90 protein-coding genes and 7 pseudogenes (1 of these 97 only partly in view) are annotated in these 115,343 nt (G+C 71.8%); 55 read left to right on the top strand and 42 right to left on the bottom strand.

Going from position 1 to position 115,343, the window contains the following annotated elements; translation table 11 throughout:
- Positions 1-70 precede the first annotated feature (70 nt).
- Positions 71-562, bottom strand: coding sequence for a DUF3761 domain-containing protein (locus ACZ5DC_RS25130; RefSeq protein ID WP_468656211.1), 492 nt, complete (start codon positions 560-562; stop codon positions 71-73).
- A gap of 337 nt (positions 563-899) precedes the next feature.
- Here ACZ5DC_RS25130 and ACZ5DC_RS25135 point away from each other — a divergent pair, with 337 nt between their 5' ends.
- Positions 900-3,926, top strand: a complete 3,027-nt coding sequence (locus ACZ5DC_RS25135) for an AfsR/SARP family transcriptional regulator (protein ID WP_468656213.1) — start codon at positions 900-902, stop codon at positions 3,924-3,926.
- Between the two features lie 109 nt (positions 3,927-4,035).
- Here ACZ5DC_RS25135 and ACZ5DC_RS25140 read toward each other — a convergent pair whose 3' ends face one another.
- The gene (locus ACZ5DC_RS25140; RefSeq protein ID WP_468656215.1) at positions 4,036-4,167 is read right to left on the bottom strand and encodes a hypothetical protein; all 132 of its coding nucleotides are present in this window, start codon (positions 4,165-4,167) and stop codon (positions 4,036-4,038) included.
- A gap of 463 nt (positions 4,168-4,630) precedes the next feature.
- Positions 4,631-6,340: a WD40 repeat domain-containing protein gene (locus ACZ5DC_RS25145; protein ID WP_468656217.1), complete on the bottom strand. Its 1,710-nt coding sequence runs from the start codon at positions 6,338-6,340 to the stop codon at positions 4,631-4,633.
- 708 nt (positions 6,341-7,048) lie between these two features.
- On the opposite strand from ACZ5DC_RS25145, the gene ACZ5DC_RS25150 reads away from it, so the two are divergent.
- The 3 genes from ACZ5DC_RS25150 (at position 7,049) to ACZ5DC_RS25160 (ending at position 10,950) form a co-directional block, all read left to right on the top strand.
- The gene (locus ACZ5DC_RS25150) at positions 7,049-8,965 is read left to right on the top strand and encodes a WD40 repeat domain-containing protein (RefSeq protein ID WP_468656219.1); all 1,917 of its coding nucleotides are present in this window, start codon (positions 7,049-7,051) and stop codon (positions 8,963-8,965) included.
- Positions 8,962-10,212: an MFS transporter gene (locus ACZ5DC_RS25155; RefSeq protein WP_468656221.1), complete on the top strand. Its 1,251-nt coding sequence runs from the start codon at positions 8,962-8,964 to the stop codon at positions 10,210-10,212. The genes ACZ5DC_RS25150 and ACZ5DC_RS25155 overlap by 4 nt, the downstream gene beginning before the upstream one ends.
- 138 nt (positions 10,213-10,350) lie before the next feature.
- Complete coding sequence (locus ACZ5DC_RS25160; protein ID WP_468656693.1) at positions 10,351-10,950, top strand: GTP cyclohydrolase II; 600 nt, start codon at positions 10,351-10,353, stop codon at positions 10,948-10,950.
- Positions 10,951-10,969: 19 nt separating this feature from the next.
- Here the strand turns inward: ACZ5DC_RS25160 and ACZ5DC_RS25165 are convergent, their stop codons facing one another.
- The gene (locus ACZ5DC_RS25165) at positions 10,970-11,566 is read right to left on the bottom strand and encodes an NADPH-dependent FMN reductase (protein ID WP_468656223.1); all 597 of its coding nucleotides are present in this window, start codon (positions 11,564-11,566) and stop codon (positions 10,970-10,972) included.
- Between the two features lie 286 nt (positions 11,567-11,852).
- Here ACZ5DC_RS25165 and ACZ5DC_RS25170 point away from each other — a divergent pair.
- A pseudogene (locus tag ACZ5DC_RS25170) lies at positions 11,853-14,115 on the top strand (peptidoglycan recognition protein family protein).
- 165 nt (positions 14,116-14,280) lie between these two features.
- On the opposite strand, the gene ACZ5DC_RS25175 reads toward ACZ5DC_RS25170, so the two are convergent.
- Entirely contained in the window at positions 14,281-14,913 is a 633-nt protein-coding gene (locus tag ACZ5DC_RS25175; protein WP_468656225.1) for a TetR/AcrR family transcriptional regulator, read from the bottom strand.
- A gap of 170 nt (positions 14,914-15,083) precedes the next feature.
- Between ACZ5DC_RS25175 and ACZ5DC_RS25180 the strand changes: the two genes are divergently transcribed.
- Entirely contained in the window at positions 15,084-15,656 is a 573-nt protein-coding gene (locus ACZ5DC_RS25180) for a hypothetical protein (RefSeq protein ID WP_468656227.1), read from the top strand.
- A gap of 104 nt (positions 15,657-15,760) precedes the next feature.
- Entirely contained in the window at positions 15,761-15,979 is a 219-nt protein-coding gene (locus ACZ5DC_RS25185; protein ID WP_468656229.1) for a hypothetical protein, read from the top strand.
- 385 nt (positions 15,980-16,364) lie between these two features.
- Here the strand turns inward: ACZ5DC_RS25185 and ACZ5DC_RS25190 are convergent, their stop codons facing one another.
- The gene (locus ACZ5DC_RS25190) at positions 16,365-17,120 is read right to left on the bottom strand and encodes a hypothetical protein (RefSeq protein WP_468656231.1); all 756 of its coding nucleotides are present in this window, start codon (positions 17,118-17,120) and stop codon (positions 16,365-16,367) included.
- Positions 17,121-17,391: 271 nt separating this feature from the next.
- Between ACZ5DC_RS25190 and ACZ5DC_RS25195 the strand changes: the two genes are divergently transcribed.
- Positions 17,392-17,529 carry a hypothetical protein gene (locus ACZ5DC_RS25195; RefSeq protein ID WP_468656235.1) on the top strand — a complete coding sequence of 46 codons (138 nt, stop codon included), beginning with the start codon at positions 17,392-17,394 and terminating at the stop codon, positions 17,527-17,529.
- A gap of 265 nt (positions 17,530-17,794) precedes the next feature.
- Here the strand turns inward: ACZ5DC_RS25195 and ACZ5DC_RS25200 are convergent, their stop codons facing one another.
- Both ACZ5DC_RS25200 and ACZ5DC_RS25205 read right to left on the bottom strand, forming a co-directional pair.
- The gene (locus tag ACZ5DC_RS25200; RefSeq protein ID WP_468656237.1) at positions 17,795-18,046 is read right to left on the bottom strand and encodes an XRE family transcriptional regulator; all 252 of its coding nucleotides are present in this window, start codon (positions 18,044-18,046) and stop codon (positions 17,795-17,797) included.
- A gap of 235 nt (positions 18,047-18,281) precedes the next feature.
- Positions 18,282-19,271 carry a magnesium and cobalt transport protein CorA gene (locus tag ACZ5DC_RS25205; RefSeq protein ID WP_468656239.1) on the bottom strand — a complete coding sequence of 330 codons (990 nt, stop codon included), beginning with the start codon at positions 19,269-19,271 and terminating at the stop codon, positions 18,282-18,284.
- A 216-nt stretch (positions 19,272-19,487) separates the two neighbouring features.
- On the opposite strand from ACZ5DC_RS25205, the gene mscL reads away from it, so the two are divergent.
- Together mscL and ACZ5DC_RS25215 are read left to right on the top strand one after the other, a co-directional pair.
- Entirely contained in the window at positions 19,488-19,931 is a 444-nt protein-coding gene (gene mscL / locus ACZ5DC_RS25210) for a large conductance mechanosensitive channel protein MscL (RefSeq protein ID WP_468656241.1), read from the top strand.
- 369 nt (positions 19,932-20,300) lie between these two features.
- On the top strand, positions 20,301-21,059 hold the full coding sequence (locus ACZ5DC_RS25215) for a MerR family transcriptional regulator (RefSeq protein WP_468656243.1): 759 nt from the start codon (positions 20,301-20,303) through the stop codon (positions 21,057-21,059).
- 589 nt (positions 21,060-21,648) lie between these two features.
- Here ACZ5DC_RS25215 and ACZ5DC_RS25220 read toward each other — a convergent pair.
- Entirely contained in the window at positions 21,649-22,416 is a 768-nt protein-coding gene (locus ACZ5DC_RS25220; protein WP_468656245.1) for a DUF2182 domain-containing protein, read from the bottom strand.
- Positions 22,413-23,027, bottom strand: coding sequence for a DUF1326 domain-containing protein (locus ACZ5DC_RS25225; RefSeq protein WP_468656247.1), 615 nt, complete (start codon positions 23,025-23,027; stop codon positions 22,413-22,415). Before ACZ5DC_RS25225 ends, ACZ5DC_RS25220 begins: the two co-directional genes overlap by 4 nt.
- Positions 23,028-23,792: 765 nt before the next feature.
- Here ACZ5DC_RS25225 and ACZ5DC_RS25230 point away from each other — a divergent pair.
- Both ACZ5DC_RS25230 and ACZ5DC_RS25235 read left to right on the top strand, forming a co-directional pair.
- Positions 23,793-24,467 carry a lytic polysaccharide monooxygenase auxiliary activity family 9 protein gene (locus ACZ5DC_RS25230; protein WP_468656249.1) on the top strand — a complete coding sequence of 225 codons (675 nt, stop codon included), beginning with the start codon at positions 23,793-23,795 and terminating at the stop codon, positions 24,465-24,467.
- Positions 24,468-24,693: 226 nt separating this feature from the next.
- Positions 24,694-25,887 (top strand): cellulose-binding domain-containing protein, encoded by a 1,194-nt coding sequence (locus ACZ5DC_RS25235; protein WP_468656251.1) that lies wholly within the window; start codon positions 24,694-24,696, stop codon positions 25,885-25,887.
- Position 25,888: 1 nt separating this feature from the next.
- On the opposite strand, the gene ACZ5DC_RS25240 is transcribed toward ACZ5DC_RS25235, so the two are convergent.
- The gene (locus ACZ5DC_RS25240) at positions 25,889-26,068 is read right to left on the bottom strand and encodes an LAETG motif-containing sortase-dependent surface protein (RefSeq protein ID WP_468656253.1); all 180 of its coding nucleotides are present in this window, start codon (positions 26,066-26,068) and stop codon (positions 25,889-25,891) included.
- Between the two features lie 970 nt (positions 26,069-27,038).
- Between ACZ5DC_RS25240 and ACZ5DC_RS25245 the strand changes: the two genes are divergently transcribed.
- The 15 genes from ACZ5DC_RS25245 (at position 27,039) to ACZ5DC_RS25315 (ending at position 42,562) form a co-directional block, all read left to right on the top strand.
- The gene (locus tag ACZ5DC_RS25245; protein ID WP_468656255.1) at positions 27,039-27,437 is read left to right on the top strand and encodes a VOC family protein; all 399 of its coding nucleotides are present in this window, start codon (positions 27,039-27,041) and stop codon (positions 27,435-27,437) included.
- Positions 27,438-28,111: 674 nt separating this feature from the next.
- Positions 28,112-28,828, top strand: coding sequence for a hypothetical protein (locus tag ACZ5DC_RS25250; RefSeq protein ID WP_468656257.1), 717 nt, complete (start codon positions 28,112-28,114; stop codon positions 28,826-28,828).
- Positions 28,829-30,031: 1,203 nt separating this feature from the next.
- A complete protein-coding gene (locus tag ACZ5DC_RS25255; protein ID WP_468656259.1) occupies positions 30,032-30,898 on the top strand; it encodes an SDR family oxidoreductase in 867 nt (288 codons plus the stop codon).
- Between the two features lie 106 nt (positions 30,899-31,004).
- On the top strand, positions 31,005-32,123 hold the full coding sequence (locus tag ACZ5DC_RS25260) for an FAD-dependent monooxygenase (protein ID WP_468656695.1): 1,119 nt from the start codon (positions 31,005-31,007) through the stop codon (positions 32,121-32,123).
- A 29-nt stretch (positions 32,124-32,152) separates the two neighbouring features.
- Positions 32,153-32,617: an FAD-dependent monooxygenase gene (locus tag ACZ5DC_RS25265; protein WP_468656261.1), complete on the top strand. Its 465-nt coding sequence runs from the start codon at positions 32,153-32,155 to the stop codon at positions 32,615-32,617.
- A gap of 54 nt (positions 32,618-32,671) precedes the next feature.
- Positions 32,672-33,346, top strand: coding sequence for an FAD-dependent monooxygenase (locus ACZ5DC_RS25270; protein ID WP_468656697.1), 675 nt, complete (start codon positions 32,672-32,674; stop codon positions 33,344-33,346).
- A gap of 623 nt (positions 33,347-33,969) precedes the next feature.
- Positions 33,970-34,620 (top strand): nuclear transport factor 2 family protein, encoded by a 651-nt coding sequence (locus tag ACZ5DC_RS25275; RefSeq protein ID WP_468656263.1) that lies wholly within the window; start codon positions 33,970-33,972, stop codon positions 34,618-34,620.
- A 323-nt stretch (positions 34,621-34,943) separates the two neighbouring features.
- Complete coding sequence (locus ACZ5DC_RS25280; RefSeq protein ID WP_468656265.1) at positions 34,944-35,582, top strand: DUF6518 family protein; 639 nt, start codon at positions 34,944-34,946, stop codon at positions 35,580-35,582.
- A gap of 333 nt (positions 35,583-35,915) precedes the next feature.
- On the top strand, positions 35,916-36,224 hold the full coding sequence (locus tag ACZ5DC_RS25285) for a GNAT family N-acetyltransferase (RefSeq protein ID WP_468656267.1): 309 nt from the start codon (positions 35,916-35,918) through the stop codon (positions 36,222-36,224).
- Positions 36,225-36,246: 22 nt separating this feature from the next.
- The gene (locus ACZ5DC_RS25290; RefSeq protein ID WP_468656269.1) at positions 36,247-36,666 is read left to right on the top strand and encodes a (4Fe-4S)-binding protein; all 420 of its coding nucleotides are present in this window, start codon (positions 36,247-36,249) and stop codon (positions 36,664-36,666) included.
- A gap of 336 nt (positions 36,667-37,002) precedes the next feature.
- Positions 37,003-37,953: an NmrA/HSCARG family protein gene (locus tag ACZ5DC_RS25295; protein ID WP_468656271.1), complete on the top strand. Its 951-nt coding sequence runs from the start codon at positions 37,003-37,005 to the stop codon at positions 37,951-37,953.
- A 642-nt stretch (positions 37,954-38,595) separates the two neighbouring features.
- Complete coding sequence (locus tag ACZ5DC_RS25300) at positions 38,596-39,264, top strand: TetR/AcrR family transcriptional regulator (protein ID WP_468656273.1); 669 nt, start codon at positions 38,596-38,598, stop codon at positions 39,262-39,264.
- 492 nt (positions 39,265-39,756) lie between these two features.
- Entirely contained in the window at positions 39,757-40,659 is a 903-nt protein-coding gene (locus ACZ5DC_RS25305) for an NADP-dependent oxidoreductase (RefSeq protein WP_468656275.1), read from the top strand.
- A 314-nt stretch (positions 40,660-40,973) separates the two neighbouring features.
- Positions 40,974-41,927 carry an alpha/beta hydrolase gene (locus ACZ5DC_RS25310; RefSeq protein ID WP_468656277.1) on the top strand — a complete coding sequence of 318 codons (954 nt, stop codon included), beginning with the start codon at positions 40,974-40,976 and terminating at the stop codon, positions 41,925-41,927.
- 140 nt (positions 41,928-42,067) lie between these two features.
- A complete protein-coding gene (locus ACZ5DC_RS25315; RefSeq protein ID WP_468656279.1) occupies positions 42,068-42,562 on the top strand; it encodes a cupin domain-containing protein in 495 nt (164 codons plus the stop codon).
- A gap of 405 nt (positions 42,563-42,967) precedes the next feature.
- Here ACZ5DC_RS25315 and ACZ5DC_RS25320 read toward each other — a convergent pair whose 3' ends face one another.
- The 7 genes from ACZ5DC_RS25320 to ACZ5DC_RS25350 form a co-directional block, all read right to left on the bottom strand.
- Complete coding sequence (locus ACZ5DC_RS25320; RefSeq protein ID WP_468656281.1) at positions 42,968-44,185, bottom strand: MFS transporter; 1,218 nt, start codon at positions 44,183-44,185, stop codon at positions 42,968-42,970.
- A 110-nt stretch (positions 44,186-44,295) separates the two neighbouring features.
- Entirely contained in the window at positions 44,296-45,045 is a 750-nt protein-coding gene (locus ACZ5DC_RS25325) for a glucose 1-dehydrogenase (RefSeq protein ID WP_468656283.1), read from the bottom strand.
- Positions 45,046-45,951: 906 nt separating this feature from the next.
- Positions 45,952-46,416, bottom strand: coding sequence for a MarR family winged helix-turn-helix transcriptional regulator (locus ACZ5DC_RS25330; protein WP_468656285.1), 465 nt, complete (start codon positions 46,414-46,416; stop codon positions 45,952-45,954).
- A gap of 106 nt (positions 46,417-46,522) precedes the next feature.
- Positions 46,523-47,383 carry a TIGR03620 family F420-dependent LLM class oxidoreductase gene (locus ACZ5DC_RS25335; RefSeq protein ID WP_468656287.1) on the bottom strand — a complete coding sequence of 287 codons (861 nt, stop codon included), beginning with the start codon at positions 47,381-47,383 and terminating at the stop codon, positions 46,523-46,525.
- A 303-nt stretch (positions 47,384-47,686) separates the two neighbouring features.
- Positions 47,687-49,012, bottom strand: a complete 1,326-nt coding sequence (locus tag ACZ5DC_RS25340; protein WP_468656289.1) for an epoxide hydrolase family protein — start codon at positions 49,010-49,012, stop codon at positions 47,687-47,689.
- A 263-nt stretch (positions 49,013-49,275) separates the two neighbouring features.
- Positions 49,276-50,247, bottom strand: coding sequence for an alpha/beta hydrolase (locus ACZ5DC_RS25345; RefSeq protein ID WP_468656291.1), 972 nt, complete (start codon positions 50,245-50,247; stop codon positions 49,276-49,278).
- 163 nt (positions 50,248-50,410) lie between these two features.
- Positions 50,411-50,851 carry a nuclear transport factor 2 family protein gene (locus ACZ5DC_RS25350; RefSeq protein WP_468656293.1) on the bottom strand — a complete coding sequence of 147 codons (441 nt, stop codon included), beginning with the start codon at positions 50,849-50,851 and terminating at the stop codon, positions 50,411-50,413.
- 172 nt (positions 50,852-51,023) lie between these two features.
- On the opposite strand from ACZ5DC_RS25350, the gene ACZ5DC_RS25355 reads away from it, so the two are divergent.
- Both ACZ5DC_RS25355 and ACZ5DC_RS25360 read left to right on the top strand, forming a co-directional pair.
- Complete coding sequence (locus ACZ5DC_RS25355; RefSeq protein ID WP_468656295.1) at positions 51,024-51,353, top strand: hypothetical protein; 330 nt, start codon at positions 51,024-51,026, stop codon at positions 51,351-51,353.
- 340 nt (positions 51,354-51,693) lie between these two features.
- The gene (locus tag ACZ5DC_RS25360) at positions 51,694-52,116 is read left to right on the top strand and encodes a universal stress protein (protein ID WP_468656297.1); all 423 of its coding nucleotides are present in this window, start codon (positions 51,694-51,696) and stop codon (positions 52,114-52,116) included.
- 497 nt (positions 52,117-52,613) lie between these two features.
- On the opposite strand, the gene ACZ5DC_RS25365 is transcribed toward ACZ5DC_RS25360, so the two are convergent.
- Complete coding sequence (locus ACZ5DC_RS25365; protein ID WP_468656299.1) at positions 52,614-55,505, bottom strand: helix-turn-helix transcriptional regulator; 2,892 nt, start codon at positions 55,503-55,505, stop codon at positions 52,614-52,616.
- 99 nt (positions 55,506-55,604) lie between these two features.
- Between ACZ5DC_RS25365 and ACZ5DC_RS25370 the strand changes: the two genes are divergently transcribed.
- Positions 55,605-56,315, top strand: a complete 711-nt coding sequence (locus ACZ5DC_RS25370; RefSeq protein WP_468656301.1) for a GntR family transcriptional regulator — start codon at positions 55,605-55,607, stop codon at positions 56,313-56,315.
- Positions 56,316-56,532: 217 nt separating this feature from the next.
- Positions 56,533-57,492: an alpha/beta hydrolase gene (locus ACZ5DC_RS25375; RefSeq protein ID WP_468656303.1), complete on the top strand. Its 960-nt coding sequence runs from the start codon at positions 56,533-56,535 to the stop codon at positions 57,490-57,492.
- Positions 57,493-57,884: 392 nt separating this feature from the next.
- On the opposite strand, the gene ACZ5DC_RS25380 is transcribed toward ACZ5DC_RS25375, so the two are convergent.
- From ACZ5DC_RS25380 to ypfJ, 3 genes are all read right to left on the bottom strand, one after another.
- Positions 57,885-58,091 (bottom strand): hypothetical protein, encoded by a 207-nt coding sequence (locus tag ACZ5DC_RS25380; protein ID WP_468656305.1) that lies wholly within the window; start codon positions 58,089-58,091, stop codon positions 57,885-57,887.
- A complete protein-coding gene (locus tag ACZ5DC_RS25385; protein WP_468656307.1) occupies positions 58,082-58,891 on the bottom strand; it encodes a DUF4253 domain-containing protein in 810 nt (269 codons plus the stop codon). The genes ACZ5DC_RS25380 and ACZ5DC_RS25385 overlap by 10 nt, the downstream gene beginning before the upstream one ends.
- Positions 58,892-59,132: 241 nt before the next feature.
- Positions 59,133-60,020 (bottom strand): KPN_02809 family neutral zinc metallopeptidase, encoded by an 888-nt coding sequence (ypfJ, locus tag ACZ5DC_RS25390; RefSeq protein WP_468656309.1) that lies wholly within the window; start codon positions 60,018-60,020, stop codon positions 59,133-59,135.
- 219 nt (positions 60,021-60,239) lie between these two features.
- Here ypfJ and ACZ5DC_RS25395 point away from each other — a divergent pair.
- The 3 genes and pseudogenes from ACZ5DC_RS25395 to ACZ5DC_RS25405 all read left to right on the top strand — a co-directional run bounded on the left by ACZ5DC_RS25395 (position 60,240) and on the right by ACZ5DC_RS25405 (position 64,474).
- Positions 60,240-60,660 (top strand): annotated as a pseudogene (locus ACZ5DC_RS25395) (ATP-binding protein).
- 844 nt (positions 60,661-61,504) lie between these two features.
- Positions 61,505-62,125, top strand: coding sequence for an SRPBCC family protein (locus ACZ5DC_RS25400; protein WP_468656699.1), 621 nt, complete (start codon positions 61,505-61,507; stop codon positions 62,123-62,125).
- A gap of 36 nt (positions 62,126-62,161) precedes the next feature.
- Complete coding sequence (locus ACZ5DC_RS25405; protein WP_468656311.1) at positions 62,162-64,474, top strand: FdhF/YdeP family oxidoreductase; 2,313 nt, start codon at positions 62,162-62,164, stop codon at positions 64,472-64,474.
- Between the two features lie 152 nt (positions 64,475-64,626).
- Here ACZ5DC_RS25405 and ACZ5DC_RS25410 read toward each other — a convergent pair.
- Positions 64,627-64,779, bottom strand: a pseudogene (locus ACZ5DC_RS25410) (IS630 family transposase); the annotation flags it as partial.
- On the opposite strand from ACZ5DC_RS25410, the pseudogene ACZ5DC_RS25415 reads away from it, so the two are divergent.
- Positions 64,746-65,307: pseudogene (locus ACZ5DC_RS25415) on the top strand (IS630 family transposase); the annotation flags it as partial. The pseudogenes ACZ5DC_RS25410 and ACZ5DC_RS25415 sit on opposite strands and share 34 nt — an antisense overlap.
- Positions 65,308-65,335: 28 nt before the next feature.
- Here ACZ5DC_RS25415 and ACZ5DC_RS25420 read toward each other — a convergent pair.
- Positions 65,336-66,208 carry an SDR family oxidoreductase gene (locus ACZ5DC_RS25420; protein WP_468656313.1) on the bottom strand — a complete coding sequence of 291 codons (873 nt, stop codon included), beginning with the start codon at positions 66,206-66,208 and terminating at the stop codon, positions 65,336-65,338.
- Between the two features lie 144 nt (positions 66,209-66,352).
- Between ACZ5DC_RS25420 and ACZ5DC_RS25425 the strand changes: the two genes are divergently transcribed.
- The 5 genes from ACZ5DC_RS25425 to ACZ5DC_RS25445 all read left to right on the top strand — a co-directional run bounded on the left by ACZ5DC_RS25425 (position 66,353) and on the right by ACZ5DC_RS25445 (position 70,534).
- Positions 66,353-66,757, top strand: a complete 405-nt coding sequence (locus ACZ5DC_RS25425) for a winged helix-turn-helix transcriptional regulator (protein WP_189979667.1) — start codon at positions 66,353-66,355, stop codon at positions 66,755-66,757.
- A 673-nt stretch (positions 66,758-67,430) separates the two neighbouring features.
- The gene (locus ACZ5DC_RS25430) at positions 67,431-68,786 is read left to right on the top strand and encodes a beta-1,3-glucanase family protein (protein ID WP_468656701.1); all 1,356 of its coding nucleotides are present in this window, start codon (positions 67,431-67,433) and stop codon (positions 68,784-68,786) included.
- Positions 68,787-69,194: 408 nt separating this feature from the next.
- Positions 69,195-69,611, top strand: coding sequence for an SRPBCC family protein (locus ACZ5DC_RS25435; protein ID WP_468656316.1), 417 nt, complete (start codon positions 69,195-69,197; stop codon positions 69,609-69,611).
- Positions 69,611-70,039 carry a MarR family winged helix-turn-helix transcriptional regulator gene (locus tag ACZ5DC_RS25440; RefSeq protein WP_468656318.1) on the top strand — a complete coding sequence of 143 codons (429 nt, stop codon included), beginning with the start codon at positions 69,611-69,613 and terminating at the stop codon, positions 70,037-70,039. Before ACZ5DC_RS25435 ends, ACZ5DC_RS25440 begins: the two co-directional genes overlap by 1 nt.
- 342 nt (positions 70,040-70,381) lie before the next feature.
- The gene (locus ACZ5DC_RS25445; protein ID WP_468656320.1) at positions 70,382-70,534 is read left to right on the top strand and encodes a hypothetical protein; all 153 of its coding nucleotides are present in this window, start codon (positions 70,382-70,384) and stop codon (positions 70,532-70,534) included.
- A 198-nt stretch (positions 70,535-70,732) separates the two neighbouring features.
- Here the strand turns inward: ACZ5DC_RS25445 and ACZ5DC_RS25450 are convergent, their stop codons facing one another.
- Positions 70,733-71,275, bottom strand: a complete 543-nt coding sequence (locus tag ACZ5DC_RS25450) for a TetR/AcrR family transcriptional regulator (protein WP_468656322.1) — start codon at positions 71,273-71,275, stop codon at positions 70,733-70,735.
- Positions 71,276-71,351: 76 nt separating this feature from the next.
- Between ACZ5DC_RS25450 and ACZ5DC_RS25455 the strand changes: the two genes are divergently transcribed.
- Positions 71,352-72,401, top strand: a complete 1,050-nt coding sequence (locus ACZ5DC_RS25455; protein WP_468656324.1) for an aldo/keto reductase — start codon at positions 71,352-71,354, stop codon at positions 72,399-72,401.
- A gap of 200 nt (positions 72,402-72,601) precedes the next feature.
- On the opposite strand, the gene kynU is transcribed toward ACZ5DC_RS25455, so the two are convergent.
- From kynU to paaA, 9 genes are all read right to left on the bottom strand, one after another.
- On the bottom strand, positions 72,602-73,855 hold the full coding sequence (gene kynU, locus ACZ5DC_RS25460) for a kynureninase (RefSeq protein ID WP_468656326.1): 1,254 nt from the start codon (positions 73,853-73,855) through the stop codon (positions 72,602-72,604).
- A complete protein-coding gene (locus ACZ5DC_RS25465; RefSeq protein ID WP_468656328.1) occupies positions 73,852-74,700 on the bottom strand; it encodes an alpha/beta hydrolase in 849 nt (282 codons plus the stop codon). Before ACZ5DC_RS25465 ends, kynU begins: the two co-directional genes overlap by 4 nt.
- Positions 74,690-75,538: a tryptophan 2,3-dioxygenase gene (locus ACZ5DC_RS25470; RefSeq protein WP_468656330.1), complete on the bottom strand. Its 849-nt coding sequence runs from the start codon at positions 75,536-75,538 to the stop codon at positions 74,690-74,692. Before ACZ5DC_RS25470 ends, ACZ5DC_RS25465 begins: the two co-directional genes overlap by 11 nt.
- Positions 75,539-75,641: 103 nt before the next feature.
- Positions 75,642-76,418: an SDR family oxidoreductase gene (locus tag ACZ5DC_RS25475; protein WP_468656332.1), complete on the bottom strand. Its 777-nt coding sequence runs from the start codon at positions 76,416-76,418 to the stop codon at positions 75,642-75,644.
- Between the two features lie 80 nt (positions 76,419-76,498).
- Positions 76,499-77,680: a 2Fe-2S iron-sulfur cluster-binding protein gene (locus ACZ5DC_RS25480; protein ID WP_468656334.1), complete on the bottom strand. Its 1,182-nt coding sequence runs from the start codon at positions 77,678-77,680 to the stop codon at positions 76,499-76,501.
- An 8-nt stretch (positions 77,681-77,688) separates the two neighbouring features.
- Positions 77,689-78,201, bottom strand: coding sequence for a 1,2-phenylacetyl-CoA epoxidase subunit PaaD (gene paaD, locus ACZ5DC_RS25485; protein ID WP_468656336.1), 513 nt, complete (start codon positions 78,199-78,201; stop codon positions 77,689-77,691).
- Positions 78,198-78,986: a 1,2-phenylacetyl-CoA epoxidase subunit PaaC gene (paaC, locus tag ACZ5DC_RS25490; protein WP_468656703.1), complete on the bottom strand. Its 789-nt coding sequence runs from the start codon at positions 78,984-78,986 to the stop codon at positions 78,198-78,200. The genes paaD and paaC overlap by 4 nt, the downstream gene beginning before the upstream one ends.
- A gap of 64 nt (positions 78,987-79,050) precedes the next feature.
- Positions 79,051-79,362, bottom strand: a complete 312-nt coding sequence (gene paaB, locus ACZ5DC_RS25495) for a 1,2-phenylacetyl-CoA epoxidase subunit PaaB (protein WP_468656338.1) — start codon at positions 79,360-79,362, stop codon at positions 79,051-79,053.
- Positions 79,359-80,414: a 1,2-phenylacetyl-CoA epoxidase subunit PaaA gene (gene paaA / locus ACZ5DC_RS25500; protein WP_468656340.1), complete on the bottom strand. Its 1,056-nt coding sequence runs from the start codon at positions 80,412-80,414 to the stop codon at positions 79,359-79,361. Before paaA ends, paaB begins: the two co-directional genes overlap by 4 nt.
- A gap of 341 nt (positions 80,415-80,755) precedes the next feature.
- Between paaA and ACZ5DC_RS25505 the strand changes: the two genes are divergently transcribed.
- The 3 genes from ACZ5DC_RS25505 to ACZ5DC_RS25515 all read left to right on the top strand — a co-directional run bounded on the left by ACZ5DC_RS25505 (position 80,756) and on the right by ACZ5DC_RS25515 (position 83,386).
- Positions 80,756-81,004, top strand: a complete 249-nt coding sequence (locus tag ACZ5DC_RS25505; RefSeq protein ID WP_468656342.1) for an acyl carrier protein — start codon at positions 80,756-80,758, stop codon at positions 81,002-81,004.
- Positions 81,004-82,488, top strand: a complete 1,485-nt coding sequence (locus ACZ5DC_RS25510) for a class I adenylate-forming enzyme family protein (RefSeq protein WP_468656344.1) — start codon at positions 81,004-81,006, stop codon at positions 82,486-82,488. The genes ACZ5DC_RS25505 and ACZ5DC_RS25510 overlap by 1 nt, the downstream gene beginning before the upstream one ends.
- Positions 82,489-82,690: 202 nt before the next feature.
- Positions 82,691-83,386, top strand: coding sequence for a 4'-phosphopantetheinyl transferase superfamily protein (locus tag ACZ5DC_RS25515; protein WP_468656346.1), 696 nt, complete (start codon positions 82,691-82,693; stop codon positions 83,384-83,386).
- A 637-nt stretch (positions 83,387-84,023) separates the two neighbouring features.
- On the opposite strand, the gene ACZ5DC_RS25520 is transcribed toward ACZ5DC_RS25515, so the two are convergent.
- Positions 84,024-87,833, bottom strand: a complete 3,810-nt coding sequence (locus tag ACZ5DC_RS25520; protein ID WP_468656348.1) for a type I polyketide synthase — start codon at positions 87,831-87,833, stop codon at positions 84,024-84,026.
- On the bottom strand, positions 87,826-96,552 hold the full coding sequence (locus tag ACZ5DC_RS25525; RefSeq protein WP_468656350.1) for an amino acid adenylation domain-containing protein: 8,727 nt from the start codon (positions 96,550-96,552) through the stop codon (positions 87,826-87,828). Before ACZ5DC_RS25525 ends, ACZ5DC_RS25520 begins: the two co-directional genes overlap by 8 nt.
- Positions 96,553-97,021: 469 nt before the next feature.
- Here ACZ5DC_RS25525 and ACZ5DC_RS25530 point away from each other — a divergent pair, with 469 nt between their 5' ends.
- Together ACZ5DC_RS25530 and ACZ5DC_RS25535 are read left to right on the top strand one after the other, a co-directional pair.
- On the top strand, positions 97,022-98,350 hold the full coding sequence (locus ACZ5DC_RS25530) for a phthiocerol/phthiodiolone dimycocerosyl transferase family protein (RefSeq protein ID WP_468656352.1): 1,329 nt from the start codon (positions 97,022-97,024) through the stop codon (positions 98,348-98,350).
- Between the two features lie 54 nt (positions 98,351-98,404).
- A complete protein-coding gene (locus tag ACZ5DC_RS25535) occupies positions 98,405-98,923 on the top strand; it encodes an RNA polymerase sigma factor (protein WP_468656354.1) in 519 nt (172 codons plus the stop codon).
- 151 nt (positions 98,924-99,074) lie between these two features.
- On the opposite strand, the gene ACZ5DC_RS25540 is transcribed toward ACZ5DC_RS25535, so the two are convergent.
- The gene (locus ACZ5DC_RS25540; RefSeq protein WP_468656356.1) at positions 99,075-99,812 is read right to left on the bottom strand and encodes a PAS domain-containing protein; all 738 of its coding nucleotides are present in this window, start codon (positions 99,810-99,812) and stop codon (positions 99,075-99,077) included.
- A gap of 671 nt (positions 99,813-100,483) precedes the next feature.
- Between ACZ5DC_RS25540 and ACZ5DC_RS25545 the strand changes: the two genes are divergently transcribed.
- Positions 100,484-101,773 (top strand): helix-turn-helix domain-containing protein, encoded by a 1,290-nt coding sequence (locus ACZ5DC_RS25545; RefSeq protein ID WP_468656358.1) that lies wholly within the window; start codon positions 100,484-100,486, stop codon positions 101,771-101,773.
- A 494-nt stretch (positions 101,774-102,267) separates the two neighbouring features.
- Here ACZ5DC_RS25545 and ACZ5DC_RS25550 read toward each other — a convergent pair whose 3' ends face one another.
- Together ACZ5DC_RS25550 and ACZ5DC_RS25555 are read right to left on the bottom strand one after the other, a co-directional pair.
- The gene (locus ACZ5DC_RS25550; protein ID WP_468656360.1) at positions 102,268-105,387 is read right to left on the bottom strand and encodes a S8 family serine peptidase; all 3,120 of its coding nucleotides are present in this window, start codon (positions 105,385-105,387) and stop codon (positions 102,268-102,270) included.
- A gap of 156 nt (positions 105,388-105,543) precedes the next feature.
- Positions 105,544-105,671 (bottom strand): annotated as a pseudogene (locus ACZ5DC_RS25555) (IS630 family transposase); the annotation flags it as partial.
- A 901-nt stretch (positions 105,672-106,572) separates the two neighbouring features.
- On the opposite strand from ACZ5DC_RS25555, the gene ACZ5DC_RS25560 reads away from it, so the two are divergent.
- The 5 genes and pseudogenes from ACZ5DC_RS25560 to ACZ5DC_RS25580 all read left to right on the top strand — a co-directional run.
- Positions 106,573-107,511: a LysR family transcriptional regulator gene (locus ACZ5DC_RS25560; protein ID WP_468656362.1), complete on the top strand. Its 939-nt coding sequence runs from the start codon at positions 106,573-106,575 to the stop codon at positions 107,509-107,511.
- A 70-nt stretch (positions 107,512-107,581) separates the two neighbouring features.
- Positions 107,582-108,295 (top strand): SDR family NAD(P)-dependent oxidoreductase, encoded by a 714-nt coding sequence (locus ACZ5DC_RS25565; RefSeq protein WP_468656364.1) that lies wholly within the window; start codon positions 107,582-107,584, stop codon positions 108,293-108,295.
- 42 nt (positions 108,296-108,337) lie between these two features.
- The gene (locus tag ACZ5DC_RS25570; RefSeq protein ID WP_468656366.1) at positions 108,338-108,703 is read left to right on the top strand and encodes a nuclear transport factor 2 family protein; all 366 of its coding nucleotides are present in this window, start codon (positions 108,338-108,340) and stop codon (positions 108,701-108,703) included.
- Between the two features lie 227 nt (positions 108,704-108,930).
- A pseudogene (locus ACZ5DC_RS25575) lies at positions 108,931-109,161 on the top strand (mycothiol transferase); the annotation flags it as partial.
- A 3-nt stretch (positions 109,162-109,164) separates the two neighbouring features.
- Positions 109,165-109,335: pseudogene (locus tag ACZ5DC_RS25580) on the top strand (integrase core domain-containing protein); the annotation flags it as partial.
- Between the two features lie 16 nt (positions 109,336-109,351).
- Here the strand turns inward: ACZ5DC_RS25580 and ACZ5DC_RS25585 are convergent.
- Entirely contained in the window at positions 109,352-110,017 is a 666-nt protein-coding gene (locus ACZ5DC_RS25585; RefSeq protein WP_468656368.1) for a DUF4097 family beta strand repeat-containing protein, read from the bottom strand.
- A 234-nt stretch (positions 110,018-110,251) separates the two neighbouring features.
- Here ACZ5DC_RS25585 and ACZ5DC_RS25590 point away from each other — a divergent pair, with 234 nt between their 5' ends.
- Positions 110,252-111,001 carry a helix-turn-helix domain-containing protein gene (locus ACZ5DC_RS25590; RefSeq protein ID WP_468656370.1) on the top strand — a complete coding sequence of 250 codons (750 nt, stop codon included), beginning with the start codon at positions 110,252-110,254 and terminating at the stop codon, positions 110,999-111,001.
- Between the two features lie 106 nt (positions 111,002-111,107).
- On the opposite strand, the gene ACZ5DC_RS25595 is transcribed toward ACZ5DC_RS25590, so the two are convergent.
- Entirely contained in the window at positions 111,108-111,539 is a 432-nt protein-coding gene (locus tag ACZ5DC_RS25595; protein ID WP_468656372.1) for a MarR family winged helix-turn-helix transcriptional regulator, read from the bottom strand.
- 91 nt (positions 111,540-111,630) lie between these two features.
- Here ACZ5DC_RS25595 and ACZ5DC_RS25600 point away from each other — a divergent pair, with 91 nt between their 5' ends.
- Positions 111,631-113,094, top strand: coding sequence for a DHA2 family efflux MFS transporter permease subunit (locus tag ACZ5DC_RS25600; protein WP_468656705.1), 1,464 nt, complete (start codon positions 111,631-111,633; stop codon positions 113,092-113,094).
- 144 nt (positions 113,095-113,238) lie between these two features.
- On the opposite strand, the gene ACZ5DC_RS25605 is transcribed toward ACZ5DC_RS25600, so the two are convergent.
- Entirely contained in the window at positions 113,239-113,469 is a 231-nt protein-coding gene (locus ACZ5DC_RS25605) for a hypothetical protein (RefSeq protein WP_468656374.1), read from the bottom strand.
- Positions 113,470-113,698: 229 nt separating this feature from the next.
- Between ACZ5DC_RS25605 and ACZ5DC_RS25610 the strand changes: the two genes are divergently transcribed.
- Positions 113,699-115,343: the 5' portion of a beta propeller repeat protein gene (locus ACZ5DC_RS25610; protein ID WP_468656376.1), read on the top strand. 1,022 nt of this gene lie beyond the right edge of the window; the window shows 1,645 of its 2,667 coding nt (coding positions 1-1,645); the start codon lies at positions 113,699-113,701; the stop codon falls past the right edge of the window.

Raw genomic sequence — 115,343 nt, forward strand, 5'->3', positions numbered from 1 at the left:
GCGGGTCAGGGGCTGTGCGTCGGCGTCTGGCCGACAGCGCGTTCTGCCGCACTCGCCCTCAAGCGCCGCATTACCTGTAGAAGACGGCTACGCCTCCATGGTGCGAGCAGGCGCCCTGGTGGTGTGCGGCGTAGGAGTACGTCCCGTCATTGCAGAGAGCGGTGGCGCCGTTCCCGGCCCCTACGGAGCCACCCGAGGAGCTGGAGCTGCCGCCTCCGGAAGAACCGCCCGACGAACTGCCGCTGCTCCCGGAGCCCGCCGCGGCCGCGTGCGCGGTGACCGTCACCTTCACCTTGACCGTCTTGGTCTCGGTCACTGTCGGCGCGGGTTCCGGCGTCGAAGTTTCCGTGGCTGTGGCAGTCGCGGTGACCGTGGCCGTGGCGGTCGGCCGCACCTTGTCGGCCGCCGGCTTGGCGTCGCTGCCGCTGTTCTGGTCGCCGGCGCCTGCGCCGATGCCGAGGAAGAAGGCCAGGCCGATCGTGGGCAGTACGTACCGCTTGCGTGCCCACTTCGGGGCAATCCGGGCGGGCGGCTGCTGGGACGTGCCGTACGGGTTGGTCATGTGTCCCCCCAGGACGTGTCAGTAGCGCAGACGTTAGCGCCGGTTGTGATTCCTGGTGCGTCGATGGCGTGTACGTGTCACCCATTTGTGACGTCTCGGCCCCCCGCAACACCGTTCAAGCACGGCACCAGCTCGCGCACGGGCGGCGACCCCGCGTCGTACGGAAACCCGGGGCGGCGCCGCCCGCGCCACACCGTGGCTTCGCGGTGCCGCCACCTCCCCGTCGCGGTGGCATGTGAGGGCGACGATGCAGATGTTGGGTTTGAGAAGCAAACCAGGTGAACATACATTGACTGGGCTGCCGCAAGTCGACGCGACCCAGGGAGGACCGCGACACGTGCATTTCAACCTCCTGGGCCCTCTGGAAGTATGGGAGGGCGAACGGCGTTTACGGATCGGGGGACCGATCAACGAACGTGTGCTGACGATGCTCCTGCTGGAGGCCGGCCGTGTGGTTCCGGTGGTGAGGCTGGTGGAAGCAGTGTGGGACGAGGAGCCCCCGCCGACGGCGGTGCACCAGATCCGCAAGGCTGTCGGAGAGCTGCGACGCCGCCTGCCGTCGGGACGCGCGTTGATCGTGACCGAACCGCCCGGCTACCGGGCCCTGGTCGACGACTGCCAACTCGACCTGCGCTTGTTCGACACTAGGGTACGCCGCGCACAGGAGGCCCACTCGGAAGGACTGCTTGACAACGCTGTCATCCACCTGAAGGCGGCGTTGGCGCTGTGGCGCGGACCCATGTTCGCCGGCGCCGGCGGAGCGTTGGTCGAGGCCACGGCGACGGCCTGGGAAGAGCGATACCTGTCGGCCGTGGAGAGCAGCTACGAACTCCGGCTGGAAGCCGGTGAGGCCGGCGAGTTGGTCGGTGAGCTGCGCGAGCTGGTGGACCTGCATCCCTTCAGGGAAAGCCTGCGCCGCCATCTGATGCTCGCCCTGTACCGGTCCGGCAGACAAGTGGAGGCGCTGGACGAGTACGGTCGGCTGCGGACACTGCTGGCAGAGGAACTGGGCATCGACCCCGGGCCCCGGCTGTCGGAACTCCGCGACGCGATCCTGCGCGGTGACACCGAGCTGAACGGCCCGCCGCCGCCCGCCCCCGTCCTGACGCAGCCGCCCTCCACCGTGGCCGGGACCGTCCCCTGCACACTGCCCTGCGACCTGGCGGACTTCACCGGACGGCAGAAGGAGGTGGCCGTGCTCACGTCCGCCGTGCCCGCGTCCGTGGAGGAGACGCCCGGCCCCCACATGCTCGTCGTCGACGGTATGGGCGGCAGTGGCAAGACGGCGTTGGTCGTACACGTGGCACACCGGCTGGCCAAGGACCACCCCGACGGACAGCTCTACCTCGACCTGCGCGGCTTCACACCGGGAGAGGAACCGCTGTCCGCCGGATCCGCGCTGAATGTGCTCCTGCGGGCCGTGGGTGTGCCCGGTGAGGCGATACCCGAGGACACCCTCAGCCGTATCGGCCTGTGGAGGGTCACCACGGCCCGGCGCCGCCTGCTGCTGGTGCTGGACAACGCGGTCGACGCGGCTCAGGTGCGTCCGTTGCTGCCGGCGTCCGCGGGAGGCGTGGTCCTGATCGCCAGCCGGGTACGTCTGCCTGAGCTCGAAGGGGCTGAGGGGCTTTCGCTGGGCCTGCTGTCGGAGGACGACAGCGCCGAGCTGATGCGCCGGATCGTGGGCACCGAGCGAGTGGCCGCCGAACCCGAAGCCGCCGCCGACCTCATCCGTCTGTGCGGGCGGCTCCCGCTGGCCCTGCGCGTCTGCGGGGCACGTTTGCGCAAGCGGCCCCACTGGTCCCTGCGGCATCTGGCTCACCGCCTGGGCGACGGCTTACGCATCATCGGCGAGCTGGAATCCGGCGACCGGAGCGTCGCCACGGCGCTGCGGATGTCGTACGAAGCCATGAAGGCCGAATACCGGGACGACTTCCTGCTGTTGAGCGTGTACCCGGGGACGGATTTCAATGTGCCGGCCGCGGCCGCGCTGCTGCAGAGCGACCCGGATGGTGCGGAGCGGGCGCTGGAGCACCTGCTGGACGTACATCTGCTCCAGCAGTTCGAGTGGGGGCGTTACTCCTTCCACGACTTGGTGCGCAGTTTCGCGCGGACGTTGCCGGCCGACGCCGCGCGGCAGGCGGCGGCGGCGCGGCGCCTGGTCGCGTTCATCCTGGCCGATGTGGAACGGGCCTGCGACGCGCTGTACCCCGGTCGTGTCCGGTACGGGTTCGTGCCGGGCACCGACCAAGGCTCGGTGTCGTCTCGATTCACCGGTCCCGAGGAGGCGTTGGCGTGGTTCGCCCGGGAGTGGCGCAACGCGGTGGCCGTCGTCCACCTGGCTCTGCAACACGGGCTGAGCCGTCACGCCGCGTGCATAGCTCGCAGCATATGTTTCTACCTGCACGCGCAGAGCTACCTTGCGGACTTCGAGGCGACCGCACGGCTGGCGGTGGATGCCGCCCGACAGGACGGCGACCCGGAACTGCTCTGTGTTTCCCTGATCAATCTCGCGGTCGCGCAATGGCAGCGTGACGGGTTCCAAGAGGGCATCGCCTCGTCGGAGGAGGCCCTGGCGATCTCGGTCCAGCTCGACGACCGTCGTGCCGAGGCGGCCTGTCTGAGCCGGCTCGGCGTGCTGAGCACGAGCGTGGGGCGCCTGGACGAAGCGATCGACTACCTCACCCGTGCCGCCGCGGCGCACCGCGAGCTGGGCCTGGTCCGCGAGGAGGCCCAGTCCCTCGCCAACCTCTGTTTCGCCGCCGAGAGTCAGGGACGCCACGCAGACGCGGTGGACGCCGGCCGGCGGGCGGAGCGGTCCGCGCGGGCCGTCGGAGATGCCGGCATCGAGGTCACCGCGCTCGGCAATCTGGCCCTGGCCCATTTGGGGGTCGGGCAGGCCGACGAGGCGATGCGCTGCCTGAGACGCGCCCGGCGGTTGTGCGAGCCGCTGCGCACCCCGGCCCTGACGGCCCTGGTCCTGTCCAACCTCGCGGAAGTCGCCGTACGGACCGGTGAACCGGACGTGGCGCGCGACCACGCCACGGCCGCGGTGGAGGCCGCGCGCGGCAACGGCTCCAGGGCGAGGCTGGCCACCGCCGAGAACGTGCTGGGCCGTGTACGTCTGGCCGGTGGCGAGTACGAACACGCGCTGGCTCACCACCGGTCGGCTCTTCAGTACGCGACGGCGATCGAGCTACGCATGGAGATCGCCCGGGCGCACAAGGGCATGGGCGAGGCGCTACGGGCCCTGGGGCTGCCGGAGGCCGCCGCGCGGCACGACCGGATCGCTGCCGAGCACTGCACGGCCATGGGTATGAGCCCGGAACCCCTCGTGCTGGGTCAGCCGCGACCGGCGAGCTGAACGCCCGTCCGGGTGAGAAGGAGCCGGACCGTCATCGGCCCCCGCGGGGGCGCCGGCTGTGCGCCGCACCCCCGACGGAATCCGCGTGCCACCGCGGGCCGGAATGACGTCAACGTGTCGGGCCGACATCGGTGGCCAGCACAGAGCCGTGAGACACGTGCGCGTACGGGGCGCCGGAGCCCACCCAGCCCACCACCAGCACGGCGACCGCTGCCACTGCCGTACGTACGAACCACCGCATGTGGCGTTACCTCCTGCTGTTCGTCGGGACCGCACCAGTATCACGTGTGCGCGATACCGGCGGTATCCCGTGTCGGTCCCGTCCGGCTGCCGAAGCCTGGCCCGCGCGGCTGTGTCCCGGGCGGCCACGACGACTCGCGCAATGCCGGATTCCCGTACCAACCGGGCGCACGGGAGCGGGCCGGAGCGCGGCGGGTGCACGGCTCCAGCGAGGAGTCCGCGTGGCACCGCGCGGTGCCGGGCCGTGTCGAGGCCGCGCAGCGCCGCTTCCACGGCGTGCACCCGGCGGTCAGCCGGTCCTGGTCGATCCGGTCGTGAAGGACGGCGGCAGGCCCGCGGCCCGGTCGTCCAGTTGGTCGGGGTCGGTCCCCGCCGTCACGGTGCTCATCCCGTCCCGCCTTCCTCCGCCCGGTCTTCCCGGGCCCGGCCCGGTCGCCTGTTCGTCCCGTCGCTCGGCGCCGCCATCAGGCAGCCGGCTCGCCGGCCGGCTCCACCGGGTAGACCCCGCCGTCGTAGGACGAGGCGAGGAACCTGGCACGACTCGCGTCGTAGTGCAGGCTCGAGATGCCCGCGGTCGTGGGCCGTGCCACGAGGGGCCAGCTACCGGTGGCCGTGTCGTAGACGGCCACCGACCCGGAGTAGGAGCCGGTCGCCACCAGCCGGCCGTCGGGCGAGGCCGCCACGCACTTGACGGAGTGGTCGTGCGGTGTCGGCACCGCGTGGCTGGTCGGGCCGTCCCAGATGCGCAGTGTCAGATCCCTGCTCACGCTGGCGAACCTGCCGCCGGGCAGCCCGGCGCAGCCATTGACGATCTTGGTGTGGGCGCCGTCGGCCCGGCCCGTCTCGGTGAGGGTCCGCAGGGAGAACCAGGACACCGACGCGTCCGCGCACACCGCGAACAGCGTGTCACCGGACACGGCCACGCCCTTCACCGCGTTCGTGTGCAGGGGCAGCGTGGCGACGTGCTCGATGTCGCGACCCGCGCCGGCCGAGAACACCAGACCCTCGCCGGTGTAGGCGCCGACCACGACGTGCGGCACACCGTCGCGTGTGAACGCGGCGGCGCAGTTCAGCGGTGAACGGTGCTGGTGCAGGACGCGTCCGTCCCGGGCGTCGAAGATCTGGCCGAGCTGGCCGCCGGTGAGTATCCGGTCGCCGACCTCGACCAGGAAATTGCACAGACTGCCGGTGGACGCCTGCTGCCGTCCGTCCACCCACACCACTCCGGCGTCACCGGTCGTCCACTCGGTGGCGTCGGCAGCGGTGAGCACCGCGTTGACGCAGGCGGTGGGTTCCACACCGGCCAGGTCCCATGCCCCGTCCGTGATCCGGTAGACGGCGTAGGAGGACCCGAACGTGCCGAAGACGAGCGTGGAGTCGTCCAGGAAGGCGCACGAACGGGCCCATACCTCCGGCGGGAACTCGGCGGTGTGGACCGGCCGCGGCCCGGCCACCGGGTCCGAGGCGTCCCAGACCCGCAGGGTACGGTCGTAGCTGAGGCTGACCAGGGACTCGGTGGGGGCGTTGTAGACCAGCCGCTTGATACCGGCCCGGTGCGCGGGAGTCGTGCCCGTGTGGCCGTCGGCGATGGTGATGATCTCGCCCTCGTCGTTGCCCGCGTACACGGTGCCCGAGCGGGTGATGGCGATGGTGTCGGTCTCCACGCCCCCGAGGTCGACCTCTCGGACCTGGCCACCGGTCGCGAGCGACCACTGCTTGACCGTGCCGTCGTCGCTGGAGGTGAGCAGCTCGGCCGAGTCGCCGAGCCAGGCGACGGAGATGACGTCGGCGGTGTGGCCCTCGAACCGGGTGACCAGCCGGCCGCCGAAGTCGTAGACACGGACGACGTGGTCGCGGGAGGCGGTGGCCACCAGCTCGCGGGCGGGATGGAAGACGGACATCTCCACGTCGTCCTTCTGGTCGCTCAGCACTGCCTGCAACTTGAGGTCCGGCACCGACCAGAGCCGGGCGGTGTAGTCGCTCGACGAGGTCAGCAACAGGGTGCCGTCAGGGCTGAACGTCACCTGGTTGGCCAGGTGATCGTGGACTGCCCGGGCCAGGGGCTCGCGTCGTTTCGCGTCCCACAGGACGACCTGGTTGTCGTAACCGGCGGTGGCCACGAGAGAGCCGCCGAAGGCCGCGATTCCGCTGATGGGCCCATGATGGCGTATCACGCTGACTCCTCCACTCCGAGGTTTGCCGGCCGGGTCACCGCGGCCGAAGTGGCACACGCTCGATCGCTTGCCTGCGTCCGTCTCGTCGGCCGCCGGGATGGCGCGAGCGAGCCGAAGGGCGCGGTCGTGAGCGATCCTTTCCGTTCGGCCAAGAGTGCCGGACCCGGATCCTCGCCCGTTACCGGTCCGCCGCACGGCGGTATTCGCGCTGGTGGACCGGCGGTTGGCCGGGTCGCGTTCCCTGGCCGGGAGTCGCCGGGGCACCCGAATCACTGCCCGGCACCCCCGCTGACCAGCCAGGATTCCCGGCGAGGAGGGGCGGGACCCGGCCAGGACCCGATCGGGATGCGGGCTGCGCATGCTGTAGTCACCCGACACGGCAGGAAGGGGGTGTGTCAGATGACTCTCGTGCGTCGTGCGTCCCGCCCCAACGTCTGACCAGGCCAGGTGCGTCAAGTGCTACGGCAATGCGGAGAGGGGGTGTGTCAGATGACTCTCGTCCGTCGTGCGTCCCGCCCCAACGTGTGAGCCCGTGAAGGCCGCGTTAGGCGTGTGAGGGAGTCCGCGGCATGACTCCCACACGCCCTGCTCGCCCGGGGGGTGCGGACTGCCCCCCGGGCGGAGCCCGGGAAGACCGCGGGCCGGCCGTCGGCCCGCCATCGCCGCGGTTCGGCCTACCAGCCGTCACCACACAGAATGAGGTTTCCCATGGGTATCCGAGAGAGGATCACGCGGATCGTCTGCGACGACGATCGCGGCATCCTGGCGGCCGACGTCAGGGGCGGCCTGCACTGGCTCGACTCCGAGCTGAACGTCCTGTCCTCCTCCCCGGACTCGGCAACCGCCCAGGCGACCGCCGCGCATCCCATCTACGGAGTGAAGATCGTCGGCGACTGGATCATCACGCGCGACAAGGTCGGCAACATCGCCCGCTGGGACGCCGACTCGCTGCGGCTGCTCGACCGCCTGGACGCCAGGGCCACAGCCGACCGGTCACTGCTCATGGAGGGCGAGCAGCCCTCCCTGACCATGCTGCGCGGCATCGGTGTGTGGAACGGCAAGGTGTACGTCGACAACGGTTACTACCAGCTGGTCGTCCTGGACCTGGAGACCTTCACCGTCGAGCGCATCGTGATCTGGCCGCACGGCTACGACATGCTGGAGTGGTTCTGCACCGACGCGCCCGGTGTGCACGCGGTCGGCGACCGCAACGGCCGCATCCAGATCGGCGATCTGGAGACGCTCTCCTTCCCGACCGTGGTGACGGTCGACAGCTCCAACATCCACCGGCTCGTCTACGACGGGCGCCACAACCGTTTCTGGGCGACCCTGGACGGCGGCATCGGCGACGACCTGCTGATCGCCAACGGCGTCCTGACCATGTCGCTGGACGGCACGGTGGGGGAGCGCATGCTGTACGCCCGCAACGACGTCGAGGCTCTCGCGTTCTCGCCCGACTTCACCAAGGCGTACGTCGGAGGCTTCGACGGCGAGTTGATGATCTTCGACAACCGTGAGCCGGAGCTGCGCGTGCTCCACCGCATCGGCGGCTTCAGCCACCAGCTCATCGACATCACCGTGGACCGCGAGGGACAGGTGTACGTCCTGACCCAGGACGGCGACGTCACGGTCTGCACACCGGACGGCGAGTTCGTGCGGCGCCTGGGCTTCGCGCGGCACAGCGTCTGGGAGCTGCAACCGGTGCCCGGCGACGAACGGGCCCTCGTCGCGGCGACCGACCACGGCACCTGCCTGGTGCGCCTGGTCGACCCCGCTCCGGGCCACCCGGCCCTGATACCGGGCGACACCTACACGAGCGGTCTGGGCTTCACCCGTCGGCTCGTCCAGGCCGACGACGGGTGGGCCGGCGTCTTCTGGCCCAAGACCGTGCGCCGCGTCGCGGGTGACGGCAGGACGATGTGGGAGCGGGAACTGCCGGGCATCGTCCACACCCTCGCCCTCTCGCCGGACAGCCGACGGCTGCTCGTCGCCTGCAACGCGGGAGGGTTCGAGTTCGACGCCGGCACCGGCGAGCAGCTCGCCGTGCTCGACGGCCTGCCCACCAGCGCCTGGGTCTGCGGCTACCTGGACGACGGCCGCCGACTCCTCGGAGCCCGCAACGGCCGGCTGGCCGCCTACGACGCGGACGGCGCCGAGGACTGGGCGGTCGACCTCGGGCACTACCCGAAGCGCCTGACCGTTCACGGCGACATGGTGCGGGTGACCGGGGGCGTGGGAGTCAAGGAGTACCTGGTCGGACAGGACAAGGAGTCCCGTCAGTTCATAGAGCTGCTGGACAACACGGCCGAGAGCGCGGTCCTGATCGACAACACCCTCTGCGTGGTCACCTACGGCTTCCAACTGGCCGCCTACGACTACGAGACGGGGGCCATCCTGGCTCTGAACGAGGACCTGCCGGACTTCGCCAAAGGCGTGGCCGCCCTGCGCGGCAGCACCGGCGAGCCCTACATCGTCGTCGGAGGCCGCGGCGGGTACCTGCGACTGTTCCGGCTCGACCGCGAGGCGGCGCCCGACCGGGTGCTCACTCCGCTGCGAGACCTGTGGCTGCCGGGGACGACGGCGGACTACCCCTCGTTGGCCGATGCCGGAAAGACATCACTGTGAGCGTTGCCGGCGGAGTGCCCAGGAGCGCCCCGGCCCGGACGGACCAGCGGGAGAGCGAACCGTCCCCCTTCCGCGACCGCGACTTCCTGATCTTCGCGGCCGGAAACGTCGTCAACAACCTGGGAGAGGCACTGTACGCCGTGGCATTGCCTCTCCTCGCGTACCACCGCACCGGCTCGCTCGGCGTGATGACCCTGCTGGCCGCCGCGGTGCCCGCGGCGGGGTTGTTGTCGCCCGCGTTCGGGCAGGTGGCCGATCGCAGGGGCGTGCGGGAACTCGTCGTCTACGGTCTTCTCCTCCAGGCCGGCGCCGCGACGGGGATGAACCTCCTGCTGCTGCGGCACGGTCCCGCCACATGGTCGCTCTTCCTGAGCGCCTTCCTGGTGGCGGTCGGAGGCGCGGCCTACCGCACGGGCTGGATCACCGGGGTCGCGACGACCTTCCCCGCCAGCCCGGTCCGGGCCCGGGGCACCCTGAACAGCATGTACCTCGCGACGACGATGGCGGGACCCGTCATCGCCGCCGCCCTGCTCCCGCATCTCGGGTACCCGGGCCTGCTCTGGCTGAACCTCCCCACGTTCTTCGTGCCGTTGGCCGTATGGGCTCTCGGGGTGCACCCGCCCGCGGTCGTACCCTGCGGGGACCGGCAGCGGATGTGGGAGCAGTGGCGCCCCGCCCTGCACGCGATCTTCGGCGATCCGAGGATGCGGACCCTCCTCGTGGTGCAACTCGTGACCGACATCGCCTGCGGGGCCGGCCTCACCTCCTTGCTCCTGTACCACCTCGCGCACGGGTGGCGGCTCGACGGTGAATCGGTCGGCCTCGTCATCGCGGCCGTGAACTTCAGCGGTCTGGTGGGCAACCTGTTCGTCTCGCAGCGCCGGGTGTTCAGGGCCTGGCGGTGGCTGACGACGGGACTGGCGCTGCGCGCCGCGACCCTGGCGCTGCTGGCCGTTCCCATGTGGCCCCTGTTCCTGTGCGCACTGCTCCTGGGGCAGTTCGGGGGTGGCATGGTGACCGCCGCCGTCGTCATGGGGCGCGTCAAATTCCTCCCGCCCGAGGTACTGGGCCGGGCGTCCGGAGTGCTGTGGCTGCTCGCCGGCGGGGCGGGCCTGCTTTCGTCCACCACGGTCCTGCTGGTCGACGACGCCCTGGGCCTGCTGCCGACCTTCCTCGTGCTGGGGGCGGCAGCCTCCATCGGGGTGTGGTGCCTGCTGCGCACCCGTCCCGCGTGGAGCGGAAGTTGAGGAAAGAACCGAAGAGAGCGGAGGCCACTAGTGCGTCAGCACGACTTCCTGGACGAGGTCCACGGACATCACCCGCAGTACGACGCGTATCCGGTCGCCCCTGGCGAATCCGCGACCGCCGTTCCCGGGCGGGCACGGATCCGGCGAAGCGTCCAGGTACCCCTCAACCGCGGTACGGACAAGCCCACCGTGGCCACCATGGTGACCTTCGACGGTCTTTCGGACGGGCATGAGCACCTCGCCCTGCTGCTGGGCCCCGAGACCCCGGAGATCCCGCTCGTGCGGGTGCACTCGGAGTGCCTCACCGGAGATGTGTTCGGCTCCGCCCGCTGCGACTGCGGTCCGCAACTCGGCGAGGCGCTGCGGATGATCGAGACGGCGGGGGGTGTGCTGCTGTACCTGAGGCAGGAAGGCCGCGGCATCGGCCTGTACAACAAACTCGACGCCTACCAACTGCAGGACCGGGGCCTGGACACCTACGAGGCCAACCGGGCCCTGGGGCTGGCGGACGACCTGCGGAACTACGCGGTCGCGGAACAGATGCTCCAGGCCCTCGGATACACGGAGATCGACCTGCTCACCAACAACCCCGACAAGCGCGAGCAGTTGAGAAGGCACGGCATACGTGTGCGGAACACCATCCCTACCAGTGCCTTCGCGACTCCCTACAACGTCGGTTACCTGCGCGCCAAGGTGACGCACACCGCGCACACCATTCGGCTGGACGAACCGGCGTGACTCCGGTGGCCGGTCCCGGTCAGAACACCGGCGTCACACGGAGGCCGTCATGCGCGGGGCCGGTCGTGTGCCGACGGCCGGCCCACACCGCGTCGGTGAACTCGCCGAGCAGGGCGAGTGCCGAGGGATCGGTGAACCCCGCCCTGGTGCGGGTCATCCCTTCGGCGTTGCCGAGTGCCACCGGCGGATGGTCGATGAGCACCGCCCCCGAGCGCTCCAGATTGATCCGCAGCCCCGGCTGCGCGTCCGCCGCGCCACGCGGGCCGGGGGAGGCGCTCAGCAGCGCCGTCGGCGTCCCGGTCAGTGCGCTGTCGCCCCAGGGGCGGGACAACCAGTCCAGCGCGTTCTTCAGCACACCGGGCGCGCCTCCGTTGTACGACGGAGTGCTGATCACCACGGCCTCCGCGTTCGCGACCAGCCGCCGTGCGCGTGCGACCGGCTGCGGCCCCTCTCCCACGTCGAGGTCCTGGTCGTAGTAGGGCAGTGACCGCAGGTCCAGCAGCACCGTGTCCGGCTGCGGCTCCCGCCGGAGCAACAGGGTCCGGACCGTGGCGATGGCGACACCGTTCACCGAGTCGCGCCGCAGACTTCCGGAGATGAGCACTATCGCGGTCACATCGTCTCCCTACCACCGTGATGAGTACGCTCGTTGGTTCCCGCCTTGCGCCCACAGCCTCACCCACGCCACTCCCGGCAGGGTCCTGGTGCATTACCGCGGCGTATCCAGCTGTGATGCGCGTCACGGCTGTCCGTTTGCCTGTGACGTTTGCGGGCCGGCGCCCGCTGAGAGAACGGGTCATCCGTGTGACGGGTGTGCCGATCTTCTTTCTTCTGCGGCCGTTGCCGGCCTTCTGTGGGGTGGATACGTCGTGAGCAGTCGTACGTCGCATGCGTACAGACCGCTGAGCTTCAGGCGACGGGCGTGGCTGACGCTCGGTGCTGTGGTGCTGGGCGGGGGAGGGATCGTGACCTATGCGGTCGCCAGCCCGTCCGGGGGTCCGGGCGCCGAGCGTGCCAAACGACCGGCGAAGGTCTACGACCTGTCGCTGGCCGGGAGTTCGCAGGACAGACGGGAGCTCACGCGCGAGGACACCGAGGAGTTCTCCCTGCTCGGCGTCTCGTGGACGGGTGCCGCCAAGCGGCTGGGGGGGCACGGTGCGGGTGCGTACCCATGGCCTCGGAACCGGCGACTGGAGTGCCTGGCGGAACCTCGAAGTGAACGTCGACCCGCTGGAGAAGCCGGGCCCGCGCGTGCGTGGCGCCTCGGAGCCGTTGTGGGTCGGCCCCTCGAACGCCGTGCAGGTGCAGGTCGTCCGCGAGAACGGCCACGTCGGCAGGCTGCCCGGTGGACTCGAGGTCAACCTGGTCGACCCGGGTGTGGTGTCGACCGCCGAGCCGGCCGGATTCGCCGTCCCCGCTGAGACTCCGGACCCCAGCGGCAGCGCGCCGGCCGACCCCGCGACGCCCACCGGATCGCCCACGCCGAGCGACAGCGTCCCCGCCGCGCCGACGGACGGCCAGACCGCCACGTCTCCCGCGCCGGCCGAGACCACGTCCGAGCCCGGCCCCACCGAGTCGGTTTCCTCGTCGCCATCAACGAGCACTTCCGCGAGCCCTTCGGCCACCACGCCGTCCGCTCCGCCTTCGACCGTGCCGCGGCCGCCGATCGTCGCGCGTGCCGGCTGGGGCGCGGACGAGTCGATCAGCCCGGAAGCGCCCGAGTACAACGACGACGTCAAGGCCGTGTTCGTCCACCACACCGACGGGGCGAACGACTACTCCTGTGCCGATTCGGCATCGGTCGTGCGGAGCATCTACGCGTACCACGTGCAGGTCAGCGGCTGGAAGGACATCGGCTACAACTTCCTCGTCGACAAGTGCGGCACCCTCTTCGAGGGGCGCAAGGGCGGGGTCGACCTGCCGGTGTTCGGCGCCCACACCTACGGCTGGAACCGGGAGTCCACCGCTGTCGCGGTGCTCGGTGACTACACCACCACCAGCGCCTCCAACGCCGCACTGGCCTCGATCGCCCGCCTCGCGGCCTGGAAGCTCGGCCAGTACGGCGCCCAGCCCACCGGCACGGCCCAGCTGACCGCCGGTGCCACCCAGAAGAACCTCTCCGGCACCAGCTTCACCGCCGGCAGCACCTACACGTTCCAGCGGATCTCCGGTCACCGCGACGGCTACAACACCGAGTGCCCCGGGGGCCTGCTCTACGACCAGCTGCCGACCATCCGCACCTGGGCGGCCGGCCCGGTCCAGGGGCTGAAGGTCACCTCGGTGAGCGGCGCGACCCCTTCCGGCTCGACGTACTACACCCAGGGCGCCCTCACCGCGAAGTGGACGGCCTCCACACCGGCTTCGCTGATCTCGAAGTTCGAGCTGCTGGTCGACGGCAAGCCCGTCGCCACGACGTCCGGCGCTGCCACCTCCGCCACCACCACCCTGGCCGTGGGCAGCCACAGCGTCGCCGTCCGGGCCGTGCACCAGTCCGGCAAGTCGACGACCAGCGCCGCACTGACCGTCGTCGCGGAGACGACGGCTCCGACGTTCACCACCACGCCGAAGCTGTCCCTGCGGACCGGTACCGTCGACACCACCGCCGTCCCGGTCGCCCTCGGCTGGAAGGCCACCGACGACAAGGCCCTGCGTCACGTGAAGCTGCTGTCCCCCACGACCGGCACCTTCACCCCCGCCACGACCGGCTACAACACGACCGCCAAGTCCGGCACCGCCACCACCTGGTCGATGCGTGCCTACGACTACGCCGGCAACTACCGGACGTCCTCCCCCGCGTACACCCCGATGATCCTCCAGGAGAGCTCCGCCACCAGGTCCGGCACCTGGAGCACCCGCTCCTCCACCAGCTACCTCGGCGGCAAGTCGTACTCCAGCGCCTCCAAGGGGGCCGCCCTCACCTGGACCTTCACCGGCCGCTCGGTCGCCTGGGTGGTCTCCCGGGCCTCCAGCTCCGGCCAGGCCTACGTCTACGTCGACGGCACCAAGGTCTCCACCGTCGACCTGAAGTCCTCCACGACGTCGTACCGGCAGGCGATCTGGACCAAGAGCTGGTCCAGCAGCGGCAAGCACACAGTCAAGATCGTCGTCGTGGGCACCAGCGGCCGTCCCACCGTCACCACCGACGGCCTCGTCCACATCAAGTAACCCGCCACCCGCGGGGTTGAGACACACCATGCCGACCGGCGCATGCGGACCTGCATGCGCCGGTCGCTGCGTCCGCTCCCGCGATGTCGTGTACGACACGAGTTGCGGACGCTGTTCCGTCGTCGTCCCCGCAAGGCCAGGAACAGTCCTCGTCCATGTGGGTGCTCAGTGAAGGACGGTGAGCAGGCCCTCGACGCCGCGGCGGAACGCGGCGCCGACGCTGTCGACGCCGTCGAGGTGGGCGCCGCTCATGGCGCCGTCGCGCATCATGACGAAGTGCCGGGCGGCGTGTTCCGGTTTGCCGCGACGCGGTGAGTCCCCGAAGACCTGCGCGAAGAGTTCGGTGAGCGTGGCTGTGTACCAGGCTCGGTGATCGAGGATCACCTGGCGCACCCGGTCTTCGGGGTCGGGGTACTCGGCGGCGGCCTTGAGGAACGCGCAGCCGCGGAACTCCGGTGAGGCGAGGCTGTCGGCGACGGCGGTCCCGATCGCGCGTAGTGCGTCGGCCGGGGACGGTGCGGCCTCGACGGTGGCCTGCACGCCGGCCCGTATGCCGGTGTCGACGCCACGCAGGTAGGCGATCACGAGGTCCTCTTTCGAGGGGAAGTGCCGGTAGAACGTCGCCCGCGTGGCCGGGGCCTCGGCGAGGATCCGCTCGACCCCGACCGCCCGGATGCCTTCGCGGTAGAACAGCCCGCTGGCCGTGGACAGCAGCCGCTCTCGCGCCTCGGACCGGACCGGCTCTCCTGACGAGCTGCCGTTCGGGTTGCCGGGCGCGGGACGTGTCCGTGTGGCCATGACCCCACCGTAGCAGAAAGAACGATCGGTCTTGCGATCACCGGGGAGTCGTGTCAGGCTCCGCAATGCAAGAGAGAACGGTCTTTCTCCCAAGGGTCCGGCACCCATGCCGTTGCCCGCTCCGCGTCAGCAGGCACCCAGTCCAACGGCTTCCTGTGGAAGGAACAGTCATGACCACGACCACGACCCCTGCCCCCGTCACCGTCGCGTCAGCGCTTCGTCGGCTCTACCTCGTTCGTTTCGGGTTCGCTCTCATCTGGGCTGTCGTGCTCTTCTTGACCGCGTCGAGCATCGGCCCGGTGAGCGCGACCCTGCTCGTGATCTACCCGCTGTTCGACGTGGGCGCCGCCGTCGTCGATGCCCGCTCCTCCCGAGCGAGCCGGTCCGCTCCGGGTCTCTACGCCAACATCGCGATCAGTACGATCGCCGCCGTCGGACTGGTCTTCGCGGTCACCTCCGGCATTCCGGGGGTCCTGCGGGTGTGGGGGGTCTGGGCCGTCACAGCGGGCCTCGTCCAGCTCGTCGTCGCTCTGCGGCGACGCGGCCTCGGAGGCCAGTGGGCGATGATCGCGAGCGGCGGCATCTCCACGCTCGCCGGAATCTCGTTCCTCCGGCAGGCCGCCGCCCCTCACTCCTCGCTGAGCAATCTGGCCGGCTACGCCCTGCTCGGCGGCATCTTCTTCCTCGTCTCTGCCCTGCGCCTCGGACACAACGCCAACCGGAACACCGGTGGGAGCAACTGACATGACCGACCACCACACCAGTGCCGACAGCATGTCGGCCGTCATCGTCATGGGCCGGGAAGGACGTCACCGGCCGACTGCCCCGCGCTGGGCGCAGCACGGCCATGATCGAGCAGGACCTCGCTGGTGGTGAACGCTCCTGTCGAGCCCCCATTCCCACCAAGGCGCTGCCGCGCAGCACCGCGGCCCCACGCCGGCCCCGCGGCCGCCCGGCGCGCGAGGCGGTGACCGGCGCCCCGGACTCGGCGGCGGTGCTGCACCGCCGCGACGGCCTCGCCTCCCCCTGGGACGAGGTGGCGCGGAGCGGGGCCGGGATGGCCTGAGGACTACGCGGCTGTTCCCGGCCCGGCTTCCCACGGGTCCCCGGTCGGCCGGGTCAGCCCGTCATCCGTCACCAGCCGGCGCTCCGGCGCGGTCGCATCCAGTTCCCAGTAGTGCAGGCACTCCTCGCACCGGACCCCGTCGACCAGGACCTCGTCCTCCCCGTTCGGACAGTCCGTGCCGTCCCCACGCCCTGGACACGTTTCCCCTGTAGCACCCATGCGTTCGACCGTGCGCCGCCCGGTGCGTGTCCGTGGAGAGGGCGTGCCCGGCGCACAGGCGCTCACCGGCGGCAACACGTCCCAGCACCTTGCAAGAACCCCATCAGCGCCCCGAATGACCTCATCCGGCCGGGACAAGTACGGCCATGGAACCCCCGCGAATGCACTACGTATCGCCGAACACACTTTCCGGAACCAGGTCCCACAACACTCTCATCCTGGCTCCCCGCGGATGCGCGAGGTGACCCCCTGGACTTGTGGTGATCTCGATCGGCAGCACGTCGTCAACTGCCGGCCACTTGCTTCCCGGGGTCAGCTCCGTGACCGTAGCCGACTCGATGCGGTAGCCAGGCGCCTGGATCGTCAGTCGCAGCTGAAGCTCGTACGTCTGATCCATGGCGATGAGAATGGGCCCCCTCGGGACTTCCTCCACGTGGGCGATGCCAAGCGTGCAGCCGGGGGTGGGCGTCATCAGCCGGCGCCATACGTACGTCAGTGCGGAGCTTTCGCTTCTTCGCCGCCGACTCTCGATCTCGAGCTCGCGTCGCAGGGTGAGCACCGTCTCGGATTCGGTGCTCGCTGCCGCCAAGTCCGGTCGAGTCTCCAGCAGGTACTCGGAGCGCTCGGGCGTCAACGGCGCTGGTGATCCCTCGGCGACAGCCACCCACAGCGATCGGAACTGTGCGACATCACCGCCGAGGACTTCGACGACCAGTTCGAGCTGGCCCCATTTCGGGATCTTCTCGCAGCGCAGCACCGCGCTCACTGTGGTGTGGCTGATGGCCCTGTGGGTGCGTTTGGATATCTCACGGAAGCTCGGCTGACCACTGTGCAGGCGCAGCCGCTGCAATCGGCTGCGCAGGACGTCCAGCCCGTCCCCAACGCCTGAACCGTCCGACGGAGTTACGGCTGAATCACTCATGGTGGCCGGCAGTGTGCCAAGAGTGTCAGCTTCTGTAAAGAAGTTCAGGCAGGCTCGCGGAAACCGCTCGGCCGGATGCTGCTGTCAGAGGGATTTCGTACAGAAGTGGTGGCTCTTGGCCGCGCGTGTCACAGGGCCTCGCCCAGGCCCGACCCTTGAGTCAGCCGCCACTTCGCGGCTCCCGCGAACGGACTCCCGGGCCAGAACTATCACCGTCATGCAGGCCCGGGCGTCCGCGCGATTGCCTCTCCGATGAAAGGGGTCTCAACCGATGATGCCTGACCTGACTGCGCCCGTGCTGCTTGCCGGAACCCCGGTCGTCCTCCTCGCCGGGGTGTACCTGTGGTCCGCCGACCCGGACCGGCGCCACCGGGCCTGGCGACTGCTGCGACTTCTCCTACGTCGTTGAACGGCGGAATCGCCTGGCACCAACGCCCACAAGTACGCGTCCGGGCCGGTATCGCTGGATCTGCGCGTCACCGGTGACACGGTCGAGATCGTCGTGTGGGACTCCGAGCCACCCTTCCGATCACACGGGCGGCGGACGCCGGTCGGCAGACGCATCACCGCCCGCATCGTCCTGGCCGACGACCCGGGCGGTGCCGTCTGCGGGCGCCGTTCACTGTGGATGACGTGTTCCACGAGGCATGGTGACGTTTCGTCAGGCTGGTGCATCACACGGGGTGGCCCGCGTGGACCACGTCTCGACGGTCCTGGCCTGCTGCTGCCAGGACGTCGGGAAGCGGCAAGGACAGTGCCTGGGCCAGTTCCGTGAGCTCTTCCGGCGTCGGGCGGACCGGCCCTTCGGCTCCGTCTTCGACGAACGCTTTGATCCGCGGGGCGCGGATTCCGGCTGCATGGGCGAGCGCCTCGCAACTCAGGCACTGACGGCGCATCGCATCCGCGAGCAGCTCAGCCAGGTCCATCGGAAACCTCCTCTTGCCGGGGTGGCCGCAGGGACACATAAGTCCGTATGCCCCGGGTGACGTTCTGTGAACGAAGGACGCTCCGGGCTCCAGCGCGGTCTCTTCTGGTGGTCAGACGTCCAGCGAGCGGCTTCAGTCCAGCCTGCCGAAGCGACCACCGTTCCGGAACTTGCTGACCTTGCTCATCTCTCCTGGCGACGGTCGTGTCCAGTCGGCTGGGCGCAGCGAGGCCCGGTCACAACCACCCGTTGCGGCGGAAGGCCCGGTACAGCAGTCCGGCGCCGAGGGCCATGACGGCGAGCGCGCACGGGTAGCCGTAGCGCCAGTCGAGTTCGGGCATGTGGGCGAAGTTCATGCCGTAGATCCCGGCGACCATCGTGGGAACGGCGAAGATGGCCGCCCAGGCGCTGATGCGGCGCATGTCGTCGTTCTGCCAGGTGCCCACTTTCGCGAGATGGGCGTCGAGGACGGAGGCGAGCAGGTCGTCCATCGCCCGGACCTCGGTGTCGGTGCGGGTGAGGTGGTCGGCGACATCACGGAAGTACGGCGCGACCTGCCGCGGCCAGTCGTTCCCGGCCGTGGTGAAGGGCTGCATGACAGGGACGAGTGGCTGGATGGCGTCGCGGAACTCCACCACCTCGCGTTTGAGCGAGTAGATCTGTTCTGTGAGGTCGTCCCGTGCGGGTGAGAAGACGCACCGCTCCAGTTCCGTCAGGTCTGTGCGTACCTGGGCGGCGGCCTCGGCGTACGCGTCGACGATCACATCGGTCACCGCGTGCAGTACGCCGACGGGTCCGAGCTGTGCCATGTCAGGCTGCTGTGCGAGGCGGCGGGCGGCCTCCACGGTGGGATCGTTCGCCCCGTGGCGCACGGTCAGCGCGAAGGACGGTCCGAGAAAGATCATCACTTCGCCGGTTTCCACGTCCGCGGTCCGCTCGACGAACCACAAGGTCTTCACCGCGACGGCCAGCACGTCGCCGTAGCGCTCCTGTTTCGGCCGCTGGTGGGCCTGTACCGCGTCCTCGATGGCCAGTGGATGCAACTTGACGTACCCGCCCAGTCGCTGGAGCTCCTCCTGGTCGGGCTCGTGCATGCGGATCCAGGCGAACTCATCCGTCTTCAAGCCCGCCAGACGGTCCAGGGCGACCTCGCACCCGGCGTCCTCCTGCCGGCAGTCGATCTGCTCGCACTCACCCGTCCGCTTCTGGTAGATCACGCACTCCATGTCCCCTCGGGTGCTTCAGCCGGCCCATTCCATGCTCCTGGAAGTGCGGGGACCGCTCCCGTGAGCCATCAGCACCGTGATGGTCCATGGCCTCGGCGCGCCGGCGGCGGCCGTGGTGCCTCCGCCCAGCAGGTATGGGCGAGTCCTGGCAGGGCATGCGCGGTGAGGGGTCGGGGTGCCGCCCGTCGATGTCATGGGCCTTGAAGGGGTGAAAAGGTGAAGGGCTTCCGCAGCTTCATCCTGCGCGGCAATGTGGTCGACCTGGCGGTCGGCATCGTCATCGGAGCGGCGTTCACCGCCGTCGTCAACGGCTTCGTCAGCGCCTTTTTGACCCCGCTCGTGGGGCTGGCCACCGGTGCCACCGGCGACATGGCCCGCAAGACCTTCACAGTAGGCGCCACCAAGTTCCCCTACGGAACCTTCATCAACGCGGCGATCAGCTTCCTCCTCCTCGCCAGCGCCCTGTACTTCCTCGTCGTACTCCCGATCAACAAGCTGCACGAGCGCCTCGCTCCCCACCACGACGTCCAAGCCCCCAAGCGCGACTGCCCCGAGTGCCTGAGCCCCGTCCCGGCCGAGGCCCGACGCTGCGCCTCCTGCACCGTCGCCCTGCCCGCGGTACCCGCCCAGGCCGGGGAGACGACCCAGCGGGCCGGGTGACCGGCCCCCTGATCGATCGGTGACGACCGGACAACTCGTAGCTCGACGCTTGGCCGGGTTGCCCCTGCAACCGACTCTCGACGACCGCAGTCACCGGTGACGGCCGCCGACGCCGCCTTCACCCACGTGTGCCCGGCGCCTTCACCATCCGCGGGGGCCACACGCCACGACCAGGGGGTCCGAGCAGACCAGGCGCAGGAACCGGTGTTCGGCAGCGGGCGAGGTCCGTTCCACTCGGGGCGCAGACCCTGCCTGTTCGACTGCGAGGAACATCGGTCTCGGGGTTGAAGTTGCCGTTGCGGCAGCCTCTACCGTTCTGGACAGGGCCGGAGAGACCGGCCCGGCGACACATGTGCGAAGGAGACGGTGATGGACTGGCCGATCGCGGAGGTCGCACGGATGTCCGGCGTGACTGCCCGAACCCTGCGGCACTACGACGAGATCGGCCTGCTCCAGCCTGCCCGAATCGGGACCAACGGCCACCGCTACTACGAGGAGCTCCAGCTGCTGCGGCTGCAGCAGATCCTCGTGCTTCGGGCCCTGGGCCTGGGGCTGCCCGAGATCGGCCGGGTCCTGGCCGAGCAGGTCGACGAGGTGGAAGCGCTGCGCGGCCACCACCGGCGGCTGCTCGCTGAACGCGACCGCCTCGACGCCCTGGCCGGCACCGTCTCGCGCACGATCGCCGAACTGGAACAGTCCAGGAAGGACGGCAGACCCATGACCGTCAACCGACCGGAGAACCTGTTCGAGGGCGTGACGCCCGCCCAGTACCAGGAGTCTCTGCGCGACTTCCCCGAGCACGCCCAAGCGGTAGCCGGCCGGGTCGCCGAGATGAGCCCGCATGACGTCGAGGCCGGGCAGCGCGAGCGCACGGCGCAGATGGTCCGGCTGGCCCAGCTCATGGCCGCCGGGCACCGTGTCGATGCCGAGCCGGTGCAGTCCGAGATCGACGCCCAGTACCGGACCCTGATCGCACTGCGCACCGTGACCGTCGACGAGTACCGGGCCATGGGCCGCTCCTGCGTGGACAACGACGCGTGGCGCGCCGCGTACGAGGCGATCGCCCCGGGTCTGGCCGCTTACCAGCGCGACGCCATCGAGGTCTATGCCACCACCCGGCTGAACTGAGCACCGTGCAACCGCTGTTCCGGGGCAGCCCGTGACGGCGGTCGCACTGTGTCACGGTGACCGGCGATGCTCGATCCCGAGGGCCGTCTACGGCCACCTTCACAGGGTGTTGCTCGTTCTCGTGACCCACGACTCCGCTCACGAATCGCCCTGGGCCGAGCGTTGCGCCCGACCGGAGAGCACGGACGGCGCCCCTCGCCCCGACGACCGGGAAGCGCCGCCGCTTCGCGGGCCCTCGCGCCACGCGATCCGCGCCGACGACCCGCAGCCGATCAAGCGGTGGCTTGCGGAGATGCGGAACGGCCGCGCCTGGCAACGGTGTGGCAGTCCCCGCACCAGCCGGATCGAGGCCGAGCAGCATATGCACCAGCCGCCGCTCGCCGGCACTCCGCCGGGAGAGGACCCGGCGAGGGCGGCACTGCGGCGGGCACGCGAAGAAGCCCGCCGGCGCCGCTCCAGCGACCCGGTCGCCCACCGCAGACGCACGGCGGTGCGCCGCCGGCCAGCCACTGCGACCGACCGCACGGACGCGCGCACGACCCGCGTCCCGGCGTCCCCCAGGCGGGCGACGCGGTGACCGGGGTCAGGGTCACCGCAGGCCCATGTCCGTCATGCCGCCGCCCGTGAGGTTGGGCGCCAGCAGGGGCAGCCAGAAGACGCCGATCGCGAGGGCGAGCGAGGCGAGTCCCACGGCGCGGGCGAGGAGACGGCCCCGTGGCAGGCGTTTCTCGGCGGTGATGACGGCGGCCAGGCCCACCGTGGCCCAGAGGTTCATCACTCCGAACGCGGTGAGCAGCAGCATCAGGGACCAGCAGCAGCCCAGGCAGAACGCTCCGTGATGGGCTCCGGCACGCAGGTGGCGGGCGGGCCCGCGGTACGACGCGTAGTGCAGCAGCGAACCGACCGGTGAGCGGCACCGGGTGAGGCAGACGTCCTTGAGGGGGGTGAGCTGGTAGGCACCGCCGAGGGCGAAGACGGCGGCGGCCACCGCAGTCCCCGCGGTGGGATGGGCGGTCGCCACCCGTGCCGCTCCGGCGGCCAGGGCGTACGCGGGCAGTCCGGCGGCCGCCCAGACCAGCAGGTAGCCGGTGGTGAACGCGATCAGGCGGGGCGTCCGGTGCGCGGGTGCGGTCCGCGCGTACAGCGAGGCGACCGGTGCCGTGGCCGGCAGCATCATCGCGGCCATCATGATCGTCCACGCGCCCAGGAAGGCGGGCAGCTCGCCGGCCGCGGTCCCCGCTCCCATGCCGCCCCGGCGCAGTGCCGTCCACGTCCAGGCCGCGGCCGTGGCCGCCGTGAGGAGGACCGCTCCGGTGCGGGCCGTGGGGCGGCGGGCGGCCGTCGCGGGCCGCGTCACGCCGACCACGAGAAGGGCGCCGAGTGGGCGTTGTGGCCGGTGAAGTCCCAGGAGCGGCCGTGTACGCCGTGGCCGACGGCCCGTGTCGACCTGGCGACGGTCAGCGTGCTGTTCGCCGGGTGGAACATGCCGGACAGTTTCATCACGGGACCGTCGCCGCCGAACTGCGGGGCGACCTGGTCCTCGATCTCGATGTGGATGGCGTCCGCCACCCGCACGGTGTGCCGGCGGCCGTCGTCGTGGAAGTCGATGGGTGCGCGTTCGACGCCGAGCACCTCGGAGACGAGGGGCACGAGCGCCGCCATCGGTCCGCCCGCCCGCCCGGAGAAGACCTTGCCCAGCGCCTCGGCCTGGCCGTCGTCGGCCGAGGCGTCGACGTACAGCGCCACCTGCCAGCCGCCGTCGGCCATCACGCGCGGCGCGTCGGCGAAGACGACCACGTTGCGGTCGGACACGTCCACGCCGTCGACCTCACCCCGTGCGACGTGGAACGCGAACGTCACCTGACAGCGCTCGTTGTCGGCGGGGGCGGTCAGGCCCGAGGTGGTGCAGGGGCACACGGTGTCGCAGTTGCAGCTTTCGAAGTAGGTACCGGTCACGTTCCACGCCATCTCCGTACTCCCGCCTGTCCACCCGCCGGCGGTACGAAGTGACGCCCACCCGACGGGGCGCGAGGCCCGACGCGGGCGTCGGCCTGATGCGGCGCTCGCGCGGAGGAGGAATTCGGGGCCGCGGACACCGCCACGCGTCCGCCGGCCGCAGGATCGGCGTCGGGACGACCTCTCGGCCGAGACGGCCGCCCGACTGCTGTCCAGGCTAGTCCGCGCCCCCGCACCCCGCTCGTCACGCGGCGCGGCGCCGGGGCCGGCGCGGAGGCCTCCGGTGCCTTCACGCCATCCGGCACGCTGTCCGCCACGGAGCATGACCCACCCCCGCCGCCCCGCCGGGGACCGGCCGGGAGGAGCCGGTGCCTCGGGGCGCCTCGCACGAAAGGCATGTCGACCTGCCGCTCTCCGGCGAGGACGAGCGGCACCGCCGGGGCCTTCCGCGCCTCGTCCCCCCGCGAACGGGAGAAGGACGCGGCTTCCTCCGCCCAACCGGTCGGTCCCAGCCGAAAGGGGGCCTCGACCGTGCGGACGCCTCCGGGCGCGCCCGTGTGCTCGGGGACTGTGCGCCGCACGTCATGCCCCTCGCCGGAGCCGGGGCGGCCATTCTCCGACCGGTGCCGTTTCCCACGGTGTTCCGGGTCCTCCGGCTTTGGCGGAAACAAGCTGTTGCCGCACCGACGCGCGCCCAGCAGCCTGGAAGGCGCGGGAGCGCTCCCATGCCCCGCGACCCTCAGTGAAACCGACACCCCCACAAGGAAGAACCCCGTCATGCATTGTCATGAGCATGTACGTACGACCGGCCGCCGCCTGCTGTTCGTCCTGAGCACCCTCGTCGCGGTCCTGGCCGGCCTCATCACCTGGGGCGGCGGCACCGCCTCCGCGCACGGTTCGGTGATCGACCCCGCGTCCCGCAACTACGGCTGCTGGCAGCGTTGGGGCAGCGACTTCCAGAACCCGGCCATGGCGCAGCAGGACCCCATGTGCTGGCAGGCGTGGCAGGCCGACCCCAACGCCATGTGGAACTGGAACGGCCTGTACCGCAACGGTTCCGCCGGCAACTTCCAGGCCGTCGTCCCCGACGGGCAGCTGTGCAGCGGTGGCCACACCGAGAGCGGCCGCTACAACTCCCTGGACACCGTCGGTCCCTGGAAGACCACGGACATCGGCGCCAACTTCACCGTGCACCTGTACGACCAGGCCAGCCACGGCGCGGACTACTTCCTCGTCTACGTCACCCGGCAGGGCTTCGACCCCACCACCCAGCCGCTGACCTGGAAGGACCTGCAACTGGTCGCCCGCACGGGAAAGTACGCGCCCAGCCAGAACTACTCGATCCCCGTGAGCACGTCCGGCTACAGCGGCCGCCACGTCGTCTACACGATCTGGCAGGCGTCGCACATGGACCAGACGTACTTCCTGTGCAGTGACGTGAACTTCCGCTGACCTCGGCGTCACCGGTTCGCCTCACCCGATCGGACCCGGCCCGGCCAGACCGGGCCGGGTCCGCCGCCGAGCGGGCCCGCCCAGCGCCTGGACCCCGCCCAGTGACTACACCTTGCTGCCTGGGCCCTGCCGACCGGCGGCATGCGCCCTCAGGCGTATTGGGAGCGCTCCCAGTCGATCGATCGAGTGTCAGCCCCCTCCCCCTCCCTCACGCTCGGAGACGTACATGCCCTCTCAGCCCGCGCGATGCCCTCGATGGGTGCGCACCCCCTGGACGGTGGCCGCGGCGATCCTCGCGCTGGCGGTGTCCCTCCTCGTCGCGGCGCCCGCCAGCGGCAGCGGCACCGGTGCAGCCGCCGGTTGCCGGGTCGACTACTCCGTCAACAAGTGGTCCGGCGGCTACACCGCGCAGATACGCGTCACCAACCTCGGTGCCGCACTGAGCGGTTGGCGGCTCACCTGGACCTACGGAGGTGACCAGCACGTCACCTCCGCCTGGAACGCCACCGTCACCCAGACCGGCCGCTCCGTGACGGCCGTCGGCACCGACTGGAACGCCGCTCTGCCCAGCGGCGCCGCCGCCGAGTTCGGCCTGCAGGGAACCTGGCAGTCCGCCGACCCCCCGCCCACCGACTTCAGTCTCAACGGCGTGCCCTGCGGCGACGACGGCACCGTACCGCCGACCACACCGCCCACCACGCCGGGCACCCCACCCCCCACCCAGCCACCCGCCGACTGCGGCAACGCCGTGCTGTGCAGCGGCTTCGAGGACCAGACCGGCCCCTCCCCGGCCGGCGACTGGCGCTTCACCGCGCCCGACTGCCAGGGCACGGGCACGGTCGCCGTCGACACGGCTGTCGCCCACGGCGGCACCCGGTCACTGCGGGTGGACGGGCGCGCCGGTTACTGCAACCACGCCTTCGTCGCCGCCACCGCCGACCTGTCGTCGGCCGGCCCGGTGCTGTACGTCCGCCTGTGGGTCCGGCACACCACCGCGCTGCCCTCCTCCCACGTCACCTTCGTGTCGATGCCGGACACCGCCCAGGGCGGCCGGGCGCTCCGGGTCGGCGGTCAGAACGGCGCGCTCCAGTGGAACCGGGAGAGCGACGACGCCAAGCTTCCCGCGCAGAGCCCGGCCGGGGTGGCGCTGAGCAGGCCGCTGCCGACGGGCAGCTGGCAGTGCCTGCGGTTCGCCGTGGACACCTCCGCGCCCAAGCTGGACACCTGGCTGGGCGGCGAACAGGTGCCCGGACTGCATGCCGACGGCGTACCGACGCAGGACGTCGACCAGCAGTGGCTCTCCCGCACCACCCCGCCCCGGCCGACCGCCCTGCGGCTGGGCTGGGAGAGCTACGGAACCGGCGACGACACCCTGTGGTTCGACGACGTGGCCGTCGGCTCGTCCCCGATCGGCTGCTGAGTCAGGCGCCGGGCGCCGTGTCCCTCGTGCGCAGGACGACCAGGACCGCGCCACCGATCACGACCAGGCCGATGGCCACGCCCGCGATCACGGGGGTGAGGGCGGAGCCGCCGGTCGCGGCACGGTCGGTGGTGTCCGCGCCGCTGCCGCCGACCGAGACCGGGCCGGGCTCGCTTGCCAACTGGACCGTCTGCGTCGTGACCGCGCCCTGGGTCTTGCAGTCCAGGACCCTGGTGGCAGCGGTGGCTGAAGCCGTACGGGCCGGTGCTCGTGAAGTCGTGGGCCTGGTCCTCCTAGCAGCGGCACGGTCACCGTGCGGGACGCGCCCGCGGGGATCGTGTGCCCGGCGGCCGTCTGGGCGTAGGTCGCATTGCCGGCGCCGGGGGTCGTCGTGGCGCCGCCGTCGACGCGGGCTCGGCCGGTGCCACCGAGCTTTCGTCCTAGCCCCTCCCGGATGAGTCCGACGCGGACGGGGTCCTGCGGCAGCCAGACTTCGCGTTCGTGCACGGCGTCCATGTGTGTGGGGCCGTTCATGGTGCGCTGAGCGGTCTGGCGGCTGAAGCCGACCTTGCTCCTGATGTACACGTACTGGTCGGAACGCACGGTGGGGGAGTGGCTCTCGCGCGTGGCGTCGGCGACTTCCCGCATCAGCTCGGTCGTGCCCTCGGCGGATGCGGGCTGTACTTTCACCACCGGGGAGAGGGCCGTGTACGGCGCGGAGGGGGAGGTCGGGCCGCGGATGTTCGTCAGCACGACGGCTGCGGCGGCGGTCACGGTCACGGGTACGGCCACCAGGCCCCACCGTGCACGGCGGCGGGGGCCACGGCGGCCGGGGCCGGTTCGGCCCGGGAGATCTCACGCATCAGCTGGTTCGTCCTTCAAAACTCATCGACGAACGCTGCCGCTGAACCTGAACGAAGCCAAGAAGGCGAAGGAAGCAGCAGTTGCGGGCCGGGCTCTTCCGGAGTGCTCTCGCCCGACCGGTCTCAAGGAGTTCCACCGGTCTCGCCAAGGTTCGACCACCGGCAGGTTCGTCTCACCGAAGTCTGACCGTCGCCGTTCTGAGTCGCCCATCAGATGGTTCGCCGGCCGCGCACCCCTCGGGTGGCAACCTTGAGCGGCTGCCCTGTGCCTCCTGAGAGGATCAGGGCATGGCGGACTCACCGAACTCACCTATGCAGGTCAATGCCCTCATCATCGATGCCACTGACCCCGAGCGGCTTGCCGCGTTCTGGTCCGAGTTGCTTGGCCGGCCAGTCGTGGGCCGCATGGGACCCTATGTATGGCTGCAGCGCGAGAACGGCCTGGGCCTGGGCTTCCAGCGGACGGGCGAGCCCAAGTCCGTGAAGAACCGTATGCACTTCGACGTCACCTCACCCAACCCGGCCGCAGAGCAACAGCGTGTCGAGGCGCTCGGCGGGCGCCGACTGGAGGAGTACGGCGACGGCGGGTTCCTGGTGATGGCGGATCCCGAGGGCAATGAGTTCTGCATCATCCCCGAAGGCCCCTTCGAACTTGATGACGACGGGCGCGCGGACTACCTCATCTGACGGGCCTGCCCGTCTGAGCTGGAAGGTCGTCGGCCTCCCCCGCAGTCATCGGAGTTTGATCGGCGCTGGCGATACGCCTTCTGCCCGCAGCGTCGTGAGCACGTCCGGCGTTGTTTCTGGCAGGGCCCTGGTGGCAGCGGTCCTTCGTAGACTTCGCAGGGTCGGGATGACGGTGTAGGTGCCGGTCCGGCCGGCTTCGGCGGTGCTGCGGGCCGCGCTGTGAGCGGTGGAGTATTTGGGTTCGCAGCGGGCTGCCGGAGTTGCTGACGGTGTGCTCGCTGGCGGCAGCGGTCCGAGCATGTCCGGCGTGGTGTGGCCGTCTGATCGCCGCAGATGGGGCAGCGGGGTGGTTCGGATGGATCTGACGAGCCTGGTTCGGCTGACCATTTCTGCTGGTGCTTGAGGTGGTTGGCCCTTCGGCAGGCGGACGAACACAGGCGGTGGCGCAAGTGAGCTGGCGAGCGGTGGGAGGTCCCTACAGCCCTTCGCCTGGTGCCGGAACGGCCCTCCGGTTTGCCGGCGGCCCCGCGGGCAGGCACCCCTTGGGTGCCCGTCCGCGTTGATCCAACGCCATGGATCGGGGTAGATGCTGGAGATGTGCGGCGACCTGCGTTGTTGACGGATGCGTGGGTGCGGTGACGTCGTCGTGGCAGCAACCGGAAGGGGCAGGTCGTATGGCACGTACGCGTGCGGATGCAAGGACCAGGCATCCTCGCCATGAGCGCAGGGGCGAGGCACGGCTGCCGGCAGTGGTGGCGACGCTTGCCGCGATCGCCCTGTACCTGTTCCTGCCGCAGCGGTTGCTGATCGCTCCTCGTTATGTGCTCCCCGCCCTGGAATGTCTGCTGCTCATTCCGCTCATCGCGATCAACCCGAAACGTCTGACACGTCAGACGAGGGCCTTCCGGGTGCTCTCGCTGACGCTTGTAGCCGTCATCGCCCTCAGCAATCTCGTGGCGCTGACCATCTTGGTCCATGAGCTGGTGTACGCCGGCGTGAAGGATGGCCGTTCGCTGCTGGTGGCTGCGCTGCAGGTCTGGCTCACCAACATCATCGTCTTCGGTCTGGCCTACTGGGAGCTGGACCGGGGCGGCCCGGTCAGCCGCACCCAGGCGCCCCGCTCCGCGTTGCCCCTGGCGGACTTCCGCTTCTCACAGGACGAGAACGACGACGCCGTCCAAGAAGTCGCCGACGGCGCCAGCGGCGCCTCGGACTGGGTTCCCACCTTGGTGGACTACCTGTATGTGTCGGTCACCAACTCCACGGCCTTCAGTCCGACCGACACCATGCCGCTGTCGACCCGCGCCAAGGTCATGATGAGCGTGCAGAGCGTCTCCGCCCTCTTGACCTCCCTCCTGGTGATCGCACGAGCCGTGAGCATCCTGCACTGACCAGCGTTCACGGCGAGGCGAGCGCGGCGACCACCGAAACGCCCGAGCCGTTCCCGGACGACACAGCCGCCTCGCCGTCGAGCGAGGCGACGTCCCTGCCCTGGTGCGCGGTGATGCTGACCGCGCACACCACGAGCCGGCCCGGGGTGATGTGCCCGCCCGCATCGCAGAGGGGCCTCAGCCCGGGGCGCTCACACGCCGCCCCTCCACCGGGACACGGGAGCCCGGCCACCGCGCCGTGATCCCGGCGGGCCACGCTCGTTGTCCTGGCTGGTGCCACGCTCCTTTGCCGCGCTGGGACGGCGCCTGACCGCGTGCCGCATCAGCCCACGCCTGACGCGGACAGATAGGTCTTGGATGCGCCCCGTCACGGACAGCGCCCCGCCCGCGTGGCCTCCACCCAGTCCAGGCGCATTTCGTGCCAGCTGGTGGACGCCAGCCGCGCGGCGTGGCGACGGCTTGGCGAGCCGGCTGGAAGCCGGCTGAGGAGTCGCAGGCGACCGGCGGGTCGCCTGCTGCTCGCTGAGCTTCGCCATGACCCGATCACGGAAACCGCAGCGGCCCTGGTCCGCTGCTGCTGCCCGCCCCGGGGCCGCGGCCGGATCGTCGCCGCCCTGCGCGAGGACCTGCCCGACCAGCCGTCCATGTGGCGTACGCGCTGCTGGCCGGCCACCACGACCTTCCCGGCGAGCCCGCCGGACGCCTGTCGTGAGCCGGCTGCCGGCCCCGACGGCGACGCGGTAGCCTCCCGCCTGTTCACCAGGCTCGTCGCCTCTGCGCCACACGTCATGTACGGCGCGCCGCCGAGCCGGAACCACAGCTGGCCTTCGAGGCCCACTCCGCCATCCCCCGACCGGCCGCCTGCACCGCCCGCCGTCCGGTCCCTCGCCGCATCGGACCGTCGCGCGGAGACATCCAAGGGGTACCGCCATTCATTCCCCGGCCGCGCGCCCGCCTGGACGCCCGCGACGCGGTGTCCGGCCCCCGGGTCTGGAACACCCTTCGGCGCGGCAGCCGGTCCCGACGGCGTCACCCGTTCCTGCGCCCGACGGGGCGCGCACGTCACGGCACGCGGGGCTCTCCGATGGGGTGGGATGCGCGCCGCTTGTGCTTCCGCGCGCCCCTACTGGCCGGAGCACGAAGCTGCCACCATCGCCCTGCGCGGCTCACGGCCGCGGCCACGGACACGGCGACGGGGGACGCATGACGCGGCGATGGCTGGTGACGGGGTGCTCCTCAGGGCTCGGGCGGGCGCTGGCAGGCGCCGCCGCCCAGGCCGGCGACCTGGTGATCGCCACCGCCCGCAGGCCCGCCACCCTGAACGACCTGGCTGACCGGTGCCCGGACCGGGTGTCGGCGGTGGCTTTGGACGTGTGCGACGCCGGGCAGTGCGAAGCGGCGGTCGCCCACGCGGTCGATCGCTTCGGCGGCGTCGACGTGCTGGTGAACAACGCCGGGGCAGGGCTGTTCGGCGCGGTCGAAGAGGTGTCCGACGACGAACTGCGCGCGCAACTGGAGGTGTTGACTGTCGCGCCGTGGCGACTCACCCGCATGGTGCTTCCCCTGATGCGCCGTCAGGGCTTCGGCCACGTCGTCAACGTCTCCTCGATCGCCGGACGGATGGGGCTGCCGGGCCTGTCGGCGTATGTGACGGGCAAGTACGCACTGGAGGGGATGAGTCAGGCTCTGGCGGCGGAAGTCGCGCCCTTCGGTATCCGGGTGCACGCCGTCGAGCCCGGCGGTTTCGCCACCCGCTACGGCACCTCGCTGGCCGAGGCCGCCGGCCGCATCCAGGCCTACGCGCAGAGCACGGGAGACGTCGAGGCGGGCCTGCGGGGCATGCCCGGCAACCCCGGGCTGAGCCGGCCCGAAGTTTTCGCCCACCACGTCCTGCGCCTGGTGGCGTCGCCCACGGCACCACTGCGCGTACCGATCGGCGCGGACGCCTACGACTTCCTGGAGGCGGTCGAGGCCGCGGGCCGCGCCGAGTTGGCGGCCGCGCACGCCTTCGTCCACGACCCCGCCGAGCGCCCGGGGGAGGACGCGGCACCCGTGACGCCCACTGTGTGACAACGGTGCCCGTGGTGAACCGCGCCCGCCGTCCTGCGTGCCGGACGAGAGCGGCCTGTCCCTCACCCGGCGCCTGCGCCGCGAGCGCACGGTCGTCGACCTGATCATGGCCGGCGCGGACAACCGTCGCGCCTCAGTAGGGGACACGCCAGAGCGGGGCCGCGGCTGGTCCGGCTGCCAGCGCACGCCGAGCCGGTCTCGCTCGGCGCCTTGTTCGGGGCTGAGTTTGTCGGCTCGGCGGCAGGTGTTGTCCACGAACGTCCCGAGCTTGATCTCGACCGGATGGCCGTCGGCGTCCAGACGTTCGCCACTGTCCGCCCGTACCCGCCGCCGGCTTCCTGCCGCCGCGTGCGCATGCCGCCTGTCGCCGCCGCCCCGCCGCTGCCGGTCCTCGGCTGCGCCGAGCCGCTGCCGCCCTGCGTCCGGCGAGCTGCCGGCAAGCCGGCCGCACCACTGCGGCCGCGCGCCGGCCTCCCGATCGCCCCGACGCCCGGCCGCGCCGGTGCCGTGCCTCCCGCCCTGGCCGGGCCGCGCTTCCTCCCTTTTTCCCCGCGCGTCGGACCCGCCCGGCCGCGCCGATGCCGCCACCGCTTCCACCTGGCCGTCAGGCAGCCTGCACCGAGCTGCGCCGCCTCTGCCGCCTCCCGGGCTGCCTCCGCTTCCCGGGCCTGCCTCCGCCTGCCGCCCGGCCGTCCCGCGGCGCCCTGCCCGCCGCCCGCGCTGCCGCCCGCCGTTCTGCGGTTGCGCGGCGCCGTGCACTCCGGCACGCCGGCCGCACCACTGCGGCCGCGCGCCGGCCTTTCGATCGCCCCGACGCCCGGCCGCGCCGGTGCCGTGCCTCCCGCCCTGGCCGGGCCGCGCCTCCTCCCTTTTTCCTCCGCGCGTCGGACCCGCCCGGCCGCGCCGATGCCGCCACCGCTTCCACCTGGCCGTCCGGCAGCCTGCACCGAGCTGCGCCGCCTCTGCCGCCTCCCGGGCTGCCTCCGCTTCCCGGGCCTGCCTCCGCCTGCCGCTCATCGCGGGCGCCGGCCCAACCGGCCTGACCACCGCTGCGGCCTTGGCCCGCAAGGGGGTGAGGGTGCGCATCGTCGACGCTCAACCCGGACCGCAGACCGGGAGCCGGGGCAAGGGCGTCCAGCCGCGCACGCTCGAACTCCTGGACGGCTTCGGTGTGGCAGGGCGCTTGCCGCCGCCGGACGGTCGCGCCTGGTGGTCCGGTACGTAGACCGCGACGGGAGCGTGCACGAGCACGACATGACCAAGGGGGTCGAGCCGACACCGACCACACCGTTCGCCCGCCCGATGGTTGTGCCGCAGTGGCGACTGGAAGAAGCCCTGCGTGACCTGCTCGCGGGGTACGGCGTCAGGGTCGAGTTCGGCACGAGCCTGGCCGGCATGCGGCCCGGCGATGACGACGTCACCGTCAAACTCTCCTCGGGCGAGCGCTTGCGCGCCGGATGGCTGGTCGGCGCGGACGGCGGGTCCAGCACCGTCCGCAAGCTCGCGGGCGTGTCGTACCTCGGGGGGACCCGCAAAGAACAGCAGATGCTGCTCGGGGACTTCCGCCTCGACGGCGTCGACCGCGACTGGTGGCACGCCCGTCGCCGATCCGGTGGTCAACGCCTGTCACTGGTGCCGCTGCCCGCGACCGATTCGTTCGTACTCCAGGCCGAGATCAACGACAGCGACGGCGACATCGAGCCGACACTCGCCACCTAACAGGCTCTCGTCGACGACGCCTACGGCCGCGGAGTCGTCACGCTCCGCGAAGCCCTGTGTACCTCGCGCTGGCGCTACAACGAGCGGATGGTCGACCGCTACCGCATCGGGCGCATCCTGCTCGCCGGAGACGCCGCCCACGTCCACGCACCCGCGGGCGCCCAGGGCATGAACACCGGCATCCACGACGGGATCAACCTCGGGTGGAAACTGGCCTCGGTCCTCAACGGCGCGCCCGAGCCGCTGCTGGACACCTACGAGCAAGAACGGCTGCCGATGGCCACAGCCGTGCTGGGCCTCTCCAACAAGCTGCTGACGCGCTTCGCGCGGTTCGAGGATTCCGACCTCGATGCGATGTCCGGCCTGGGGATCACCTACCGTGGCGGCCCGCTCAGCCCGCCCTGGGACGGCGCCGGCCCGCACCCGGGCGACCGCAGCCCCGACGCGCTCTCCTCCTGGCCCGACGGGAGCCCGGTGCGCCTGTTCGAGCTGCAGCGCGGCGGCGACTGGACGCTCTACCGGTTCGGCGTCGGCCCACTGCCCGACATCGCCGGGGTCAACGCCTACGCGATCGGCTCCGACCTGCTCGACCCGCACGCCACGGCACGGTCGGCGTATCAGGCTCACGACGCCGAACTCATCCTGGTCCGCCCGGACGGACACATCGGACTGCGCACCCAGGACGCGGCCGCCGTCACCGCGTACCTGGCCGCCGTGACGGCAAGCTGAGCGGGAACAGAGTCGGGCAGTTGATCCCGCACTCCACCGCATGACGGTGGTGACCGCCCTACGGCCTGCGGATCGTCACCCCGGCAGCTCCTCGCCGGTGGCGGCCGGCAGCACCGCCGCCCGCCTCACACGGTCATCGACAGCCGCCTCCTCCCCGAGGACCCGCGGCACAGGGCGCTCTTCTACCGGCCGAGACTCGCCGCGAACCCGGTGACACCGCCGCCTCCGAGGCCGGCATGGCAGACCGTCGCCGACGGCCCGAGCCGCCTCGCCCCCGATGCCCGCCGCGACCTCGCCCATTGCGCCCCCCACCCCGTCGGCGACCTCCCCCATCGCCCACACCCTGGGCAGGGAAAAGCGCCACCACCGCGTCGAAGACACCGCCTGGCGGCCGGCTCCCGCATCGGCTGGACAACCCGCCTCACCCCCACCGGCCGGGCGGCGGCGTCCCGTTCCCTACAGGAAGGCAGACGACGCGCACGCCTGTAGATCAAACGTTCGCTTGATATCTTGACAGTGACTCCCTACCTTCAATCAAGCATTTGATTTGTTGTCAGCGCGTGCGGCGGGAGACCGCTGTGACGGGCCTGGAACCCCGAAGATCCGATGTGGAGAAACCAGACATGAAGTCGTTCCGCTGGAAGACGATCATCACCATGGGTGCCGTCGCGGGCATGGGCGGTCTCGCCATCGCCGCCGCGCCGACACAGGCCGCGAGCAGTGCTGCCGGCGGCCACCGCGTCAGCAACGTGCAGGCCCACGAAGCCCTGAGTCCTCAGCGGCTGTCGGCGCTGCCGCTCACGAACCGCCACCTGACCCGGCATGAGATAGCCAACCTCGCGGTCGTCCTGAACGCGTACCACGTGGCGGAGGGCAACAGCCTGGACGTCGACGCGTTCGTCAACAGCTTCACCAAGGACGGCGTCTTCGACGACAAGGTCGCCGGCGCCACCTATCAGGGCAAGGCGCTCGGTGATGTCCTGAACCGCATGGTCTCCCTCTTCCCCGACGTCCACCGTGAACTCAAGAGCATCACGGTGAACGGCGACGAGATCAGCATCGAACTGTCGATCCAGGGCACCTTCAAGGGGGCGCTGCAGACGCCGGCCGGCACCGTCAAGCCGACGGGCGCGCGGGTCGACGTCCCGACCGCCGACTTCTGGTATCTGAACGACGGCAAGGTCAAGCGGTTCGACTGCTACGTCGGGTACACGAAGATGTACTCCGACATGGGCGTGAACCTCGACTGGGCCTCGGCGGTCGCCGGGAAGTGAGCCAAGCCCTCGGCCGGTGGTGTGCGACTGGTGAGGCCGGACATCACCGATCGAGGCGGCGATCTCTGCCAGAAGGGCGGTCTGGCCTGGGGCCATGTGTCCCAGGAACGGGCGCCGCACATCTTCGGCATGCCGGGGCGCTGCCGTCTCCAAGGCGGCCCTCCCCGTAACGACCGACAGGCCTGACCGACCAGCGTGTCGTGCGTGCGCAGCAGACCTCGACCGACCCGTGACCACAGCGAACCAAACGCCCCGCGCCCTGTATGGCCGACGGGACCTGACAGCTATACACGGCATGTATACACCATGTGTATAGTGCGGTTATGGCTACCGGAACAGCGTCCCGTCACGACACCCCCGCCACCGTCCTCACCGCGACCGCCGCCTTCGGGCTGGTGCTCGGCTGGGCAACGTACGCCCTGCACGGGACGACACCCCTGCTGGAACGGGCGACCAACTCGACATCCACCTGGATCATCTGGACTGCCGTGGCCGGCGGGCTGATTCGCGTCCGGCGACTCGCCGCCTGGGGCGGGGGCTTGATGATGCTCGCCACCTGCGGCAGCTACTACGCCACGTCCGCGCTCGGCAACACGTTCGGGGCCGGAGGGCTCGGAGGCGCCGCCGTGTGGTCGGTGGCGGGGCTGGTCGGAGGACCACTGCTGGGCTGGGCCGGATGGACGGTACGGCGCGGGCAGGGGGACCTGCGAGCGGTGGCCGGGGCGGTGATCCCGATGGTGGTACTGGGTGAGGCGGCCTGGCTGGGTCTGGCGCTGCACTACCGGGGAGAGGCGGTTGTCTTCCTAGTCGTCGGCACACTGCTCACCGCTCTCCTGACCGCCTATCTGGCGCGCGCCGGGGTGCGCCGCTACTGGCTGTGTACCGTGCTCGCCCCCGTCGGCGGTCTCGTCTTCCACCTCGCGGAGAAGGGCATCCTCGACGGACTGCTGGGATCGGTATGACTCCGTGGGCTCGATCCTGTTCACTTTCGTGTCGGCGTCAGGGGCGCGGCCGGATCATCCCCTCTCCGCTGCTCACCCCGCGTTCCACACGCGTCCGGCCTCCGCCGACGACGGCATGCCGAGCCCGCGGTGCCGCCTCCGGGTACGTGCGGGTGCAGCGGCGCCGGCTCCGACGCGCTGCACAGGGCTCCCGTCGCATCCCTGCTGACACGCGAACGGACTCCCGCAATTGTTGACACGTCAACACTCGCTGATTAGCTTCGTCGAAGCGTCACCAGGCGCCACGAACTCGAGCTCGCGTCCGGCGAAACAACCGGGCACCAAGGAGAACAAGTGACAGTCACAGTCGTCGACGCACCTGAGGCACGCCGTTACGAGGCCCGGGTGGACGAACGGCCCGAGGTCGCCGGGTTCGCGGAGTACATCCGCACGGCGGAGCTGATCGCGTTCGTCCACACGGAGGTGTCACCGGCACACGAGGGTCTCGGAATCGGCTCCGCACTCGTCCGCGCCTCCCTCGACGAAGCCCGCGCCGCCGGGCTGCGGGTCCTCGCCACCTGCCCCTTCTACGCGGGCTGGATCGACCGACACCCCGAGTACGCCGACCTGCTGTACCAGAACCGGAGCAAGGTCAGTGACTGAGCCTCCGGCCGGGCCGGATCAGGTGACCGACACGAAGACCCCGCCGCGGAAGAAGGCCTACGAGACGCGGGACATCACCGTCACCTACGAGGCGAGACGCTGCCTCCACGCCGCTGAGTGCGTCAGGGGCCTGCCCGAGGTCTTCGACGTGAACCGGCGTCCATGGATCCGGCTGGACGGCGCTCCGGCCGGCCGCGTGGCCGAAGTGGTGCGCCGCTGCCCGACAGGAGCGCTCCAGTACGCCCTGGCGGACAACGGAGCGGAAAGCCCGGACCGGCCCACCCGGATCACTCGCACCCCCGCCGGGCAGCTGATCGTGCGCGGTGAGCTGACCCTGGACACCGACGAGGGACCACGCACCGAGACCAGGGCCGTGCTGTGCGGCTGCGCGCGCAGCCGCCTGCAGCCGTACTGTGACCACTCGGGCCCCTGCGGCCAGTGACAGCGGCGAACCCGCACGAGGATCGTTCAGCCCTGCGAGCCCGCCTTCACCTCGTCCAGGCGGGTACTTCGCTTCCAGGGCCGGGGCAGGCGCGCGCGAGAACTTCGGGTGAGTGGTGAACACCGGGCCGCGCAGGCGCTCCGGTCCGGGCGAGCTCCTCGGGCCGTGCGGCGGCGTGCCCGGACACCGGGCCGGGCCGTCCGCTCCACGGACAGGGCCGCACTCCGCCGAACGTGTGGCGCGGTGGCCTGATCTGCCGCATGTTAGTTGACGCGTCATGTTTTTGCTGTCTAGCTTGGCCGGAGTGTCAACTCTCGACCGGACAGGGGCAGTTACATGAACGACAAGAAGGTCATCGCCGTCGCCGGAGCAACGGGTGCCCAGGGCGGTGGTACCGCTCGCGCGATCCTCGCCGACCCGGAGTCGGGCTTCGCGGTCCGCGCGCTCACCCGGAACCCGGACTCGCCCGCCGCCAAGGAACTGGCGGAGCGCGGTGCCGAGGTCGTCCGGGCGGACTTCGATGACGAACCGAGCGTGCGCAAGGCGTTCGAGGGCGCCTACGGCGCCTTCCTCGTCACCAACTTCTGGGCGCACATGTCCGCGACGAAGGAGATCGAGGAGGTCCAGGTCCTGGTGCGGTCCGCCAAGGCCGCGGGGCTGCGTCACGTGGTCTGGTCGACGCTGGAGGACACCCGCGAGCTCCTGCCCCTGGAGGACGGCCGGATGCCGGTCCTCCAGGAGAAGTACAACGTGCCTCACTTCGACGCCAAGGGTGAGGGCAACCAGCTCTTCAGGGCGGCCGGGGTGCCGACGACCTTCTTGAACACCACCTTCTTCTTCCAGGGCTTCCTCCAGGATTTCGGCCCCAGGCGCGGCGAGGACGGCGTGCTGACGCTCACCCTGCCGCTGGAGGACGGCAAGCTCCTGGCCGGGGTGGATGTGGCGGACATCGGCCGGACGGCCTTCGCCATCCTCAAGCGAGGCGAACGGTACATCGGGCAGACCGTCAACCTGGCCGGCGACCACCTGACCGGTGCCCAGTACGCGGAGAAACTGGGGGCCGCGCTCGGCGAGCCGGTGCGTTTCCAGTCCGTGCCCTACGACGTCTTCCGGTCCCTCGACATTCCGGCTGCCGCAGAGATCGGCAACATGTTCCAGTACTACGGCGACTTCGACCAGGAGTTCACCGGCGCCCGCGACCTGGAGCGGCTGCGGGAGCTGAACCCGGAGCTGAGGAGCTTCGACTCCTGGCTGGCCGAGAACGCCTCGAAGTTCTCGGTGGACTGACGCGGACGCGAGTGCGACGGCCGGGGGGCCAGGTGACCGGGGCGGGATCACCCTTTGGGGGAGGGCAGGCGCTCGCCGTGTCGGCACCGGCCGGATGACGGCGTGCGACGAGCGGTGAGGGAAGTGCCCCGGGTGACTGGGGCCGGCCATCCGGACGCTGAGGAGCCGGAGTTCACCCCCCGAAGTGTGTACGGGCGATATGCGTCAGTGGGGCCGCCTCGCGTCGGACGCGGAGTGGCCCGGGACGAGACGGCCCGCCGAAGCCGGCGCGGGCGGACGCGCGGGATGAGGGCCGGGCGTCGTGGAGTGTGAGGGCTGACGGCCGGCCGGGCCGCCTTGAACCGCGCGGAGCGGACCCGTGCAGCTTGACCAGTCGCTCGGGACGGGATACGTGTGCTCCCCGGGCAGTCGATGGCGCGGATGAGCCTGAGGCGGTGCGAGGCTGCCTGTCTCGTCGCGACCGTGGGCACGCGATCACGCCCTCGTCGGTCGCGGAGGATCGAGCGACTCGGTCACCGACCTGCTTGAAGAGGCTGGCACCGCCGGCCGCGACCAGGAGGAGCGGCGAGCCGGAGGGCCGCCTGAGCACCGTACGAGAGCAGGTGTTTGACAATGTACTGAAGCGACTGCTTGAGTAAATGCGTGGTGCGAGAGCAAAAGGCGGATCTGCGCCGAGCGGCCGGTCAGCGCACGCGGGACGCCCTGCAGATGGCCGCCCTGGAGCTGCTCGCGCAACGCGGGCAGGAGGGTGTGACGCTCCGCGACATCACCGATCGTGTCGGGGCCAACGTCGCAGCGGTCAGTTACCACTTCGGGTCGCTCAAGGCGCTGTGCGACTCCGCGATCGAGTACGCGCTGGAACGCTATCTGGACGAGCAGATCCAGGAACTCGGCTTCCTCGACTCCACCTCGACGCTACAAGAGGTGGCGGCGGCGTTCGCCCGACCGATGACTCGCGCGCTGGCGGCCGGCGGAGAGGAGCTGGCCGTGATGCGGACCGTGGCGCGTGTCGGGATCGATCCACCCCAGGGCTGGCAGCGGCTGGCCGACAAGTTCGACCGGAGCCGCCGAGACGTCCTCAGGGTGCTGACGGCGAATCTGCCCGGTGTCGCGGAGGAGGAGTTGATCTTCCGCACGCGGTGCGCGGCCGGCATGCTGAACTGGCTCGCACTGGCACCCATCGGCACCGAGCTGGCCACCATGTCCGTCGAAGAGATCGGGCGGCAGCTGATCCCCGTGGTGGCCGGGGCGTTCCACGGCTACCCACAGCCTGCCTCCGGCCAGGCCGACAACCCTTCGCGTCGAGGCTGACGGGCGGGCACGGCTGTCCGAGGCGACGCACGGGCTCTCCTCATGGACCGGCTGCGAGATTCACCTCGGTGAGTCCTGCGACGCAGCCCACGACCGGGATGCGTGCAGCCGCGCTTGACCGCAGGCATCGCGACCACCAGCGCCGCGATGACCGAGGCGGATCGTGGTGATGGCGCACCGTCCGGGTGAGCCGCCGTACCCGTGCTTCACGACGGCGTCCGCTGCGGTCCGAACCTGCCACGGTGATCGGGATACGGGGTTGACACGGCGATGGCCCCACCTCATATAGTTGATACATCAACTCTTCCGACGTCGCCTACGGCCCGTTCGTCGTCCGCGCGCTGACGCGCGGCACTTCCGTTCGGCCGGATCCACGGCCTGGCGGTCGGCGCAAGGAGGCACTCGCGGGGGCGTGACCGGCCACGACAGTCGATTCATTTTTGTGATACATCAACTACATTGGCTCTCCGCGCGAAGCAAGGAGCGAGCACTGTGCCGAACGCCATTGTGATGACCGGGTACGGACCCCCGGACGTACTGGAGTGGACGGCCGTTCCCCTCCCGGAGCCCGGGGAGGCTCAGGTGCGGATCCGGGTCAAGGCCGCGGGGGTGGGCCCGACGGACCTGGCGATCCGCGCAGGCCACCTGCGGTTCCCCCTGCCCGAGACTCCCGTTCTCGGGTACGAGGTCGCCGGCGTCGTCGACGCCGTGGGCCCGGGCGTGTCGGGGACCGAGGTCGGTGACGAGGTGGCCGCTCTCCTCTTCGACCGGGGCGGCTACGCCGAATACGCCGTTGCCTCGATCTGGACGCACAAGCCGCGCCCCGTCTCCTGGACGGACGCCGCGGCGCTGCCGAGCTCCGTGGAGGCGGCGGCCGGCGTGCTTCGCCAACTGCGGATCACGGCAGGGGAGACGCTGCTGCTCCTCGGGGGCGGCGGCTCGGTCGGCGTGATCGCCACGCAGCTCGCGGTGGCCCAGGGGGTCGAGGTGATCAGCGCCGTAGGACAGCGGGACGACGCCCTGGCCGCGGAACTCGGCGCGCACCCCGTGCGATACGGCTCCGGTCTCGTCGGGGCGGTGCGCGCCCTCGGCCCCGTGGACGCCGTCTTCGACGCGGCGGGCAAGGGCGCCCTCGCCGACGCCGTCGCACTCGCGGGAGGGCCCGACCGGGTCATCACCCTGTCGGATCCCGCAGCCGCCGGCTTCGGCGTGGTTCTCTCGGAGCCCACGCCGGACCGTGCTCCCGGCGCCCTGGACGAAGGCATGGCCATGCTGGCCGAGAAGCGTCTCCGGCTGAAGGCGCGCACGCTGATGCCCATGCCGAGCGCCGCCGAGGCACACCGACGGCTGGAGAGCGGCGAGGTGCGCGACCGCATCATCCTCACCCTCGACTGATCCCGGCGCGTTCGTGCCCCCCGGGCCGGCGTACCGGCTCACGCGAGCCGGTCGTCGACGCCGCCCGCGCCGGGAGACGGGCCCGCCGCCCAGTGGGCGCCGCCCCGGCGGGAACGACGCGTGCGTGCCTGCCGGGGCGGGACACCGCCGTCACGCGCGATGGCCGACGCCCGGCGCGTGTGGCGACGCCGTCCCGGCGCGGTGGCGGCCCCTGGCGTGGCGACGCGAACACATGTGTCCGGCGTGGCACACGTTGCACGATTCCGCGGCCGGACACGGCGGCACCTCACGCACCCCGAGCCCTAAGGAACCCCATGCATCACATACTCGACCCCGAGCTCGCCGCCGTGGCGGCCGCTCTCCCGAAGGCCGACCTCTCGGATCTGGCGGCGGCGCGGGAGGCGGAACGGCTGGTGTCCGAGAACCTTCCCGTTCACGAGCCGCAGACGCCCGTGTCCGTGCGGGACGTGACCGTTCCCGGCCCCCCGGGTGCGGGCGACGTACGGGTGCGGGTCTACGCGCCCGCAGAACGCTCCACCGCACTGCCCGGGCTGCTGTACCTGCACGGCGGCGGCTACGTCATGGGCAGTCTGGCCCTGATCGACTCGCCGGCCCGGATGCTCGCCGAGCGGGCGGGCGTCATCGTCGTGGCCGTGGACTACCGTCTGGCTCCCGAACACCCCTTCCCCGCAGGTCTCGAAGACAGCTACGCGGCCCTCGTCTGGGCCGCCGACCGGGGCGGTGAGCACGGGATCGACGCCGACCGCCTCGGCGTCCTGGGCGAGAGCGCCGGGGGCGGGCTGGCCGCGGCGCTCACGATGCTGACGCGGGAGCGCGGGGGTCCCCGGCTGCTCGCCCAGTTCCTCGACGCCCCCACCGTCGACGACCGGTTGAACACCCCCTCGATGCGGACCCTGCGGGACACACCGGTATGGCAGTCCGCCAACTCGCCGATCGCCTGGGGGCACTACCTGCGCGGCACCGCCGAGCCTGGTGCCCCGGACGTCCCGGTGCACGCCGCTGTGGCCCGCGCGGGGGTGGAGGAACTGGCCGGACTACCCCCCGCTTTGGTCATGGCCTACCAGATCGACCCGACTCGGGACGAAGCGCTCGACTACGCGCGTCTGCTCATCCAGGCCGGGGTCCCCACCGACCTCCGCCACTACGGCAAGGCGTTCCACGTGGCCCACTTCATCCCGGGAACCGCGATCGGAAGCCGTATGGCCGACGACCGGATCGAAGCCGTCCGCAGGATGTTGGAAGCCTGACGGCACCGTCCGGCCGACGGCGTGCCGTCACCCGGCGCGCCCGTCATCGCCCAGCACCCCTTCCACACCCCGTCCGGGACACGGCAGCCGCCGCATCCCGGGAGGCGTCCGCGTCAGCACTGTCACAGAGGCCATTCACCGTGAGCGATTTCCCCTCCCCGCCGCCCATCCCGGCGTCCCGCCAGTTCGTCCTGGGCGGGCACCTCCGCCTGTCCGTGCTCACGACCGCGGAGGAGACCGACGGTCGTCACGACCTGTCGGACATCACCCTGCCCGGCGACTCGGGCACACCACTGCACCTGCACACCGCCTACGAGGAACGCGTCTTCGTCCTGTCCGGCTCCCTGACCGTGTGGGCCGGACCCGACACCTTCACCCTGCGTTCGGGCGACTTCTTCACCATCCCGATGAACACGCCGCACACCTTGAAGGCCGGCCCCGAAGGAGCCCGTTCCCTGACCATCACGTCACCGGGCAGGTTCGCCGAACTGATCGCCCGCTCCGGGACGCCCGCGCATCTGGCGACCCCGGAGACCGAGTGGGACATGGAGCTGTTCCAGGCCCTCACCGAAGAGTTCGGCGACGTGATCCTCGGCCCGCCCGGCGCCACGCCCGCGTCTCTCGAGGGCAGGTAGGCAGCGGGCGCTTCCGCACCGTGTCCCGAACACCCGACACCGCCGCCCATCAAAAGGGTGGAGCGGCCGGGGCGTGAACAAGCCGTAACAGGAACGTCCCGTCCGCACCGTCGCCGTGCCGCTGGACCCGGGGCCTGCGGACGCGCCCGCGCACCTTACCGGGCCGTCCGCGGGCTGCTCGTGTGTCCTGGCTCCTAGCCAACGTTCATGGAGCACGTCCGCACCACCGCAAGGGGCATCACGACTCGGGCCCAGGAGCCACTCCCGAGGCCCGTCGTTCCGGCACTCGCACCGACGCCGCGGCCCTTGCCGGTCCCTACGCCGGCCAGGCTCCGCTCGCCGGCCTGCAGAACTGCGACGCCTTGGCGGTGCCGTCCGTGTGTTGCCGCATCGCCGCATCCCCGGTCAGCGCCGTGCCGCCTTGTGTACGCCGGCCGGTATCAGCGCGCTGAGCAGCACCACGAGGGCGCCGTAGGCGAACGCGGCGGTCGTGCCCTGGTGGTCGGTCAGGAGGCCGCCGGCGAAGGAGCCGAGTGCGAGGAAGGTCTGCGAGGCGGTGACGAGGAGGGCCAGGGCGGCATCGGGGGCGTCGGGGAACAGCCGCATGACACGGGCCTGCCCGATGAGCGGGACCGCTCCGAAGGCCGCGCCCCATATCAGGACCAGGACGATGACGACGGGGGTCGCGGCGGTGGCGGTGAGCAGGAGGACGGCGGCGGCCAGGACGAGGGCGACGGCGGCGGCCAGGGCCCGCAGGGAGTGCCGGGTGAGCAGACCGATCAGGAAGTTCCCGGCGAGTCCCGCCAGCCCGTAGCCGAGCAGGACGGTGGTGACGGCGTCCGGGCCGAGGTGGGCGTGCTCCTGGAGGTAGGGGGTGATGTAGGTGTAGGCGGTGAAGTGCCCGAAGAAGACGGCTCCGGTGGCCAGCAGGGCGAGCGCGAGAGGCGGCGTACGCAGGGCCCTGCCGAGCGTGGCCGGGCGAACGGCTCCGGTGGGTTTCAGGGCGGGCAGCGCGATGGCGAGGAAGAGCAGCGCGAGCAGTCCCGTGAGAGCGGCGATGAGGAAGACGGTGCGCCATCCCGCCAGGTGCCCGATCAGCGCGCCGAGCGGCAGGCTGATGACGGTTCCGGCGGAGATGCCTGCGGTGATGAGCGATGCCGCGCGGTCCGCCTGTGCCGGGGGGACCAGCCGGTTGCCGGCACCCGCTCCCATGGCCCAGAAGCCGCCGACGCCGAGGCCCAGGAGCAGGCGCGCCATGACCATGACGGGGAAGCTGGGTGCCAGGGCGGCCAGGGTGTCCGACGCGGCGATGAGCGCGGCGAGGGCGAGCAGGACGTGCCGGCGGTCGAGGCGGCCGGAGGCCATGGTGAGCAGCGGCGCTGCCATTGCCGCGGCAAGTCCGGGGACGACCACGAGGAGCCCGGCGGTGCCCGTGTTCACGTGCAGGTCCCCGCTGATGGCGGGCAGCAGGGCGACGGGCAGGAACTCCGAGAGCACCAGGGCGAAGGACACCGCCGCGACGGATGCGACGGCTGGCCACCCGCCCCTGTGCCGGGGCAGCCGGGTCGTGCTTCCGGTCTGCGGTACGGGCGCGGGGGCGGCCGGCGTGCGGCGACTGCTCATGACTCTCCTTGGCTCACGGTGCGCGCGGGGCCCGACGCGGGCGGGCCGCGGCCGTGTGGCCGCGGCCCGTGCCGTTGCTCGCGGGGGATTGATGGTTCGGTGCCCGGGGGTCAGACCTGGTTGGCGCCGCCGTCGACGAAGATCTCGGTGCCGGTGATGTAGCTGGACTGGTCGGTGGCGAGGAAGAGGGCGAGGTTGGCGACCTCTTCCGGCTGTCCCATGCGGCCGAGGGGGACGCCGGCGGCGAGGGTGTCGCGCAGCTGCGCGGCCTGCTCGTCGTCGGGGGCGAGTCCGTTGAGGCCGGGGGTGGTGATGGGGCCGGGGGCGATGGTGTTGACGCGGATGTTGCGGGTGCGCAGTTCGTTGGCCCAGGTGCGGGCGAAGGAGCGGATGGCGGCCTTGGAGGCGCCGTAGACGCCGAAGGCCTCGTTGCCGACGCTGCCGGCGGTGGAGCCGGTGAGGATGACGGAGGCCCCGTCGTTCAACAGGGGCAGCGCCTTCTGCACGGTGAACAGGGTGCCCTTGACGTTGGTGTCGAAGGTGGTGTCGAAGTGTTCTTCGGTGACCTGCTCCAGGGTGGCGAACTCGCCGCCGCCGGCGTTGGCGAACAGCACGTCGATGCGGTCTCCGTGGTCGGCGACGGTGGCGTAGAGGCGGTCCAGGTCGGTGAGGCTGGCGCTGTCGGCCTGGACGCCGATGACGTCACCGCCGATCTCGGCGACGGCCTTGTCGAGGGTCTCCTTGCGGCGGCCGGTGATGTAGACGCGGGCGCCTTCGGCGGCGAAGCGCTGCGCCGCCGCCAGGCCGATGCCGCTGGTACCCCCGGTGACCACGGCGGTCTTGCCGGTGAGCTGTCCCATGATCTGCTCCTGAAGTCCCGGGGCGGCCCGGCCTCTGCGGCCAGGTCACCCGTTCCGTTTAGCTTTCAATGAAGATAGAACCAAGAAGATGACATGTCAACCAGTTGGGTGACGTCCACCGGGCGAGAGAGCTGGGTGCGCACACGTGGTGGCCGAGTCGCCGGCCATCATGTGTGCGTCGTCGGTGCCGTGGCCGGGGGCCGCCGGCCCAGGATCGGTCGGTAGAGGCGGGAGGGCATGCGGCGCTTCGGTCCGCCGACACCGTTCGCACGCTGATCGTCATGACATGGCGAGACCGTCCGTGTCCACGGTTCCGGACCGCGCGTGCGGAAGAGTCGCGGACGCCGACGGCTCCCTCCCGCGCACCGGCCACGGGAAGCGCCCTCGACGGGGCGCCGGCCCGACCGGTCCTCGCTTTGCCCGCGTGCAGCGTCCGCGGCCTGCTCCGCCGCGCAAGCGGAGGGCAGCCACGGCCCCCGTGCGGTAAGGGCGAGGGAGCCGGGGCCGGTATACGTAAGGGCTCTTCAGTCAAATCACGGATGGTTTTCCGTCAGCCCGCACCGCAGCATATGAAGTGCCGCAGCGCAGTCACACGGCGCGGCGGCCGCCTCCGCAGGGCCGTCCGTGTCGTGCACCGCACGGCAGGGACGATGACACTCGAGGAGGAGCCGGACACGCCGGAGTGTGCAGGGCCCGCCCGGAACGGCCCCGCACACTCCGGCGTGGCGCCACCCGTCCAGCCGGACCGGGCGGACGGCCGAAGCCGGGTATCGCCGGCAGCGCGCCTGCCCTCCGTCGGAGCCGCCCGGTCGCCCTGGAGCGACTCCGGAGGGGGATCGGACCGAAACGCCGACGAGGCAAGCGCCGCGCGCGCGGACGCGGATGTGAGCACCGCGCCTCACCGTGTCACTGACCGGCTCCGTTCTTCGCGATGACCGCGTCGGTGATCTCTGCGAGCAGAGCGGTCTGGCCGGGGGTGAGGTGGTCGAGGAAGAGACGGCGGACGTCCTCCACGTGCCGTGGCGCGGCGGCCTCGATGGCCTCACGGCCCGCCCGGGTGACGACCACGTACGCGCCGCGTCCGTCGTCGGCGCATTCCTCGCGGCCGACGAGGCCGCGCTTGGTCATGCGCGCGAGGTGGTGTGAGACCCGGCTCTTCTCCCACCCGAGCACTTTCGCGAGGTCCTGGATGCGCAATCGGTCCCCGGGGGCACGGGTCAGCTCGGCCAGCACCGAGTAGTCGGTCGCTGAGAGGCCGAATTCGCGTTGCAGGGTCCGGCCGGTCTGGTTGACCAGCAGGTCGTGCATGCGCAGCATGCCGCGCCAGGCCCGCCCTTCGACCGGGTCCAGCCAGTGAGGTGCTTCATCCATGTGTCCACCCTATGAGAAGGTTGACGCTTCCAGCATCTGCCTGCCCGCTCTTTCGTTTCCGCTTCGTTCCCAGGCCGTTCTGCCTCGGGCCGGCGGGGGAGAGGGGTCAGCGGGCCAGCGGGGCGAGCACCTTCCACTGCGTCCGCGGCAGTCCCGGTTCGGTGCTGATGGCGTGCAGCGCGACGTGTGTGGCACCGGCGTCGAGGTGGGCCTGTACGCGCTGGTCGATGGCGTCGAGGTCGCCCCAGGCGACGACGGCGTCGATGAGGTGGTCACTGCCGCCGTGGGCGAGGTCGTCCTCGGTGAAGCCCTGCCGCAGAAGGCTGTTGGCGTAGTGGCCCATGCCGAGGAACGGTGCGAGGAAGGTGCGCGCGGTGGCGCGGGCGCGCGCGGGATCGCTGTCGACGACGACCGCCTGGTAGGGGGCGAGCAGGGGGCCTGTGCCCAGCACGCCCCGCGCGGTGGCGGTGAAGTCGGGGGTGACGAGGAAGGGATGGGTGCCGGCGCTGCGCCGGGCGGCGAGTGCGGTGAGCTTGGGGCCCATCGCGGCGACGAGGCGCTCGTCGGCGGGGACGGGCTCGGCGTGCCGGTCGAGGGCGTCGAGGTAGGTGTTGAGCGCGGCCAGGGGGCGGTAGGTCCCTCCGGCGCGTTGGGCGGCGGCGGCGTCGCTGACGCCCAGGCCGAGCAGGAGACGGTGTCCGTACTCCCGGCGCAGGCGTGCGTGGCCGGCGGCCATGTCCTCGGGGGTGTGCCGCCAGATGCTCAGCACGCCGGTGACGACGGCGGCGTTCTCGCAGGCGCGCAGGAGCCGTTCGGCGTCGCCGAGGATGTCGCCGCCGCCGAGGCCGGGGATCCACAGCGCGCCCCAGCCCTGCTGGTCGAGTTCGGCCGCGGCCTCGTGGATCTCCACGGGGTCGGGGTGCAGGCGCAGTTCGGGACTCCAGATGCCGGTGGTGCCCAGATCCATGACAGTCCCTTCCTCTCCATGGACGGTGCGGTGTGGGCTGGTGGTGCGGTGCGGGGTGGCCGGAGCGGGTCGGGCGCGGCCGGTGGCCGCTGCCGACGGCGGCGGACGGACCCGACCCGACCGCCCTATTCAACGTTCAACTTCCGGACACCCTAGAGCCGGATACGTGACACATCAACCATGTGGTGTCGGGTTTCCCGTCCGCCCTCGGATGCCGCGAGGGCGGCGACGGCGGGTGTGTCCAGCCCTGCCGTCACCGCCCTCACCGCGGCCCGCGCCCCGGGTGTGCGCGGGGGATTGCGCTCACTTCACCAGCCGGGCGAACTTCCTGACCTCCTGGGCGAACAGCTGGGGCTGCTCGAAGGCCGCGAAGTGGCCGCCGTGGGCGATCTGGTCGTTGAAGTAGACGAGGTTGCTGTAGGCGCGCTCGGCCCAGATCCTCGGGCTGCGGACCAGTTCGTGGGGGAAGACGCTCAGGCCGACCGGCAGGTCGAGCCGGGTCAGCTCGGAGGCGCCGTAGTTGTGCCAGTACAGGCGGGCGGACGAGGCGGCGGTGTCGGTGAGCCAGTACAGGGTGATGTTGTCCAGCATGTCGTCGAGGGAGAGGACACCCTCGGGTCGGCCGGTGTTGTCGGTCCAGTCGAGCAGCTTCTCGTAGATCCAGGCAGCCTGGCCGGAAGGGGAGTCGGCGAGGGCGTAGCCCAGGGTCTGCGGGCGAGTGGACTGCTCCTGGAAGTATCCGGAGAGCTGGCTGGAGAAGGTCTGTATCTGGGCGAGCGCCGTCTGCTCGGCGGCGGTGACGGTGTCGGTGACCGGCGGGCTGAAGGTGTACTCGGGGAAGTTCAGCTGGACGCCCAGCAGGCCCTTGGGGCGCAGCTTGCCCAGCTGGGTGGTGACACCGCCGCCCCAGTCGCCGCCCTGGGCGATGTAGTGGGTGTAGCCGAGGCGTTCCATCAGGGTGGCCCAGGCCGCCGCGATGCGGGCGGTGGTCCAGCCGGTGGTGCTCGGCCGGTCGGAGAAGCCGAAGCCGGGCAGCGAGGGGACGACCACGTGGAAGGCGTCCTGCGCGCTGCCGCCGTGAGCGGTGGGGTCGGTCAAGGGGCCGATCGCCTTCACGAACTCCACGAAGGAGCCCGGCCAGCCGTGGGTGAGGATGAGCGGGGTGGCGTTGCTGTGCCGGGAGCGTACGTGCAGGAAGTGGATGCCCAGACCGTCGATCTGCGTACGGTACTGGCCCAGGGTGTTGATCTGGCGCTCGAAACGGCGCCAGTCGTACTGGGTGCGCCAGTACCGCAGCAGGCTGGTCAGCTTGGCGAGCTGGACGCCCTGGGAGTTGTCGGCGACGGTCTCCCGCTCGGGCAGCCGGACGTGCGCGAGCCGCTGACGCAGATCCTGGAGCAGGGCTTCCGGGACACGCAGGTTCAGCGGGGTGATCCGGCTGGTGGCCGCGGGCAGGTTCAGCGGGCCGACGGCGCCGGCGGAGGTGGCGGCGGAGGCGAGGTCCGTGCCCAGGACGGCCGGTACGGCGGTTGCCAGGCCGGCGACGGTGGCGGTGCGCAGCAGGTTGCGCCGGGACGGGCTGAAGGAGGCCTGGTCCGCGGCGGGGCCGGAATGAAGGGGTGAACGCATGGAGGTGCTCCAGCTTCCAGAAGGGGCGCCGACAGGGACGGACGGCGCGAGGGGACGTCTGCGAGGGGGCGGGAAAGCGGTGTGCTCGTCTGTCCCTGGGGCCGCCGGACGCGGGCGGGAGGCGGCCACGCCTGGCGCACGCGCCGCAACCGGTGCGGAAAAAGGTGCTCTGCCCGCTGTGTGTGCAGGCTTGGCCGTGCTGTGCGGGCGCGCTGCCCCGGAGCGCGGTCACGCGGGTGAGCGCGTGACCGCCCGCCCGGGTGTCAGGCGGAGGTGTTCAGGGCTTCCCGGAGGCTGGCGACCGCGAGCAGGATGGCGTGCTTGGCCGCCTCGGTCTCGTGCAGCGCGTTGACCATGACGAAGTCGTGGACGATGCCGCCGAAGCGGGCGTTGGTCGCCGCCACGCCGGCCCGGCGCAGCTTGGCCGCGAAGGCCTCGCCCTCGTCGCGCAGCACGTCGGCCTCGGCGGTGATGATCAGCGCCGGCGGCAGGTCCTTGAGCTCCTCCAGGCTGGCCCGCAGCGGGGAGACGGTGCTCCGGCCGCGCTCCTCCTCGCTGGTGGTGTACTGGTCCCAGAACCACTTCATGCCGTCGCGGGCGAGGAAGTAGCCTTCGGCGAACTCGTGGTAGGAGTCGGTGTCGAAGGCGGCGTCGGTGACCGGGTAGAACAGCACCTGCTTGACGAAGCGGACGTCGCGGCGCTCCTTGGCCAGCAGGGTCAGGGCGATCGCCATGTTGCCGCCGACGGAGTCGCCCGCCACCGCCAGGCGCCGCGCGTCCAGGTCGCGGTCGGCGCCGTCGGTCGTCACCCACTGCGCCACCGCGTAGCTCTGCTCCAGGGCGACGGGGTAGCCGACCTCCGGCGAGCGGTCGTACTCGGGGAAGACCACGGCCGCGCCGACACCGACGGCGAGGTCGCGCACGAGCCGGTCATGGGTGTGGGCGTCGCCGAAGACCCAGCCGGCGCCGTGTGTGTAGAGGATGACGGGCAGCGCCGTGCCGGCCGTGCCCTTGGGGCGCACGATGCGGGCCTTGACGCTCCCGGTCGGGCCGCCCTGGACGTCGACCCACTCCTCGTCGACCTCGGGCTTGAAGATCTCGGCGTCCTGGACCTGGTCCACCGCCTTGCGGCCCTCGGCCGGGGGGAGTTGGTAGAGGAAGGGCGGCTCGGACGTGGCGTCCACGAAGGCCTGCGCGGCAGGCTCCAGGGCGATGTTGCGGGGGTTCCCGGCCATGGTGATGCTCCTTGCTGATGTGATGGGGGACAGCCATGAATGTGCCGTACGGTCCCGGCGAAGACCCCTCGGACCAGGGGGGAAGCCCACAGATCGGGGTGGGCGCGGCGAACTTCGCAGGGGTGCGCGGGGCGCGGGGCCTGCCCTGTGCAGGCCGGGCGGGTCACTGGTCGAGCACGGCCTCCAGGTTGGTCAGCACGCCCAGCTGACCGAACAGAACAGTGCCGGAGGGGTAGCAGTTGAACGACTCGATCTTGCCGTCGCGCACCCGGAACACGTCACAGCAGGGCACCTTGATGGTCTTTCCGGTGGGCGCGATGACACCCATCGGCGTGTTCAGCGGGCCCCGGTGCGTGCCGTTCAGGGACAGCTCCACGATGACGACGTCGCCCTGGACGTACACGTCGTACAGCTCACGGTGCATGTCGGGGAAGGCCAGGGCGTAGTTCTTCACCGGGTCGCCGATCTGCCGGCCGCGGTAGGTGATGCCGACCGACTGGTCCGTGAAGGTGCCGTCCTCGGTGAAGGAGGCGATCCAGCCGGGGATGTCCTGGACCTCGGCCACCTGGTAGGCGTCTCTGATGATCTTTTCGTTGGCGTCCATCGGTCCTCATCTGCTGGTGAAGCGCGGGAATCGCCCGGTACACGTGGGCGGCGGCGAGGCCGGTGACGGCCCGTTCCCGGCACACCCTAGGAAGCATTTATATGACATGTCAACTGGTTTCAGGAACGCCTAGAATGATTGACATGTCACTTAAAGGTCTTACGATCATGGCATGGACCGCTCGAACGCGGATGCGGCCACGCATCGCAGGATCGCCCTGCTCGTGGTGGACGGGGTGTCACTGATCCACGCCGCCGCCCTGTCCGAACGACTCGTGGGCCCAGGGCGCGACGCCTGCGCGGTTGTCGTCCGCGAGGACCTTCGCGCCGGGGTGGAGGGAGGCCGACGGGTGCAGTTTCCGCGGGAGATCGGCGTGTTGCCTGGGTGCGGTGACCCGGCGTCCGCACGGCAGTCCGGCGGCGCCAAGGACGAAGAGGCCGGATCGGACCTGCACCGTGGGCGTCGGCTGCTACACGGAGAGGGGGCCCGCCGCGGGTGGTGATGTCCTGCCCGCCTGCCGAGCAGCCTTGCGCCGCGCGTCCATGAACCGCCCGGGTCGCCGCGCCCCTACCTGCGACGGTCCACGTCCTTCCCGCCACTCCTGCCGACCTCGCCTTCCGCCGCGTCGGGCGCCCACCGCGCCACGCGCCGGCCCGTGCCCGCTCCACCGCACCCGCACGATCCGCCTGGCGGCCGCAGGGTGAGGCCGGCACCGGGAGACACGGACCACGTGACGCGACGCCCCGCCACGTCGCGGAGCCAGGCATGAGGGCGGCCTGCTCGACCGCCCCGAACGAACCTCCACCTCACACGTATGTCATCTGTCAGAAAGAAGAGATCCAGTGTTCAAACGCATCATGGTTGCTGTCGACCCCACTCCGGCCCGTAAGTCCGTCGTCCGCATGGCGGGCGAGCTGGCCCGGCTGACCGGCGCAGAGGTTCACGTCCTGCACGTCGTCACGACCGCGGTCGCCGGGGACGCCGTCCTCCCCGTCGAGAGCGACGAGGCCGGGCAACACGTCCTGGACGAAGCGCTCACCCAGCTGCTCGGCATGGACGTGAAGGCCGAGGGCCGGATCCTGCACGGCCTGACCATCCAGGTCGCGGACGCCGTCTCCCGGGCCGCTACGGAGTTCCGCGCCGACCTGCTGATCATCAGCCCTCACCACCGTTCCTCCCTGGCCGCTCTCCTCAATCCCCGGGTCAGTGACGCGGTCGCCCACCGCAGCCGCATGGCGGTACTGCTCGCTCCCGCGGACGACTGACGACGTCCGCACCGACCGGCCCCCGGGCCGCGACCGGTGCCCCGTCCTCCGCCGGGACGGGGCGCGGGTCGTGAGCCCCTCCCACTGGGACCGTGCTCCCTGTTGGGCGCAGCTCACCGCCGCCCGGCACGAGCGCAACGCGACGCACTCTCCGTCGCCCACTCGACAGCCTTTCCGCAGCGCCGCCGGTGGATCCGGCGGACGCGGCCGCGTGGCCGCCCGCGTCGGCCCGGGCGTCGTCCCCGATCTTGGTGACGCCCACGCCCCACCGGCGGACCAGCCGCTTGCGGGGGTGAGCGGGAACCGGTGCCGGGATGGATCTGTATTGCGGCGTGTCGGTGCCGGCCGGTCCGCCGGCCCGGCCGCTTGAGCGCGTAGCCGCGCGCTGCGCGAAGGGCGGGGCTCCCCCAGCATGCCCAGGCGGGCAGGGGGTCTACGGCGGAACGGGCATGCGCGGCGAACAGTCGTCCGTCCGGCCATATGACGGCCGCAGGCCCTTACAGGTCGTCCCCGGAATCCTGGAGCGCCGCGGCGAGCTGCGCCCGGCTGGTGATTCCGAGCTTCGGGTAGACCCGGTACAGGTGCGAACTCACGGTGCGGTGCGACAGGTAGATGCTGTCGGCGATCTCCTTGTTGCTCATGCCGTTGGCGGCCAGCCGCGCCACCTGCAGCTCCTGCGCCGTCAGCTTCTCGTGCACCCGGGAACGTCCGGGCGCACGGCGTGGCATCTCGCCGGCCGCCCGCAGCTCGCCCGCCGCACGGTCGGCGTAGCCGCGTGCACCGACGGCGTCGAACTCGGTCAGCGCGAGGGCGAGTTGCTCGCGTGCTGCGGCCTGGCGGCGGCGCCGGCGCAGCCACTGCCCATACAGCAGACGGGAGCGAGCAACCTCCAGCCGGGACTCCTCGACCGCCTCGGCGGCGACCGACTTCTCGAACTCTTCGCCCGCCGCCTCGTCGTCGCCGGCCAGCAGCGCCCGGCTGCGCGCCACCAGCGCGGCGAGATAGGAGGACTGGTAGGCGCGCGCCGCCTCGTCCGCGGCGTCCACGTTGTCGCGGACCTGGTCGCCCCGGCCGGCCCGGACGGCGGCCTCGGCGCGGTCCGCGATCGTCCACAGGGCCCGGGTGGAGTGCACCGCGACGTGGGTGAACTCGATGAGCGCGTCACGGTAACGGCCCTGCTGGGAGGCGATGAGACCCGCCGCCCACCGCAGGTCCGCGCTGATCATCGCGAGAGGTGCCATGCGGGACAGTTCCCTGCTGCGGCGGATCGCGGCGGTCGCCGCATCCAGGTCCCCCAGCAGGGCGTGCGCGCGTGCCGCGGTGGCGACCGCGAAGCTACCGATCATCTGCTGCTGGGTGTCCGCGGCCATCCGCTCGGAGTACTCGGCGGCGGCCAGCCCCTCCCGGAGACGGCCGCGCAGCAGCAGGACGTTCGCCTGGCCACGCAGCGCCTGCAGTTCGTCGGCCGGGGCTCCCCGGCTGTGGGAGCGCTCCCGGCTGAGCTCCCAGCAGGTGAGTGAGGTCTGAAGGTCCTGCAGCGACTCGGCGGCGATCGCCAGCGACAGCAGGCCCAGCGGGAACTCGGCCAGCTGCGGGACCAGCGAGGGCAACTGGTCGCGCATCGCGGCGGCCTGACCGCCGGGGGCGAGGATGGCCAGGGCCGCCGGCTTGAGCGGGCTCGACGTCCGCGTCGCCTCGAGGTTCCTGCGCAGGTAGTCCCAGTCCGCACTCGGCAGGTTGCGCCCGCGGGTGAGCACCGCGGCGCCCCACAGGATCATGATCCTTCTCTCGTTCTCCTCCGGGCGGGGGAGCAGGCCCAGCATCTTCTCGAAGTCGTTGCTGGAGGGCGCGGGTGCTGCCGCGGTGAGGCTCAGTATCGTCCGTGTCAAGGCGACCTGCGTGATCGTCTCCGCGCCTGAGGCGGGGCTGAGCGGGCCGACCTGTTCGAGGAGTTCGAGGGCTTCGGCGGTCATGCCGGCCGACCGGGCGGTCTCCGCCGCCAGAGCCAGGCGCCGGGCCCGCTCCCGCGCGTCCTGCGTGAGGGTCGCCGCCCGCCGGTAGGCGCTCATGGCCTCCGGTTGTGCGCCTCGGTCGCGGGCTCGGGCGGCCACACCCTCCAGCTCGCCCGCCACTGTCTCGTCCCACTCGAGAGCGGCCGCCGCGCGATGCCAGACCGCGCGGTCCTGCCCCGTCGTCACGGCCGCGAGGGCCAGGTGGGCCTCGACCCACTCGCTCGTCCGTGCCGCGCTGTGCACGGCCGACCGCAGCAGAGGATGCCGAAAGCGCAGCCCGCTGTCCCCGACGCTGACCAGGCCGCGCTCCTCCAGCGGGGACAGCGCCTCGACACCGAGGCCGAGTCTGCGCGCGGCCGCCATGAGGTCCTGCAACTGCGCACCGTCGGAGGCGGCTGCCAGGACGAGCAGGGAACGGCTGTCCGCGGGCAGTGGCAGAAGCTGGTCCAGAAAGGCCCGCTCCAGCCGCTTCGTGATCGGAAGGTGCGCGTGCAGCGTCGTCCGCTCGGTCCCGTGCTGCCGCAGAGCAGTGGGCAGTTCGTGCAGGGCGAGCGGGTTGCCCGAGCTCTCGCTGAGGATGCGGCCACGGGATGCCGGCCTGAGGTCCGCGGCCACGTCGTCGAGCAGCGCCCGCGCCGCGTCCTCGGCGAGCGGGCCGAGCCGCAGCCGCTCGATCGGCAGGGGCGGCAGGGCGTCGGCGTCACCGTCCGAGCGAAGGGTCGCCAAGAGCGTGATCGGTGCGGCCGACACGCGCAGGCCGATGAAGTTGAGCACGTGGACGCTTGAGTGGTCCAGCCACTGCAGGTCCTCGACGGCGACGAGCAGCGGCTGGTTCCTGGCGGCCTCCTCCAGCAGGCCCAGGGCGCTCAGACCCACCAGGAGACGGTCCGGGGTGGCGCCCTCGTCCAGGGCGAACGCGGTGAGCAGCGCCGCGCGCTGCCGGGGCGGGAGGTCGTCGACCAACGACATGAGCGGGTGCAGGAGTTCATGCAGGCCCGTATAGCCCAACGGGGACGCGGCCTGCAGGCCGGTGCAGCGAAGCACCCGCACGCCCGAGGCGGCACCATGCTGGACGGCGAGGTCGAGCAGCGAGCTCTTCCCGATACCGGCATCGCCCTCGATGACGAGGGCCGATCCCGTCGGCTCCGCCGAGCACAGGCCGTCCAGCCGCTCGACGATCAACCGGATTTCCTCATCCCGGCCGACGAGCCGGTGCGTGCCTGCCCGCGGCGCTCCGTGCGCGGCGTGTACCGCCGACGCCGCACCGGGAGCGTCTGCGCTCACGGCGGCCGGCAGGGGCGGGAGTTCCGGACGTTTCACCAGGGTGCCCTCCACAACGCTCGCCCGCGGATGTACCGGCGACGAGACGTGATCCATGCAACCTTGCCCCGTCAACTGCTGCGACAATACTCCATAATCAGACAGTGTCGACACTGCTCCTCGACGCCGGAAACCCCGGGGGATACAGTGCGACGCGTGAAGAACACGACCCTCGGTGGCGCGCCCCAGCCGTGTTCCTCGACTTTGGCGCAGCAGGTGTACGAGGAGTTGCACCAGCGCATCCTCGACGGACGCCTGCCGGCCGGTGCGGACGTGCCGGACTCCGTCATCGCCAAACAGATGGGCGTCAGCAGGGCGCCGGTCCGGGACGCCTGCAACATGCTCGTGCAGGCCGGGCTGCTCACGAAGCGGCTGAACTATCCGTACCAGGTCAGACGATGGGCCCAGGAGGACCTCGGCGAGCTGAACCTCATCCGCTGGGGATACGAGTCGGCAGCGGTCCGGCACCTCGTCCAGACCGACCAGCCCCTGGAAGGCGTCGAACAGGCCCTGGCCGGCATGGATGCCGCGCTGGAGCGCCGCGATGTCGCCATGTCCTTCCGGGCGGACCTCGACTTCCACTTCGCGCTGGTGGCATCGGCCGGGTTCGCTGAGCTCACCCGCCTGCACCGGCTCATCGGCGAGCGCATCCTCCTGATGCCGCTCCCCGACAACCTGCCGCCCTACCTGCTCGAGCAGCAGCGGCCCTGGCACCAGAAGATCCTCGACGTCCTGGCCGAATCACGACGGTCCGCGGACCCGGGACCGATCATCAGCTGCCTGAGCCGTCACATGCTGGCCTACCGGGTGGTGCCACAAGAGGGACATGCGGACTGGTCGAGCCCCGGCCCGCTCCCGCAGTCGTGACCCGGCCGCCCCGAGGCCCACAGGAGCCGGGGCGCGGGGGGCGCCGGTCCTTCGACACTGCCCGCACTCCGTCACCCGGCGCCCGGCCGGCACGAGCGCGACCACCAGTACGGTCCGCGGAAAGTTCAGTCACCTCACGGATGCGCGACGGGTACTGCGATTGTCACCGTCGGGCCTGAGCGGTTCAGCTCAGTCTCGTTTATCGCAGGAGCAACGGATGTCGGGAAACCCCAGAAACATCGCCCTCGAACCCGCCGCGCAGGCGTTCGTCGACGCGGCCTCGCATCCGCCGTTCCTCTACCAGCTGCCACCGGCCGATGGCCGCAAGGTCGTCGACACGGTGCAGGACGCCCCCATCTTCCTGCCGGACATCGACGAGGAATGGGTCGAAATCCCCGGCGGCCCCACCGGCACAGTCGACGTACGCATCGTCAAGCCGGCCGAAACGACCGCTGACCTGCCCGTCATCCTCTACGTCCACGGGGCCGGGTGGGTGTTCGGCGACGCCCACACCCACGACCGGCTCGTCCGGGACCTCGCCATCGGGGCCGGGGCCGCTGTCGTCTTCGTCGAATACGACCGCTCCCCGGAAGCCGGATACCCCGTCGCCGTCGAGCAGTCCTACACGGCGGCACGATGGATCGCACAGGACGGGGCAGCCAAGGGCCTTGCGGGCTCGCGCCTCGCGGTCGCGGGAGACTCGGTCGGCGGCAACATGGCGATCGCGCTCACCCTGCTCGCCGCCGAGCGAGGCGATCTCCACTTCGTCAAGCTCGTCACCTTCTACCCCGTCACCAACGCGGCCTTCGACACAGCCTCGTACGCGGAGTTCGCCGAGGGCTACTTCCTCGCGCGCGACGGCATGAAATGGTTCTGGGACCAGTACACGGCAAACGAAGCCGAACGCGCTCTGCCCACGGTCTCACCGCTGCGGGCACCCCTCGACCAGCTCGCCGGTCTCCCGGAGACCCTGATCATCACCGCCGAGGCCGATGTGCTGCGCGATGAGGGCGAAGCCTTCGCCGCACGCCTGCGCGAGGCCGGAGTCAAGGCCACGAACGCCCGGTTCGGCGGCACCGTCCACGACTTCGTCATGCTCAACCAGCTGCACGGCACCGAGGCCGCCAGACACGCCCTGCTGCTCGCCACCGCGTCGCTGCGCGCCGCACTGACCTGAGAACCGGCGGGGAGTTCCTTCTGCTCAGGCAGCGGCCCGGGGGTCCCGACTTCCCGGTGTCCCGCCAGACACGGCGCCGGCCCACAGCAGGACGCCCACCGCGTGACTGCGGCCCATGTACCTGAGTGGTCCGACTGAAGCGGGAGATACGCAAGCCGGTGCCGTGCGGCCGGCCTCGTTCGGCGATCGTGGGTCGGATGCCGCGCCGTCACAGCAGACGCCGGTACGTGTCGTGCTCGTGGCCGCGATCTGCCGGCAGCATGCCGGGCGGGCGTCCGGGCCGGCCGACGGCGCCGGGCACGGGGGAACCTTCCTGGCCTCGGTCTCGCTGCTGGACTTGCGGGTGGTCTGCCGCCAGTGTTCGAGGGCCGCGGTCAGCAGCTTGCGTTACGTCAGGCTGCCAAGACGTCGGCGCGCAGCAGAATGGCGAACCGTTCTGCCTGGACAGGCGGATGCCATGAGACTTGCGCCTGCACGACGGCGCCGCACCAGAGGACCGCGCCGCTCGCCGCCGCGATCCCGGCCGCATTCGAAATGACCCGCTGATCGTCGAGAAGGTGATCGTTTCCGAGGCCGTCGTCCTGCGGGGTCAGTCCCACCAGAAATCCCAAGAGTTGAGGTCGATGAGGCCCTCTGCGTAGGAGGCCAGGTCCGGGTGTGGGCCCTGCCAGATATTGTCCGGGCAGAAGGCGAAGTGCTCGGCGGCGACGGCCAGGGCGTCTTCGAGTCGGCTCGGGGGTGTGGCGACGCTGAGGTGCAGGGTGCTGAATCCGACGCCGACGACACGCACGCCGAATCGGACTTCCCAGTCGCGGACGACGGCGGCGAAGGTCCCGGTGTCGTTGTCGTAGTTGGCGGGCCCCATCCAGCCGGCCGTGGCCAGGGCGTCGGCGCCGCGGGGTGCGGCGACGAGTCCGAGGCGTGCGTGCGGATTCTGCGTCAGGAAGGCTCGCGCGTACAGGTCGGCGATCTCATCGGCATGCGACGAGGGTGTCGGTGCAGGTGCTCGGCCGGGCCGAGCCTGGCCGAAGGGGGTGGCGACGGCCGAGCCTTGGTCGGCGGTGACCTGGTCGTCCTCTTCGTCAATGGTGCTGTAGTCCTGCCACCAACGGGCAAGGAGGTCCTTGGCGCTGTGGTCTGCGGGCGACGACATGCGCTCGGGCCACAGTTCGCCACAGCCCCAGGGGCGGAAGTCCGCATGATGCGGGTCCAGAGCGTCGAGCAGGAGCGGCCAGAGTCCTGAAGTGGCGTGTTCGGCCCGCAGCCTCGGCCACAGTTCGGGTGCGGCGGGGGCATCGCTCAGCCACAGCGGCTGCGCGCCGGCGTCGCCTACCTCTGAGGTGATCATGTGGCCGGGCGGCAGTGCCATGCCGTGGGGCAGACGGGATTCGAGGTTCACGAGCGGATGCTAAGTCGTGGGTCTGACACCGGAGGACGGGGTGATGGCTGCGATGGCGGAGGGTGTCGCAGTTGATTCCGGCGTGGCCACGCAATGAATCACGTGACCGCTGACGCCGTGCTCTTCGGCGAAGAAGCAAGCGGACCGTGCTGCCCTCGGTCACGGCCTGCTCCGGCTGCGCGGCGACGGCACGGTCCTGGAAGCAGTCACCTGTCGGGGCAGACCGTGGTTGTCAGCATGGTCAGCTGAACGTGTCGCAGCTGGCGACCCGGCCGGAACGGTAGCCGGTGGAGAACCATTGCTGACGCTGGCTCGCGGAACCGTGGGTCCAGGTGTCGGGTGTGACCTTGCCCTGGTAGCGCTGCTGGATACGGTCGTCTCCGACGGCGGCGGCCGCGTCCAGCCCGCGGTTGATGTCGTCCTTCGTCAAGTGGGTGATCAGTGGCCTACCGCTCCTGGGGTCAGGGGTGGTGGTGGCGTGGTGGGCCCACACTCCGGCGTAGCAGTCCGCCTGCAACTCAAGTCGCACTGAGCCGCTGTTCTGGCCCTTTCCGCTGCCGTGGGAGATCGTTCCGTTGAGGTCCTGGAAGTGGTGGCCGTATTCGTGCGCGATCACGTAGGCCTCGGCGAACGGTCCGCCTTCGGCGCCGAACTTGCTGCTCAGATCGTTGAAGAAGCCGAGGTCGAGATAGACCTTGTCATCGGCCGAGCAGTAGAAGGGGCCGACGTCGGAAGTCGCGTTGCCGCAACCGGTGTTCACACTGCCGGTGAACAGGAACGTCGGGGCCTGCTGGTAGGGCTTGCCGGAGGCTGTCTCCGTCTGCTTCCAGAATGCCTGCACGCTGTCGACCACGGCGACGATCCGGCACTCCTCCTTGCGGTTGGCGTCAGCACCGGTCCGGCAGTCCGCCGCGAGGTCCGCGGCTGACTTGCCGGACGAGGACGTGTCGCTGCTGCCCGAGCCGAACACGCCCGGGTCGACACCCAAGAGCACGGCCGTGACCAGCACCACGAGCCCGACCAGTCCCCCGCCGATGGTCTTCCCGCCGCCCGGGATACCGCCCAGCGCACCTCCCCGGCCGTCCTCGACCTCGGACGTGTCCAGAGCAGCATCGTCGTCGAATTGCATACGTTGACCTCCCTCAAGCAGCGCGCCGGACCGCCCCGCGTCGTCCCGCTCGCCTACCCCGTACGAGGACATCCCCATCCCGTCCTCTTTCCGCTCCGCCTCTCGAAGGAGCCGGCGGGCGATCCGCGGCGCCGCTCCGTGGGTGAACGACGGACCGCGGTAGGCGGTGACGGCCCCTCCACGACGTCGACCGCGCGGCGAGCGGGCCCTGCCGGCCACCTGGCCCTGGAAGGGGACGGCACGGTCATCGCCCAGGCCCGTCACCTGGCCGCCGACTTCCACACCCGCGTGCGGGCCGAGCACGGCTTGCCGGCCTCCCAGCGCGCCATGGACCTGACCCGGCCGGTGGTCGGCGAGCTGGTCACCCACGCCCGCAAGTACGCTCCCGGCCCGGTCCTGCCGGACCTGCGCATCACCGGGGAGACGGTCGAGGTCGTGGTCCGGGACTCCGACCCGGTGCCCCCTCGCCCGGGCCGCGGACGCCGGCCGGGTCGGGCGGCACGGCCGGAGATCGTCAGGGCCGTCGCGCGGGCTTTCGAAGCGAGCGCGAGCCGGTCGGCAAGCGCATCACCGTCTCACCGTCCGGATAGCCCTGCTGGACGATCCCGGCGGCGCGGTCGCCGGACGCCGCCCCCTGTGACAAGGGCGGCCGGGCAAGACGCGCGGGGCTGCCACGCGAGAAGGCCCAACGAACCGCATCGAGGACTGGCCGTCGGGCCCGCCTCGCCGCGAACGCGCTGCGCCGCCGCGGCCCCGGTGTGGTGGTCGGGGATCGTCTGCGGGTGGTCCGGGGGGCGGGGCGCCCGATCCGGTCGGGCGCGGGTTCGGGCAGGGGCCGGTGACGGCCGTCCCGCTTGCCGCCGATCGCGTCGAGGAGGGCGTCCTCGGACATCCCCCCGCAGCTCATCCGCTCTGCCCCGCCCTGCGGCGGACTCAGGCCCAGGTGCGTCATGCGAGGGCGCAGGGTGCCGGCGGTCGGCACGCGGGTGAGGACGGTGAGCCGTTCCCCGAAGGTGTCGGCCAGGCCCGAGTGGCGTGTGAGGGGTACCGCGCAGGGGTGTGCCGGGCTGGCGTTGGTAGGTGGCCAGGACGTAGTCGGCGCCGTCCGGGAACCGGTCGCGAGCCCATGGGCGACCCCCTCGACCAGCGGGGTGCCGCGGCGACGGCGAAGCGGCAACCGGGGCGCGGTCGCCGGCCACCTGCCGCGTCACGGTGAGCGGCGGATGGCCGTGCCCGGGGTGAAGCCGGAGGTGACCGTCGGCCACCGGGACAAGCCCGTGACCAGCGCCCCCTACGACGCCCCGGGCTCGGCGCCCCTCCTGCGCGCCGGGCCCGGCCCCTTCTCGCGCGCGGGGCCGCCCGGGACGCCTGCGCGGTCGGGTGACTCGAAACCCGGGATCGGGGAACCGGAAGAGATGCCCTGACCCATGAGGGGAGGGCCGGGTCTCAGGACGCCCGGCTCCCTCACCGGAAGAAGGACCATGATGGCGCACGAAGACGACGGTGGGCAGGCCGTGCCGAACACCCCGGACATGCGCTCCGACGGCGACGGCGTCACACGCCGCCGTCCGCTGCGCGAGCGGCACGTCGAGGAGACGGTCGACGTCGCGGTGCCCGTCCGCACGGCCTACAACCAGTGGACGCAGTTCAAGACGTTCCCGCGCTTCTCGACCGTGGTGCGCGACGTCGAGCAGATCAGGCCTACCGTCACCGCCTGGACCGTCGGCTACGGCCCCCTGCGTCACCGTTTCGCGGTCGAGATCGTGGAACAGGACCCTGACGCCTACCTGGCCTGGCGCGGCCTGGAGCAGCACCCCACCCACCAGGGCGAGGTCGAGTTCAGGCCGACGGAGTCCGGTGGCACCGCGATCACGGTCCGGATGCTCCTCCAACCGCGGGGGGCCGCGAAGGTCCTCACCCGCTCGTCCAGGCTCGTGGGGCTGACCGCGCGACTGGTGCGCGGGGAACTGGTCGGCTTCAAGCACTTCATCGAAGGGCTCGGTCAGGAGGGCGGTGCCTGGCGCGGCACCATCCGCAACGGCCGGGTTCAGCACGACACCCCGGAACCGCCCAGGAGCCGTGTCGCCCAGTGGCCCGTCGGCTGACCCGCGTACCGCACACGGCAAGAGAAAGGCCAAGCGATGCAGAACCCGCCCGGTGAGGAGCCGGAGACCTCCCTCTCCGTGACACCACCGAAGAAGTGGGCGGCCGGGGTACCCGCCGTCGTGCACGCGCTGGAGTACTCCCTGGAGCAGACCTCCCCGCGCAAGACCGGGGTCGACCTGCTCACCATGAACCAGGTGGGCGGGGTCGACTGCCCCGGCTGCGCGTGGGCGGACCCCGCTCCGGGCCGGCGCCATCGCAACGAGTACTGCGAGAACGGCGCCAAGCACATCAACGACGAGGCCACGAAGCGCCGGATCACGGCCGACTTCTTCCGCGAGCACAGCGTGTCCGATCTGGCCGCCCGCTCCGACATGTGGCTCAACCAACAGGGCCGGCTCACCGAGCCGATGATCAAACGGCCCGGGTCGGACCACTACGAGCCCATCGGCTGGAACGACGCCCTGGGCGTCCTCGCGCAGGAACTCAAGGGGCTGGACTCGCCCGACGAGGCGGTCTTCTACACCTCCGGCCGGGCCAGCAACGAGGCCGCCTTCGTCTTCCAGCTCTTCGCCCGCGCCTACGGCACCAACAACCTGCCCGACTGCAGCAACATGTGCCACGAGTCCAGCGGCTTCGCCCTGAACGAGACGCTGGGCGTCGGCAAGGGCACCGTGAGTCTCGACGACCTCCACCACGCGGACCTGATCTTCCTGGTGGGGCAGAACCCGGGCAGCAATCACCCGCGGCAGCTTTCGGCCCTGGAGGAGGCCAAGCGCAACGGCGGCCGCATCGTGGCGGTGAACCCGTTGCCGGAGGCGGGGCTGCGACGCTTCAAGAACCCGCAGAAGCCGCGTGGTGTCGTAGGGCGGGGCACCCAGATCGCCGACCGCTTCCTGCACATCAAGCCGGGCGGAGACCTCGCCCTGTTTCAGGCACTGAACCTGCTGTTGCTGGAGGCGGAGGACGCGCGTCCCGGCACCGTCCTGGACCACGACTTCATCAACGCCCACACCTCCGGTTTCGAGGAGTTCGCCCGGCACGCCCGCACAGTCGACTGGGACGACGTGCGCGCGGCGACGGGACTGACCCGCGAGGAGATCGAGAAGGTCCGCGACGAGGTCCTGCTAAGCGAACGCGTCATCGTGTGCTGGGCGATGGGCATCACCCAGCACAAGCACGGCGTACCCACCATCCGGGAGATCGTCAACTTCCTGATGCTGCGCGGCAATCTGGGGCGCGCCGGCACGGGCGCCTGCCCGGTGCGCGGCCACAGCAACGTCCAGGGCGACCGCACCATGGGCATCTGGGAGCAGATGCCGGACACCTTCCTGGACGCCCTTCAGGAAGAGTTCGGCTTCGATCCGCCGCGCCCGCACGGCTTGGACTCGGTGAACTCGATCAAGGCGATGCTGGAGGGCCGCGTCAAGGTCTTCCTCGCCCTGGCCGGGAACTTCGTGCGCGCAGCGCCCGACAGCGAGGTCACCGAGAAGGCGATGCGTTCGTGCCGGCTGACCGCCCACATCTCCACCAAGCTCAACCGCTCGCACACCGTCTGCGGCGACACCGCCCTGATCCTGCCGACGCTGGGGCGCACCGAGCGTGATGTCCAGGCCGACGGCGAGCAGTTCGTCACCGTCGAGAACTCCATGAGCGAGGTGCACACCTCCCAGGGACGACTCGAACCGGCCTCGCGCATGCTGCTGAGCGAGGTCGCCATCCTGTGCCGGCTCGCCCGGCTGAGCCTCGACGGCGAGAAGGACATCCCCTGGGCCAAGTTCGAGGGCGACTACAACACCATCCGCGACAGCATCTCCCGGATCGTGCCAGGCTTCCACGACTTCAACGCCCGGGTGACCCGTCCGGGAGGCTTCCAGCTACCCAACCCGGTCAACGAGGGCGTGTTCAGGACCGAGACCGGCAAGGCCCGGTTCACCCGCAACGAGCGAGTGGTCCCCCGGGCCCCCGAGGGTCACCTGCTGTTGCAGACCTTGCGCTCGCACGACCAGTGGAACACCGTCCCGTACACCGACAACGACCGCTACCGCGGCATCCACGGCAGCCGCCACGTGATCCTGGTCAACCCGGCCGACCTGTCCGAACTCGGCCTCGCCCAGGGCGATCGCGTGGACCTGGTGAGCGTCTGGGAGGACGGCACCGAGCGCCGGGCCGAGAACTTCGAGGTCGTGTCCTACCCGGCGGCCAAGGGTTCGGCCGCCGCCTACTACCCGGAGACGAACGTCCTGGTGCCGCTCGACAGCGTCGCCGACGTAAGCAACCAGCCCACGTCCAAGGGCATCGTCGTCCGCCTCGAACCCACGGGCGACCGATCCCGGCCGGCACCCGTCTGACCGGCACCGATGACGCCGCACCCCGGCGGGCCCCGCTGACAGCAGCGGGGCCCTGCGGTCCGTCTGGCCGGCCGTGCCGCGGCGTTACGACCCGCTCCTGCTGAGGTTGAACTCATGGTGTGGTAGGGGCTGATGGCTTGTCGTCCGTGCGGTCGTTGTACCGAGCGGACGTTGACGCGCAGGGCCTTCGCGATGACCGAGCCCACCTCGCCCCGGGCGAACCGCTCGGCCGCCTTGAGCCGTAACTCCTCGCGGAACTGCTGCCGATCGGGGTCCGCGGGCCCTGCGGTCGCAGGGGCCGGCATCGCTGCCGAGGCTGAGCCAGGAGCAGTTCGCACAGCTGGAGGCGGAGCCTGCCAAGGGGCCGGCCGCGCACGGCTGGGAGGACCAGCGACCGTCACAGCGCGGCCGGACCCCGGTGGTGCGGGTCCGAGGCCGCTCCCGCAGACGGATCTCCATCGCCGCGCTGACCTGCTACAAACCCGGTCGCCGCTCCAGGCTCATCCACCGGCCCCGCCATGACGACGGCCGTCGCGATGGGCGCAAGAGCTTCTCCTGGCGCGACTACCGGGACCTGTTGATTGCAGCACACCAGCAGCTCGGGGGCCCGATCGTGCTCGTCTGGGACAACTGTGAGACCCCCCGCCCTCAACCCAGTCGAGGGGATCTGGTCCCTCCTGCGACACGGCTGGCTCTCCAACGTCGCCTTCAATACGCCCGAACACCTCGTCCAGCGCATCCGGCGCGGCCTACGGCACATCCAGTACCGCAGCGAACTCATAGACGGCTGCCTCGCCGAGACCGGCCCCGGCCTGGCAATCAGACCCACCTGAGCAACCGGGCCACCTCACGAGTGCAACCTCAGTAATGCAGGGCGGTCGCGAGTGCCTCGGCCAGGGTCACGGGCGAGCGGCCGATCAGGCGGCGCAAGTCGCCAGAGTCGGTGTACATCTCGCCGCGGTTCATGCCGCGGTCAGCGTCAGCGAGGACCTCCGCCAGCTCGGCGGGTAGGCCCGCGGCGGCCAGTGCCTGGGCGAAGTCGGTCTCCGGGAGGTCAGCGTAGGCAACCTGCTTTCCGGCTGCATCGGAGATCGCGGAGGCGAGCTCAGTCAGGGTGAAGGATTCGTCGCCGCCGAGCTCGTACACGGCGCCGGTGTGACCTTCGGTGGTGAGGACGACCGCTGCGGCCTCGGCGTAGTCGGCGCGGGACGCGGCGCTGATCCGCCCCTCGCCTGCGGCGCCGACGACGGCGCCGTTCTGCAGGATCTGCGGCAGTTGGCTGGTGTAGTTCTCCAAGTACCAGCTGTTGCGCAGCAGTACGCTGGGGATTCCGCGGTCCCGCAGATACTTCTCGGTCTCACCGTGCGTGGCGCCGATGATGGTGGTGGCCGCGTCCGCGTGCGTCGTGCTCGTGTACGCCACCAGCGACACGCCTGCGGACGCCGCGGCGTCGATCACGCGGCGGTGGTTGGCGACCCGCTCGCCCACGGGGACCGAGGCCGAGATCAGCAGCAGCCTGTCCGCCCCCGCGAATGCCTCGGCCAGGCCGTCCGTGTCCGCGAAGTCGGCGCGGCGTACCGTGATGCCTCGGTCGGCCAGGTCCTTGATCCTGGCGATGTCCCGGCCGGTCGCGATGATGTCCGCGGCCGGGATCCCGCGCCGCAGCAGTGCCTCGACGGTGAGCCTGCCCAGCTGGCCGGTGGCTCCGGTGACGACGATCGGCATGATGGTCATTCCTTCCTTCCGCGCGTGCCTCGCACGCCTGCCGCGGTCCGTCCGCCGCGGGATGGAACACAGAATGACCTGGACACTCTCTGTTGGGGAGTAGCCACTTCTTGGTAGGGTACTTACCGCAGCGAAAGCATTGAGGTGAGCCGTATGGCCGCTGTCGAGAATGTGACCGGGCCCATGCCGTCCTTCGATCCGTACGAGCGCGGCTGCCCGTCGCGGGACCTGCTCGACCAGATCGGCAGCAAGTGGGCGGTCCTCGTGCTGGGCGAACTCGGCCGGAACGGGACCTCCCGGTTCGGCCAGCTCCGGCAGGCGCTGGCGGGCGTGAGCGAGAAGATGCTCACCCAGACGCTGCGCACCCTCGAACGCGACGGGCTGGTCAGCCGGACCGTCTACCCAGAGGTGCCGCCGCACGTGGAGTATGAGCTGACCGCACTCGGCCAGACGCTACGGGAACCGCTGAAGGCGCTCACGGAGTGGTCCGTGCTGCACATCGAAGAAGTCATCACCGCCCGCGAAGAGTACGACGACCGCACTGAGCGCACCAGGTGATCAGCGGCGGTCAGCGGTCTGGTCATGGACGGCCGCCTCGCCGAGACCGGCCCGACAATCAGACCCACCCAAGCCACCCGGCGACATCACGAGTTCAACCTCAGTAACAGCCGACTGCGCAAGAAGCTCGGCCGGACGATGCTCGAGGCCGGTCGGCTGCCACGTGCCGTGCGCCGATCACGTGGCTGTGCAGAGCGGGCCGGCCGCCGGGACGAGCGCTCCCCCGATGGTGTCGCGCGGCTTGAGCGCGGGGAAGCCGAGACCGATCGTGCTCGTGGCCGGTGTCAGTCGGCCACGGCGTCCCCGGTCGGTGACGAGGCGAGCAGATCGGCGTCGCCGTGGTCGAGTCCTGCCGTGCAGCGGCGCAGTTCGTTGACGTTCGCCATGTGCAGCTCCGACACCCACCACGGGAAGAACCCCGCGCCCCGCCGCCGGCAGACCGGCATCCAGGCAGGCCCGCCACATCGGAGGAGGCGCCCTGCCCACGGCCACCGTCCCGTCGCCATGCGTTCATCCTCCGAACGCCAAGCCGCTCGACGGATTGGTCATTGAACAACCTATTGACTGTCGAATGGCTGCTTGCGAGCATCACCTAGCTACCGAAGCTCCCGGACAATCCGCGCGTGGCTCCGCCACGACCCCCACCCGGACGAGGAGTTCATCTGTGTCAGCCATGGAATCGGCTCATCGCTCGTACAGCCGTCTTCGGCGCCGCCCCTCCCTCACCCTCGCGATCCTGATGGCCCTGGTCGCCGCCCTCGGCCTCACCGTCATGGCGCAGCCACCCGCCCACGCGGCCGGCACCCTTCTCTCCCAGGGCAGGCCCGCGACCGCCTCCTCCACCGAGAACGCCGCCTTCAGCGCCTCGCAAGCCGTGGACGGGAACGAACAGACCCGCTGGTCCAGCGCGTTCACGGACCCGCAGTGGATACAGGTGGACCTCGGGGCCCAGAAGACCATCACCCAGGTGACCCTGCAGTGGGAGGCCGCCTACGCCAAGGCCTTCGCCGTGCAGACCGCCACGAGTGAGAACGGCCCCTGGACGACCGTCTATTCGACCACCACGGGCGCAGGCGGCATACAGAACCTGAACGTCGACGCCACGGGCCGTTACGTCCGGATGTACGCCACCCAGCGCGCCACTCAGTACGGCTACTCGCTCTGGGAGTTCCAGGTCTACGGCAGTGGGGGCGGCGGATCCGACCCCTCGGGCGACTTCTGGGGGACGACCGACGACATCCCGGCGTCGTCTGCCGTCATGAAGGTGAAGGTGCTCAACCGGACCAACGGCGCCTATCCCGACAGTCAGGTGTACTGGGACTACAACGGCGAGGTGCACTCCATCGCCGAGCGGCCCTACGTCGACATCGTCGCCGGCCCCGCCCAGCGCATGTACTTCTACGTCGGCGCCCCCAAGGGCCAATACTACGACTTCATCGAGTTCACCACCGGAACGTCCAGCTTCAACGGGAACACCACCCGCGTGGACGCCTGGGGTCTGCCGCTGGCCGTTCGACTGCACTCGCACAGCGGCCAGGAGATCCAGCTCGGCGACACCCAGGACCTGTTCACCATGAGCCGCGACCAGGTGTTCCAGAACTTCCGGGACTCCGTACCGCAGCCGTTCAAGGTGCTGGCCCAGACGCAGGCTCCGTACCGGATCATCGCTCCGGGCAGCGACCCGAGCTTCCGCGCGGGCGGCGCGAACGCCAACTACTTCACCTCGTACGCGAACTCGGTCGGCGTCAACGAGCCGACGTCGAACATCTTCGGGTGCGCCGGTTCCCTCGCCGCGAACGCGAGCCTGTGCGCGGCGCTGAACCGGCACACGGCGGACCTGCCCGCAAGCCAGCAGCAAGACCCGTCGAAGTTCTACTCCGGTGACCCGGCCAACTGGTACGCCAAGTACTGGCACGACCACGGCATCAACCACCTGGCCTACGGCTTCCCGTACGACGACGTCGCAGGGCAGGCCGCGTACGCCAGCATGGACAAGCCACAGTGGATGGAAGTAGCCGTGGGCTACTAGGGCCTGCGCCTGGGGGCTCCGGGCACGGCTCCAGGTGATGAGCCGCTCGACGGCTCAAGACACTTGGCCGCTCGGAGCCCCGCGACGACTCGACCGCCACTCGGAAGTCGCGACTCGATCGGTGAACGCTGTCCCGCCGCGAACCGGAGTTGACGTACCAGTCCGCCGATCCGCAGGACGGCAACATTCTGGAGTTCTCCACGCAGAGCCGGACTCACCTCACGGGGCGGCCCCGCAGCTCCTCACCGTGATCGCATGCGTGGGGTAGGACCCCCTCGGTGGCGCGGGGCGCGGGCAGTGGTTCGGGTGGGCGATCGCGGCGCCGCGGGATGGGGTCCGTGCAGCATTGGACGGATAGTCTCTGCGAAGATAATCTCTGAACAGATCATCTGGCGGAGGAGACCACTCATGTGGAAGTACGAGCACGGCATCGAGACCAGCGCCACCCCCGAGGCGATCTGGCGGCTCTGGGCGGACGCCGAGAACTGGGGCGCCTGGAACGCCGAGATCGAGAAGATCGAGATGGACGGCCCGTTCGCGGCGGGCACGCAGATCACGATGACGCCGCCCGGGGACGACCCGGTACTGCTGCGCATCGCCGAGGCGGTCGAAAACGAACGATTCATCGACGAGGCGCGCTTCGACGGCCTGCTGCTGCGCACCATCCACCGGATCGACCGGATCGACCGGAACCGGATCCGCGTGGCGTACCGGATGGAGATCACCGGTACCGGCGCCGACGAGGTCGGCCCGCGGATCGGCCCGGGCATCACCGCCGACTGGCCCGAGACCATGGCCTCGCTGGCCGAGCTGGCGCTTCGCTGATGCCCCTCAGCCCCGGCGACAGCCCCGGATTCCTGCTGTGGCACGCCACTCTGCGGTGGCAGCGCGACATCGCCGCAGCCCTGGCCCCGCTCGATCTCACCCACGTGCAGTTCGTGCTGCTCGCCTGCACCTGGTGGCTCAACACCCAGGGCGAGCATCCCAACCAGCTGGCCCTCGCCCGCCAAGCCTGCACCGACGTCAAGATGACCTCCCAGGTACTCCGCATCCTGGAACGCAAAGGACTCGTCGAGCGTGAAGTCGACCCGGCCGACACCCGCGCCAAACGACTGCGCGTCACCGACACCGGCGCCGACCTGGCCCCACGCGCGATGGCCGCCGTTGAGCGCGCCGACGCGCGGTTCTTCCAACCGGTGCCCCTCGACGACGCGGTAGCCCTGCTCGGCCGCCTGGCCCATCCCGAGACCTGAAACGCCCCTCGCCGACAACGGCAGGCCCCCGAGAGCCGGTTCGCCGCCGGCGGCCTGCCCGCCCTGTCCGACCCCAGGTGCTCGGGGCGACCGTCCTCCTTCACCCCGCTGTAGGTCGCCGAAGTCAAGGCGCCGGCCTGCCAGTTACCCGCTGAGACCGGGACCCCGCTGTCGCGCTGATCGTGTCCGGAACCGGCCCGCGGGGCGGTCACCCGGGCCATCGCCCCGGCCGTGTCGGTCTCCACCGTGCGCCGCTGGCCCAAGGCCGACGCGATCAATCCCTGTTCGTACCGGTACTGGATCTTCCTCCGCGACTAGGACTTCCAGGCCAAGGCCGCCCGCGTGCTGGACCTGTACGCCCGCACCTTCGACGGCGACGGCGAACCCCTGGCCGGGGACGAGCACGTCATCTCCAGCGACGAGAAGACCTCCATCCGCGCCCGCTGCCGCTGCCACCCGACCCTGGTCCCAGGACCGGCATCGTCCCCTTCATGAACCCGGTCACCCGGGTCATGAGCACCGAGCCCCCCACGCCAGCGCCCAGCGCGTCCACGGGATCGTCGACAACGGCTCATCCTGCCGAGGCCGAGAGGTCATCGCCCGCTTGACCGGCGTTCCGAACAGGGTCATGGTCCACACCCCCGTCCACGCCTCCTGGACCAACCAAGTAGCGATCTTCTTCTCGCTCGTCCTCTACCGCTGCGGCTGTGTGCGGAGCCCGTCGAGGATGAGCGCGAGCATGCGGGGCGACCGGTCCTCGGGGCCGGACGCGGCACGCCACAGTGCTCCGGTGAGCTGGAGGAAGTCGCCGGGGTCGGCGTCCGCGCGGATGCTTCCGTCCTTTTTGCCGGAGTCGAGCAGCTCGGTGATCGCGGCGATGACCGGCCCGTAGCTCTGCTCGCTGATCGCCTGGTGGGCGCCGGGGCTGAGCGCGTCGCCGAGGCCGTGCTTCCTGCGCATCGCTTCGACCAGGTCGGTCGTCCAGTGGCGGAGCGCTTCGAGGGGCGGCATCGCGGCGAGCAGCTCCGGCACGCTGCCGGTGATGCGTTCGACCTCGTCCTGGTAGACGGCGAGGGCGAGTGCCTCGCGAGTGGGGAAGTTGCGGTACAGGGTGCCCGGGCCGACTCCGGCGCGCTGGGCGATCTGGTTCATCGACGCGCTGCCGTCCTCCGCGAGCGCCTCGCGGGCGGCCCGGAGGATGCGCGCCCTGTTCTCGCGAGCGTCTGAACGGACCACGGGACCTCACCTTGCTAAGCGGAGAACTCTCCACTACGTTATGCGGAGACCTCTCCGCTTACTTTAGAGGAGCATCATGCGGTACATCAAGCTCGGCACGACCGGCCTGGACGTGTCACCGATCGCGATCGGCGCGATGACCTACGGCGAGCCCGACCGGGGCCACCCCGTCTGGTCGAAGGGCGAGGAGGAGGCGCGCCCGCTCATCAAGCACGCGCTGGAGGCGGGGATCAACTTCTTCGACACCGCGAACCTGTACTCGAACGGGTCCAGCGAGGAGATCCTCGGCCGCGCGCTCAAGGACTTCGCCGACCGCGACGCCGTGGTGATCGCCACGAAACTGCGTCATCCGATGCGCCTGGGGCCGAACGGACGGGGACTGTCGCGCAAGGCGATCATGACCGAGGTCGACCATTCGCTCCGCCGCCTCGGCACCGACTACATCGACCTCTACCAGATTCACCGCAACGACCACTCCACCCCGTGGGAGGAGACGCTGGAGGCACTCAGCGACCTCGTGAAGGCCGGCAAGGTCCGCTACCTGGGTGCCTCGTCCATGCGCGCCTGGGAGTTCGCGAAGGCACTGCACCTGCAGAAGCGGCACGGCTGGGCACGGTTCGTGTCGATGCAGAACCACTACAACCTCCTCGCGCGGGAGGAGGAGCGGGAGATGATCCCGTTGTGTCTGGACGAGGGCGTCGGCACCCTCATCTGGTCTCCGTTGGCCCGCGGCCGCCTCGCCCGCGTGTGGGAGGACGCCCGCTCGACAGTGCGCTCCGAGACGGACGGCGCGTACGCGGACCTGCTCTACTCGCCCGAGCAGGAGGCATCCGACCACGCGATCATCGACGCGGTCGGGCGGGTGGCGGACGCCCACGGCGTCAGCCGCGCGCAGGTCGCGCTCGCCTGGCTGCGACGCCGGCCGGTCGTCAACGCGCCGCTGGTCGGCGCCGGCTCGATCCGGCAGATCGACGAGGCCGTGGCCTCCCTCGACATCGAGCTCACCGACGACGAGGTGCGCGCCCTGGAAGCCCCGTACACGCCGCGGTACGACTGGCAGGGCGTCTCGGACGAGGCCGAACTGGAGGCCATCCGCAGGCGCGTCCCCGGCATGGCCCTCTCATGACCCCCACGCCCCTGCCGCCCCGGTCGGGCGTCCACGAGGGCCTCATGGCGCGCAGCGACGGCGGGACGAGGCGGCGGCCGGCCCACGCCGGGGCGCCCGGTCAGCCGTTCACGAGCGGTCCGGAACGAGCCCCGCTCGTCGGGCGGGTCCCGCCAGGGTGATTCGGTGCCGTACTCCCACGCGAGGGCCGCCTAGGGACTTCATGTCACTGGGCCCGGCCTCCGCGGTGTCGGGTCGTAGGCGGCCTCGGCGGCTATGTCCCGGAGGCGCCACGCCGCGGTGAGCAGTTCCCGGTGGGTGGTGTACAGCGCGTTGACGCCGAAGCGCAGCAGATCGGGGGCCCGCATGTCCGCGATCACGCCGTGGTCGGCGAGCGCTCGGGTCAGGGCGTGGGCGTGGGGGTGGCGCAGGGAGACCTGACTGCCGCGGCGGCCGGGGTCGGAGGGGGTGACGGAGGTGAAACCCAGGGGGGTGAGGAGCTCGTCGGCGCAGCGCAGGAGGAACCCGGTCAGGGACAGGCTCTTGGCGCGGACCTCGGCGAGGTCCACGCCGTCGTAAACGGTCAGGGCCGCCTCGAGGGCGAGCAGGGACAGGATCGGGGGAGTGCCGATACGGGCCCGGGCGATGCCGGGGGCGGGTGCGTACTCCCGGCCCAGCCCGAAGGGGTCGGCGTGCCCGGTCCAGCCGGGCACCGGGGTGCGCAGGTCCCGGTGGTGGCGGTGTGCCACGTACAGGTAGGCCGGGGCGCCGGGGCCTCCGCAGAGGAACTTGTAGCCGCATCCGACGGCGAGATCGACACCGAGGGCGTCGAGTCGGACCGGCAGGGCCCCGGCCGCGTGGCACAGGTCCCACAGGACCAGCGCGCCGGCGCGGTGCGCGTCCTGCGTCACGTCCCGCATGTCGTACAGCTCCCCGGTGCGGAAGTCGACGGGCGAGTAGCTGACGACGGCCACCCGGTCCCCCTCCGACCTGAGGAAGCGGGGCAGGTCGGCCGGTGAAACCCGCCGGACCTCCAGGCCGCGACGTTCGGCGACGGCGGCGGCCACATAGCGGTCCGTGGGGAAGTGGTCGGGGTCGGTGACCAGCAGGGTGCGGTCCGGTCGGAGCGAGGCGGCAGCGTCGAGGGCGGTGTGAAGCTGCACGCTGGTGGAGTCACCCGCCACCGTCTGGCCCGGCCCGGCCCCGATGAGCGCGCCGATGGCGTCGCCCACCCGCAACGGCGCCTGCCACCAGCCGTTGCCGTTCCAGGAGCCGATCAGGTCGGTACCCCACTGCCGGGTCACGACGTCGGTGAGGACCGGCGGGACGGCGGCGGGGAGCGGGCCCAGGGAGTTGCCGTCGAGGTAGACGATGCCCTGGGGGAGCAGGAAGCGGTCGCGCACGTGAGCCAGCGGGTCGTCGGCATCGAGGCGCGCGGCGATCTCGGTCAGGTCGGTCGTCGGCATGGTGGTCATCGGTGCGCGGGCTCCTCGTGCGCCGGCCCGGGGTGCTGGGCGGGGAAGGACGCCGCCATCTCCCGGAGGGTCTCGGCGACGGCGCGGGCGCCGGGTGCGCCCGGTTCGATGAGGGTGTAGTGGCCGGTGCCGGGCAGGACGACCGTGGTGAGGTCGCGGTGGACGGCCGCGTAGTCGGCGAACTGGGTGAGGGGCACCTCCTCGTCGGCAGCGCCGTGCAGCAGCACGGTGGGCACCCCGGTCGTGCCGGCGTCGCGCAGCAGGGTCAGGGGATCCACCTCGGCCATGCGGTGCTCGAAGTGCTCGGCGCCGCCGAGAAGTTGCAGGGCGGCGCCGTTGCTCAGGTCGTCCCGGCGGGTGGCGTCGAGGTCGGTGAGCGGGGCCAGGGCGAGGACGCCGGTCGGCAGGGTGCGCGTGTGCCAGCGCGAGCCGGCCGGCAGCAGGCCGCGGGCCGCGCACCACAGGGCCAGGTGTCCGCCCGAGCAGTGGCCCGCCAGAACGTACGGCCGCCCCTGCGGAAGGGTGTCGACGATCCGGGCGACGTCGTCGAAGGTCTCCGGATAGCCGCCCGCGCCTCCGGAGCGACGGAAGCCGGGCAGCAGGACGTCGAAGCCCTGCTCGGCGAGGTAGGCGGCGAAGGGGGTGAGGTGCATGCGGTCGTAGCGCCAGTAGCCGCCGTGCAGCAGGATCACCAAGGGGGCGTCGGGGGTGTCCGAGGGCCAGGCGTCGTAGACCTGGTGGGGATGGTCGCCGTAGCGGCCGTGCACCGGTGCCAGGACCGGCTTCAGGCTCAGTACCCGCTGCTCCTCCTCGGCCGCGAAGGCGGAGATGACCCTAGATGTCACCGCGCACCTCCCACAGCTCGGGGAAGACCGGGCGGGCGGCGCGCTGCTCCAGCCAGGCCAGGCCCGCGGAGCCGGCGCTGCCCGGCTTCGCGCCCATCGCGCGGCGCACGACCAGGACGTGCTCGAAACGCCAGCGGGTGACGAGCTCGGCGATGTCGGTGAGCAGTTCGCCCAGTTCCAGGTGCGGGTGGTGCTGTGGACCGGCGTAGATCTCCCGCCACATCTCCACCACCGCGGGGTCGGAAGTGTAGGGGCCGGTCACGTCCCGCTCGCGGACGCGCAGCGGTACGTGCAGGCCCTGGCGGTGCAGGAAGGCCAGCACCTCGTCGTACAGGGACGGTTCACGGTAGGTCTCGCCGAGCGCCTCGTGGACGGCCGGTTCGCCCCGGTGTGCGCGGAGCAGCCCGGCGGACTTGTCGCCGAGGAGGAACTCCATGTGCCGGTACATCGCCGACTGGAATCCCGACGCCTTGCCGAACGCCGCCCGGAAACCGTTGAACTGAGCCGGTGTCAGCGCGGCGATGGGCTCCCACGCGCCGTTGAGTGCCGTCAGGGCCCGGCGACTGCGGACGAGGGCGTCCATGGCCGCGCGCAGATCGTCCTTCGCGAAGGCCACCCGCGCGGTGCGCCACTCGTGCACGATCAGGGTGAACCACAGCTCCATCACCTGGGTGGTGACGAGGAAACCCATCTCGTCCGGCGCGTCGGTGAGCGGGTGCTGCATGGAGTTGAGGACGGAGGCGTGCACATAGCTGTCGTAGGGGCTCGCGCCGGTGAAGGGCTGGGTCAGGACCTCGTCCGTGACCGGCTCGGCGAGAGCGGTCGTGCGGTCGTTCATCGCATCTCCTGTGCTGCGGCCGTGAGGTGGGACGGCCGCGTGAGGGTGCCGCGGATGGTGGGGGAGGGGTTCAGGCACCGGCCGGCCGGCCGGAGAGCCGGGGTCACACGCCGAGGTGGGCTCCGCCGGAGGCGTCGATCCACTGACCGGTCACCCAGCGGGCGTCGTCGCTCGCGATGAAGGAGACCACGTCGGCGATGTCCGCCGGCTGGCCGAGCCGGCTGAAGGCGGATGCCTCGGAGTACCTGCGGCGGATCTCCGGGACGGCGAGCGTGGGGTTGATCTCCGTCTCGGTGTAGCCGGGGGCGACAGCGTTGACGGTGATGCCCCGGGGCCCCAGCTCCTGAGCCAGGGCGAGGGTGAGGTAGTCCAGGGCGGCCTTGGTCATGGTGTACGAGACGATGGCGGGGAACGCGACCCGGGTGGCCACGGAGGAGATGTTGACGATCCGCCCGCCGTCCCGCAGCCGGTCGAGGCCGCGCTGGACGATGAAGAACGGCGCCTTGGTGTTGATCGCGAACACCCGGTCGTAGTCGGCCTCGGTCACGTCGGCGATGCGGCGCGGGACGGTGATGCCCGCGTTGTTGACCAGAATGTCGAGGCCGCGGTCCGCGCCCCGGTCGGAAAGGACCCGGTCGAAGGCGGACCAGAGGGTGTCGGCGTCGCCGGGCACTCCGAGTTCGGCGTGCACGGCGACCGCGCGGCCCCCGTCGGCCTCGATCTCCTTGACGGTCCGCTCGGCGGCGCTCGCGTCGTGGCCGTAGTGCACGGCCACCAGTGCGCCGTCCTGGGCGAGGCGACGGCTGATGGCCCGGCCGATTCCCCTGCTGCCCCCGGTGACCAGGGCGGTCTTTCCCGCGAGGCGGGCGGTGGTGCTCAACGTGCGTCTCCTTCGGTGCGTGCTGACGAGGGGGTGTGGTGGTCGTGGGCGGGTGCCCTGGGCCGGACGCCGGGCGGGCGTCACGCGTCGAAGTCGATGACCACCTCGGCGGAGTCCGGTCGTGCCCGGCACACGAGCGTGTAGCCTTCGGCGCGGTCGCGGTCGTCCAGAGCGTGCTGGCGGTCGGCTCGTACCCGTCCGGACAGGACCTTGGCGCGGCAGCTGCCGCACACACCTTCGCGGCAGGCGTACGGCACGTCGGGGTGCGCACGCAGCAGGGCGTCCAGGATCACCGTGTCCTGCGGTCCGACGGTGGCCCGCCGGCGGTGCCCGTCGAGCACGGCGGTGACGCGGCTCGTTCCGGAGGCCGGGGCCCGTTCCGTGATGTCGTCGGCCGGGCAGCCCGGCCGCCGGGCCGGCAGGGGGCCGGCGGAGGGGGGAGTGGATCCGGAGGTGAACGACTCCCAGCGTACGAGGGCCGGATCGGCACCTCGGCCGTCCAGGAACCGCCGTACGACGGCGATCATCCCCGGTGGTCCGCACAGGGCGAACGTGGTGTCCTCGGCGGGCCGGGCGCCGATGACGGTGAGCAGGCGGGACAGCTTGCCGGCGTCCATCCGTCCGCGGAACGGCCCCTCGGTGTCCTGCTCGTCGCGGGTGAGGACGTACAGGACGGTGAAGCGGTCGAGGAACATGTCCTTGAGGGAGGCCAGTTCGTCGGCGAGCAGGGCCTGCGCGGCGGTCGGGACGGAGTGGACGAGGGACACCCGGCAGCTGGCGTCCCGTCGCAGGGCGTCGGCGGCCAGCGCGGCCAGCGGGGTGATGCCGGAGCCGCCGGCGATCAGGACGTGGTGGGCGCCGGGCAGCTCCGGAAGGGCGAAGTGGCCTGTGGGAGGGGACAGTTCGAGTCGGTCGCCGGGTGCGAGGCGGCGGACTGCGTGGGCCCCGAAACCGTCCGGGGCACCACGCTTGATCACCAGGCGGAGGACAGAGGTGTCGTGCGGGGGCGGGCACAGCGAGTAGGCGCGGCGCAGTTCGCCGTCGGCGTGACGGTAGCGTACGACGACGTGCCGGCCGGGCTGGTGGGCGAAGACCTCGCGCAGGCCGACGGGCACCTCCAGGGTCACGGCCACGGCGTCCGCGTTCAGATGGCACACCTCGCTGACCGTGGCGGGGTGCCAGCGGGCACGCGTGCCCCGGCGCACGCGCCGTTCGGCGGACGTCTCCTGCCGGGCGGGCGGTGGGGTGGCGGCGGTGTTCACGGTGTGCCTCACAGCGCGGTCAGGTGGGGGAAGGGTTCGCGGCACACCGTGCACCACAGCACCGACTGGCAGCGGGACGGGCCGAAGGGGCTGTACGGCCGGGTGGCGCGCGAGCCGCAGTGCGGGCAGGCGACGGCGCTCAGCTCCACGGCGACCGGGCCGTCGCCCGCCGCGGGCACCGGCGGGGCGATGCCGTGGGCGGCGAGGGTGCGTATGCCGCGAGGGGTGATGCGGTCGGTCGTCCAGGGCGGGGACAGCACCTGCCGCACCCGGCCGTCCGGGTGGCCGCAGTCGGCCAGGACCTCGCGGACGGCGGCGGTGATCGCGGGCAGTGCGGGGCAGCCCAGGTAGGTGGGTGTGATCTCCACCTCCAGGCTCCCGTCGGGCCCCGGACCGACGGAGCCCACCACCCCCAGGTCGCCGAGGCCGATCACGGGCAGTTCGGGGTCGGGCAGCGCCTCCACCCGCCTGCGTACCTCCTCCGCGGGGAGGGGCGCCACGGTCCGTGCGGTGTCGTTCACCAGGTTCCCCCGGGGAACTGCCGGCGCACTGACTGCAGTTCGCCGATGAGATCGGTGAACTCCTCGGTGTGCAGGCCCGAACGGCCGCCCCGGGCTTGCCAGGAGGGGACGGGCACGGTGAGTCCCGCGCCGGTGACGACCTCGGTGACGCGCTGCTCCCACACCGGGCGCAACGGCGCCGGCGAGGGCACCGTGCCGGCGGCGGCCAGACGCCGCACGAGGTCGTCCTCGTCGAAGAGTTCGGCGGTGTAGGGCCACACCCGCTCCAGCCCCCGCTGCATCCGGCGCGCGCTCTCGGCCGTGCCGCCGCCCAGCCGGCGGACCCAGCGGTCGGCGTGCAGCCGGTGGAAGGCGACCTCCTTGACCGCCCGCGCGCCGAACGCGGCGAGTTCGCGGTCCGGGCAGCCGGCGAGAGCCTCGTACTGCAGGGACGCGTAGTGGGTGTACGCGAGCTGGCGGGCGACGGTCACCGCGAAGTCGCCGTTGGGCAGCTCGGTCAGCAGGGTGTTGGTGAAGTCGCGCTCGTGGCGGGCGAAGGCGAAGTCGTCCTCGGTGCGGCCGGTTCCGTCGAGCCGTCCGGCGAGGGTCAGGAGGGTGCGGGCGTGGCCGATCAGGTCCAAGGCGATGTTGGACAGGGCCAGGTCTTCCTCGATCATGGGCGCGCGCGTGATCCACTGGCACAGCCGCTGCCCGAGCACGAGGGCGTCGTCACCCAGGCGCAGCAGGTAGGTGGCGAGTCCGGCGGGGGCGTGCGCGGCGCGGGTCGGGCGACCGGGCGCGCTCACCCCGGGGGTGTCACCGGGCGAGGCCGGTGCCGGCGGGTGGTCTGCCACGCGGTCCGCCCGTTCGTCACTGGTCGTGGTCACCTTCCGACCCCTTCTCGGTCAGCGGCGGGAAGTGCTCGGGATACCGGTACGGCTTGCCGTGGGCGCCCGCGAAGTACGGGTCGCGTTCGTCCGGGGACACCGCGTGCACGGCGTCCGAACGCACCACCCACAGCGACAGCGGGTCGCCGCGGCGCGTGTACACATCGCGGGCGACCGCCAGCGCCGCGTCCGGACCGGCGGCGCGAACCGAACCCACGTGCTGGTGGGCCAGGCCCCGCCGGGCCCGCAGGAAGACCTCCCAGGACGCGGGCGCGCCCTCGTCGTTGCGGTTCATACGCGTTCCTCCTGCGTCTGTCGGCGGACGACCGGGCCGGAGCCGCCCGCGGATCCACCGGTCTCCTCGCGGGCGGCGTACGCGGCGGCGGCCTCCCGCACCCAGGCGCCGTCCTCGTGCGCGGTCCTGCGGTGGTCGATGCGTCGGCGCGCCCAGTGGGTGTCGTCGCCCAGGGCCGTGCGGTAGGTGTCCCAGTCGATCGGGGTGAAGTCGTAGTGACCCCGTTCCTCGTTCCAGCGGATGGCCGGATCGGGCAGCGTCAGGCCGAGCCGCTCGGCCTGCGGGACGCACTGGTCGACGAAGCGCTGGCGCAGTTCGTCGTTGGTGTGGCGCTTGATGCCCCAGGCCATCGCGCGTCGTGAGACGGCGGCCCCGAGCGCGGCGGTCCGGGCGTCCGCCCCGCCCGCCTCCGTGTCGGGCGGGCCGAACATCAGCGCCACGGCCGGCAGCCACCAGCGGTCCACCGCGTCCTGCGCCATCGCCTTCTGCTCGGGCGTGCCCTCGCACAGCGCGCGCATCAGGTCGTACCCCTGGCGCACGTGGAAGGCCTCCTCCTGGCAGACGCGGCGCATCGCCCGCGCGTACGGCCCGTAGGAGGTGCGGCACAGGGGAGCCTGGTTGATGACGGCGGCGCCGTCGGTCAGCCAGGCGATGGCGCCGGTGTCCGCCCAGGTCAGCGCCGGGTGGTTGAAGGTGGCCGAGGCGCGCTGGCGGCCCAGGTGCAGGGCGTCGAGCAGGTCGGCGCGGTCCACGCCCAGGGTCTCGGCGGCGGAGTACAGGTACAGGCCGTGGCCGGCCTCGTCCTGGACCTTGGCGATGAGCACCGACTTGCGGTGCAGCGACGGGGCCCGGGTCAGCCAGGCCCCCTCGGGCTGCATGCCGATGATCTCGGAGTGGGCGTGCTGGGCGATCTGACGGATCAGCATGCGACGGTAGCCGTCGGGCATCCAGTCGCGCGGCTCGATCGTCCCGCCCTGGGCGATCAGCGCCTCGAAGCGCGTGAGCGGCTCCTCCTGCCCGGCGTCCTCGGTGACGGCCGTCCGCGCGCTCACCCGGCACCGCCCGTGCGAGCGAGGTTCGCCGCGACGGCGCGGCGCACGGGGTGTCCTGCCGCGGACCGGACCCGTACCGGCTGCCTGGGCACGCGCATCACTCCTTGGTTCGGGGCCCGCCCGCGTCCCGCAGCAGCACGGGACCGAGCGGGCGGAGCATGTGTTCTCGTCCCGGTAAGGAGGCCGGGCGGGCGGCCCGGCTATCCCTGCCGCCCGCGGCTCGCCGCGTGACAAAGCTCACGGGCGGCCCAGGGAGTGCGGGCGGCCGCGACCGCCTCTTGAGGGGGTGACAGTCCAGCCCGGACGACGGCGGCCGGCATGCCGCGGCGAAAGGAGAACCCATGAGCACCATCAGGGAGTTGCTGGTCGAACTCACCGGTACCGCCGAGTACGCGGACGCGGTCGGCGGCGACGTCGACCTCGCCGCCAGCGGCATCGACTCCGGTGACCTGGTGCGTCTGGTGCTGCTCGTCGAGCAGCGTCTCGGCGTCGAGATCACGGCCGAGGACATGGAGCAGCTGCACACGATCGCCGACTACGAGCGGTTCGTGGCCGAGCGCTCCGCCGTCGGCGCCGCCGGCGGTGCGTGATGTGGCTGACGCAGCTGCTGGAGCGCAACCGGCAGTGCTTCCCCGACCGGACCGCGCTCGTGGACGAGCAACGCAGCGTCACCTGGGCGGAGTTCCACGACCGCACGGCCGAACTCGCCCACGGCTTCGCGGAGCTGGGCATCGAGCGCGGTGACCGGGTCGCCGTCCTGTCCAAGGACCGCATCGAGGTCCTGGAGAGCTACTTCGCGCTCGCCCGCCTGGGTGCGCTGTTCGTGCCACTGAACCACAGCCTGGCCGAGCCCGAGGTCGCCGGCATCATCGAGCGCGTCGGCGCGGTGGCGGTGCTCGGCGAGTCGGACCTGCTGGACCGCCACCCCCGGCTGCCGGAGTCGGTGCGCGTCCGGGTGGCGCTGGACAAACCCGCCTTCGAGGCGCTGGGCACCCTGGCGCCCGAGCGGGAGCTGCCCCGGGTCGCCGACACCGACCCGATCGCCGTACTGCACACCTCGGCGACCACCGGACAGGCGAAGGGCGTCACCGTCGACAGCGGCTCGTTCCGGGCGATCGCCCTGGGCTGGCTGGTCATGGCCCGGCCCGTCGACGACATCGTCATGGTCAACTGCTGCCCCCTGTACCACGGCAGCATGGTCGTCTCGCTCACGTACATGGCGGCCGGCGCCACCGTCGTGCTGATGCCCGGCTTCACCCCGCAGCGGGCGCTGACCGCGGTGGAACGCCACCACGCCACACACATGTGGATGGTCCCGCAGATGGTGCGGTTCATGCTCCAGGCCAAGGCCGCACAGCACACCGACTTCTCCTCGCTGCGGGAGATCCTCTACGGCGCCGCGCCCATGCCGCTGGACGTGTACGCCGAGGCGGTGGAGCGGCTGGGCTGTGGCTTCCGGCAGGTGTACGGCATGACCGAGGTCGGCGGCCCCTTCGTCACCCTCGGCCCCGACGAGCACCCCGCTCCCGGGGACGTCACCGCCCGCATCCCCTGCGGGCGGGTCGTGCCGGGCATGTCGGCCCGCGCTGTCGACCGGGACGGACGGGAGGTACCGCGTGGCGAGATCGGCGAGATCGTGGTGCGCGGGCCCGGCGTCATGCAGGGCTACTGGAACGATCCACGGGCCACACGCGAGATCACCCTCGACGGCTGGATCAGGACGGGCGACCTCGGTTTCGTCGACGACGAGGGCCGCATCAGCCTGGTGGACCGGACCAAGGACGTCATCATCCGCGCGGGCCAGAACGTCTATCCGTCGGAGATCGAACGCGCCCTGATGACTCACCCGGCGGTCCACGACGCGGCGGTCGTCGGCACGCCCGACGAGGACTACGGCGAGGTGCCGCTGGCCTACGTCGTCCCGGAGCCGGGCGCGGACGTGAACCCGGCGGAGCTGCTGGGCCACGTCGCCAGGCTGCTCGCGCCCTATAAGCGCCCGCGACGCGTGGAGTTCATCGAGCAGGTGCCCCGCAACCCCGCCGGGAAGATCATCAAGAAGCTGCTGCGGGGCTGACGGTGGCCGGCGGTGCGCGGAGCGCGGCCTCATGACCGGCCCCGGCGGGTCCGCCCGCCACTGTGGCGCGGAGCCGGGCGAACATGGGGCGTACGGCCGTGCGGCCCCCGGCGTTCTCGCCGCGGCGCCCGGCTCTCTTCGCCATGAGCGGGACGGGGTCCGCGTTGCCGACGCCGGGCGCCTGCCCGCGGCCGTCGCTGCCTTGGCCCGGCTGCGCCCCCTGCCGGCCGCCGCCGGGCTGGGCCTGGGGCTCGCCCATGTCGGTGAGCCGCGGTTGGGGCCGGGAGGCCCGGCGGAGGCGTCCGCGGCAGCGTCGATGGCGCCACGCCGCCGCCGGGAGTTCCTGGCCGGGCGGCAGGCCGCCCGCCGCGCCCTGCGCGCGGTGGGCGCGGACTGCGGCGAGATTCCCCGCGCGGGTCGCCTGCCGGTGTTCGCGCCCGGACGGGCGGCGTCGATCTCGCACAGTGCCGGGATCGCCGTCGCCGTTGCTCGTGGGCCGGGGGAGAACGCTCCGCTCGGCTGCGACCTGGAGCTGCGGCCGCTGCCGGCCGGCGCGGCACGGCTGGTGCTGCGCGCGGACGAGGAACGGCTGGTGGACACCGCCGCCGGGCCGGAGGACGCGCCCTGGCCGTTGACGGCCCTGTTCTCGGCCAAGGAGGCGGCGTGGAAGGCGCTGAACCTCGCGGCGGGTCAGGCGACGGCCACGTCGATGAGGACGCTGCGGGACCTGTGGGCCAGGCCGGACGGCGAGGAGTTGCGGGTCGGTCTGCGCGCGGATCCCGCGTACGCGGTGCGGGTGCGCGCGCTGCCCGTCTGCGCGGGCGTGTTCAGTTACGTCGTGGGCTGGGCCGACGCCGCGCCCGCATCGGCCGACGGCGTGTGCGACGCCGCTGATTAGGGGCCGCCGGGACGGCTCCCGCCGAGCAAGCCGGCTGCCATGGGGACACCCGCCGCCCGTCGGAGCAGGATCACCCGCGCACGCGTCTCCCCTGCCGGCCCGGCTCGCCGGCCGTCCGACCAACGCACGACCGCCTTCCGGAACCCTCGTCGACGCGCGCCCGTAGCCGTGAGCGCTCGCCCCGGCCCAGCCGGTGGGCAGCCGATCTGGTGGCGGGCGAGGGCGCGAAGGCAGCCACTTCCGCCGCGTCCGCAGAGAGCGCGGGCCCGCATCGCCGTCGTAGCGCTGTTCGACAGCCGCGGCATGGTCGTCAGCTGTGGCGGGACCACGCCCGAGTACGGCCCGCAAGCGCCGGCGAAGGCGCGGGCGCCGCTCACCCGCCGACTCATCATGGCCCCCTCGTCCGAGGTGTCCGGCAGCCGGCCCCAGAGGTCGACCTCGTGCCGGCCTCGGCCACCCGGCGCCGCCCGGACGGGTGGCGGTCGGCGCACGGCGCCACCCCTCCACCGCGACCCGCCCGCGGCCGACGGGTGGGACGTCCACCACGTCGGTGCGGGAGGCGTCGGCGGACTCGGGTGGGCGGAGGGGTCGCGCGGGCGGGGGCCGGTGCCGGTCACGAGCGCGGGCGGCCGTGATTTCAGTACCTCAGGGCGCGCAGGGCCTTGGCGACCGTTTCGCCGATGCGGGCGATCGGCTCCGGCTCGGTCATCTCGTAGTGACCGCACGGAACGTGGTGGTCGTGAAGGGTGCCCTCGACGTACGGGCGCCAGCCGTCGGCCTTGCCGGGCTGCACCGCGAGGTCGCCGGAGAATTCCGTGGCCGGCTCCTGGGCCGCGCTGAAGAACAGGACGTCACCGCGGAAGCGACCAGGGGCGAACTGTGGTGCGATGCGCAGGTTGTTGCGCATGACGGCGGCGATGGCGGCGGCCTCCGCGCGCGTGACGGGGGAACTGGCCGGATCGGCGGCCAGGGCGGCGTCGATGCGGTCCAGGACCGACTCCACCTCCGGCGCGACCCCGGGTGTCAGGGGCAGGCCGGCGACCCGCGACAACAGGGCGGCGACCTGCCGCTCGGCCGTCTCGGGGTCGTAGCCGGTGCCGTGGGGCTGGGGAGCGTCGAGCATGGCGAGGAGTTCGACCTGTTCACCGGCCTCCTGGAGGGCGCAGGCCATGGCGTGTGCGACAAACCCTCCGTAGGACCAGCCCAGCAGCCGGTAGGGACCGTGTGGCTGTACCTCGCGCACCAGGCCGAGGTAGGCGCCGACCATGGCGGCGGCGTCCGTCGAAGGCGGCCGGGTGCCGTCCAGGCCCAGCGCCTGGACGCCGTAGACGGGCTGGTCGCCGCCCAGATGGGGCAGCAGGCCCGTGTAGCGCCAGGACACGCCCGCCCCGGGGTGGAGGCAGAAAAGCGGAGTGGCGGTGCCCTCCGTGCGCAGGGGCAGCAGCGGGCCCAGCGCGGTGGCGGGGGCGGCGTCCGGCGCTGTGCCCGCCGGTTCCTCGGCGAGCAGGCCGGCGACCGTGGGAGCGGCCAGCAGCTTCGCCGCGGGGACGTCGAGGACGCCCGTCTGGCGCAAGCGGCCGGCCAGCAGCACGGCGCGCATCGAGTCGCCGCCCAGGTCGAAGAAGTTGTCGTGCACGCCGATGCCGCCGATGCCGAGTGTCTCCTCCCACACCCGGGTGACCGCCTCCTCGCGTGCGGAGCGCGGTGGCACGTGCTCCGTCGTCAGCCGGGGGCGCGGGGCGAGGGCACTGGCGGCCGGCGCCGCGGCCGGGGCGTCGGGAGCCGGGGCGTCCGTGCGGACACCGGGGGCGTCGATCCAGTGGCGGTGGCGTTCGAAGGCGTACGGCGGCAGCGGCACCCGGCGGGCGGTGCCCGGCACCGGCGGAAGGGCGGCGTCCACGCCCGCGCACCACAGCCGGCCCAGGGCCTCGGCCAGGACGAAGGAGTCGGTCGCCTGCGCCTTGGCGTGCGGCATGGTGGTCACCGTCACCGGTGCCTCGTCGGCGAGCCGGCCGACGGCCAGCTTGGTCAGCGTGTCCCCGGGGCCGATCTCCACCAGGACGGGGCGCAGGCGCTCCCACAGGGCGGCGATGCCGTCGGCGAAGCGCACGGTGTGCCGGGTGTGGTCGAGCCAGTGCTGTACGGAGGTCGCCTGCGCGTCGGTGATCCAGGCGCCGGTGACGTTGGTGACGTAGGGGATGCGCGGCGGACGCAGCGTGACCTGCCGCAGATGGCTCTCGAGGGCCGGCAGCACGGGGTCCAGGACATGGGAGTGGGCCGCGACGGGAATGCGCAGGCGGCGGAAGGGCGTCCCCCGGCGGGCGAGGCCGGCCTCGAAGCGTTCGACGGCGTCGAGGTGCCCGGCGACGGTGCACGCGGTGAGGCCGTTGACCGCGGTCAGGGACAACTGCTCGTCGAGCAGCGGCAGGATCTCCTCCACCGGCGCGGCGACGCCGGTCGTGGCGCCGCCCGCGGAGCTGATCAGCCGGATGCGTTCGGTGACCAGCGGCAGCATCTCCTCCAGGTCGATCACGCCGGCCAGGCAGGCCGCCGTGTACTCGCCCAGGGAGTGGCCGATGAGGGCGTCCGGGCGCACGCCTGCCTCCATCAGCGTGCGGGCCAGCGCGTACTCGGTCACCACCAGGCCAAGGAGGGCGTCGGTGTCGTCGGCCGGCCGGCGTTCGACCAGCGTGCCGCGCAGATCGCCGCCGAGGACGGGCCGCAGGATGCGCGCGCACTCGTCGACGGCGTCGCGGTAGACGGCGTGCTCGCGGTAGAGCTCCGCCCCCATGCCGGCGTACTGGGTGCCGCCGCCCGGCAGCAGGAACGCCACCCGGGCCGGGTCGTCGCCCACCGGCGGGGTGACGGGCGCGGCGGTGCGCAGGGCCGCCACGGCCTCCTCGCGGGAGGCCGCGGTGACGGTGAGGCGGTGGCGCAGCGCGGGCCGCTCGGCGCGCAGCGAGTACGCGATGTCGTCCAGGCGCAGGCCGGGACGGCGCTCCAGGTGCCGGGCGAGGGCGTCGGCCTGGCCGCGCAGCGCGCCGGCGGTACGTGCGGAGACCGGCAGCACCAGGCGGCGGCCGTCCTCGGCCGGGCGGGACGCGGCGGGGGTGACGGGCGGGGCCTCCTCCAGGATGACGTGGGCGTTGGTGCCGCCGATGCCGAAGGCGGAGACGGCGGCGCGGCGCGGGTGGTCGCGCTCGGGCCAGTCCTCCAGGGACGTGGGCACCCGGAAGGGGCTGGAGTCGAAGTCGATGAGCGGGTTGGGCCGGTCGAAGTGCAGGCTCGGCGGGATCTGCCGGTGCTCCAGGGCCAGCACGGCCTTGATGAGCCCGGCGATGCCGGCCGCCGCTCCCAGGTGTCCGATGTTGGTCTTCACCGACCCCAGGGCGCAGAAGCCCCGCTGGTCGGTGCTGTGCCGGAAGGCTTCGGTGAGCGCCGCGACCTCGATCGGATCGCCGAGCTTGGTGGCGGTGCCGTGCGCCTCGACCAGGCCGATGGTGTCCGCGTCGACCATCGCCTCGGCCTGGGCCGCGAGGATGACCTCGGTCTGTCCGGCGGCGCTGGGCGCGCTGAAGCCGACCTTGCGGCGCCCGTCGTTGTTGACGGCGCTGCCGCGGATGACGGCGCGGATGCGGTCGCCGTCGGCAAGGGCGTCCTCCAGGCGCTTGAGGACGACGGCACCCACGCCGTCGCCGGAGGAGGTGCCGGCGGCGTCGGCGGCGAACGCGCGGCAGTGGCCGTCGGGGGAGAAGGGCCCGTCGGGCACGTGCCGGTAGCCCAGGGCGGCGGAGGGGTTGAGGGAGACCGCGGCCGCCAGCGCGGTGTCGCAGCGGTGGTCCAGCAGGTCCTGGCAGGCGGTGTGCACGGCGACCAGCGCGGTCGAGCAGGCCGTCTGCAGCGACACGCTCGGACCTGTCAGGCCCAGTTCGTAGGAGACGCGGGTGGCGAGCGTGCCCAGGGAGTTGGCGGTGGCCGCGTGCACGAGGGCGACCGATCCGGGCTGGCCGGCGAAGCGGGGATGGACGTGGGCGGGGTAGTAGCGGCTGTCGCCGCTGCCGGCGTACACGCCGAACGCCTCGGTCGTACGGCCCTCGCCCAGGCAGCCGGCGTCCTCCAGGGCGTGGTAGGCCGTCTCCAGCAGCAGTCGCTGCTGCGGGTCGACGACGGCCGCCTCCGCGGGGCTGTAGCCGAAGAAGCCGGAGTCGAAGCGGTCCATGCCCTCCACGACGGACGCCATGCGCACCAGCGAGGGGTCGTCGAGGTCGCGCGGGTCGCCGCCCGCGGCGAGGAACTCCTCGTCGCCGACGGGGCGCACCGACTCCCGGCCGGCCGTCAGGTTCTCCCAGAAGGCGTCCAGGTCGTCGGCCCCGGGGAAGCGGCCCGCCATACCGATCACGGCGACGGCGGGGACGTCCTCGTCGTGTGCTGTGGGGGTGTCATGCATGGCCGCGGTCCTTTCCGTGCCGTGCGGTGCGGCGGGCGCGTGCCGCACGCTGCCGTAGTGCTTGTTCCTTGGCGCGGTCCAAGCCGCTGGGGGCCGGCTCAGCGGGCCGTCCTGCGTCGGGGCCGCCTGCCCGGCCGGCGTCGGTTCCCGGCTCCGGTGACGGCTCGGCTGCGGCGGGGCCGGTGCGGGCCGCCAGGTGGCGGGCCAGGTCGCGCACGGTGGGGTGGGCGAACAGGTCCACGACCGACAGATCGGTGTCGAAGGCGCTGTTGACCGCGCTCTGGGCGGTGACCAGCAGCAGCGAGTTGCCGCCCAGGTCGAAGAAGTTCTCGTCCCGTCCCACTCGGTCGCGGCCCAGCACGCCGCACCACACCTCGGCCAGCCTGCTCTCCAGTTGCCGCACGTCCGCGCCCGGCCCGTTCGCCTCCCGGTGCCCGGTGGCACCGGCCGAGCGCAGCACCCAGTCGTCACCCAGGCCCGCGGCGCGGGCGGCGTCGGCGGCCGCACGGTACAGGGCGCCGAGGTCGGTGCCGTCCGAGAGGCCGACGCGCGCGACCGGGCGGCGTACCTGGCGGGCGGGCGCCGCCACGTGACTGCGCACCCATGGGGCGGTGCGGTCGGCACCGATGAGCAGGTGCGGCTCGTCCAGCGTGCGGGCGAGATCGAAGGAACGCAGGGCGGTGGGCACGTCCAGCAGCCGGTAGCCGCGGGCCTCGGTGAGCGCGGCAAGCCGGTAGCCGCGGCTCACACCCCGCTCCCGCCACATGCTCCAGGCCAGGGACTGCGCGGGCAGGCCGAGGCGGCGGCGGTACAGGGCGAGGGCGTCGAGGTAGGCGTTGGCGGCGGCGTAGGCGGCGTTCATGGCACCGCCGAAGTAGCCGTTCACCGAGGAGAAGGTGACGAAGGAGGCGACCGGGTGGTCGGCGGTCAGCCTGTGCAGCGTCCACGCGCCGTGCGCCTTCGCCATCAGCGCCTGTCGCCAGGTGTCGCCGTCCAGCTCGCCGACCGGGCGTTCGACGAGCGCCCCGGCCAGATGCAGCACCGAGGCCAGGGGAACGCCCCACGCCCGCCCGGCCGCGTCCACCGCGGCGCGCACCTGCTGCTCGTCGGTGACATCGGCGCACGCGTAGCGGACCTCGCCCAGCTCACTCAGCCGCCGCAGCAGCTCCCCGCGGTCCGGTGCGCCTGCCTCGGCGCCCAGTTCGTTCTCGGGGGTGCGGCCCAGGATCAGCAGGCGGGTGCCGGGCGCGCGCAGCAGGTGGGCCGCGACCTCGCCGCCGACACCGCCCAGTCCGCCGGTGAGGAGCGTGAAGCCGTCGCCGGGCCGCTGCTGGACGGGCGCCGGCGTGTCGGGCAACGGGGCGAGCCGGCGTACGTAGCGGTGTCCGCCGCGGTAGGCCACCTCCGCTCCCTCGGCGGCTGCGCCCGCCTCGGCCAGCAGCAGCGGCAGCCGGTCCTCGCCGTCGTCCGGCGGGAGGTCGAGGTGGGTGCCGCGCAGCCGGCCCAGCTCCTCGCCGAGGGACTTGAGCAGGGCGCCCGCCATGGCCTGTTCCGGGCGGGGCCGGTCCTCGGGGCACACGCCCTGGGCGCCCGCCGTCACGTACACCAGGTCGACGGGCCGCCGCCGCTCGGGCCGGGCGGCGAGGGCACGCGCGAGGGCGAGCAGGGACAGGGCGCCGGTCCCCTCGTACGGTGTCGTGCCTGTGTCGTCCCCGGGGGCCAGGCCGCCGAGGTGCAGGACGGCGTCGACCGGCCGCTGGTCACGCTCCAGCTGCTCCAGCAGGGTGGTGACGTCGCTCTCCTCGCCGGTCCGCAGCCGGTAGCGTGCGGCGTCGAGCCGGGCGTACGAGGCCGCGTCGGTGGCCAGGGTGCACCGCCCGCCGGCGGAGCGCAGCGCGTCGGCGACCCGCTGAGCGAGCCGCTGGGCGTCCGGGTCGCCGCCCGTGAGGACGAGGGTGTGCCGGCCGGATGCCGTCTCGCGGAGAGCGCCGGCCCGCGCGCGCTGCCACACCGGGCGCAGGAACCAGTCGGGCACGGTGGCGGCGGTGCCCAGCACCAGCTGGGCGGCGCGCACCTCCTCGTCGAAGGCGCCGGCCTCGAAGCTCTTGCGCAGTCTGGTGCGCTGGATCTTGCCGATCTCCGTCTTGGGGATCGCGTCCCGGGGGACGGGGACGAGGAAGGCGGGGCTGATGCCGATCTCCCGCGTCACCTTGCCCGCGATCTCCCGCAGGGCGGCGGCCGTGTCGCCCGCCGCGGCCTCGGGGGAGAGGTGGAGGAACAGGGCCAGTTCGTCGGTGGTCGCCGAGGGGTCGGAGCGCACCGCGACCGCGGCGGTGAAACTGCGCACCACGTGCGGCAGTTCCTCGACGCATGCCTCGATCTCGTGGCTGTAGTGGTTGACGCCGTTGACGATGATGACGTCCTTGGCGCGGCCGGTGATGTACAGCTCGCCCTCGCGCAGGAACGCCAGGTCGCCGGTGTCGAACCAGCCGTCCTCGGTGAACGCCTCGGCGTTGGCACCCGGGTTGTCGTGGTAGCCGCCGGTCACGGAGGTGCCGCGGACCTGGAGGCGGCCGGCGTCGCCCTCGGCGAGCACCGTGCCGGCGTCGTCGACGACGCGCATGGCGAAGCCGGGATAGGGGCGGCCGCAGCTGACGAACGTGCCGTCGCCGGGGCCGGGTTCGCCGGGCAGCACCGCGTCGGTGACCACCGAGCAGGTCTCGGACATGCCCCAGCCGGGGTGCATCACGTCCTGGGGCAGGCGGAAGGGCTTGAGGGTGTGCAGGAAGCGGCGGGCCGCGGCGGCCACGACGACCTCGCCGGCGTTCATCACCAGACGCATCGGCGACAGGTCCCAGGTGCGGTCGGCGAAGCGGTCGGCCTGCTCGGCGAGCAGGCCGAAGGCGAAGTTGGGCGCCCAGGTGACGGTGACGCGGTGGCGGTCGGCGAGGTCCATCCAGCGCAGCGGGTCCTGAAGGATCCAGGAGGTGGGTGCGTGGATCTGGCGGCAGCCCAGGTACACGTCCCGCAGGTGGAACATCACCACGCCGGTGACGTGGTCGAGCGGGATCCAGTTCAGGGAGACGTCCGCGGCGCCGAGCCCGTTCATCTGCTCGGTGGCGGCCGAGCGGGTCAGCACGTTGCGGTGGGTGAGCCGCACCGCCTTGGGCAGGCCGGTGCTGCCGGACGTCATCAGCATCAGGATGAGGTCGTCGGGTCGGGCGGGGTGCCAGTCGCGGTCCTCGGCCGCCTCGCGCAGCTTCTCGGCCGTGGCCAGCCGCAGCCCGGGCCAGTTCTGACGGTCGGCCAGCTCGCGCAGGCCCGTCTCACGGTCGGCGGAGCACACGATCCAGGGCCGGCCGAGCATCCGCCAGATGCCCTCCAGCTTGGTCAGCGCCGCCGAGGGCGTGCCGTAGGAAGCGGGAACGGTCAGCGGGACGGCGACGAAGCCGCCCAGGATGCAGCCCCACAGCACGGCCACGAAGTCCTCGGTGGCGTCGCACTGGAGGATGACCTGGTCGCCGGGGCGCAGTCCGGCCTCGCGCAGTCCGGCCAGGACCCGGGAGGCCTCGGGGATGAGGGAGGCGTAACTGCGCCGGTGCTCGCTGCCGTCGGCGTGGACGTGGACGATGTCGCCCTGTGCCCGCTCGGCGGCGCGGCGCAGGGCCTGCGCCCAGTCGGCCACGGACGGCTCGGCGAGCGCGGGGCCCTCGCTGAGCGCCGGTGCGGCGGACGACGCTCCCGTGCCGGCGGTGCCGTCCGCGGAGACCGCCGTCGCGGTGCGATCGGGCAGGCCGGCGTGGCGTCGGCCCAGTTCCTCGGGCACGTCCTCCGTCGTCACCTCGGCGGCGGTCACCCCGGGCAGGCGGGTCAGGCTGTCCTGCCAGGCGGCGGCCGAGGCGCGGTCGGCGGCGGGCAGGGCCCGAAGCGCGTCGGTGTCCAGCGTGCCGTCCTCCGTGAAGGGCAGGGCGTTGACGGCCGTGACGCGGACACCGTCGTGGCCCGCGCGCCGCAGGACCTCCTCGACGCGTTCCACCGCGTCCGCGCGTCCCGGTACCACGTACAGGCGCGGCACCCGGCCGTCGGGGGCCGGCAGGGCGCGGGCGTCGCGGATGCCGGGCACGGACAGCGCAGCCGCCTCCACCTCCGTGACCGCGATCGCCGGCGGGGCGGGGGCGCGCTCGGGGACCGCGGGCAACTGCCCCACGCGGACGCCGGGATCGGCACTCACCGCGCGCAGGACGTCGTGCAGGGCGCGGGCGAACGCCTTGGCGGTGGACGCGTCGTACAGGTCGGTGGCGTACTCGATGTGCAGGGCGAGGCCGTCGGGGGCACCTTCGCTGGTGTGCCGTTCCAGGACGTCCACGAAGAGGTCGAACTTGGCGGTGCCGTTGGCGGTCGGCCGCAACCGGTTCCGTCGCCCGTCCAGTTCGAGGACGGCCGGTTCGTTGTTCTGCAGGGCCAGCATCACCTGGAACAGCGGGTGCCGGCCGGCGCGGCGGGGCGGGTTGAGCTCGTCCACCAGCCGGTCGAAGGGCAGGTCCTGGTGGTCCAGGGCGGCCAGGTCGGCCGTGCGCAGCCGGGCGAGCAGGTCGCGGAAGGCGGGGTCGCCGGACGTGTCGGCGCGCAGGACCACGGTGTTGCTGATCAGCCCGATCAGGTGGTCCAGAGCGGGCTCGGTGCGGCCCGCGACCGGGGTGCCCAGGACGATGTCCTCACCCGCGCCGCAGCGGGTGAGCAGGGAGCTGACGGCGGCGTGCAGCACCATGAACAGGCTGGCGCCCTCGCGGTCGGCCAAGGCGAGCAGGTCACGGTGGAGATCGGCGTCCACGACCGTCTCCACGTGCGCTCCGGTCCCGCGCGGCACCTCGGGGCGCGGCCGGTCGCCGGGCAGGCCGCACTCTTCGGGCAGGCCGGCCAGGGCCGCGCGCCAGTGGGCGGTCAGCCGCTCCAGGCGGCCCGTGCCGTCCGGGGTGGGCGCCAGCAGGGCGCGCTGCCACAGGGCGTAGTCGGCGTACTGCACCGGCAGCGGATCCCAGTCGGGTGCGCGGCCGGCGCGGCGGGCCGCGTAGGCGGCGCTCAGGTCCTCGGCGAAGGGCCGCAGGGACCAGCCGTCGGCCGCGCTGTGGTGCAAGAGGAGCAACAGCGTACGGTCGGCGGCCGGGCCCAGCAGCCAGGCGGCCAGCGGGCCTTCCGCGCTCAGGTCGAAGCGGTGGCGCATGGCCGCGTGGACGTGGGCGGCGCTCTCCGCGGCGGGGCATTCGATACGGCGCAGAGGCGGCGGCAGCGCGCCGGGCGCCAGGACGCGCTGGTGCGGTACCCCGTCGTGCACGGCGAACACCGTCCGCAGGCTCTCGTGGCGGTCGGCCAGGTCGCCGAGGGCGGCTTCCAGGGCGTCGGCGTCGAGATCGGCGGGCGGCCTGAGCACGAGCGGGATGTTGTACGTGGCGGCCTGCTCGTCGAGGCGGTCGAGGAACCACATGCGCTCCTGCGCGAAGGACAGCGGCACGCGGTCGGGACGGACGGCGGCGCCCAGGGCGGGCCGTGGCAGGGCGTCGACGGAGTGGGCGGCCAGCCGGGCGGCGAGGGCAGCCGGGGTCGGTGTCTCGAACAGGGCGGTGATGGGGATCTCCGCGCCGGTGTCGTGCCGCAGGCGGGCCAGCAGGCGGGTGGCGAGCAGCGAGTCGCCGCCGAGGTCGAAGAAGTTCACGTCGGTGCCCACGGTGTCGCGGGGCAGCTTCAGCACGTCCTCGAACAGGGCGCACACCAGGGCCTGGTGCGGGTTCGCGGGGCGGGTGCCGGACGCCGCGGCGGTGAAGTCCGGTGCGGGCAGGGCCCGCACGTCGAGCTTGCCGTTGGCGCTCAGCGGCAGGGCGTCGACGTCGACGCAGGCGGCCGGGACCATGTGCTCGGGCAGGTGGGCGGCGGCGTGGGCGCGCAGCTCGGCGGGGTCGGCGGGAGTGCCGCCGGCGGCGACCGTGTAGGCGACGAGCTGCTGGGCGCCGTTGTCGGCGCGGCGGACGACGACGGCGGCCCGGGCCACGCGGGGGTGGGCGGCGAGGACGGCCTCGATCTCGCCCGGCTCGACGCGGAAGCCCCGGATCTGCACCTGGGCGTCGGCGCGTCCGAGGTACTCCAGGGTGCCGTCCGGGCGGCGCCGTGCCAGGTCGCCGGAGCGGTACATGCGGGTGCCGGGCGGGCCGAACGGGTCGTCGAGGAAGCGCTCGGCGGTCAGCTCGGGCCGGTGGAGGTAGCCGGCGGTGACACCGGCGCCGGAGACGTACATCTCGCCGCTCGCGCCGGGCGGCACCGGGCGCCCCTCGGCGTCCAGGAGGTGGACGCGCAGGTCGGACAGGGGCCGGCCGATGACGCTGCCACGGCGTGGGTCGTCCAGGTCCGCCCGGGTGAGGCGGTGGTGGGTGACGTGCACGGTGGTCTCGGTGATGCCGTACATGTTCACCAGCGCCGGGCGGTCCAGGCCGTGCCGGTCGGCCCAGGGCCGCAGCCGCGCCGGGCGCAGGGCCTCGCCGCCGAAGACGACGTGGCGCAGCGCCCCGCTGTCACCGCCGCGTTCGAGGTCGGCGTCGATCAGCTGCTCGAACGCGGACGGCGTCTGGCTGAGGACGGTCACGCCCTCGCGGTGCAGCAGCTCCAGGAAGTCGCGGGGGGAGCGGCTGACGGCGTAGGGAACGACGACGACCCGGCCGCCGTGCAGCAGGGCGCCCCACATCTCCCAGACGGAGAAGTCGAAGGCATAGGAGTGGAACAGCGTCCAGACGTCGTCGGGACCGAAGGCGAAGTGCTCCGCGGCGGCGGCGAACAGGCGCACGACGTTGGCGTGCGCCACCGGCACCCCCTTGGGGCGGCCGGTGGAGCCGGAGGTGTGGATGATGTACGCGATGTCGGCGGGGCTCGTCGGCGCGTGCCGGTCGGCGTCGGTCAGGTCGCCGGCGGGGCGGTCGGCGAGGTCCGCCGTCACCCGCGGGTCGTCCAAGAGCACCGCGGGGACCGACGCGCCGGCGAGGTGGGCGTGGGCGCGCTCGGTGACCAGGGCGACCGGGGCCGCGTCCTCGACGACCAGCCGCAGCCGCTCGGCCGGATGCCCTGGGTCCAGGGGAAGGTAGGCGGCACCGGTCTTGAGGACGGCGAGCAGAGCGGGCAGCAGCCGTGCCCCGCGCTCCAGCGCCAGGGCCACCACCCGGCCCGGACCCGCGCCGCGCTCGGTCAGCAGCCGGGCCAGTCGGTTGGCCTCGGCGTTGAGCTCGGCGTAGGTGAGGTGCAGATCACCGCAGGTGACGGCGGTCCGCCCGGGGACGGCGGCCGCCTGCTCCTCGAACAGCTGCGTGAGGGTGCGCTCGACCGCATACGTGCGGACGGGGGTGTCGCGGGGGTGCTCGCCCGGCAGCAGGGCGTCCAGCCGACCCAGCGCGGTCGTGGGCGCCGCCTCGGTCAGCCGGCGCAGGACGGTGAGGAACCGCTCGCGGTGCAGCGCGAGCTCGTCGTCCTCGTACAGTGCGGGGTTGGCGTCGAAGGCCAGCCACAGGCCGCCCGCCTCGGCGCCGGGCCGCACCGATATCTGCAGGTCCTCCACGGCTCCGCCGGAGAGGTGGTGCCAAGTGGTGGGGTGGCCGTCGAAGACGGGCGACTCGTCGAACGGGACGATGTTCAGCACCGGTCCGTACAGCCGGCGGCCGGTGCCCAGCAGCCCCAGGTCGCGGCGCAGGTACTCACCCCGGTAGGCCTGGTGGCGGCGCAGGGCGCGCAGCTCTGCGGCGACGTCGCGGGCGAACTGGGCGAGCGGCGTCCCCGGGGCGGCGGCCACCCGCAGGGGCAGGATGCCGGAGGCGGTGCCCGGGGTGCGCAGCGCGGCGCTGCCCAGCCGGCTCATCGTGGCCACGCCCAGCACCAGGTCCTGGCTGCCCGTCATGCGGTGCAGGTACACGGCGGTGACGGCGGCCAGCAGATCCGTGCGGGCGACGCCGAGCCGGGAGGCCGCCTGGTCCAGGGCTTCCACCTCGGGCGGCGTCAGCTCGGCGGTGCGGCGCAGGAACGGAGCGGTGGGGGTGGCCGTGCGCGAGGTGAGCCGCGCGGGTTCGGGCAGCCCGGCCAGGCGGTCGGCCCAGTGGGCGCGGTCACGGGTGTGACGTTCGCCGGCGCGGTAGGCGGCCTCCTCCTCCTGGAGCCGGTGCACCGGAGCGAAGGTGGCGGCATCCGGCTCGCGGCCCGCGGCGAGCGCGTTGTAGGTCTCGGCCAGGCGTCGTCCCAGGAGCTTGTAGCTGTAGCCGTCGAGCAGGATGTGGTGGGCCCTCAGCAGCCAGATGTACCGGTCGGGCGCCAGCGTCAGCAGGGCGTGGGAGAACAGCGGGCCCTTCTCCAGGTCGACCGGGGTCGCCAGGTCCGTCCGGATCCAGTTCCAGGCGGCCGTCGTGGGATCCTCGGCGTCGCGGACATCGACGTGGTGCAGGGGCCAGTCGTCCGGGTCCGCGGCGCGATGGCAGCGGGGACCGTCCTCGGTGTCGACGAAACGCAGGGCGAAGGTGTCCGCCTCGGCGACCGTGCGGCGCAGCGCGGTCTCGAACAATGCCGTGTCGAGCGGCCCGTGGATCTCCACCGCTTCACCGGTGTTGTACGCGGCGCTGTCCGACGCGAGCCGCCCGGCGTACCAGAGACCCTCCTGGGCCCCGGACAGCGGACGCCGCTCGTCCTGCTGGAGTGACATAGCACAACCCTCACGTGGCAAGCCGTAATGTCCCGGCCGGCGACGGCACGACCGGATCGGAGCGGTGCGGCCACCGCTTCGTGCCGCCCTCGCGTGTAGGTACGCGCCGGGCCGGTCCACGAGCGGAAAAGGGAGGTCGCACGCCGGGGCCTGGTGAACACGCACCCTGGCCCCGGTTCTACGGCACATCACGGTGCGCCACCGCACTCGGCCCGGTCAAGGCAGCACCGGTCCACGAGTGGCATTTCAGGGAATTCCCCAGAGAACGCCGGGCCAGGGAGTGCAGGCCCGACGCCAACTTCTAGGGAATTCACGCAACTTCACCTCCGGAAGGTCTCCCGGGTGGATTGGAGGACGACGCGCGGTGCACTCTCGAACGCGACTCCCCGACGCCCGCGGCCACAGGCCGGCCACAGGCCGGTGCCGCCCGCGGGCCACCCATTGGACGATCGAGAAGAGGGCTGCCCTCATGCACCGTGCGCTGTGTCCGGTCGAGTCGCTCTACGTGGGCCAGCGAAGCAGGGCCGTGCTGTCCTGCACCCTGCGCGGACGCGTCGACATCGAGGCGCTGACCGCCGCGTTCCGTGCCGTGACGCAGGCCAACCCGACCCTGCGCTCCCGCATCGTGGCGGACGGCACCGGCCATGCGCTGGCTCTGCTCGACGAGGCCGAGCGGCCCCGCCTGGAGACCCGTACCGGAGAGTTGGCCGAGGCCTACGCGACGGAGCTGAACAGGCCCCTCCCGGTGGGCGGCCCGCTGTCGCGCGCGGTCCTCGTCAGCGCACCGGACGGCACGGACCACCTGTTCGTCCTGGTGGTGGACCACACGGTGACCGACGGCCACAGCAGCATCACGCTGCACAACACCCTGTGGGACCACTACCGGTCGCTCGTCACCGACGGGCAGGCACAGTCCTTCCAGGCCGACGTGCCCGACGCCCCGGACTGGCCCGAGCCCGTCAGCACACTGCTCCCCCCGGCCGACGAAGCGGACACCGCCGCCTACCTGGACGCCCGCGTCTCGCGGACGAAGCGGCACCCGGTCGAACTGGTGCCCTACGACGCGGCACACACCCCGGACCAGGCGCCGGCCGCCGGGGCGGGGGAGGGGCACATCGAGGTGTGCCGGCTCACCCTGGACACCGAACACACCACACGCCTGCGGGAAAGGGCGCGGCAGGCCGGCGTGTCCGTGCACGCGCTCATCGCCGCGGCCCTGCTGGCCACGGCCCGACGGCGCCTCGAGGGTGAGGACTCCCGCACCCTCGGCTGCCTGTCCCCCGTCGACCTGCGCTCCCGGCTGACGCCACCGCTGCCGGCGTCCGTCATGGTGCCGGCGGTCACCACGCACCTGCAGACCCTGGAGGTGGCCGCGACCTCCGACCCGCTGGATCTGGCGCGTACCGTCCACGCCCGGGTGAGCGACTTCATCGCCGGCGGCGGTCACTTCCACGAGATGCGCATCACCCCCGAGATCCCGGGCAACCCCGCACTCCAATTGGCCACGGTGATCGTCACCAACATGGGTGTCGTCCCGGGACCCCGCCTGCCCGGCGACCTGCGGGTGGTCGACGTCCGCTTGGTGCCCGCCCGCGAGCACTACTTCCCGCAGGCCGGCCGCAGCCCCGTCATGGCGTGCGTGGTCTCCTTCGAAGGCCGTCTGGCCATCGAGTTCCCGCACTACACCGCCTGCTTCAGCCCGTCCTTCATGCGTGCCTTCCGCGACGAGGTGCTCGACGGCCTCCTCGCCTTCACGACCGCGGCCCGGCGCGAGCCCGCCACCGCCGACGCGGGCTGAACGCCACCCGCACGCATGCATCACGCCGGTTGCCGTAAGGAGTCCTCCTGCGTCATGTCCACCGTCAGCGAACTCGCCTCCCCTCTGACGCTGCTGCCGCGCGCCCAGTCGGGCGACGAGCACGCCATGAACCACCTGCTGAACCACATCACGCCGTACGTCACCCGGATCTGCCGGTCCATCACCCGCGACGACGCGGCCGACGCCACCCAGGAGGCGCTGCTGGCCATCTACCGTGGGCTGGGCCAGCTGCGCGAACCGGTGGCCTTCTACGGGTGGGTGCGCGCGGTGACGGTCCGCGAGGCCGTGCGCACCGCCAAACGCTTCGGCGAGGAACAGACCTGCGGGCAGATCGAGTCGCAGCAGCAGGCGAACCCGTTGGACGCGGTGCACATCAGCGATGTGCTCGAACGTCTGTCGCGGGCGCACCGGCAGGTCCTGACCCTGCGCGCCTACGGTATGAACGAGGAGGAGATCGCGGAGGTGCTCGCGCTGCCCGTGGGCACGGTACGGTCCCGCCTCTTCCGCGCCCGCCGCCGCTTCCAGGAGGCGTGGCAGCCCTCGGCGGCGTGAGCCGAGGGCAGGACGAACCCGGAGGCAGGGGCTCCCGGAGGCCGCCGCGCCCTTGTCCAGCGGCGACCTCCTGGTGGCTGCCGCGGGCGGCCGTACCACGAGGGCCGTGGCCTTTCTGACGCCACGGCCCTCGTCAGGGCGACTTCCGCGCCTAGGACTTGACGCGGTCCGGCCGCACGCGTGGCGGCCACTGGCCGGCGGCGAACATCCCCAGCGCATGCGCACGAGAGACCAGCGCGGGCCGGTTGGGGGTGTCGAACCTCCGCAGCATCTGACCGATGCGGTACTCGATGCCCTGGCGGCTCAAGTAGAGGCGGGAGGCCAGCTGCACCGTCGATTCGCCGCGTGCCACACCCTCCAGCACCTGCGCGTCGAGAGCGCTGAGCACAGGTGTGTCGCCGGCCGCCGGTGCGCTGTCCTGGTGCGGTATGGGTGACGCAGGTGTGGGGGCGGTGGCGAGGCTGCGAAGAAGAACGACGACGCCGGACGCCTCACCGGACAGGCCGTACAGGGCGATGCCGGTGAGGTCGGCCCGGAAGAGTCCGCCGGCACCGTTCGTGCCCATGACCTTGTCGGTGAATCGGAACTGGCGGCCCGAAGAGAGGGCGGCGAACCGTTCCCGCAGGCGGGCGGGTGTCGGTGAGTGCAGAAGGTCGAGGAGGCGGTACCCGCGTATCTCTTCCGCGCTGAGGCCGAAGTGCCGGGCGAACTCCGGCTCCGCGGCCGTGATGACGAGGTCGTCGGAGAGAGTGCGGGCCGTGCACACGGCCCGCGACGCGGGAGCGGGCCGTGGACTGTTCGTGAGCGGCGTGCGGCGGAGGGGAGGGGCCGGGTGCGCGGTGGAGTGGTGCTTGCGGGGCGAGGCGTCTGGGAAACTCGTGGTCGCCACGGACGTACCGTCCTTTTGCTGCGCGTAGTGGGGGCGGGGGTGTGGTGCGGGACGGACCGGCGCGTAGGTGCCAGGGTGTCGGCGAGCGTCCGGCGCACAGGCGAGCCACCGCGTCGGCGGCCGCGGTCTGCTGTTCCGCGAGAAGGTGGGCCGGTGGGCGTGTGCGGATGGTCCTGGACGGCTGGTCACGGGGAGCGGATGCGCCCGACGAGGATCGGCCGATGGCCGGATAACGTTGTCACGGCCACTCGATCTCGCCAGGTGGCATGCGGACCGGCCGCGGACCGGGTGTGGCGAGTTGTAGGGCGGACCTTCGCGTTGAGCCCGGTCGGGCGTGGCGCGGCACGGAGACCTCCATGGAACGAGTTGGGGGAATCGCGTCAGGACGGCCCTTCGAGGCTAAGGGGCGGCAACCCCCTTGGCAAGGGTTTGCCAGATGAACCGAGTGCTGTGCCAACTCCGTTGTCTAGGTGGATTGTTGTCATTCCGACGGCCGCCCTCGGCCGGTCGCTGAGCAGCAACACGCCTACTGACCAGGTGCGTTGCTGCTGGGTTAGTGCCTTGCCGCCCCTCAGTGGGCTTCGTAAAGTGTTGACAACTCCAGGTCTCCGATCGAACGGGCCGCGCGAGGGGCGGAGGTCTGGCGTGCGTCACTGGAGCAGAGGTGGGAGATGCTTGAGCAGCCGCACTTCGGCCGTCGGCTGAAGAGGCTCCGGCTGGAGCGAGGTCTGAGCCAGGCAGGGCTCGTCGGCGACGGCATGTCGACGGGGTACCTGTCGCGCCTGGAGTCGGGTGAACGCCGGCCCACCGAACGCGCCACGGCGTATCTCGCCGAGCGGCTGGGCGTCGATGCGTCCGCCCTGATCGGCCCTTCACCCCAGCGGTCCCTCACCTGTGAGCTGGCGGCCGTGTTGTCGGCGCCGTCCGGCGCCTACGACATCGCGGCCCTCGGCCGGGCGGTCGACGAGGACGCCGACGACGATCCCGCCACCCGCTGGCAGGCCCTGTGGTTGCTGAGCAGCGCGGCCGGCCGTCTCGGCGACTACCCGCAGCAGCGCGGACGCCTGCTGCGACTCCTGGAGCTGAGCGAGCTGTTGGAGGTGCCCGAACTGCGCGTGCGGTCATACGTGCAGTACGCCCGTTGCATGCGCGCCCTGGGTGACATGCGCACAGCAGAGCCGGCGGCCGCCCAGGCGTTCTCCCTCGCGCGCGCCGAGGAACTGTCCGTGTCCGACACCGCGGCGGCCCTCATGGTGCTGATCGGCATCGAGGTCGAGCTGGGCAGGCTGGACGCGGCCGCACGGCACGTCGACGAACTTGAGCGGGACTGGCTGTCCGTGGCCGCACCGGCACAGGCGGCCGAGGGGTGGTGGACCGTCGCCATGGTCCGCAACCGCCAGGGCGACCACGCCTCCGCCCGGACCGGACTGGAAACGGCCCTGCGACTCCTGGAGGGCAGGGACGACCTGACCCTCTGGATCCGGCTCCGGGCCGCGGCCGCCGCCGCCGAGCTGGAGGTGTCACCGCCCCGACTGGCCGCGGCAGAGCGCTGGCTGACCGAGGCCGCGTCCGTCGTGGACCTGATCGGCACGCCGGCGCAGGTCCAGGAGCTGCGCGCGCTGCAGGCCCATCTGGCCTTCCACCGGGGCCGGACGGACGAGGCCCGCGCGATCAGCGGCACACTGCTGGCCGAGGAGGACCTGCGTCTGCCCTACCGCGACCGGGTACGGCTGTCGGTCCTGGACGGTCGGCTGATGATCCTGTCCGGGCGTGTCGAGGACGGCATCGACCTCCTCCAGCGGCTCGGCCGTCAGGCAGTGGAGTCCCAGAACCTCGACCTGGCCGCGCATGTCTGGCAGTCCTTGGCCCAGACCCTGGCGGACCTACGCCTCCCGCACACGGCGGACAGCGCCGGCACCACGCCGCAGCCATCCGATCAAGGCGGCCACGCGAGCCCGTGACGCGGTCCACCACCGGCTCCCGAAAGGCCGACGAAGACGCCGGACACGGCGATCGCCCCTCCGAAGAGGCCGGGCGCCGCCGTCTGTGCGGCGACGGCCCCCGGACGGCTGCGGCTCCTCTCGATCACCGGATGGACCCTCGCGAGGTCCGGGTCTCGCCGAGTGACAGGAGTGGTGCGCCCTGGTGGAGTCGTCTCCCGTACCGTCCGGCCGCGGGCCTGCGGCGCACGAGCGACACGATCGATGATCCGGGGCATGGGCACCGATCCATCGGATGGCCGGCCAGTTGGACAACGTGCTGCCCGCGCGCAACCCGAGAAGGCCCCCGCCCGGCTGGCCGCGGGGGCCTGCGGCGGGCGACTCGCTGTGCCATCGCGCCGAGGAGCGGGACGCCGGCTCCGTGGCCCGGGACGTGAGCGCGCCGGTGGGGCGGGAGCCGCTCGGCCCCGCCCCACCGGCCACCCGGGAGCCACGGCCCCCGGGGGATTACCGCGTCACTCCCAGGAGTCCTGGTTCGTGGACACCAACTGACCCGGGATCACCTGGCCGTTGGTGCTCAGCTCGGTGTACGCCCAGTACTCGACGTCAGGCTTCAGCGGAGCGTTCGGCCGCAGTTTGTACGGCGGTGTCGTGCCGCGCTCCACCGCGGTCGGCAGTTCCAGCGTCGCCGGCTCGTAGTGGCCGTCGCGGCCGAGGACGACGTGGCCGAGCCGGTAGTCGACGACCGGGCTGCGGGAGTCCTGTGCGAAGACGTACGCCGTGTACGTGCCCGCCTCCGGCATGAAGACCCAGGCCCGCTCGGAGCTGCTCCAACTGGCGGCGCTCCGGTAGACCAGCTTGTCGCCCTTGTACAGCCAGAGGTCGAGGTTGGTGTCCGGGTCGTCGGTCGCGGTGTCCACGACGATCCCGGCGCTGCCCGCCGGCACCTTGAAGGAGTGCGCCCGCACCCCGAGGGCCTTCCGGTCGAAGACCCCGCCGCTGACCCCGGTCCGCATCGAGTACGACTCCCGCCGCATGGGGGCGTAGCCGGTCGACCGGCCGGAGACCGGGCCGGTGAAGCCCGGCTCGAACGTGCCGTAGGTGCCGTCGGCGAGCCGGCCGAACTCTTCCAGGTTGTCGTCGTACTGCCGGGGCGAGATGCCCCACGGGCGCGCGGCGACCGGAATCCTCACCTGGTGGGCGCTGCCACGCCAGGTGATCGCGCCGGTGACGTAGCGGTCCCACGGTGCGCTGCCGCGCCGCAGCGTGATGGTGACCGAGGCGGTCTCACCCGGTGCCACCGTCACCGTTGCCGGTGCGACGCTCACCCGCATGCCCTCCAGCCCGCTCGTCGAGGCGTGGTACGTCTCCCGCTTGCCGCCGACGTTGGTCAGCTTGCGGGTCAGCACCACCGGTTTGGTGCCGTCGTAGTCACGCAGCCCGATCGACGGCAGGTTCAGCTCGCGGCCGTCGGGCTGAGCCGCTTCGCTGAAGGCGGTCAGACTCCTGGCGTCCGGCTCGATGACCAGTCCCGGATCGGCGGCCCGCTTCAGCGACGGCAGTCCGCTGCCCTGGGCCAGCGGGCTGGTGTCGCCCACGGTGCCGGCCGTGGTGTGCAACGCCGAGGCGACCGCGCCGGGCGACCAGCCGGGATGCTCGGCCCGCAGGATCGCGGCCTCACCGGCCACGTGCGGGGTAGCCATCGAGGTACCCGAGTACGCGTCGTACTGCCGGCCGAAGTTTCCCGGCGGGGAGACGGCCGCGATGATGTCGCTGCCGGGGGCGACCAGGTCGGGCTTCATCAGCCCGGGGTGCGTCTTGTCCGGCCCTGTCGAAGAGTAGTCCGCGATGGTCGGCGCAGCCGGGGCCCCGGAGCCGTGGCTGCTCGAAGTGAGCCGTGCGGTGCCGTCGGCCGGGTGCCTCATCAGGTAGTTGAAGATCTCGCCGGCCTGGTCCCTGGTGTTCAGATAGAGCACCGGGAAGTCGTAGATGCTGTTGACCCGGAAGTTGCCATTGGGGTCGAAGAGGACCATTGCCGCCGCGTGCTTGGCTTTGAGCTCCTCCACCGCGGCGTAGGGGCTGTCCAGGGCGCAGGCGACCACCTTGCCCTTCACCTTCGCCGGGTCCAGGCTGCCGGGCTCGCAGTACGCCGAGCCCTCCTCCAAGGTGCCGGCCTGCTCGCCGAAGACCAGCGGCAGGGATCGGCCGCCGGGGAGCACGTCCAGCGAGGCGCCGGTGATCGAGGTGCCGTCGCCGAGCCGGAGGGTTCCCTCGTTCACGTGGGTCACCGCCGCGCCGACTGTGGTGACCCACGGCTGGGTGTTGCTGACCGCGCTGCTGAAGCCGGAGTTGCCGGCCGCGGCCGTGACGAAGACTCCGGCCAGCGTGGCGTTGAGGAAGGCCTGGCCGATCGGGGTGTTGGGCTCGCTGTCCCCGAACTGCGTTCCGATCGAGTAGTTGAGCACCTGTACGCCGTCGGCGACCGCGGCGTCGATGCCCGCGATGATGTCGGCGTCGTATCCCGAGCCGCCCCACAGGACCTTGTAGACGGCGATCCGCGCGTCCGGGGCCACACCGGAGACCGAACCGAAGTTCCGCCCCGAGATGGTGACGTTGTCGACGGGCAGGCCGGCCGCGGTGGACGCCGTGTGCGTACCGTGCCCGACCATGTCCCGGGGGGAGAGCACCTCACCCTCGGGCAGGGTGCCGCCCGACGCCGCGAGGAAGGTGTCGGCGAAGTACCGGGCGCCGACGATCTTGCCGTTGCAGTGCTGGGCGGCGAAGGTGTAGCCGGTCTGGCAGGTGCCGTGCCAGCCCGCCGGGGCCGTCGGTATCCGCTTGGCGAACGACGCGCTCTCCGGCCAGATCCCGGTGTCCAGGACGCCGATCACGACCCCGGCGCCGGTGCTTCGGCCCGGCTTCCGCGCGGCGGACCTCCGCGCGCCGGCCGTCGGCGAGCCGGCTGCCCGGGCGCCGGTGGCGGACGCCCCGGTCCTCGCTGTTCCGGCGGTGCCCGTCGCCGTGCCGGTCGTCGGCTGCGGCGTGGTGTCACCAGGAGACGCCTGGCCGGCACCGACCACCTGGGACTCGGTGACCGAGCGGACCCGCTTGTCCGCCTTCAGTTCCTCGACCTGGGCGGGGGTCAGCGTGGCGGAGAATCCGTTGAGGGCTGTGGTGTACACCTCGTCGACCGTGATGCCGGCTGCTTCGGCCACGGCCGTCCGCTGGGTACCGAGATGTTTCCGGTACGCCTTCGCCGCCCCCGACTGCGGTTCCAGCGGCTCGCCCGGTGCCGGGCGGGTCCGGGCCAGCCCCGAGAGCCGGCCCGTGTACGTCGCCACAGGTTCCTCGGCGAGCTGCACGATGTACGGAGTGCGGCCGGAGGGCTTTCGCTTGTGTTTCGCCTCGGACTCGCCGGCCTGGCGCGGTCTGAACCGGCCGGCGCCCCCGGTCAGGTCGACCCGATCTCCGCCGGGTCTCAGTCCGGAGCTGACACCGCTTCCCACCGAGGTGTCCGGCTCGGCGGCTGCCGCCGTTGCCGTACCCCCGGTGGCGACCGTGCCGCCGCCGGCCAGGACGAAGACCAGCAGGGGTATGGCCAGCCTCCGTCGGTGGGCTCGTCTGCTCGTACCCACGAGACTCCTTCCAGTAGCTCCCTGATGGGAGCGATCCCATGGACGTCGACGCTCTCTCCCGGGATGTGAGGGGGGAGCGTGACCTACCTAACTTGACGTCAGTTAACGACGTGTTACCGGCTGTTTCGGATGCTTGCGCGGCCACAGTGGCCGTTGCATGCGGACGTTGTCCCGGACCAGCACGATCGGACCGCCCGGCTGGATCCGGACGCGCGGACCAACAGGCCATGAAAGTCCCGCGAACCGAAGCCCTTGGGCTGGTCCTCGCGTCCGTGGAATGCGCGGCCGCACCTGTGGGAGGTGAACGGCGGAACGGCCCGCCCCGCCTTCCAGGGCCGCCGCCCCCGTGGCGAGCGCCGCAGACGAGCCCGAGTAGACCCACTGGCCAGACCCGGCAGACCCCCTCCGCGAGCCCGCGCAGCCTGGTGGCGCCGGCGGGGCAGAGTCCACGGCTCGATGGGCGAGGGCCGGTACCGGGCCGTGAGCGAGGGTGCGGACGGGACGCGACTCGTCACGGTGTGCCGACGCCTGTCGCGGTGGCCGAAGACCCGGCCAACAGGGTTGTCTCAGGCTATCGTTGACGTGTCCCTCCGAGAGGGTAGTTGCTCCGTCACGCTCCTGTTCGATGCTCGTTCACACCCAAGCCGACCGGCTTGTCCGGCAGATGCCTGGGGAATCCTGATCTCGGCGTTCTGATCACACGGCCGGCCTGGATCGGGGCCTGGGCGAAAGGGCCGACGCCCATGCCCGCGACCGGGCGTGGCGGCCGACCTGGCGGCACGGGCTCAGGGGACCTGGGCGGCATTCGGACGCCGTCGACCCGGCCGGGTCGTCGGCATGGGACCCCGAAGGAGCGGTGATGAGCGTCGTCCACGGGCGCAGCGGCCGGACGCGAAGCACCCCTGGTGGAACTCCTCCTCGTCGTCGGCCCGCCGCACGCCGATGCGCGGAACTCGCCCACCGGGCGCCACAGCCGGGCCCGATCGCCATGGCCGGCCGTTCCGTCGCGCGGCTTGCCGCTGGTCAACCTCGTGTCGTCGCGGACGCTCACGGTGATCTCGGCCAGGAACTCTCGCACGATGTACCCGCGCGGTCGTCGGTGAGGCATTCATGCGCCCGAGGCCGGCACCGATGGCATGACCGGCCGCCTCGCCGCTGGGAGGCGCGGCCCCCGGCGCGCGTAGCATGGCGCGCGTGGAACTGCGCCAACTGCGGTATTTCGTCGCCGTCGCCGAGGAACTGCACTTCGGCCGGGCCGCCGAGCGGTTGCTCATCGCGGGCCCCTCGCTCTCCCAGCAGATCAAGGCGCTCGAACGGGACCTGGGCGTCCGGCTGTTCGATCGTAACCGCCGCTCGGTCTCCCTCACCCCGGCCGGCACCGCGCTGCTCCCGCACACCCGTGCCCTGCTGGAGCGGGCCGACGACCTCGAGCGCCAGGCCGGCCGACTGTCGGGCTCGGAGTCGGTGCGGCTCGGTTACGTCAACTGGCTGCCGCCGGACCTGACTTCGCGGACAGCCGCAGTGGCCCGAGTGCACCTGGACGCCTGGGTCGCCCCCTCGCACACCCAGGCCGCGCGGGTTGCCGACGGCAGCCTCGACCTCGCCGTCTGCTGGGTGCGCGCCGAGGACCTCGAGCGGCTCGGGTTGCGGGCACGACTGGTCGGCGCCGACCGCCTCTATGCCGTCGAGAAGGGCGGCGACACCAGCGACCCACCGGATGTGGCGGCCCGGGACACCGATGTACTGATGGACGATGACATCACCTCCTGGGCGTCCTGGAACGTGTACGCCGAGGAACTGGCGCAGGTCACCGGGGCCCGCGTGGTGCGCGTCTCCGATGGTGCCATCACCGGCCCCGCCTTCTTCGACCACGTCCGCCGCTGCGCCCGCCCAGTCCTCAACTCACCCAAGGGGCAGACCGCTCCGCTCCCGCCCGACCTGGTCCGCCGCGAGATCGTCGCGCCGAAGGTCTACTGGACCTGGTCCCTGGTCTGGCGCGCGAACGAGGACCGTCCCTGGGTCCTCGCCGCCGTCGACGCCCTGTGCGACGGCGTCGGCGACCCCGGGATCCACGCTCCGGACGCCTGGCTGCCCGCCGACGATCCGTACGCGATCCCGGCCTGACGCGCACGGGGAGGCTGAGCCTTCCAGGCGGTAGGAAGCCGGTCGGTCATCCTGCTCGGAGAAGGTCAGCATGAGCACACAGGACCAGAAGGTCGCGATCATCACCGGGGCCTCGCAGGGCATCGGCGCCGCCCTCGTCCAGGGCTACCGCAAGCTCGGCTACGGCATCGTCGCCACCTCGCGCACCATCGCCCCCGCCGACGACGCCGACGTCGTGACCGTACAGGGCGACATCGCCGAGCCGGCGACCGCCGAGCGGGTCGTCACCGCGGCACTCGAGCGGTTCGGCCGCATCGACACCGTGGTCAACAACGCGGGCATCTTCGTCGCGAAGCCCTTCACCGACTACACGGCCGAGGACTACGCCAGCGTGACCGGCATCAACGTCGCCGGCTTCTTCCACCTCACCCAGCAGGCCCTCCCGCACCTGCTCGCCCAGGGCGGCGGGCACATCGTGAGCGTCACGACCAGCCTGGTGGACGGTCCGGACGCCCGGGTCCCCTCCGTCCTCGCCTCGCTGACCAAGGGTGGCCTGCAGTCCGCGACCAAGTCCCTGGCGATCGAGTACGCCACCCGGGGCATCCGCGTCAACGCCGTGTCGCCCGGCACCATCAAGACCCCCATGCACCCCGAGGAGACCCACGAGTTCCTCGCCGCCCTGCACCCGGTCGGCCGGATGGGTGAAGTGAGCGACATCGTCGACGGCGTGCTCTTCCTGGAGACGGCGCCGTTCGTCACCGGCGAGATCCTGCACGTCGACGGCGGCATGAGCGCCGGACACTGACCGCACCTGACCGTACACCGAGTCTTGGACCAAGGAGTGGACATGACCGCCACGACCGACGACGCGGAGATCCTGAGCGGAGTGCAGTGGAAGGCCGCGGTCGACGCGCACCAGCCCGACCGCGTCGCCGCCCTCTTCACCGAGGACGCCGTCTTCCAGGGGCTGCACCCCTACAGCGTCGGACGCCAGGGCGTCGCCGACTACTACGACTCCCAGCCCCTCGGCATGAAGGCGGCATACCGGATCCTCGAGACCAGGCGGCACGCCGACGGCCTCGTCCTCGGCTACCTCGCCGTCGAGTTCTCGTTCACGGAGCGGCCCCCGCTGGACGTGAAGCTCTCCGTCCTCGTCGTCCGCACAGGGGACGACTGGTCCATCGGTCACTATCAGGTATCCCGCCTGGATTAGCCGACGGTGTGGCGTACCCGCGCTGTCAGCGGCTCCTGCTCCGCGGCCCGAGTCTCACCGGTATCGCGGCGTCCACCTGCGCGGGGCTCGCAGGGCGTCCCTCGCGTGGCGCGCCCGGACCTGCCCGAGGGGCCTTGGGCACCGGCCCGAGCCCTGCGGACCGCGCGGAAGGCGACTTGGGACGACTCCCTGCGCGACCGCACGATTCGGAGACCCTGGCGACCGTGATCGAAAGCCTGAGCGAAAAGACTCCGCAGGGTGAGGTCGGGGCACTGCTCCGCGTCCTGGACGGACAGCGGCGCCACGTCCTCGGCATCCTCGAAGGGCTCGACGCCGAGGATCTGCGTCGGCCCGTGCTGCCCTCCGGATGGCACTGCCTGGGGCTGGTCCAGCACCTCACGCTGGACGTGGAGCGGTTCTGGTTCCGCGCGGTCGTCGCCGGGGACGAGGGGGTCATCCGCGGTACCCTGCTCGACGAATGGGCCTACCTGCGGCCCTACACCGGCAACACCGAACGCACCGCCGCCCTGGCAGACTTCCCGCACACCTACAACCACCACCGCTGCCACACCGCACTCGCAGGCCAGCCACCCATCAGCCGCGTCAACAACGCTGCGGCTCAATACACCTAGCGCCGGCCCCGCTCCCTCACAGGCTCCGGGCGGAGATGTCCCCGTGGGAGGTGGTGGCGCGGATCTCCAGTGCGGTGGTGCCGTCGTTCCTGAGGGCGTCGTGGACGCGGCCGAGGCCGGTTTCGGCGTCCAGGGCCGCCGAGACGCCGTTGGCGGCGGCGACCGAGATGTCGCCGGACTGGGTGCGGAGCACGACCGTTCCCTTCGCGGCCTCGTTGACCCGGATGTCGCCCCTGGCGGTGCTGATGTCCGCAGACCCGTTCAGCCGGCCGACCTCCACGTCGCCGTCGACCACGGTGAGACGGACGCTCGCGGCCTCGTCGACCTTGAACCGGCGGTACGCGCCGTCGAAGGCGACGTCGCCGAGGCGTCCGACTCCCCGGAACTCCGCGCCGGCGGCCTTGCCCTCGACGCCGGAGCCGGCGGGCAGCTGGACGGTGACCTCCAGGGAGCCGGAGGGACCGAAGAGCTGCTTGCCGCCGGCCGGGGCCGTGATCCGCAGGACGCCGTCGGCGTAGGCGACGGTGGTCTGCTCGGCGGCCTTGGTGTCCCGGGACTTGGAGGGGTCGGCGGGCAGGACCTCGACGGTGGTGTCGGCGCGGTCCGAGGCGATGAACTGGACGCGCCCGGCCGGGATGTCGATGACGGCGGAGACCGGGGCGGGGGTGTCGAACTTCTGCATCGTGCTCTCCCGTGTTCGCTGTTGTTTCCGACATTGGAAAAGCTACGTTGCTTTCCAAGTATCGGCAACGCACTTGTTGCATCAGATGGGAAATATTGCAGGTCAGAGTACTCGAAGTGTTGCAATGAGCTTGCGGGTAACGCAACGACCCCTGCAGTGTCGTTGCAATGAGCGGGAGGTGAACGCTATGCTGGGGATCACCGAACGCCGTGACACATCTCCGAGGAGGCCCCGTTGCCGGGAGGCAGGCTCACCCAGCAGGAACGCCGGCAGATCGCGCTGGGCCTGGCCGACGGCCTCGCCTACGCCGAGATCGCCAGGCGCCTCGGCCGTCCCACCTCCACGGTCACCCGAGAGGTGATGCGCAACGGCGGCCCCACCGCCTACCGCGCCGAGCTGGCCCACCGCGCCACCGAACGCCGCGCACGCCGGCGCGGGCCCGCCTCCTCCCGGGACCCGCAGTCGGTCCCCCAGTCGCACGGACGCGACGCCGAGGCCGTGGCCGAGTACGAGGAGACGCTCACCACCGTCCTCATGGCCTCGGGCCTGCCCAAGATGACGGCCCGGGTGCTGACCTGCCTGTTCACCACCGACGCGGGCAGCCTCACCGCGTCCGAACTCGCCCGGCGCCTCCGGGTCAGCCCGGCGTCCGTCTCCAAGGCGATCACCTTCCTGGAGGGCCAGAGCCTGGTCCGCCGGGAACGCGACGAACGCCGCCGTGACCGCTACGTCGTCGACGACGAGCTCTTCTACCAGGCGACGATCGCCAGCGCCCGCGCCAACGACCGACTCGTCGAGACCGCACGCCGAGGCGTCGCCGTCCTCGGTCCCCACACCCCCGCCGCCAACCGCCTGGAGAACATCGCCCGCTTCCTCGACTTCATCAGCGAGAGCATCACCCGCGCCGCCGAGCAGGCCCGCGAAGTCCTCCACACGAAACCCGTGACCGCCCCGAACGACACGGCAGTCCCGGCCGACAGCTGACACCAGACCGGCGGCCAGGGCCGGCCCCGCCACCACTGACGGCGCGCCCAGCCGCCGACGGCACCCGCCCCCCGTAGGCCGGCCGCGCCCGGCCGGGGCGTCGCCGTCAGACGGTGTGGTCGCGGATGCGCCCCAGCAGGGCCCGCAGGCGTGCCCGGTCGTCCGCGTCCAGGGCGGCGGTCGCCTCGGCGAGGGCGAGGCGGTCGATCTCCTCCGCCTCGCGGTGGCAGCGCAGCCCTTCCTCGGTGAGCCGCACCAGGAAGGCGCGCCGGTCCTGCGGGTGGCGCACCCGCTCCACGAGGCCGTCACGCTCCAGGCTGTCCACGATCGTGGTGGCGGTACGGGCCGCGATGCCCGCCATCTCGCTCAGGTCCCGCATCCGCAGCGGCCTCCGGGCCTGGGCCAGCATGCGCATGGCGCGCAGCCGGGCCACCGAGGCCCCCTTCTCCCGCAACCGGGCCTCCACGAACTGCCGTAGCCGGTACGTCGTCTCGTACAGCTCGTCGATCAGGATGTCGCTGCTGCCCTGCACTGCCATGGTGCCCAGTCTCCCCTGTCCCGCAGTATGCAAGCCATATGCTGAGTAAGCACATAGTGCGTATGCTCAGCATATGCGCCGACGTCACTCCGTGCTGTCCGCCCTGCCCGCCCGCATCAGCCAGCGCCTGGTCGTCCCCGTCGTGTGCGTCAGCGTGACGTTCATCGCGATCGTCGACGGAGCGATCACGACGGTGGCCCTGCCCTCGATCGCCCGTCAGTTCCGGCTGACCACCGCCGCGCTGGACGGGGTGGTCGTCGTCTACCCGGTCTGCCTGGCCATGGCCATACCGGCCTCGGCCTGGCTGGTCGAACGCTTCGGCGGCAAACGCGTCCTGCTGACCGCCCTGGCCGGCTTCCTCGGCTCGTCGCTGCTGTGCGGGGCGGCGGCCGGTCTCGGCCAGCTCGTCGCCTACCGCGCCGTACAGGGGCTGTCGGCCGGCGTCCTCTTCCCTGCCTCCGCCGCGCTGCTGTTCGGCACCTTCGACTCCGCCGAGCAGGTGCGCATCTCCCGCTACATGATCATTCCGCAGCAGATCGCCCCGGCCGCGGCCCCCGTGCTGGGCGGGCTGCTGGTGGACCACCTGTCGTGGCGGTGGGTCTTCTACGTCAATCTGCCGGTCGGCCTGCCGGCCGTGCTGTTCGGCGCGCTGTTCCTCGCCGGTGACCGCGGCGGCCGGCCGGGCCGCTTCGACCTGCCGGGCCTGCTGCTGAGCGCGGGGGCGCTGGGCACCGCGATGTTCGGCGTCAGCGAGGGACCCAACCGCGGCTGGACCTCACCCGCCGTCCTCGTCTCCCTCGTCCTCGGAGCGGTGCTGCTGGCCGCCGCCGTCGCCGTCGAACTGCGCACCGCTCACCCCCTGCTGCGGCTCGGGCTGTTCACCGACCGGCTCTTCCGGGACACCAACCTGATCAATCTGGTCGGTCTCGTCCCCATCATGGGCGCCCTGTACCTGAGCCCCCTCTTCCTCCAGCAGGCCCAGGGCCGCACGGCACTGGAGTCCGGACTGACCACCTTCCCCGAGGCGTTCGGCGTCCTGCTGACCGTGCAGATCGTCGGCGTCCTGTACGCCAGGGTCGGTCCGCGCCTGATCGTCGGCTGCGGCATGACCGGGGTCGGGGCGGTGCTGGTGCTCCTCGCCGGCTGCGACGCGGACACCGGCCTGTGGACCTTCCGGTGCTACATGTTCCTGTTCGGGGCCGCGATCGGCTGCTTCTTCATACCGACGACGGTCGCCTCCCTGGCCACCGTCGACCGGGCGGACCTCGCTCAGGCCACCATGCTCAACACCGTCGTCCGCCAGACCGGCGGCGCGCTCGCGCCAGCGGCGGTGACCACGGCCCTCGTCCTCGGCACCGCGCCGGACGCCGGCGCGGCACCACCCGTCACCGCGTACCAGCACGCGTACCTCGCCCTCGCCGCGATCGCGGCGGCGACGGCGGTCTTCACCTTCACCCTGCCCGACGGCCCCGCCCGCGCCGCCGCCCGCGGCAGCGCCACCGGGACCGGCCGGCCCGCTGTCCGCGGGCGCCGACGCGACCGGGTCGGCTCCTGACCGTCCCCGGGCGGCGGTGGACACGGGCCCGGCGTTGCGGGTGAGCCGTACGCCGGGCGCCCGGAGCAAGCCGTACGCCGGGCGCCCGGAGCCGAGGGAAGGCACGCCCTCACCGCGCAGCCGGGCGCCGGTGAAGGCCGGACGTCAGTCCTCGTCCTCGTCCCCGGGCAGGTGGAAGTAGACGGTCCCCGACCACCAGGGGCCGTGCTCGGTCGTCTCCGACGAGATCACCACGTCCTGGATCCCGGCCGGCCCCAACGCCTCCACGGCATCCGCCAGCCTCCGCAGGAGGGCCGGGACGCTGTCGCAGCCGGGGCCGGCGGGGTTGGCCTGCGAGAAGTGGCGCACGGTCCACTGCTTCGGAGTATCCCTCACGGACCGATCGTAGAAGACGCCGACGGCCCGTCAGCACGCGATGACAGGGACCGGCGGCCCGGCCCGGACCGACGAGACGCCGGCCGGTCCGCTCGCCCGCCACGGCCGCGTCCTGCCGGTTTTGGTGGCAGGTTCCGGTCAAAAGCTTCCCCAAGTGCCGGACACCCCTCGTCGCCGGTGGTCGGGTTCTCCACGACGGCTGTACAACCACCCGTGCTGGGAGGACCCGGTGTCAGCACCGACCCGCAAGAGACGATGGCTCACGATCTGCGCCATCACCGCGTCCGCCGCACTCGTCGCCGCACCAGCGGGCGCCGCGTCCGGCAAGAACAGGAAACCCTTCGGCGCGCGCGACCTCGCCCGCATCGCCGCCGAACGCGGCACGTCCGTACGGGCGCTCGGCCCGCAGGCGAAGGCCGAGGACGACGACGGCAACGAGGCCGACGAGATAGCCGAGGGGGCCGACCAGTACGCCGAGGCCCGCACCTCGCCCGGCATCGTCGCCCCGGGCGCGTACGGCGCCGCCTGGACCGGCTTCACCCACCTGCCCGGCACCGGCGGAAGCTGGCGCCACGTCACCGGCCTGCCGTACGACTCCGACGACTCCCGCTACCGGGACATCGACTCCAACTCCAGCGGCGGATCGGGCGAGGTGACCGGCCGGATGGCCGCGGTCGCCGCCGACGACGACGGGTACGTGTACGCGGGCAGCGCCGGCGGCGGCGTCTGGCGGTCCAAGCGGGGGGGCGGCCACTGGAAGCCGATCAGCGACGAGCTGCCGTCCCAGTCCACCGGCGCGCTCGCGCTCGACGGCGCCGGACGGCTGTGGCTGGGCACCGGCGAGGCGACCACCAACGCCGACGCCTACCTCGGCAGCGGTGTCTACGTCCTGTCCCACCCGCACGACGGCACCTTCTCCTCCCGTGACCGGGTCGGCGGCGACGAGCTGGAGTCCACCACCATCCACGAACTGCGCTTCGGCGGCGGCAAGGTGTGGGCGGCGACCAGCGCCGGCGTGTGGAGCCACTCCACGAGGACGCCGAAGGGCGCCTGGAAGCTGGAGTACGCGCCCAACCCCGACTACCTGCCGGGCGGTCCGAAGGACGACGACCCCGACGCCGCGTACAAGAACATCGCCAACGACATCGCGATCGACCCGAAGGACCCGGGCAAGGTCGTGCTCGCGGTCGGCTGGCGCAGCGGCGACGACTACAACGGTTTCTACACCAGGGTCCACGGCACCTGGACCCGTGTCACCAGCGGCTTCGGTGACCTGCCGACCGACGCGGACGGCGTCGGCAACGTCACCTTCGCCCGGTCCGCGGACGGCTCGCGCTACTACGCCGTCGACCAGTCGCCGGAGCAGCTGAACACCAACCCGGACAGCGGACTCGAGGGCGTCTTCGTCTCCAGGTCCGGCTCCCCGACCGGGCCCTGGACGAAGATCGCCGACTACAAGGGGCTGGCGGCCTCCGGCTCCGCGCTGACCACCGCCGGGTACATGCCGGGCGTACAGGCCTGGTACAACCAGTTCCTCACCGTCGACCCGAGCGACCCCGAGCACGTCTACGCGGGACTCGAGGAGGTCTACGAGACCAAGGACGGCGGCAGCACCTGGTCGACCGTCGGCCCGTACTGGAACTTCCCCTTCCCCTGCTGGAGCATCGACCCGGCCAAGCAGACCGGCGACTGCCACCAGACCCCCCACTCCGACCAGCACGGCGTCGCGATCGGCCGCTACCACGGCAAGAGCTTCGTGTACGTAGGCAACGACGGCGGCGTCTACAAGCGCCCGGTCAACGGCTCGCAGGACGCCTCCGGCCACGCCACCGACTGGACCTCCCTCAACGACGGCACCATCGACACCCTCCAGT

This window comes from Streptomyces sp. NPDC031445, from assembly GCF_055581365.1.

Coding starts and splice junctions, on each gene's coding strand:
- ACZ5DC_RS25130 (WP_468656211.1), bottom strand. CDS start 562: ATGACCAACCCGTACGGCACGTCCCAGCAGCCGCCCGCCCGGATTGCC.
- ACZ5DC_RS25140 (WP_468656215.1), bottom strand. CDS start 4,167: ATGCGGTGGTTCGTACGTACGGCAGTGGCAGCGGTCGCCGTGCTGGTG.
- ACZ5DC_RS25150 (WP_468656219.1), top strand. CDS start 7,049: ATGGGTATCCGAGAGAGGATCACGCGGATCGTCTGCGACGACGATCGC.
- ACZ5DC_RS25175 (WP_468656225.1), bottom strand. CDS start 14,913: ATGGCCACACGGACACGTCCCGCGCCCGGCAACCCGAACGGCAGCTCG.
- ACZ5DC_RS25180 (WP_468656227.1), top strand. CDS start 15,084: ATGACCACGACCACGACCCCTGCCCCCGTCACCGTCGCGTCAGCGCTT.
- ACZ5DC_RS25185 (WP_468656229.1), top strand. CDS start 15,761: ATGATCGAGCAGGACCTCGCTGGTGGTGAACGCTCCTGTCGAGCCCCC.
- ACZ5DC_RS25190 (WP_468656231.1), bottom strand. CDS start 17,120: ATGAGTGATTCAGCCGTAACTCCGTCGGACGGTTCAGGCGTTGGGGAC.
- ACZ5DC_RS25195 (WP_468656235.1), top strand. CDS start 17,392: ATGATGCCTGACCTGACTGCGCCCGTGCTGCTTGCCGGAACCCCGGTC.
- ACZ5DC_RS25200 (WP_468656237.1), bottom strand. CDS start 18,046: ATGGACCTGGCTGAGCTGCTCGCGGATGCGATGCGCCGTCAGTGCCTG.
- ACZ5DC_RS25205 (WP_468656239.1), bottom strand. CDS start 19,271: ATGGAGTGCGTGATCTACCAGAAGCGGACGGGTGAGTGCGAGCAGATC.
- ACZ5DC_RS25215 (WP_468656243.1), top strand. CDS start 20,301: ATGGACTGGCCGATCGCGGAGGTCGCACGGATGTCCGGCGTGACTGCC.
- ACZ5DC_RS25225 (WP_468656247.1), bottom strand. CDS start 23,027: ATGGCGTGGAACGTGACCGGTACCTACTTCGAAAGCTGCAACTGCGAC.
- ACZ5DC_RS25230 (WP_468656249.1), top strand. CDS start 23,793: ATGCATTGTCATGAGCATGTACGTACGACCGGCCGCCGCCTGCTGTTC.
- ACZ5DC_RS25235 (WP_468656251.1), top strand. CDS start 24,694: ATGCCCTCTCAGCCCGCGCGATGCCCTCGATGGGTGCGCACCCCCTGG.
- ACZ5DC_RS25245 (WP_468656255.1), top strand. CDS start 27,039: ATGGCGGACTCACCGAACTCACCTATGCAGGTCAATGCCCTCATCATC.
- ACZ5DC_RS25250 (WP_468656257.1), top strand. CDS start 28,112: ATGGCACGTACGCGTGCGGATGCAAGGACCAGGCATCCTCGCCATGAG.
- ACZ5DC_RS25255 (WP_468656259.1), top strand. CDS start 30,032: ATGACGCGGCGATGGCTGGTGACGGGGTGCTCCTCAGGGCTCGGGCGG.
- ACZ5DC_RS25260 (WP_468656695.1), top strand. CDS start 31,005: ATGGCCGGCGCGGACAACCGTCGCGCCTCAGTAGGGGACACGCCAGAG.
- ACZ5DC_RS25265 (WP_468656261.1), top strand. CDS start 32,153: ATGACCAAGGGGGTCGAGCCGACACCGACCACACCGTTCGCCCGCCCG.
- ACZ5DC_RS25275 (WP_468656263.1), top strand. CDS start 33,970: ATGAAGTCGTTCCGCTGGAAGACGATCATCACCATGGGTGCCGTCGCG.
- ACZ5DC_RS25280 (WP_468656265.1), top strand. CDS start 34,944: ATGGCTACCGGAACAGCGTCCCGTCACGACACCCCCGCCACCGTCCTC.
- ACZ5DC_RS25295 (WP_468656271.1), top strand. CDS start 37,003: ATGAACGACAAGAAGGTCATCGCCGTCGCCGGAGCAACGGGTGCCCAG.
- ACZ5DC_RS25310 (WP_468656277.1), top strand. CDS start 40,974: ATGCATCACATACTCGACCCCGAGCTCGCCGCCGTGGCGGCCGCTCTC.
- ACZ5DC_RS25320 (WP_468656281.1), bottom strand. CDS start 44,185: ATGAGCAGTCGCCGCACGCCGGCCGCCCCCGCGCCCGTACCGCAGACC.
- ACZ5DC_RS25325 (WP_468656283.1), bottom strand. CDS start 45,045: ATGGGACAGCTCACCGGCAAGACCGCCGTGGTCACCGGGGGTACCAGC.
- ACZ5DC_RS25330 (WP_468656285.1), bottom strand. CDS start 46,416: ATGGATGAAGCACCTCACTGGCTGGACCCGGTCGAAGGGCGGGCCTGG.
- ACZ5DC_RS25335 (WP_468656287.1), bottom strand. CDS start 47,383: ATGGATCTGGGCACCACCGGCATCTGGAGTCCCGAACTGCGCCTGCAC.
- ACZ5DC_RS25340 (WP_468656289.1), bottom strand. CDS start 49,012: ATGCGTTCACCCCTTCATTCCGGCCCCGCCGCGGACCAGGCCTCCTTC.
- ACZ5DC_RS25345 (WP_468656291.1), bottom strand. CDS start 50,247: ATGGCCGGGAACCCCCGCAACATCGCCCTGGAGCCTGCCGCGCAGGCC.
- ACZ5DC_RS25350 (WP_468656293.1), bottom strand. CDS start 50,851: ATGGACGCCAACGAAAAGATCATCAGAGACGCCTACCAGGTGGCCGAG.
- ACZ5DC_RS25355 (WP_468656295.1), top strand. CDS start 51,024: ATGGACCGCTCGAACGCGGATGCGGCCACGCATCGCAGGATCGCCCTG.
- ACZ5DC_RS25365 (WP_468656299.1), bottom strand. CDS start 55,505: ATGGATCACGTCTCGTCGCCGGTACATCCGCGGGCGAGCGTTGTGGAG.
- ACZ5DC_RS25375 (WP_468656303.1), top strand. CDS start 56,533: ATGTCGGGAAACCCCAGAAACATCGCCCTCGAACCCGCCGCGCAGGCG.
- ypfJ (WP_468656309.1), bottom strand. CDS start 60,020: ATGCAATTCGACGACGATGCTGCTCTGGACACGTCCGAGGTCGAGGAC.
- ACZ5DC_RS25400 (WP_468656699.1), top strand. CDS start 61,505: ATGGCGCACGAAGACGACGGTGGGCAGGCCGTGCCGAACACCCCGGAC.
- ACZ5DC_RS25405 (WP_468656311.1), top strand. CDS start 62,162: ATGCAGAACCCGCCCGGTGAGGAGCCGGAGACCTCCCTCTCCGTGACA.
- ACZ5DC_RS25420 (WP_468656313.1), bottom strand. CDS start 66,208: ATGACCATCATGCCGATCGTCGTCACCGGAGCCACCGGCCAGCTGGGC.
- ACZ5DC_RS25425 (WP_189979667.1), top strand. CDS start 66,353: ATGGCCGCTGTCGAGAATGTGACCGGGCCCATGCCGTCCTTCGATCCG.
- ACZ5DC_RS25430 (WP_468656701.1), top strand. CDS start 67,431: ATGGAATCGGCTCATCGCTCGTACAGCCGTCTTCGGCGCCGCCCCTCC.
- ACZ5DC_RS25435 (WP_468656316.1), top strand. CDS start 69,195: ATGTGGAAGTACGAGCACGGCATCGAGACCAGCGCCACCCCCGAGGCG.
- ACZ5DC_RS25440 (WP_468656318.1), top strand. CDS start 69,611: ATGCCCCTCAGCCCCGGCGACAGCCCCGGATTCCTGCTGTGGCACGCC.
- ACZ5DC_RS25455 (WP_468656324.1), top strand. CDS start 71,352: ATGCGGTACATCAAGCTCGGCACGACCGGCCTGGACGTGTCACCGATC.
- kynU (WP_468656326.1), bottom strand. CDS start 73,855: ATGACCACCATGCCGACGACCGACCTGACCGAGATCGCCGCGCGCCTC.
- ACZ5DC_RS25470 (WP_468656330.1), bottom strand. CDS start 75,538: ATGAACGACCGCACGACCGCTCTCGCCGAGCCGGTCACGGACGAGGTC.
- paaB (WP_468656338.1), bottom strand. CDS start 79,362: ATGAACCGCAACGACGAGGGCGCGCCCGCGTCCTGGGAGGTCTTCCTG.
- ACZ5DC_RS25505 (WP_468656342.1), top strand. CDS start 80,756: ATGAGCACCATCAGGGAGTTGCTGGTCGAACTCACCGGTACCGCCGAG.
- ACZ5DC_RS25510 (WP_468656344.1), top strand. CDS start 81,004: ATGTGGCTGACGCAGCTGCTGGAGCGCAACCGGCAGTGCTTCCCCGAC.
- ACZ5DC_RS25520 (WP_468656348.1), bottom strand. CDS start 87,833: ATGCATGACACCCCCACAGCACACGACGAGGACGTCCCCGCCGTCGCC.
- ACZ5DC_RS25525 (WP_468656350.1), bottom strand. CDS start 96,552: ATGTCACTCCAGCAGGACGAGCGGCGTCCGCTGTCCGGGGCCCAGGAG.
- ACZ5DC_RS25530 (WP_468656352.1), top strand. CDS start 97,022: ATGCACCGTGCGCTGTGTCCGGTCGAGTCGCTCTACGTGGGCCAGCGA.
- ACZ5DC_RS25535 (WP_468656354.1), top strand. CDS start 98,405: ATGTCCACCGTCAGCGAACTCGCCTCCCCTCTGACGCTGCTGCCGCGC.
- ACZ5DC_RS25545 (WP_468656358.1), top strand. CDS start 100,484: ATGCTTGAGCAGCCGCACTTCGGCCGTCGGCTGAAGAGGCTCCGGCTG.
- ACZ5DC_RS25560 (WP_468656362.1), top strand. CDS start 106,573: ATGGCGCGCGTGGAACTGCGCCAACTGCGGTATTTCGTCGCCGTCGCC.
- ACZ5DC_RS25565 (WP_468656364.1), top strand. CDS start 107,582: ATGAGCACACAGGACCAGAAGGTCGCGATCATCACCGGGGCCTCGCAG.
- ACZ5DC_RS25570 (WP_468656366.1), top strand. CDS start 108,338: ATGACCGCCACGACCGACGACGCGGAGATCCTGAGCGGAGTGCAGTGG.
- ACZ5DC_RS25585 (WP_468656368.1), bottom strand. CDS start 110,017: ATGCAGAAGTTCGACACCCCCGCCCCGGTCTCCGCCGTCATCGACATC.
- ACZ5DC_RS25595 (WP_468656372.1), bottom strand. CDS start 111,539: ATGGCAGTGCAGGGCAGCAGCGACATCCTGATCGACGAGCTGTACGAG.